We start from the raw sequence: 115,343 nt of genomic DNA, 5'->3' as shown, positions 1-115,343 counted from the left end.
CCGCCTCGATGCCCGTTTACGGCAAGCTCGGTGACCTTTTCGGCCGCAAATATGTGATGATGACCGCGATCGCGATCTTCACCATCGGTTCGGCGGTCTGCGGCCTTGCAATATCGATGAATACGCTGATCGCCGCCCGCGTGCTGCAGGGCCTTGGCGGCGGCGGCATTCTGGTCTCGATCTTCTCCGTCAACGCCGATCTCTTCGAACCGCGGGAACGCGCCCGTTATCAGAGCTATTCCAGCCTGGTGCTGATGGCTTCCGGCGCCATCGGCCCCGTTCTCGGCGGCACGATGAGCGACCTCTTCGGCTGGCGCTCGATCTTCCTCGTCAACGTGCCGATCGGCTTTATCGTTCTGGCCGGCCTCGCCTTCATGCTCCCGTACCGCAAACCCGCCCGCAAGCCGAAGATCGACTATGCCGGCGCGCTCCTCCTTGCGCTGACGACCACCAGCATCGTGCTTGCCGCTGACGGCACGGAGCTCTTCGGCTCATTGCTTTCGCCGCAATGCCTCGGGATCACCGCCTTCGGCGCGCTCTGTGCGCTGGCCTGGGTTTTCGTCGAACGTCGCGCGCCGGAGCCGATCGTGCCGATGACGCTGTTCCGCAACCCGACCTTCGGCCTGCTGCTGATCATCTCGGTCACCAGCGGCGCGGTGGCAATCGGCATGGTCAATTATTTCGCGCTCTTCCTGCAGACGACGACCGGCCTGTCGCCATCCATGGCGGGCCTGCTGTTCATCCTGTTGACCGGCGGCATCGTCTGCGGTTCGCTTTCGGCCGGCCGGCTGATCTCGATGAAGGGCCGCTACAAGCCCTTCGCCATCGCCAGCGCCGCCTGCAGCACCATCGCCTTCGCCACGCTGGCGCATGTTCACGCCGGCACGCCGATCGTCTTCATCGGCGCCCTGATGCTGCTGCATGGCATCGGCATCGGCCTGGCACAACAAGTCCCGGTCATTGGCGTGCAGAATGCCGCAGCCAGCCGCGACGTCGGTGCCGCCACCGGCGCCGTGACGCTCTCGCGCATGGGCGGCGCCTCGATCGCCATTTCCATCTACGGCGCCATCATCGCCGCCAAGCTCGGCAATATCGGCGTTTCCATCCCCGGTGTCGCCAATATCGAGGAGCTGACGCCGAAGATGATGGCGGCCCTGCCGGACGCCACGCGCGAAAGCGTTGCCAATGCCTATGCGAGCGCCTTCAGCCCACTGTTCATGACGGCCGCCGCCATCTGTTTCCTCGGCCTGTTGACGGCGATCTCATTGAAGAACGTGCAATTGCCCGGCGCCGCCAAGAAGCTCGACAGCCAGGCGGCTGCGCACGCGGCCGAGTAAAACGAACGTACTGCAATCGACAGGGGAATCATTCCCCTTGTCATCGCTTCGTCACAGGAATAAACCTGCCAACGCTCTAACGGGGTGCCTTATGTCTTTCGAAGACATCTGGCTGAGAGGCTTTCACCGGCCAACCCGCGGAACCTGATCCGGCTAACACCGGCGGAGGGATTAGACGCGTGACAAAATCATGGCGCCCTTTTCCCGTTCAAAACGAAACCAACGAGGAGGCGCTGTCATGCCCAACCGATCGCTATTGTCACTGTTTACCGGCTTGGCTCTCGCCGCCGGCGCAACGCTTTTCGCCGCAGAGCGCGCCGAAGCTGCGGACAAGACGCTCACCATCTACACCTATGAAAGCTTCACCGCCGACTGGGGTCCGGGCGCCAAGGTCAAGGCCGCCTTCGAGAAAACCTGCGGCTGCACGGTCAATTACGTCAGCGTCACCGACGGCGTGGCGCTGCTTTCGAGGCTGAAGCTGGAAGGCACGGGCACCAAGGCCGACGTCGTTCTCGGCCTCGACACCAACCTCGTCGACGAGGCAAAGGACACCGGCCTGTTCGATGCCAGTGGCATCGACACGTCCAGCCTGAAGGTTCCGGGCGATTTCAAAGACGACGTCTTCGTCCCCTATGACTACGGCCATTTCGCCGTCGTCTACGATACGCAGGCGGTCAAGAATCCGCCAAAGAGCCTGAAGGATCTGGTCGAGGGCGATCCGTCGCAGAAGATCGTCATCGAGGACCCCCGCACCTCGACGCCGGGCCTCGGCCTGCTGCTCTGGGTCAAGTCGGTCTATGGCGACAAGGCGGCCGATGCCTGGACGAAGCTCAAGGGCCGCATCCTGACCGTCACCCCCGGCTGGTCGGAAGCCTATGACCTCTTCACCAAGGGCGAGGCACCGATGGTGCTCTCCTATACGACGTCGCCGGCCTATCATATGGTCGTAGACAAGACCGACCGCTATCAGGCGGCCGCCTTCTCCGAGGGCCACTACATCCAGATCGAAGTTGCCGGCCTGATCAAGTCGTCGGCGAACAAGGAGCTTGCCCGCGACTTCCTGAAGTTCATGGTTTCGCCCGGCTTTCAGGACACCATCCCGACCAATAACTGGATGATGCCGGTCTCGGCGACGTCCGAGCCGCTGCCAGATGCCTTCAGCAAGCTGGTCGTCCCGTCAAAGACCTTCCTGATGAGCCCCGATGTGGTCGAAAAGAACCGCAAGGCCTGGATCGACGAATGGCTGGCCGCCACCAGCACCAATTGATGCCGAGATGCTGCTGACGGCGCCGGAGAAAAGACATGCCATCGCCGGCGGGGCCTTCAGCCTCGCCGGTATCGTGTTTTTCATCGGCCTTGCCATCGTCACCCTGCTTGCCGCCGGCATCGAATCCGCCGACGGCAATCCGCTTGCCGATCCCTATCTTCTGCGCGTGCTGCGCTTCACCCTGCTGCAGGCAACGCTGTCCACCCTACTTTCTGTCGCCCTCGCCATTCCGGTCGCCCGCGCGCTGGCGCGGCAGCCTCGCTTTCCCGGCCGGCTCTGGCTCATCCGCCTGATGGCCGTTCCCATGGGCCTGCCGGTGCTGATCGGCGCGCTGGGCCTGCTCGGCATATGGGGGCGTCAGGGCGTTCTCAACCAGCTATTGACGGGGCTCGGCCTAGCGCAGCCGGTCAGCATCTACGGGCTGACGGGCATCCTGCTGGCGCACGTCTTCTTCAACCTGCCGCTCGCCGCCCGCCTGATGCTCGCCGGGCTGGAACGCGTGCCGGCGGAATATTGGCTAATGGCCGGTGGCCTCGGCATGCGCCCCGCCTCCGTCTTTCGTTTCATCGAATGGCCGGTGCTGCGCGGCCTCATTTCCGGCATCGCCGGCCTGATCTTCATGCTCTGTGCCACCAGCTTCACGCTGGTGCTGATCCTCGGTGGCGGCCCGGCCGCGACCACGCTCGAGGTGGCGATCTATCAAGCATTGCGCTTTGATTTCGATCCCGGCCGCGCCGTAGCCCTGTCCCTGCTGCAGATCGTGGTGACCGCCGCCATTCTCGGCGCCATGGCCTTGCTTCCAGCGCCGGACGATCACGGGCTGACGGCAGGCCGCGCCGTGCGGCGCATCGATGGAACAGTGCCCGCCGCCAAACTGGCCGACAGCACGCTGCTCCTGCTCGCCACCCTATTCATCGGCCTGCCGCTCGCCTCGGTGGTCGTCACCGGCCTCAAGGCAGATCTTCTGAGGCTCGTCAGCCAGGCGATCTTCCTGCAGGCAGCCTCGACCAGCCTCGCAATCGCGCTTGCCGCCGGCATTCTGGCGGTTCTCATCTCCTTCGCCATCATCCGCGCCCGCGCGGCGATAGCGGCCGAACGCCGGAAAGCGCCGGGCCTGCGCGCCCTCGCCTTCGCCTTGAGCGGCACGTCCTCCCTCGTCTTGCTGGTGCCGCCGATCGTGCTGGCGACCGGATGGTTCCTGGCGCTGAGGCTGTTTGGCGATCCCGCCCGATTTGCGGCGCTTCTGATCGTCGCCATCAACGCCCTGATGGCGCTTCCCTTTGTCATCCGCGTCATCGAACCGGCCCATGCTGTCCATCGTCGCCGCACGGAACGTTTGGCCGCAAGCCTCGGTCTTCAGGGCCTCGCGCGGTTGCGGCTAGTGGACTGGCCCGGCCTGCGCAAGCCGCTTTTTACGGCGCTCTCCTTCGCCATGGCGCTGTCGCTCGGCGATCTCGGCGCCGTCGCTCTCTTCGGCTCCGATAGCCTGGTGACACTGCCTTGGCTGGTCTACAGCAAGCTCGGCAGCTATCGCACCAACGATGCGGACGGACTTGCTTTCATTCTGGGGCTGATATGTCTACTCCTGACTGTCGCCGGCACGGCCGGTCAAGGCAGGCATGAGGACGAAGGCAGGCGGAATGACCGATAATCAGCGCACGGGACAACGGGGCATTATGATGGCCGGCGTCGAATTGCGGCTCGGCACCCATGATTTCCGCTTCGATTGCGAATTGCCGCAAGGCCGGATCATCGCCATCACCGGCCCGTCCGGATCGGGCAAATCCACCTTCCTCAATCTGCTCGCCGGCTTCGAGACGCCCGACCGTGGCCGTATCATGCTTGCCGGGCAGGATGTCACTAGGCTGCATCCCTCCGAGCGGCCGGTATCGCTGGTTTTCCAGGATAACAACCTCTTTGCCCATCTCGATCTCTTCACCAATGTCGGGCTTGGCATCAGCCCGTCGCTGAAACTCTCGGTGGACGACCGGCAAAGGATTTCGGGAGCCCTGGCACGCGTTGGGCTTGCCGGCTTCGATAGACGCAAGCCCGGCACCCTTTCCGGCGGCGAGCGCCAACGTGCGGCCTTCGCACGGGCGCTGGTGCGCGACAAGCCGATCCTGCTGCTCGACGAGCCCTTCGCCGCGCTCGATCCCGGCCTGCGCTCCGGCATGGCGGAGCTTTTGTCCGAGCTTCACCGCGAAACTGGCAATACGGTGCTGATCGTCTCGCACGACCCGGCTGAAGTTCGCCGTCTTGCCGATCATGCCGTCTTCATCGATGGCGGAACCGTTCCGCTTTCAGCTCCCATCGAGCGTTTTTTGACGCAAGACGGCATTCCGGCACTGACCACATTTTTGCAACATTGAATGCGACGCAGCATTTTGCTGCCGGTTTTGCCTTAATTTCGTCGCGGCGGACGGCTGAAAGTCCTGGCATATGCTTGCCAAAATACAACGCTGCCACATTTAAACGGAGTCTCGCTATGCAACTGCTGCCGAAATCGGCTACAGCAAAGGGCAGAGACCACCCGGACGAACTCAGGTCCGATCGGAGTGGATGCAACCTTTGACGAAACGCGGCGATGATCTGCCTAGTCATGATCAACCGGGTTCGGCGTCCGGCCGGCATGGCAGTAAGATGAGTGGGACACAGGCACTGAAGCAGAGCGACTACGCAGGACGAAGGATCAGCAGGACTGTCGCGGCCCATGCGCGCCGCTTGGCCCCCATCCTCATTGCCGCGGCGGTGCTCAACGGCTGTCAGTCGGTGCTGGATCAATCCTACCAACCGAATGTTTCGCCATCGTCCAGCCCGCAGATCGTTTCCGAAGTGCAGAAGAACGATCCGCGCGCGCAGATGGGCGCCCGTGAGCATCCGCGCATTCTGGCGAGCTATGGCGGCGAGTATAAGGATGCCAGGACCGAGCGCCTGGTCGCCCGCATCGCCGGCGCACTGACCAGCGTGTCGGAAAATCCGCAGCAATCCTATCGCATCACCATTTTGAATTCGCCGTCGATCAATGCCTTCGCGCTGCCCGGTGGCTATCTCTACGTCACGCGCGGCCTGCTGGCGCTTGCAAACGATGCCTCGGAAGTCGCCGCCGTGCTGTCGCATGAAATGGCGCACGTCACTGCCAATCACGGTATCGAGCGCCAGAAGCGTGAAGAGGCCGAAGTCATCGCCAGCCGCGTCGTCTCCGAAGTTCTGTCGAGCGATCTTGCCGGCAAGCAAGCCCTCGCCCGCGGCAAGCTGCGTCTTGCCGCCTTCTCCCGCCAGCAGGAGCTGCAAGCCGACGAGATCGGCATCCGCACGCTTGGCCAGGCCGGCTACGATCCCTATGCGGCAGCCCGCTTCCTCAATGCGATGGAAGACTACAGCCACTTTATGACGGCCAATTCCGACGCCGACCAGAGCCTCGACTTCTTATCGAGCCATCCGAGCACGCCGCAGCGCATCGATCTTGCCAAGATGCATGCCCGTGAATTCGGCGAGGAAGGTAAGGTCGGCGATGCCGGCCGCGATTATTACCTCAACGGCATCGACGGCCTGCTTTATGGCGACAGCCCGGAAGAAGGCTATGTGCGTGGCCAGACCTTCCTGCACGGCGGTCTCGGCATTCGCTTCGATGTCCCGCCCGATTTCCACATCGACAACAAGGTCGAGGCGGTCATGGCGACCGGCCCCGGCGATATCGCCGTCCGCTTCGACGGCGTGGCGGACAATCAGAATCAGAACCTGACGAATTATATTTCCAGCGGCTGGGTCACCGGTCTCGATCCCTCGACCATCCGTGCCATCACCGTCAACGGCATGGAGGCCGCCACCGCGCGCGCCTCGGCTGATCGCTGGGATTTCGACGTCACCGTCATCCGCGACCGCTCGCAGATCTTCCGCTTCCTGACGGCCGTGCCGAAGGGCAACACGACCGCCCTGCAGCAGACGGCCGACGTGCTTCGCTCAAGCTTCCGGCACATGACGCCGGAAGAAGCCTCATCACTGAAGCCACTGCGCGTGCGCGTCGTGACGGTCAAGACAGGCGATAATATCACAACGCTCGCCGCCCGCATGATGGGCACCGACCGCAAACTCGATCTCTTCAAACTGATCAACGCCCTGCCAACGGGCGCAAACGTCGCGCCCGGCGACAGGGTCAAGATTATTTCCGAATAATTGGATCGCGCATCTTCGCCCCAGCACGAAAAGGCCGCGCACAGCGCGGCTTGAGGGCGTTATCGAGAAAAGCTGCCTTTTTGCTGGCACCTGATCCTTCCCCCATGGGGAGAAGGTTTTTATCAAGCGTAACTCGCCATACGCGGATCGGCGTCGACCAGAGCGCTGCGGAGTTTTTCCATGGCGCGGCTTTCGATCTGACGTACGCGTTCCTTGGAAATGCCGAGATCAGCGCCCAGCTCCTCCAGCGTCGCACCATCCTCCACCAGGCGACGGGCGCGGATGATCTTCATTTCACGCTCGTTGAGGTGCTTCAAGGCGGAAGCCAGCCAGACTCGGCGGCGCTCACCATCGATCATGTTGGAGACCTGTTCGTCGGGCAGAGGCTCGTCGCTGATCAGGAAATCCATGCGCTCGGCGCTTTCGGCGTCACCGGAAATCGACGGCGCCTGCAAGGATGCATCATTGCTGGAGAGGCGCGCATCCATGGTCTGCACATCGGCAAGGCTGACGCCGAGGGCGACGGCGATTTCTTCATGGATCGACTGCACCGTAACGCCGGTATTGCCCCGGGCGAGCTTGGCCCGCAAGCGGCGAAGATTGAAGAACAGCGCCTTCTGCGCCGAGCTCGTGCCTCCGCGCACGATCGACCAGTTGCGCAGGATATAATCCTGGATCGAAGCGCGGATCCACCAGCTTGCGTAGGTCGAGAATCGTACTTCCCGTTCCGGTTCGAACCTTGCCGCCGCCTCTAGGAGACCTACATAGCCTTCCTGTACAAGGTCGCTCATCGGCAAGCCGAAATTGCGGAATTTGCCCGCCATCGAAATAACGAGGCGCATGTGGGCTGTGGCGATCTTGTTGCGAGCGCCGCGGTCGTCGTGATCCTTCCAGCGGATGGCGAGGTCGTGCTCTTCGTCCCGGCCGAGATAGGGAGCGGCCATCGCGATCTTAATCATACGCCGATCTGCAGACATATTCTTCATATGCATATCCCCTAATCCTGCCCCAAAATCGTCTCTGTGCTACGGTCAACGGAAAAGACAGCAAACATCGCTTCCCGACATCGCTGCGCGGGTGAAAATCTATGAATGGAATGCAATTGGAGGCCGATCTCCGGATATCCGACGATCGGTGTTACGGGTCTAATTCGGCTTCTCCGAAATGACCTGGCGAAGGAAATGACTTCCGATCGCCGGGAAATTTCCAATCAAAACGCATGGGGTCCGGTCCTCGTGAACGTTAAGGGAAACGGCTGGGCGAGAAACTCTGATAACGAGAAAGCGCGCACCAGCCGCAAATACGAAACCTAAACGCATCAGACCAAAAAAGGTTCCAAAGAAAAAACCCGGCTCGAAGGCCGGGTTTTTTGACGTGGTATGTGAGCTTCCGGTCTTATGCGGCTTCGTCTTGGGAATCGTCTTCTTCGACGACCTTGCCGCGCTTCGGGCCCTTGTTCAGATTGACTTCGACGAGGCGAACGGCCTCGGTCTCGGACATCTTGTTGACGGCGGCGATTTCGCGCGCCATGCGATCGAGCGCAGCTTCATAGAGCTGACGTTCGGAGTAGGACTGCTCCGGCTGGTTCTCGGCGCGATAGAGATCGCGAACCACTTCGGCAATTGAGATCAGATCGCCGGAATTGATCTTGGCATCATATTCCTGGGCGCGGCGCGACCACATGGTACGCTTGACGCGAGCCTTGCCCTGAACAACCTTAAGCGCCCGATCGACGAAATCAGTCTCGGAAAGCTTACGCATTCCGATGCTCATGGCCTTGGCCACGGGCACCTTCAGACGCATCTTGTCTTTTTCGAAGTCGATTACAAAAAGCTCAAGCTTCATGCCTGCGACTTCTTGCTCTTCAATCGCGGTAATCGTACCAACACCGTGAGCGGGGTATACGATCGATTCGCCGGTCTTGAAGCCATGGCGTGCTGCTGAAGGTTTTTTCTGCTGGATCGTCATTCTTTTCAAAAACTCCCTGTTACGCACCCAGCGTGAGCCGGGGCCGGGTCAGTCAGGCCCGGTTGAGACGGAAGCACCGTCGGGGTGACTTCATCCTGGTCCAGCCAGACGCGTGCAAAAAGAAATCCGTTCATCGCGATCCCAGACCCGACAACTCAAAACGTTGATATGTCAAGGAAACCGCGTACGGATTTGTTACTTGCTTTCGTGATGGTTTGGGGCACGCGAAATGCCGCAGTGGATCAGTGTGAGGAAGCTATCACAAAAATCTGACTAAATCAATAATTTGCTTTACGCACACCAAAACGGCCACGTCGACCGCTCCGGCGGCCAACGGCAATGATTCATCTTTAAGCGTTATCGACTACACCTTTATCGAGGGCCTGTCACGGCCCTCAATCAGTCACCCGAACCAGGGTTGGTCGAGAAATATTTCTCGAACTTGCCCTGTTCGCCGTCCATTTCCTTGGCTTCCGGGAGAGGATCGCGCTTGACCGTAATATTCGGCCAGATCGAGGCATAATCCGCGTTGATTTTCAGCCACTTGTCGAGGCCCGGCTCGGTATCGGGCTTGATCGCCTCGGCGGGACATTCCGGCTCGCAAACGCCGCAATCGATGCATTCGTCGGGATGAATGACGAGAAAATTCTCACCCTCGTAGAAGCAGTCGACGGGGCAGACTTCCACGCAATCGGTGTATTTGCAGCGAACGCAATTGTCGGTCACGACGTATGTCATGAAGCACTCCAGGGATGTCTCTCGTTTTCCGCGGATGCGCAACCTGGAACGTCACGCTTTTCCCTCGGAAGCCGGCGGACAGGCGTATGCGCTATGCGCAGGCATGCCGACCGGCTGGTTACCAGCGGGTTGACCGTGAGGTATCGACTTTGCCGGCCAATTTCAAGGGATAAACAGTCCCAAAATCATGGAGTTCGAGCAGAGTTTTCTAATCATCCTCGGAGGTCAGCCGGTCTATAGCTCGCCGGTCGCGTTTCGTCGGCCGTCCGCTGCCCGGCGCGCGGAGCGCCTGCTCGAAGGGAGTGAGACGTTTTGTCTCATCTGGCGGCGGCGTCAGATCCTCATAAAGCAGCTTCGCTTCTTCAAAGGGACCTCTGCGCTCGCCCGGCTGACGCACGATCAGGACGACGTCGCGCCGCTCGAGCGAGAGCTCGATCCGGTCGCCTGCCTTGACGCCGTAGCTCGGCTGGACGACCCGCTCGCCATTCACCCGCACGCTGCCGTTCTGGACATAGACCTGCGCCAGCGAGCGGGATTTTACCATGCGGGCAAAGAACAGCCACTTGTCGATGCGCTGGCGCGAACCGGAAGATGGCTGCTTTTCGTCCGTCATGGCCTATTTCTTCATCTGCTCCTTGAGGGCAGCGAGCTTGGCGAAAGGAGAATCCGGATCGATCGGCTTTTCCTTGCGCGGCGGCTTGGCCTCGAAGCGCAGCGGCTGCGATGCGCCGCGATTGTTGCGGTCGTTCCGATCATTGCGATCGTTACGCTCTTTCCGGTCACCCCGGTCGCCGCGATCCTGGCGGTCGTTGCGTTCGGAACGATTGCCCTGATGCTGCGGACGGCCGCCGTCGCGATTGCCGCGCGGTCCTCGGTTGTCGCCACGGGCCTCGCGCCCTTCGCGATTATCCCGGCCCTCGCGGTTGCCTTCGCCGTTCGCCTGCTGCTCGCCACCGCCGTTGCGGCGATTACCCTGGTGACCGCGCCCCTCGCCCTGATGGCCGCGACGATCGCCATGGCCGCGTCCACCCTGGCGCTGCTGGTTATCGCTGCGTCCGCCAAGACGCCAAAGCAGAACCGGCTTCGGTTCGACCGGCTCGGTGGCGGCGACATCCGCACCCGGACCCGGCAGCTCGGCTGTAGCCTCAGAGGCTTCCATTGGCTCGGCAGCGGCGGCAGGCTCAGCAGGAGCTTGCGCTGCGGGAACCGCATCCTGTGCGGCGGTTTCGCCTTCGGTAGCCGGCTCATCGCCTGCGCCATCGGCATCGTCGTGATCGGCCTTCTCTGCGACGGTTTCCGCAACCTGCGCCGGAGCAGGTGCCGAGGAGGTATCCTGCTGCGAAAGGAAGGCTGCCGCATCTTCGGCCTTCACCGCGTCGGCCCGATAGCCGAGACCCTTCAGGATCTCTTCCATATCTTCCAGCGTTGCGCCGAGAATGGAGAGCATCGCGGTCGTCGTCGTGAAGCGGCGGCCGTCATAGGCGCCTTCCGGACGCGACGCCTGCCCAGGCTTCCACTGCAAGAGCGGACGAATAATATCCGCTAGCCGCTCGAGAATGTCGATGCGCACCGCCCGCTTGCCGAGGAAGCGGAAGCCGGCGAGCTTATAGAACATGCGCTCGAAAGTCGGATCGGTGACCACGGACGTACGGCCCGCCGCCAGAACCGGGATCAGGTCGCCATAGCCCGGCTTGTCGAGGCCGTCGTTCTTCAATGCCCAAAGCAGGGTGATGAGCTCGGCCGGAGCCGGCTTCAGCAGAGCGGGCACGAAAATGTGGTAGGCGCCGAAGCGGACACCGTAACGGCGCATCGAGGCGCGCGCGTCCTGGTCCAGCGATTTCACCTCTTCCGTGACGTCGCGGCGGAAGAGCACGCCGAGATTTTCGACGAGCTGGAACGCCAGCCCCTTGGCAAGACCCTGCAAATCTTCGGCGCGCGACAGATCGTCGAGCGGCTTCAGCACCGTGCTGATATGATGATTCACGAAGCGCTCGATGCGCGCGGCGACATGATCACGCGCATTGCCCGTCAACTGCTCGTCTGCGAGCAGGATGACGCGCGGACGCATGACGTGATCGCTGCCCGACAGCCGCGCCACGGGATCGCCGAGCCAACGGACGAGGCCATCCGCACTGATCGCCAAATCGCTGTTGCCTGCCGCATGGATACGGGCGGCGCGCGCCTCGAATTCCAGCGCCAGCGCCTTCTGCGAGGCCGTCTGGACAGCCTTGGCGTCCGGCCCCTCGGTTCCCGCGATAGGCGTGAACCGGAATCCGGTCAACTGTCCCACATGATGCCCCTCAACGAAGACATCCCCATTCACACTGATTTCAGCTTCCAGCATCGCATTCTCTCTCAGGCGCTTCATGAGCACAGATGTCCTGCGATCAACAAAGCGTTTCGTCAACCTCTCATGTAACGCGTCAGACAATCGATCTTCGATTTCCCGCGTCTTTTCTTGCCAGTGTGTCGGATCGGCAAGCCAACCGGGCCGGTTCGACACATAGGTCCAAGTCCTTATCTGCGCGATTCGCGCCGAAAGCGTGTCGATCTCACCGTCCGTCCGATCGGCGCGATGCACCTGCTCGGCAAGGAAGTCCTCTTTTACCGTGCCATAGCGCACAAGGTCGGAAAAGAGGGTGGCGATAAGATCGGCATGCTGGGCGGGCGTAATCCGCCGATAATCCGGAAGCGCGCAGGCTTCCCATAATTTTTCGACCCGCGCCGGATTATTGGCGAGATCGGAAATCTCCAGATCGCGCGACAGATATTCCAGCGCCTGCTGATCGACCGCCGGCAGTGCCCGCGTCAAGCCCTGTACGCGCGGTGCGCTCTCGAGGCTCGCGCGCAGCGAAGCGATCGAGGAGAAATCGAATTCCTTGGTGCGCCATTGTAGCACTTTAACCGTATCGAACTCGTGACCCTCAATGCGCCGTACCAATTCGTCGTCGAAGGGATCCACCTGGCCCGTTACGCCAAAAGTGCCGTCCTTCAGATGACGACCGGCGCGGCCGGCGACCTGGCCGAGTTCGCCCGGATTGAGATTGCGGAACTGATAGCCGTCAAACTTGCGATCCTGGGCAAAGGCGACGTGATCGACATCCAGATTGAGCCCCATGCCGATCGCATCGGTCGCCACGAGATATTCGACATCGCCGGCCTGATAGAGCGCGACCTGTGCGTTGCGGGTACGCGGGCTGAGCGCGCCGAGGACAACGGCGGCACCGCCGCGCTGGCGACGGATGAGTTCGGCGATGGCATAGACTTCGTCGGCGGAGAAGGCGACGATCGCTGTGCGCTGCGGCAGGCGGGTGATCTTCTTCTGTCCGGCATAGAAGAGATGCGACAGCCGCGGCCGCTCAACGACGGTGATCCCCGGCAGGAGCTGCTCAAGGATCGGCCGCATCGTGCCGGCGCCGAGCAGCAGGGTCTCGTCCCGCCCGCGCAAATGCAGGATACGGTCGGTGAAGATATGGCCGCGCTCCAGATCGCCGGCGAGCTGCACTTCATCGATCGCGACGAAAGAGGCCCGCGTCTCACGCGGCATCGCTTCGACGGTGCAGACGGAATAGCGCGCATTGGGCGGCGAGATCTTTTCTTCGCCGGTGACCAGCGCGACATACTGAGCCCCGACCTTCTCGACGACACGCGTATAGACCTCGCGCGCCAAGAGCCGCAGCGGCAGGCCGATGACGCCATTGCCGTGCGCCACCATGCGCTCGATGGCATAATGAGTCTTGCCGGTATTGGTGGGTCCGAGCACCGCGGTCACGCCGCGTCCGCTCAGGATCATTGGCTGCGAAGTCTGAGTCATAGGTCCATGCATGGGCGAGAAACCACTGTCTTCCGATCAGCAAGGTCCCCAGGGAAGAGAAGAAGAGATGACGACCATATGTGACAAAGGCAAGACCTGAATGAAAAAACAACGGCTAGAATATGCGATTTTATCTTTGGCCGTCTCAACCGAAAGCTACATTCTCTCTGCATCCAAAACGAGTCCGGGTGAGTCGAGAACAGCTTGAGAACGAATCGGCGACGAATCGCTGACTCCGCCATGTTCCCTTTGTGTTCACCACTATATATGGATTTCGATTTACAAACCGCCACCAGATAGTGAATCGCATTGGGACTCCTTTTTCACGTGAATCAGGAGCCATCACGCGAATCCGGCGAACCAGCCTTCCCGTTTGGAAACATGGTTAACCATCTGTAAATTCCGCAATTTTCCGAGATAAATATCGAGAACGGCTCTGAGTTAAGATTCGGGCCAAAGCCGGAACGAATCGGCGACGAATCGCTGACTTTCCACAATTCCGCATTTGTTCTCCACAACATCTAGTGCCTTCTCCGGCGAAATGCCCAGGACTCTGCAGGGTTGAAGCGCCAAATCACGTCGAATCGTGGATTGCAATTAACTTTTGAGCGAAACGTAATATGAAAAGTCCATAATCTCTCGCATTGATTGCAATCGTTAACTTTCCGACCAAAGCCGGAACGAATCGGCGACGAATCGCTGATTATGTCGTGTACTGTATTTGTTCACGGCTAGATATAGCGTTCGGAGGGGAAGCTCATCCAAAGGGAGGATGATGTGACGATATGGGTAGCGAAAAAATTCGCCGGCATTAACCATTTCGACCGAGGAATTACCACTTTCCGGCGATAAGGCCTAAACCTTCCTCGCCGAAAGGGGTAGGTTCTCCGAGGCCACAATCCCTGCCGCCGTTAACCAAAGCCCAAATACAGAACGAATCGCTGACGAATCACGGACAAGCTCGCTTTCCCGTTTCGTTCACCGCAACATATTGTATTTTAAATTGTTTTTAACCATATCCCGCGGTCGTCGGCGGGTATTTTCTTGCGCAGCTCGCAGCCGGGCATTAACCTTTGCCCGGGGCATGCCGGCTCATCTTCATGTCTTGTTATTTCTGAGCCGGAACAATTTCTCGTGAAATAAGTTTCTATCGACAGCGGCATTGGTGCGCCCTCATTCTCGAGGAGTGGATAAGGACGCATCGGCACTTGTATCTAGGCGCATCTTATCCGCTTGCGTGAGGTCGCTCTGGCGGGATGCTCTAGGCGCTGGACGCGGAGGAATACGCTATGCTTGGTACAATATTGCTCGTGATTTTGATTCTGCTGCTGATCGGAGCGCTCCCGAACTGGGGTTACAGCCGAGGTTGGGGATATGGTCCATCAGGTGGTCTCGGACTAGTTCTCGTCATCGTTCTTATTCTGCTATTGATGGGCCGGATCTGATCCGGCTGAGTTTGTTGAAAATCTCACACTAGGGAGCAATACCATGAAGAAAATCATTGTCGCGATCGCTCTTGTCGGCGCACTCGCCTCATGCACAGCAACCGAGAAGGGCACAGCCATAGGCGCCGGCACCGGCGCGATCATAGGCGGTGTCGCCAGCAATAGCTGGGGTGGCGCCGCAATCGGTGCCGTCGCCGGTGGCGCCGTTGGCTACCTCATCGGCCGGTCCCACGAGCACCAGGGCTATTGCATCTACCGCGACCGCTATGGCCGCCGCTATGAGGCTCGCTGCCGGTAAGCCGGTATAGACAAAGATCGATTTCTTCCGGCCGATCGTCAGCGCTTCGTTGACGATCGGTCATGAAAGCCAAATCTTTCGCGCCGAAAATTTGGGCCGACATTTCTTGAGACGAACACTCACACCCACGCAGGTTTCGGGGGGATCGCGTCAACGTTTTTGGAAAGGAACGGCACCATGGCCGAATTCATTGCAAGTATCGCAGCATTCGCTCTTGTCGGCACCACATTTTATGTACTCGGCCATGCCGTACGGATGCGGGACAAGGAAATGCGCCGTGTGGTCCTTAAGCCTGTCGTTTTGGAATTCAAACCCCGGCCACGGCCGTCCGTGAATTCACGCCAGCGATGACTGCCGGGCAATTTCCCGGCAATCATCCGCCACTTCAGCCCATCAGCTCAAACGAAGAACTGGCCGCCATTGGCGCTGATCGTCGATCCCGTGATGAAGCCGGAATCGTCGCTAGCAAGGAAGACCGCGACGCGGGCGACTTCCTCGGGCTCGCCGAGGCGTCCCACAGGGATCTGCGGAATGATGCGCTCGTTCAGCACCTTTTCCGGCACCGCCAGCACCATCTCGGTGCCGATATAACCGGGGCAGATGGCATTGACGGTGATGTTCTTGGCAGCACCCTCCTGGGCCAGCGCCTTGGTGAAGCCGAGATCGCCGGCCTTGGCGGCGGAATAGTTCGCCTGGCCCATCTGGCCCTTCTGACCATTGATCGAAGAGATGTTGATGACGCGGCCGAAGCTGCGGTCACGCATGCCCTGCCAGACATGATGCGTCATGTTGAACAGGCCGGTAAGGTTGGTATTGACGACCTCGTGCCACTGCTGCGGCGTCATCTTGTGGAACATGGCGTCACGGGTGATCCCGGCATTGTTGACGAGGATCTCGATGGGGCCAAGCTCCTCCTGCACCTTGGCAATGCCGACGCCGCAAGCTTCATAGTCGGACACATCCCATTTATGGACGGAAATGCCCGTCTCCTCGCGGAAAGCCTGTGCCTTCTCGTCGTTGCCGGCATAGGTTGCCGCAACCCGGTAGCCTGCATTGCGCAGCGCTATCGAAATGGCCGCCCCGATGCCGCGTGTCCCGCCTGTCACCAACGCCACTCTGCTCATGTCCACTCCCCTCTGTTACCGCTAGAGCAGGATGAGCGAACCCGAATCGCTCATCCGTCTCTCGCTATTTATTTTAGCATGACCTTGTTTACAACCATTCCCGCATCGTTTGGCGCGACGCGGCTAAAAGCGCCTCGAAGCACATGGCGACACCCATGCCGCCGCCGATGCAGAGCGTTGCGAGACCCTTCTTGGCGCCGCGGCGCTTCATTTCGAACAGCAGCGTGTTGAGGATGCGCGCGCCGGAGGCGCCGATCGGATGGCCGATGGCGATGGCACCGCCATTGACGTTGACGATCGACGTATCCCAGCCGAGATCCTTGTTGACGGCGCAGGCCTGTGCAGCGAAGGCCTCGTTTGCCTCGACGAGGTCGAGATCGCCGACCGACCAGCCCGCCTTTTCCAAGGCCTTGCGCGAGGCAGGGATCGGGCCGCTGCCCATGATCTGCGGATCGACGCCGGCAGTTGCCCAGGAGACGATACGTGCAAGCGGCTGGATGCCGCGGCGCGAGGCTTCCGACTCGGTCATCAGCACGGCAGCAGCCGCGCCGTCATTCAGGCCCGAAGCATTGCCGGCCGTCACCGTGCCTTCCTTGTCGAAGGCCGGGCGCAGCTTGGTCATGCCGTCCAGCGTCGCACCGTGACGGATAAATTCGTCGGCGTCGACGCTGACGTCGCCCTTGCGGCCCTTGACGATGAAGGGCACGATCTCATCCTTGAAACGGCCTGCGAGCTGGGCAGCCTCGGCCTTGTTCTGCGAGGAAACGGCGAACTGATCCTGGTCATCGCGCGAGAGCTGCCACTGGCGGGCGATGTTTTCCGCCGTGATGCCCATGTGATAGCCGTAGAAGGCGTCCGTCAGGCCGTCCTTGATCATCGTGTCGATCATCTTCATGTCGCCCATCTTGGTGCCGCCGCGAAGATGGGCGGCATGGGGGGCCATCGACATGGATTCCTGGCCGCCGGCAACGATGATCTTGGCGTCGCCCGAAGCGATCTGCTGCATGCCGAGCGCAACGGCGCGCAAACCGGAACCGCAGAGCTGGTTGACGCCCCATGCGGTTGCCTCCTGCGGGATGCCGGCCTTCATGGCGGCCTGACGGGCAGGGTTCTGCCCTTCGCCGGCCTGCAGCACCTGGCCGAGAATCACCTCATCGACTTCCCTGCCCTCGACACCGGCGCGTTCCAATGCGCCCTTGATGGCAGCAGCGCCGAGCTCATGAGCCGGAATGGTCGCAAAGGCGCCGTTGAAGGAACCGACAGCAGTGCGAGCTGCACTGGCGACGACGATGGATGGATTGCTCATGGAAGCCTCCTCACAGGTTGAACATATATAAGGCGAAACTGTCAAAGCTTTGCGCCGGAGTCAAACGCCAAGAATTTTGATCTTCCAGATTTCATGAAGCCGTCATCGCCGGCAAAAATCTGATTAATGGAAAGGGCTTGCCGCATCGCACAAACCGATTGTCACCAAGCTTCTTTTGCGTCTACACTTGGGGGTGGAGGAGTTTCCATACAATCAGACGGGTCCAGGAGACTGATAATGGCAAAGAATGAGGGCCAGATCGTAATCAAGAAATACGCCAATCGCCGCCTATACAATACCGGCACCAGCACGTACGTGACGCTGGATGACCTGGCGGAGATGGTGAAGAAGGGAGAGGAATTTATCGTCCAAGATGCAAAAAGCGGCGAAGAAATCACGCATTCGGTGCTGACGCAGATTATTTTCGAACAGGAATCGAAGACCGGAAATACGCTGTTGCCGATTTCATTCCTCCGGCAGTTGATCACCTATTACGGCGATCAGATGCAGATGGTCGTCCCGAGCTTTCTCGAACATTCCATGCGCGCCTTCACCGAACAGCAGACACAGATGCGCGATCAGATCAACCGCGCCTTCGGCGAAACGCCGCTCGGCAAGAACCTGCAATTGCCGATCCAGATGGTCGAAGAACAGGTCCGCCGCAATACCGAAATGTTCCAGCAGGCCATGCAGATGTTCTCCCCCTTCATGAAGCCGCCGGCAAAGGAAAGTCGCAAGGCGGAGGCAAAGGACATCGACGAGTTGAAAGAGCAGCTCCGCGCGATGCAGAACAAGCTGGATAGTTTGTGAGCATCTTGCCGATGCCCGCCCACAGTGCAGCGCCGCTTTAATCCGTGCTCTGTACGAGCTTCTCCCCGTCGGGGAGAAGTCAAAAACCCTCACAATCCGATCGAAACATCCCGTCCCGCCGAGCGGATCGAGATCGTGAATCCGCCGATGACATCGATGAAGGTGATGACCATCAGGATGAAGAAGGTCTGTGTCGCCGCATCCTTGACCAGCAGGAATTCGACGAGATAGGCGATGAACACCAGCATCGACAGTATGTGATTGAGCAGCGAGCCGGAACCGTTGCGCGTCGCCTTCAAGATTTCGAAGAACAGCGTGATCAGCGCGATGACGATGAAGAGATCGCCGAGCTGCAGCGTCCATGTCGCGCCCGAGAGCATGGGAAGAGCAAGGATGACATTGTTGAGCGAAGCGATGCCGCCGGCGCCCATCAGACCCAGCATCGCCAGATTGTAGAGCACGAGCGGAACGATCATCAGCGGGAAGGCAACAATCATAGCCAGGAAAATCCCTTCGGAATTGAAGTCGCCGCGAGTCTTAAAGCAAATCCAGGAAAAGTGCGAAGCGTTTTCCGGCGTGATCCTGCTGAACCGAATGCACAAACAGAAAAAGGCCGGCGAGACGCCAGCCTTTTAATCTCAGCCTTTAAGGCAGCGCTTGAATTATGCGCTTTCCTTCGGCGTCAGAACCTGACGACCGCGATACATGCCGGTCTTCAGGTCGATATGATGCGGGCGACGCAGTTCGCCGGAGTTCTTGTCTTCGACATAGGTCGGAGCCTTCAGCGCATCGGCCGAGCGGCGCATACCGCGCTTGGACGGGCTCGTTTTTCTCTTCGGTACAGCCATTCTCGTTACTCCACTTTGCGGACGAAACATATCAGCGGCCAGCCAGGCGGCCGAAACAGACATGGATCAATTTCGGAAATTGGGCGGGCTTATACATGGCTAAAGGGACTTTGACCAGTCCCTTCCCGCATTTTTTGCCCGCACCATCTGATTCGGCGGGATGGAAGCCGAATCAGCGATCAGGCTTCGTCTTCCGGCACGATCCACGGCTCCTCACGCGCCGCTTTTTCCCATTTCTGCCAGGCGGGCAGGGCTTTCATCGCGGCCATATAGTCCAGCGTGTCGGCGGCACTGACGAGATCATAAACTTCAAAGCGGTTGACGATCGGCGCGAACATGGCATCGGCGCCGGAGAAAGCGCCGAACAGGAACGGGCCGCCGGATAGGGCGCGCATGTCGCGCCAGATCGTCTCGATCCGCGCCACGTCCTCCATGACACCCTCCGGCAGGTCGAGCCGGCTGACGGGGCGACGGATGTTCATCGGGCAGGCGTTGCGCAACGCCCGGAAGCCCGCCAGCATTTCCATGGAAATCGAGCGCGCCGTGGCCCGTGCCTGGCGATCACTAGGCCAGAGGCCTGCATCCGGGAAAAGCTCGGCCACATATTCGATGATGGCGAGCGATTCCCAGACCTTGAAGCCATCATGAACGAGCATCGGCACCCTGCCGGTCGGCGAAACCTCGCGGATGCGCGGGTTGCCGGCCGGAAAGTCGAAGGGGATCAGCACCTCTTCGAATGCGATGCCGCAACCCTCCAAGGCGATCCACGGCCGAAACGACCAGGAGGAATAGTTCTTGTTTCCGATATAGAGGGTCAGCTTGTCCATGATTTGTCCTTCTTATTTTTGGAACTCGAATACCAGAAGTTCCTCGAAATGCTTCATGTCGTCGAATGCGCAGAAAGCCGGTGGTCGCAGCTCGAGAACCGGCACCTCGGCGCGAACATCGGCGGCAACCTTGTCCAGCATCGCCTGCCAGCGTGGCAGCGCCTCGTCATCCAGCCGCTCGATGACATAGGAGAAGGTGATGTGGAACGGATAGACGTCATGATCGGGATGGCGATAGCCGAGTAGATCCGCAAAAGCGTTGCGCCACTCCCGCATCACCTGCTGATCCCTCTCGGTCGCGCCATCCATCAAGAGGCCGCTCGGCCGCGCACGCGTCACCGCCACGTTGAAGGGATCGCGCATGGAAAAAGCCTTCAGGCGCTCGCCCATGATCTCGGTCATCTCATCGATCGGCGTATCGAGCGCGATATCCGCCGGCCAATAGAGCTGCTTGCGGCGATATTCGATAATACCCTGAAACAGCGTCATATGCAGGCTGGAAATCGGCGTAAAGGTGAATTGCGCGGCTTCCGGCATCGCCAGAAATTTCTCGCGCGCCGCAACGAGGGCCTGCTGCGTTTCGGAGCCTTCCACCACATGGCAGACGATCGTATTGCCAGGCTCGTATTGGAAATTGCCCGAGAGATCAAAGCGCGTGCCGAGATGAATGGACGGTTCGGGATGGCGGCTCTTGGAATAGTTCAGCAGTTCGGGCGAGAAGGCATCAATGTTCATTGGGCAAATGTCCGGTTTGGTTGGCAGATACCCGCCCTTACGTCACAAGCAAGAATGTCAGATGACGGTCAGCCAATCGAACGACAAGTTCTGATATCAGTTATAAAGGCATTTGATGTACTCGCCGGAACTCCTCGCGCGGCGCTGGATCAGCGAGGCGAGTTGGCGCAGTCCGCGCCCCGGCTTGCTTGCCACCCGGTCGATCGGATTGGGCAGAGAGACGGCGAGAAGAGCGGCCTGACGGGCGTTCAGCTTCGAGGCGGGCACCTTGAAATGATAGCGTGCCGCCGCCTCTATGCCGTAGATGCCCGGCCCCCATTCGGCGATATTCAGATAGATTTCCATCATCCGCCGCTTCGACCAGACGAACGAGGAGGAGACGGCCAGCGGCAGCTCCAGCGCCTTGCGCACGAAGGAGCGGCTGTTCCAGAGGAAAAGATTCTTTGAGGTCTGCATGGGGATGGTGCTGCCGCCCCGCGTGGACTGGCCCCGCAGCGTATCCTGTACCAGCATGCGCATCTCGCCCCAGTCGACCCCACCATGAAAGCAGAATTGTCCGTCCTCGGAAGCCATGACCGACTGCACCAGCACCGGCGCTATCTCATCGAAGGAAACCCACCGACGATCATATCCCTGAAACGTGAGGGCATCGCGCAGCATCAAAGTCGAAATCGGGTGGGTGAATGGCAGAACGTAAAGCAGGATGAACAGATAGGGCAGCAGCATCAAACCGACGAGGAGGAGAACGATACGCTGCCAGAGCGGACGGGCCTTGAACCGTGCAAGCCGGCCCGAGCGTTGCGGCATCTCGGCTTCCTCATCGCTGTCCGTCGGTATGTCCAATTGCTGAAGGTCCACCCGTTGCTCCACCCCGGAGCACTCCTGCGTCCGAGGAACGCGCAGGAATGCTGCAATTGTCATACCGTCTACACAGAGCGATGACCAGAGTGCGACGAGATTCCCACCCTGGCTGTTGACAATTCTCGTTGCCAGCAACACGCACTCATGCCAAACAGCGGCCATGGACAGCACCAATTCCTCCTTCGAACATCGCCTCAGGGACAATGCCGGCAAGGTCGAGGCTGTCCTGAACGAGCTTCTCGCGGACGCCTGCCTGAACGGTGAGATCATCCGTCCCACCCGCCTGCTCGAAGCGATGCGTCATGGCGTGCTGAACGGCGGCAAGCGACTGCGACCCTTTCTCGTGATGGAGACGGCCGCACTTCTCGGCGGCAACGGCGACGCAGCGCTCCGCATCGGAGCGGCGCTCGAATGCGTGCACTGTTATTCGCTGGTCCACGACGACCTGCCGGCGATGGACGACGACGATCTGCGCCGCGGGCAGCCGACCGTGCATGTCGCCTTCGACTATGCAACGGCGATCCTCGCCGGCGATAGCCTGCTGACCTATGCCTTCGATATCATCGCCGCGCCGGAAACCAGCCTGCCGGCCGACCGGAAGATCGAGCTCGTGCTGGCGCTATCGCGCGCGGCGGGGATCGGCGGGATGGCCGGCGGTCAGGCCCTTGATCTTGCTGCCGAAAAAGAGACGCCGGACGAACGCGGCATCACCACGCTGCAGGCCATGAAGACCGGTGCGCTGATCCGCTTTGCCTGCGAAGCCGGCGCCATCATCGCCGGTGCCCCGGCTGAGGACCGTCAGCGGCTGCGTATCTTCGGCGAAAAGATCGGTCTCGCCTTCCAACTCGCCGACGATCTCCTCGATTTGACCGCCGATGCTGCAACCATGGGCAAGGCCACCGGCAAGGATGCCGCCCGCGGCAAAGGCACGCTGGTCGCGCTGCATGGCCAGGCCTGGGCCGAAACCACGCTTGCGCGCCTGGTGGCGGAAGCCGCGGAGTTGCTCTCTCCCTATGGAGAGAAGGCGGCTTTGCTGATCGAGACGGCGCGCTTCGTGGCAAGCCGCCGGAGCTGAGAAGCTCTCGGCGCAAAATGTCACCGTGACAAAAAATCTCCGGGACAAGAGTGACGTCCTGGCGATTCCGTGGCAATTCTGGCGCCTGCAGTGTCAAGCACGCGGAATTGGCCGCGCTGTCTGACATCCTGCGGAGCTATCCCATGCATGAGGCGCTTGCCTATCTGCCGCAGATCCTGCCGGCCTATATTGCCTATATCATCGCCGTCGTCAGTCCTGGACCGGCGATCATGGCCATCATCGGAACATCAATGACCCACGGCCGCAAGGCGGGCATGACGATTTCGCTCGGCATCTTCGGCGGCTCGCTGACCTGGGCGATCGCTGCCGCCGCCGGGCTTGCCACCCTGTTGCAAACCTACGCGATGGCGCTGGAGATCCTGAAGATTTTTGGCGGGTTCTATCTGCTCTATCTCGCCTACAAGGCATTTCGCGCTGTGCGCGCCAGTGGCGACCTGCCGGCCGCCACGGCGGAGCAGAAGACGCCAAGCTTCAAGTCGCTGATCCTGCGCGGCTACGGCATCCACGTCACCAATCCGAAAGCGATCTTCGCTTGGCTCGCCATCATCGCGCTCGGTATGCCGCCGGGTGCGCCGGCTTCCGTTGCGGTACTCATTATAACCGTGTGCGGAGCGACCGGTTTTGTTGCTTTCATGGGCTATGCGACGCTGTTCTCGACGCCGCATGCTCTGAAGATTTACAGGAACGCGCGCCGATGGATCGAAGGCGCCATGGCCGGCTTCTATTGCTTTGCCGGCATCAAGCTGCTGACCAGCAACGTCTGAGGCCAGTTCCGGCGGCGGATCACTCCGCCGCAGCACTCTTCTGGCCGAAACGCTTCTCGATATAGTCGGTAACCAGCGCCTCGAAGTCCGAAGCGATATTCGGGCCGCGCAGCGTCATCGCCTTCTTGCCGTCGATGAAGACTGGGGCGGCGGGCGTTTCGCCAGTGCCGGGCAGCGAGATGCCGATATCGGCATGCTTGCTCTCGCCGGGACCATTGACGATGCAGCCCATGACGGCGACGTTGAGCGCCTCGACACCCGGATATTTCTCGCGCCAGACCGGCATGTTCTTGCGGATGTCGTTCTGAATGTTCTGCGCCAGTTCCTGGAACACGGTCGAGGTCGTCCGGCCGCAGCCGGGACAGGCCGCGACAACCGGCACGAACTGGCGGAAACCCATCACCTGCAGCAGTTCCTGCGCCACCTGCACTTCGCGGGTGCGGTCGCCATTCGGCTCCGGCGTCAATGAGACACGGATAGTGTCGCCGATGCCGTGCTGCAGCACATAGCCCATGGCGGCGGATGAGGCGACGATGCCCTTCGAGCCCATGCCGGCCTCGGTGAGGCCAAGATGCAGCGCATGATCGGAACGGGCAGCGAGCATGGAATAGACGGCGATCAGGTCCTGCACCTGGCTGACCTTGGCCGAGAGAATGATGCGATTGCGCGGCAGGCCGATTTCCTCGGCAAGGTCGGCCGAAATCAGCGCCGACTGCACGATCGTCTCGCGCGTCACCTCGCGGGCCGAGAGCGGCGAGCCCTCGGCCGCATTCTTGTCCATCAGCGCCGTCAGCAGGTCCTGGTCGAGCGAGCCCCAGTTGACGCCGATGCGCACCGGCTTGTCGTAGCGGATCGCCATCTCGATGATTTCAGCGAATTGCTTATCCTTCTTGTCCTTGAAGCCGACATTGCCGGGATTGATGCGGTATTTCGCCAGCGCCTCGGCGCAGGCCGGATGGTCGGCAAGCAGCTTATGGCCGATATAATGGAAATCGCCGATCAGCGGCACGTCCATGCCAAGGCGCAGCAGCCGCTCGCGGATCTTCGGAACGGCGGCGGCACTTTCGTCGCGATCGACGGTGATGCGCACCAGCTCAGAACCGGACCTATAGAGCGCTGCGACCTGCGCCACCGTCGAATCGATATCGGCGGTATCGGTGTTGGTCATGGACTGCACGACCACGGGCGCGCCGCCGCCGACAATCACGCCGCCGACATCGACGGCAACGGAGGAACGGCGCGGTTTCGGATCGAAATCACTGGCGGACGACATGGAAAGCTCTCGTTAGCCTCGGGAAATGGGTGCCTTTCAGGTGGATCACGGAGCGGTCGTTGTCAACCGCTCCGGGCTTCACTTTTGCTCAGGCGATAGCAGGCGAAAGCGACCAAATTAATGCGAGCCGCTGCCAATGCCGTCGGCGTAATGGGCCAGAGACGACAGCGCCAGCACGATGAGCAGCAGCACCGGCAGCGCCATCAGAACCGGCGAAAAGCCGACATGCTCGGCGGCAAAGCCGATGGCGGAGGGAGCAACCAGCATGCCGGAATAGCCCATGGTCGTGACGACGGAGATGCCGATGCCCGGCTGCAGACCCGGAATATTGCCAGCGGCCGAAAAGGCGATCGGCACCATGTTGGAAATGCCGATGCCGCAAAGCGCGAAGCCGACAATGGCCAGTTCCGCATTCGGCGCCAGCGCCGCAAGCAGCATGCCGACAATCGCAAAGACAGTGCAGACCCGCAGCGTCTTGACGGCGCCCAGCCGGTCGCGAACGAAATCGCCGGCAAAGCGCATCGTTGCCATGGTGAGGGAGAAGGCGGCGAAGCCAAATCCGGACAATGTCACCGAAGCGGCCTTTTCCTGGCCGAGATAGAGGGCGCTCCAATCAAGCACCGCACCTTCCGGAATCATGCAGAACAGCGCCATCATGCCGAGCAGCCAGGGCAAGGGGATCATCGGCAGGCGCGCCTTCGGCTTTGCCTCGTCCGGATGCGGCTGGTCGCCGAGGATCATTGGCCACGCGACGGCGAGGAAGAGAGCGGCAAGGGCCGTGGCCGCCTCGGCATGGCCGAGCACGCCCCAGCGCGAGATCAGAAAACCGCCGATCGCCGAGCCGATGAGGCCGCCAAGACTCCAGAACGCGTGACAGGACGACATGATCGCCCGACGCATGGATTTCTCCACCGACACGGCATTGGCATTCATCGCGACGTCCATGGCGCCGATGAAGCCGCCGAACAGGAAGATGGCGATCGCGGCGGTCCAGACGTTCTGGGTGACGGTCAAGGCGAGCAACATCGGCACCAGCAACACGGCAAAGGCCTTGACGACGATCTTCGAGCCGCGCCCGGCAATCTGCGCGCCAGCCATCGGCATCATCACCAGCGACCCCAGACCGAAGACAAGGATCATCAGGCCGAGTTCGAATTTGGTCAGTTGCAGTCGTTCGGCGAACTCCGGAATCTTTGGCGCCCAGCAGCCGACGGTGAAGCCGTTCATCAAAAACAGCAGGGAAACGGCTGCGCGCGATTTTGTGAAAAATCCGCTTCTACGAGCCTGAAAGCTCCCGGATCGAGTCATATCATCCATAAGAAATCCCCAAATCGGTGGCCGCAGGATATTTAAATCGATTGAAATCTCAACATCCGAAAAGACGCCGATCGGTCACGTTTCGTCTCCGTCTGTTAAAACGGAGGCAAGGAAGTCACAACCGCAAACAATGTTTCGCACGCGGTCTACCCTGCCCATATGGCCTATTGACGGCGAAAAAGTAGCCGCCTATCCGTTGAGCCTTAAAAGAAATTTTCTGCCGGCCTGCCTCAAGCCATTCCCCTGGTGCTTCTGTGAAAAACCCCATCAGCTACGGCATCCTGCTTACGGTGTTTGCCTACATGCTGTTCACTGCCCACGATTCGGTGGTGAAATTGCTCGTCGCCGACATCCCCGTCTGGCAGATCCTCTTCTGGCGCAGTTGCACCATCCTCGCCGGCTGCTTCCTCTTCGAAGGGCCGTCGCTGGCGCGCAAGGTCCGCCGCTCGCCGATCATCAAGCCGATGATCGTGCGCAGCATGTTGCTGGTTATCGCCTGGACCTCCTACTATTCCGCCGCCCGCTACCTGCAGCTTGCCGAAGTGACGACACTTTATTATGCCGCGCCGGTGGTCGGCACGATCCTGGCGACCATCGTCCTGCGCGAGAAGGTCACCCTGGTCCGCTGGACGGCGGTCGGCCTCGGCTTCTGCGGCGTCGTGATCGCCTCCAATCCGGTCGGCCTGTCCATTTCCTGGCCCGTCTATCTGGCGCTGCAGGCCGCCGTGCTCTGGGCGACCGGCATGGTGCTCCTGCGCAAGACCGCGCTGCACGAGAAAAGCCATATTCAGATGGCCGTCTCGAACATCATCTTCATCCTCCTGACTGCCACCATGGCCATCCTGCATTGGCAGACGCCAACCGCCTATCAGATGTTGCTGCTTTTCGGCACAGGCGTCATTGCCGGCGCAGGACAGCTTGCCCTGTTCGAAGGCATGCGGCAGGCGCCGGTCTCCGTTCTGGCGCCGTTCGAATATACGTCCCTCATCTGGGCTTTCCTGCTTGGCTTCCTGATCTGGGGCGACATCCCCAAGGCCAACACCTTCCTCGGCGCAGCCTTCATCCTCAGCGCCGGCTTGATCATCATCGTCAGCGAGCGAATGAAGGGGAAAGTGGCAACGGTTTGACGAGGAGCAGATAGCGGCGGCTGGACTCGTTATGCGCAGTCGGCCATACGCGCGGTTCGACAGCAACCATGGCCTGACTGACCGGCAGCTATCCGCCACCAGTAACCAATCCTAAAAGATGCTTTTTGCGCCATCACTAGTATGGCGCGACGCACGGCCGTCTCGGACCATAGGAGGGCTGGAACGTATCATCGTAAGCCCTGTAGGACCGATAACGCGCATAGCACCAGCGCACATGCGCACTGCCGCCATAGTAGGCTCGTCGGTAATAGCGCGGACCATAATAGCCGCCGTAATACCGCGGACCATAATAGCCGCCGTAGTAGCCAGGCCCATAATAGCCGCCGCCGTAATAGCCCGACCCGTAATAGCCGCCGTAATAATTCGGCTGCGCCAGTAGCCCGCCGATTAACGCGCCTGCAGCAAGGCCGCCGAGCGCCCAACCCCAGTTGTCGCCATGGTGGTGATAGTATCCGCCATGATGGTAGTATCCGCCGTGATAGCCGCCATGCCAGTCTATCGGCTGCGCCTTCGGTGCCTCGACTTTCGGGACAACAATGGTGGGAAACGCCTCAGCCGGCGGGACGCTTGTCAGCGCCGTCGCTAGCGACAAGGCAACGATTGCTAGCCTCTTCATTAGCTTCACCTTTCCGTCTACATTGCAGCCGATTATTATAACGCGGAAAGGACGGCGTGGCACTTAATTTCCGAGCTGGCTATGGCGTCGGCGGGGCTGACTTTTGGCGCCATTTCGCACCGGCTGGTGCTTCATTCCATCCGGCGCGAAACCAATGCTGTTAATCGGGCTTATGATGACTCGCGAAGCTGGACCGCAAGACAAGGATTGGATCGTCAAGCTCCTCACAGAGCGATGGGGCGGCACAAAAGTCGCCGCCCATGGCGAGATTTTTGACCTGCTGGATCTGCCGGCGCTCGTCGTTGATCCCGAGCGGGGATTGGCAACCTATCGGATGCAAGGCAATGAGGCGGAACTGATGTCGCTGGATGCCGTTCGCTCCGGCCAGGGCGTGGGAACGGCTTTGATAGAAGCGCTCGCCGATCAATTGCGCCAGCAAGGCGTGTCGGCACTCTGGGTCACGACCACGAACGACAATCTCGATGCCCTCCGTTTCTACCAACGTCGAGGTTTCGAACTTCGGCGGGTTCGACCTGGGGCGGTCGATGAAGCGCGGCGGCTGAAACCAAGCATTCCAAGGATCGCCGACAACAGAATCCCCATCAGAGACGAACTCGATTTGCGCCTTCAGCTCCTTTGAGAAAAATATTCGCAATTGCCGAATTCTTTTGCAGTTTTCTACGCTTCACTGCCCTAGATTTTCTGCAATGTATTCCTCATCGATTGAACCGCTCAAGAAACGGAAGAAAACAATGAACTGGTTGAAGACCGTCGCCGCTGCCGCCCTCGTGCAGGCCGCATTTCTCCTTCCTGCCCATGCAGGCGATAACCTCAAGGCGATTCAGTCCGCCGGCGTTCTGAAGGTCGGCACGGAGGGCACCTATGCTCCTTTCACCTATCATGACGAAAGCGGCAAGCTCGTCGGCTTCGATGTCGAGATCGCCGAGGCGATCGCCGGCAAGCTCGGCGTGAAAGCGCAGTTTCTGGAAGGCAAGTGGGACGGCCTGATCGCCGGTCTCGATGCCAACCGCTACGACACCGTCATCAACGAAGTCGGCATCACCGATGCCCGCAAGCAGAAATATGATTTCTCCGATCCCTATATCGCCTCCAAGGCGGTGCTAATCGTCAAGGAAAGCAACAGCGACATCAAAGACTTCCCCGATCTCAAGGGAAAGAAGGCCGCGCAGTCGCTGACCAGCAATTTCGGCAAGCTCGCCCAAACGTCCGGCGCCGAACTCGTCGGCACGGATGGCTTCGACCAGTCGATCCAGCTCGTGCTGACCGGCCGCGCCGACGCCACCATCAACGACAGCCTCTCCTTCTTCGATTTCAAGAAGCACAAGCCGGATGCGCCGGTGAAGATCGTCGCCCAGCAGGCCAATGCCGATTATTCCGCCGCCATCATCCGCAAGGGCGAACCGGAGCTGCAGGCTGCCATCAACAAGGCGTTGGCCGATATCAAGGCTGACGGCACCTATGCCAAGATTTCGCAGAAATACTTCGGCCAGGACGTTTCGAAGTAATAGGCATCGACGCCAAATTGTGAAAAAGATGCGTCCGGAACCTTTCCGGACGCATTCTTCTATTGAGAGGCCGCTTCTTCGTGCAGCACTGGTTGCAATTGATGTGGGAATCACTGGGCTCGCTGCTTTGGGCGGGGCTCGTCTTCACCATCCCGCTCACCCTGATTACCTTCGTTCTCGGCCTGCTGCTCGGGCTGCTCACTGCGGTTACGCGGCTTTTCGGCCCACGCCCGCTCGTCGCTGTCGCACGCTTCTACGTCTGGGTGATCCGTGGCACGCCGCTGCTTGTGCAGCTTTTCGTCATCTTTTACGGCCTGCCGAGCCTCGGCATCCTGCTCGATGCCTTCCCCGCCGCCGTCATCGGCTTCACGCTGAGCGTCGGCGCCTATACGTCCGAGATCATCCGCGCCGTCATCTCCTCGGTGCCCAAGGGCCAGTGGGAAGCAGCCTATTCGATCGGCATGAGCTGGCGGCAGGCGATGAACCGCACCATCCTGCCGCAGGCCGCGCGCGTCGCCGTGCCGCCGCTGTCGAACACCTTCATCTCGCTTGTCAAGGATACCTCGCTTGCCGCGGCGATCACCGTGCCGGAGCTGTTCCAGGCTGCGCAGCGCATTGTGGCAACGACCTATGAGCCGCTGATCCTCTATATCGAAGCAGCCCTGATCTATCTTGTGATGAGTTCTTTCCTGTCGACGCTACAGGTCTCTCTCGAACGCCGTTTCGCCCGCTATGGCGGCACGCTGGAGGCACGGACATGATCGAGCTGTCGCACATCGAAAAACGCTTCGGCGAGCATGTCATTTTGAGCGACATCAGCCTGCTCATTCCGGAAGGCACGGTGACAGCGCTGGTCGGCCCTTCCGGCGGCGGCAAAAGTACGCTGCTGCGCTGCATCAACCTTCTGGAAATCCCGACCGCCGGCATGATCCGTATCGGCGAGGAGACGGCCACCTTTCAGCCCGGCAAGAAAACCGGCTGGCAGGATATTCAGAAAATCCGCCGCCAGACCGGCATGGTCTTCCAGAATTTCCAGCTCTTCCCGCATCAGACGGCAATCGAAAACGTCATGGAAGGCTTGGTCACCGTGCTGCGCTGGCCGGCCGAAAGGGCGCGCGCCCGCGCCATCGAGCTTTTGACCAAGGTCGGCATGTCGCACAAGATGGATGCCTGGCCCTCGACGCTATCGGGCGGACAGCAGCAGCGCGTGGCGATCGCCCGCGCGCTTGCCCCCTCGCCCCGCGTTCTGCTCTGCGACGAACCGACCTCGGCGCTCGACCCCGAACTCGCCGCCGAAGTTGTCGACGTTCTCGGCCAGCTCGCCAATGAAGGCACCACCATGGTGATGGCAACGCACGACCTGCGCCTCGCCTCGAAAATCGCCACCAGCGTCGTCTTCCTCGAGGCCGGCAACATCGTCGAAACCGGCCCCTCCCGCGCCATCTTCAGCGCCCCGACGCAGGAGCGCACGAAGCGGTTCATCTCGACGCTGAATGTCGGAAACAGCTACGATATTTGAGCGGCAGGCTGCCAGGCATCCATTGCGCCGCCGGAAAAGCGCATTGACCGCACACAGCTTTCCGTCTAGCTCTGGTGTCATGAACACGGCACTCGTTCTCGCAGTGGTAGGAAGGCGCATGGGCAGGATGGTGTAACCATCCGGCGAAAGCACCCATGCGCGGTAAGCAGGCTCCTGACGGGGCCTTTTTTATTGCCCTCAATCCGGGCAGCGGCCCCGTCAGATCTCCCTCGACTTCCCACTCACGCGACGGACAAGGCCATGACGCGCACCAAAAGCCGCATAGACCATTCAGCCACGCAAGCAATCGAAGACACGACCATCGGGCAAGCCGCCGCACAGCCGCGGCTAACGACCCTCATCCTGCTCTCGGCCCTTGCCGTGCTGCCGGTCAACATGATCCTGCCGTCGCTGCCGAAGATATCAGCAGCATTCCACGCCGATTTCGCCCTCGTGAACCTTTCGGTCGCCGGCTTTTCCATAGTCACCGCGTCCCTTGAGGCCATCGGGGGAGCGATATCGGATCGGTTCGGCCGCCGGCCTGTGGTCCTGACGGCGCTCGCGATCTTCATCATCGCCTCGATCGGCTGCATTCTCGCGCCCGATATCGGCACCTTTCTCGTTTTTCGCTCGATGCAGGCATGCATCGGGCCGTGCTATTCCGTCGCTCTCGTCGTCATCAAGGAAACATCCGACGAGGGCGAGGCCGCCAGCAAATTCGGCTATCTCGCCATGGGATGGGCGCTGGCGCCCATGCTCGGGCCGCTGTTCGGCGGCTCGCTGGACGAGTTTTTCGGCTGGCGCGCAAGCTTCGTCGTCCTCGCGATCCTCGGCATCGCCGCCTTCCTCCTCTCCCTGCGTGAATTGACGGGATCGAGAGCGCCCTTATCGGATGCACGGAGGAACTACCTTGACTCCTATGGAGTGCTTTTGCGTTCGGCGCGATTCTGGGCCTATACGCTCTGCATGGCCTGCTCCATGGGCGTGCTCTATATCTTCCTCGGAGGAGCCCCGCTCACGATAGGCGATTCCCTCGGCGGATCGAGCGCCAAGCTCGGCTTCTACATGGGCCTGGTTCCCGCCGGCTTCATTCTCGGCAGCTATCTCGCTGGCCGCTACGCCGCGAAAATCCCGCTCGGCAGGATCCTTGTCATCGCGCGGCTTCTGACCTGCATCGGCCTGTCGATCGGCTTGGCCCTGTCGCTGTCGGGAATGACGCACATCTGGGCGCTCTTCGGCCCCTGCATGTTCATCGGCATCGGCAACGGTCTCACCATGCCGGCTGCCAACAGTGGTGCAATGTCGGTCCGGGCGGATATGGTCGGCACGGCTGCGGGGCTCGCCGCCGCCATGAGGATCGCGGGCGGAGCCCTCATCGGCTCGATTGGCGGGTTGTTCATCGCGCAATCGGCGACGATCCATACCCTGTTTGCTCTGATGCTGATATCCGCGGTGCTCGCGCTGCTGGCGGCAGTCTGGGCTGCCTTGATCGAGAAGCAGAGATTGTGAGCGAAGAGAGCCTATCCGATGCGCTTGCTCAGTGCACTGGCCGGCGGATGCTTCACACCGGCGAAATCCTGTAGCCGTTGGAGACCAGCTCCACGCGCCCGAAGCCGGTGATGTGGCCGCCGGCGACGATCCAGCCTTCGCGGACGGCATCTTCCAGAGCAGCCCGGCGGGTTCTGACGGCCAGCTCGGGATCGAGATCATAGGTTAGGCCGATCTTCGGATCGCCGGGCTGCAGATCCCCCAAATGCAAGGTATCGCCCCAGATCAGGAGAGAATCGTCGCCACCGCGCAGCAGATAGCCGGTGTGGCCCGGCGTGTGGCCCGGCAGCGGATGCGCCTCTATATCTGGCAGCACTTCGCCAGCCCCGATCCGTTTTATGCGGGAGCCATAGACGCGCTGCAGTTGCTCGGCCACCTTGAAGCCGCCGCGCCGCGCCTCCGGCATAGCCTCGCGCGCGACGGGATCGGTGAAGAAGGCGATATCACTGTCCGATACGAACACGTCTGCATGAGGGAAATACGGCTTGTCTCCATCGAACAAGCCAAGCGCATGGTCGCCATGAATATGGGTGAGTAAAACGCTCTGGATTTCATCCGGCGCGATCCTCGCTTCATGCAACGCCGATCGCGCATGGCCGTATTTCGGCCCCCAGGAAGTGCCCGTCCCGGCATCGACGAGAAGAACACCGGAAGGCCCGCGCAGGAGAAAGCAGTTCACATCCACCTGAAGCGTCGGCTTACCCCAGCTTTCGATCGCATGTTGCCGGGCAGCATCGCCATCCGTGTGGATCAACACATCCACCGGCGCTTCGAATAACCCGTCGTGCAGAAGAGTAACGTCGTATTGCCCGACATGCAGGGAATAATCGGTCATGGATGCGACTCCGCTCGCGGGCTGCAGAAAGGGGCCGGATGACGAGCCGCCCCCTTTCCGTGTTTTATGGACGCTCAAGCGCCATATACGACGAGCAGATCCTTTGCGTCGATCTGATCGCCGGCTTTCACCAGCACCTCGGAAATCGTGCCGTCCTTCTCCGCATGCAGCGCGGTTTCCATCTTCATCGCTTCGATGGAGACGAGCACGTCGCCGGCCTTGATCGCCTGGCCGGGCGAGACGAAGACAGTGGAGATGACACCCGGCATCGGCGCGCCGACATGGGCGGCATTGCCGGTCTCGGCCTTGCGGCGGATGGCGCTGCCCGACGCACCATGGGCACGGTCCGGCACCTTGATGCGCCGCGGCTGGCCGTTGAGCTCGAAGAACACCGTCACCATGCCCTTCTCGTCGGTCGCCGTCATCGCCTGGTTGACGATGACGAGCGTCTTGCCCCGCTCGATTTCGGCAAACAGCTCGTCGCCTTCCTTCAGACCGTAGAAGTAAGCCGGCGTCGGCAGCACCGAGACCGGGCCATAGGTGTCGGCCGCCAGCGCATAGTCGGTGAAGACCTTCGGATACATCAGGTAGGAGGCGAATTCGAAGTCGTCGACCTTGCGTTCCAGCTTGGTTTCGATCGCCCTACGATCGGCATCGAGATCGGCCTCAGTGAGCAGCGAACCTGGACGGACGGTATAGGGCTTGTCGCCCTTCAGTGCCTTCTTCTGTAGTGCTTGCGGCCATCCGGACGGCGGCTGGCCGAGATCGCCCTTCAGCATGGAAACGACCGAATCCGGGAAGGCGATATCCTTGGCCGGGTTTTCGACATCGGCGACCGTCAGGTCCTGGGACACCATCATCAGCGCCATGTCGCCGACCACCTTCGAGGACGGCGTCACCTTGACGATGTCGCCGAACATCTGGTTGGCGTCGGCATAAGCCTGCGCCACCTGATGCCAACGGGTCTCGAGGCCAAGCGAGCGGGCCTGTTCCTTGAGATTGGTGAACTGGCCGCCCGGCATTTCGTGCAGATAGACTTCCGATGCCGGTCCCTTGAGATCGCTTTCAAAGGCGGCGTACTGATGGCGCACCGCTTCCCAATAGAAGGAGATACGACGGATCCATTCTGGATCGAGGCCCGGATCGCGCTCCGTTCCCTTCAAGGCCTCGACGATCGAGCCGAGGCAGGGCTGCGAGGTATTGCCGGAGAGCGCATCCATCGCGGCATCGACGGCATCGACGCCGGCGTCTACGGCCGCCAGCACGGTTGCGGCTGCAATGCCCGAGGTATCATGCGTATGGAAATGGATCGGCAGGCCGGTCGCCTCGCGTAGCGCCTTGAACAGGACCTTGGCCGCACCCGGCTTCAAAAGCCCGGCCATATCCTTCAGCGCGATGATATGCGCGCCGGCCTTTTCCAGCTCGACGGCGAGATCGGTATAATATTTCAGATCGTACTTCGGACGGGCCGAATTGAGAATATCGCCCGTATAGCAGATCGCCGCTTCGCAGAGCTTGTTCTCCTCGGCAATCGCATCCATCGACACCCGCATGTTCTCGACCCAGTTCAGGCAGTCGAAGACGCGGAAGAGATCGATGCCGCCCTTGGCCGCCTGGCGAACAAAGTATTTGACGACATTGTCGGGATAGTTGGTGTAGCCGACGCCGTTGGCACCGCGCAGCAGCATCTGCAAGAGCAGGTTCGGCGCGCCCTCGCGGATCAGCGACAGGCGTTCCCACGGGTCTTCGGTGAGGAAGCGCATGGAAACGTCGAAGGTGGCGCCGCCCCAGCATTCCAGCGACAGCAATTGCGGCAGAGCGCGCGCATAGGTGCCGGCAACCCGGGCGATGTCGAAGGTGCGCATACGAGTGGCGAGCAGCGACTGATGGCCATCGCGCATCGTCGTGTCGGTCATCAACACGCGCTTTTCGTTGCGCATCCATTCGGCGAACTTCTGCGGGCCAAGCTGATCCAGGCGCTGCTTGCTGCCGTCCGGAACCTTGCCGTCGCTATAGGGCAAGACCGGTTCGGCCGCCTTCGGCGACGGCGCCGGTCGGCCGCGGGCTTCCGGATGGCCGTTGACGGTGACGTCGGCGAGATAGGTCAAGAGCTTGGTGGCGCGGTCCTGACGCTTGACCTGCTGGAACAGCTCCGGCGTCGTGTCGATGAAACGCGTCGTATAGCTGTTGTCGCGGAATTTCGGATGGGTGATGATCGCTTCGAGAAAGGTGAGGTTGGTCGCCACACCGCGGATGCGGAATTCGCGCAACGCGCGATCCATGCGGGCGATGGCCTCCAGCGGGTTCGGTGCCCAGGCCGTCACCTTCACCAGCAGCGGATCGTAGTAGCGGGTGATAATGGCGCCGGAATAGGACGTGCCGCCGTCGAGACGGATACCGAAGCCGGAGGCCGAGCGATAGGCGGTAATCCGGCCGTAATCCGGGATGAAATTATGTTCCGGATCCTCGGTCGTCACGCGGCATTGCAGCGCATGACCGTTGAGACGGATGTCCTCCTGTTTCGGAACGCCGGACTCTTCGGTGCCGATCGCATAGCCGTCTAGGATGTGAATCTGCGCCTTGACGATATCGATGCCGGTGACGACTTCGGTCACGGTATGCTCGACCTGGATACGCGGATTGACTTCGATGAAGTAGAATTTGCCGGTGTCGGCGTCCATCAGATATTCGACGGTGCCGGCGCCGATATAATTCGTCGCCTCGGCGATCTTCAGCGAATAGGCGGCCAGTTCCTGGCGCTGCGCATCGGTCAGATAAGGCGCCGGCGCACGCTCGACGACCTTCTGGTTGCGGCGCTGGACTGAACAGTCGCGCTCGAAAAGATGCACGACATTGCCGTGCGTGTCGCCAAGGATCTGGCTTTCGACGTGGCGGGCGCGTTCGACGAGCTTTTCCAGATAGACCTCGTCCTTGCCGAAGGCGGCCATCGCCTCGCGCTTGGCCTCCGTCACTTCCTTGGCGAGATCCGCCTCAGCGCGGATGACGCGCATGCCGCGACCGCCGCCGCCCCAGGAGGCCTTCAGCATGACCGGATAGCCGATCTCCTCGGCCATCTTGGCGACTTCCTTCATATCGTCCGGCAACGGCTCGGTGGCCGGCACGACGGGCACGCCGACCGAAATCGCGAGATTGCGCGCTGCGACCTTATTGCCGAGCTGGCGCATCGTATCGGCTTTCGGGCCGATGAAGATGATGCCGGCGGCATCGCACGCATCAACGAATTCCGGGCTTTCCGACAAAAGGCCATAGCCGGGATGGATGGCGTCGGCGCCGGACAGCTTGGCGACGCGGATGATTTCGTCGATCGACAGATAGCTTTCGATCGGGCCGAGATCGCGCGAAAGATGCGGGCCGCGGCCGACCTGATAACTCTCATCCGCCTTGAAGCGGTGCAGCGCGAGTTTGTCTTCCTCGGCCCAAATGGCCACCGTTTTTATGCCAAGCTCGTTGGCGGCGCGGAATACGCGGATGGCGATTTCGGAACGGTTGGCAACCAGGATCTTGGAAATGGGCAATGCTGTCTCCTCACGGCATCGAAACGGGCAATGCTGCACCCGCGAAGAGAATTCTTAACTTCTTGTCACAAGAAGTTCAATTTCTCCTGCGACATCCGACATCAAAATAGTTGCCACTACGGAATAAGCCCGTTTCTGAAGGCGATGGCAACGATATGCTGGCGGTTCTTGGCGTTCAGCTTGTCCTGGATACTATTCATATACCAATCGACGGTGTGATTTGAGATTTTGAGCGTCCGGCTGATTTCCATGGAGGTCATGCCTTCCGCCAGATGGTTCAACACCTCGGTCTCGCGCCTGGTCAGCTTCACGTCGATAGTAGCCGGCTGCTCCAGCGATTGCGCTTCGCCGCGCAGTTCCAGAAGCCGCCAGAAGGCTTTTTTCGCCACCGCATCGAGTAGCGAGAGTTCGACGGGCGACAGATCGACCACATTGCCGCCGACGGTCATGCTGCCGAGCAGGCCGCTGCGCCCATGAATGGGGAAGATATAGCCATCGATCAGCCCGTGGGCGCGGGCATCGGCCATCATCTGCTCCATGCGCCGGCGCAGCGGATCACCCTTCAGCGCCGCCATGGCATCGCGCCAGCGGAAAGGCCGCTGCGCCCGGCCGAGATAACGGATGGTGGGGTCGATAAGCAGGTATTTCTTGGCGACATAGGTGAGCGGCCATTTGTCGGGCCAGCGTCCGGCCAGCATCAGGGTCGTGGGGTCCACATTCGGCCGCGGCTGCTTCAGCAGACCGTAGAAATCGAACTTGTAGGACCGCAGCACCAGTTCCAGCTCCGCCACGACATTCTTGGCAAGCTTGCATTCTTCAATGACCACAAGCAATTGTATTAAGGAATGAATATTCACAGCTACCCCCTGGCTTGAAAGCCTGGTTGTTCGTCAGCAGATGCCGCCTTCATGTTCCGCCTTGCCTCCCGAGTCGGCGGATGGCGGGCAAACATAATCGGATCGAAAATAAATTGAACGTCATTGGCGAAAAATTTAGTGATCAACCCTGAATAGCAATCGCATCGCTGCGCGACAATGCCATGATATAAAGTATTCTTTAATTATCACATTTCTCTGGCAGCCGATTTCGTGCCCTCGCGGCCCCTGACATAAGGGGTAAAAATTACCCTGAAAAAACAGCGTCGGATTCCGTTAATCGCCGGTTCAGGAACCAATCTGTAGCATCCGATCATTCCGAATTTTCGCAGATGCACAGAGGGTGCCCGACGTGTCGTTGTTCAAAGTCTATGCAAGAGCCCTGAAGTATCTTGGCGCGTATCGATACCGCGTCTGGATGGTTGTCATCGCAAACATTGCACTGGCGATGACCACTATTTACGAGCCGGTTCTGTTCGGCCGTATCTTCGACGCCATTGCCAAGAAAGAGGCCGCGGCGCCGACGATGATGCTGTGGGCCGGTTTCGCCGTCTTCAGCGCAGTCGCCTTCATCGTCGTTTCCCGCGAGGCGGATCGTCTCGCCCATGGACGCCGCGCCTCGCTGCTGACCGAAGCGTTTAGCCGCATCATCTCCATGCCGCTCTCCTGGCACAGCCAGCGCGGCACGGCGAGTGCTCTGAATACGCTGCTCCGCGCCTGCGAAGCCCTCTTCGGCCTCTGGCTCGAATTCATGCGCAACCATCTGACGACGGCGGTCGCACTGGTCGTGATGGTTCCCACGGCCATTGCCATGGACCTGCGCCTGTCGGCCGTTCTCATCCTACTCGGCGTCTTCTACTGGATCATCGGCCGTCTGGTCATGAACCGCACGAAGGATGGCCAGACCTCGGTGGAAAGCCATTACAACACGGTGTTCTCGCATGTCAGCGACAGCATCAGCAACGTTTCCGTGCTGCATAGCTACAACCGCATCGAAGCCGAAACCAGGGCGCTGAAGTCCTTCACCGAACGACTGCTCGCCGCGCAGTATCCGGTTCTCGACTGGTGGGCGCTCGCCGGCGCGCTGAACCGCACGGCCTCGACCGTCGCGATGATGGCGATCCTGATGATCGGTACGGTGCTCGTCCAAGACGGCAGCCTGAGCCTCGGCGCGCTCATCACCTTTATCGCCTTCGCCAACGTGCTGATCGGCCGCCTGGAGCAGCTCCGCAACTTTGCCAACCAGATCTTCGAAGCACGTGCCAAGCTGGAAGACTTCTACACGCTGGAAGATTCCGTGCGCGACCGTGAAGAGCCGGCCGGCCTTGCCGAAATCAAGGACGTCAAGGGCGAAGTCGAGTTCCGCAACGTATCCTTCGGCTTCGGCAATACGTCGCAGGGCCTGCACAACATCAACTTCACGGTGAAGGCCGGCCAGACGGTCGCCATCGTCGGCCCGACCGGCGCCGGCAAGACGACGCTGGTCAACCTGCTGCAGCGCGTCTTCGACCCGCAGGACGGCCAGATCCTCGTCGACGGCAACGACATCACCAAGGTGACACGCAAGTCGCTGCGCCGCTACATCGCCACCGTCTTCCAGGATGCCGGCCTGCTGAACCGCTCGATCAGCGACAACATCCGTCTCGGCCGCGAAGGCGCGACCGAAGAGGAGATGGTCCGCGCCGCCCAAGCGGCTGCCGCCAACGACTTCATCGAAAATCGCGAGAGCGGTTACGAGACCCGGGTTGGCGAGCGCGGCAACAAGCTCTCCGGCGGCGAGCGCCAGCGTATCGCTATCGCCCGCGCCATCCTGAAGGACGCGCCGATCCTCGTGCTCGACGAAGCGACCAGCGCGCTCGACGTGGAGACCGAGAACCGGGTCAAGGCGGCGATCGACAATCTGCGCCAGAACCGCACGACCTTCATCATCGCCCACCGCCTGTCGACGGTGCGCGAGGCCGATATCGTCCTCTTCCTCGACAATGGCCGCGTGATCGAAAACGGCAGCTTCAACGAGCTCAGCCAGAGCAACGGCCGCTTCGCCGCCCTGCTTCGCGCCAGCGGTATCCTAACGGACGACGAAGTCCGGAAGGCACATACCACGGAAAACGAAGCCGCCTGATATTTGCAAAGGGCTTAAAGATCGAGGCCGGGAGAGCGATGCTCTTCCGGCTTTTTTGTTGCCGACAGCGCGGAGTTTATCAGGCAAGCACGATGACGCCGCAGCCCTGTGCCTGGCCCCTCGCAAGAAACATCCCCTTCGAATACGGCAACTAAACCAAAAACAAGAAAGGCCCGGCAGGGAACCCGGGCCTTTCTCCTTCTCTGATCGGAGGTCAAATCGGTTTTGGCGTCAAGCTGGAGTCACGGCCGACGTCAAACCGGTTGCGACTGGCGTCAAACCGGGATCAGATCAGAACTTGCGTTCGAAGCGGAGCACGCCGGCCCACTGATCCTTGTCGGCAGCGTCCCAATCCGTGTAGGAGACTTCCGGCTCGATCAGCAGGTCCTTGACCGGACGCCAGGCAACGTTGGCGGTGGCGGCGAGGATCTTCGAGTCGGTGTAAGCGACTTGAGCATTGGCCTGCAGCTTCGGCGTCAACTGGTAGCTGGCGCCCGTCCAGAAGGCCCAGTCGCCCCAGCCGCAATCCGCGCCATTGGTCGGGCAGGCTGAGCGGTTGCTGTTGAGGTAAGAACCGGCATACTTGTTCAGCTTGTCGCCATCCGTGTTCCAGCCGCCCATCAGGAAGGCCTTGAAGTCGCCGAAATCGGCGTCGATGCGAGCCTTGATGGCGCCTTCTTCGACGATCGAGTCATAGCCGCCGATGACCCGGAGGGTCCATGCACCGGCCTTGTAGCCGGCGCCGGCAACAACGTCAGGAGCATAATGATCGGCCTTGCCGGTGCGCCATGCGCCGCCGTAGGACGAGGTGTCGGCCGACGAGTTGGAATCTTCCAGCGAGATCACTGCCGTGAAGCCGTTGCCGGCATCATATTTGTAGGTGAACTGGTTGAGTTCCTTCGGGCCGTCATAGACGACGTCGTCGTTGATGACGTTGCCGGCATAGCCCATGAAGAGGTTGTACTGCGAGTCGAGCTTACCGACGGTGAAGCCGGCGAGGCTGATATTGGCCCAAAGCAGCTTCGTGCTCGTGGAGTTGCCTTCCTGCCAATCCCAACGGTAGACGGTGTTGGTCTTCAGCGGGCCGTATTCGGTATCGCTCGCCGTGTCGATGCTGAGCTCGGCGCGAGTATGCCAAAGCGTACCGTTCTTGCTGTTGGCGTTGTAGGCATCGTACCATTCGCCTTCGGTGCGGACGCGGCCGCCGATCTTCAGGCAGGTTTCCGTGCCGGGAATGAAGAAGTAACCGGCGCCAAAGGCGTCGCAGATGCGAACATATTCAAGCGGCTCCGGCTCGGCGGCCACGATGGCGTCAGCCGCCTGTGCTCCCGAAACGGCAGCCAGAGCAGCGGCCGAACCGAGAAGAAGACTTCTGATATTCATAGATTACTCCAATCCAGTATCGATTGGGCATGAGCTATCGCGCCGAAAAATCGACGTTCCCTACCCCATTCCCGTTTTGACAATCCCCACGAATGCGCCGCGCCCGTCGTTGGGACGCGTATAGCGCCGGGGTGGCGGCACTCCCCGAGCGCCGTCACGGTCCCGATGTAGGCAATTCAATTTTGCACAACAAGATTTCGAGCAATGGAATCTTTGCTGCAACGCACTGGATTGTCATTGCGTTGCAGAAAAATCACGTCACACTTCGTTCACACAAGTGTCGCAAAACGAATTGGGAATATAATTCAATGGATTACGTGTTGTGGTAGCCGATGGCCGCAGAGCCGACTATCGGCGCTTTTCGGTTCGCACCGGCAGTGGAATCGTCGCTATGGACGTCGCAAGGGACGGGCGGCTGACTGCATCCTGCCGCTTATGCTCGAGATAATAGGCATAGGCGAACTGTGCGGCGATCCCGACGAGCACATAGGCGCCGCCAACGGCCGGATCCTTGTCGGTAACGTAGAGGATGACCTGGCCGGCCATGGCGAGGATCGTGCCCGCAACGAAAATGCTGAGGGAATGCCGTCCAAGGATCGTCAACGGATGATCGGCGGACCGACGCAGCAAGCGCGAAACGGACGGCACAGTGATGATGAGATAGGCGAGCGCCAGCACATGTAGCAAGCGCGGCAGCGACAGAAATGTCTTGTCGAAACCGGTGACGACCGTCGGGAGACCAAACGCAGCAAGATGATCGCCCAGCACCCAGAGCTTGTCGGTGACCCAGATGAAGGACAGCACGACATAGGCGAGCGACAGCGCAAACAGGGCCGGATTATAGGATATCCGGCCGCCGCGCTTCACATGCATGACGGCAACGAAGCCGATGACGAACAGGAACTGCCAGGACAGCGGATTGAGGAACCAGAAACCATCCAGCAACGTCGTGTGCGGCGCCATCTGATAGATGCCAGCGACCAGCCAGACGCTGCCGGAAACCAAAAGCAAAAGCAGCGGGCTTCGCGCCTCTAGCACCAACATCAGCGGCAGCATCAGGAACAAGGCGCCATACATCGGCAGGATGTTGTTGTAGCCGATCTGGTGGCCGAGCAACAGCAGGGCCGGAATGCCGCGAGCCGGATCCATCAGCACGGCAAGGATGTTCACCTCGCAGAGCAGGCCCGCCTGGCGGAATACCCATGCGCCGGAAATGAACAGCACCAGCGTGATGAAAGTGGTGATCATATGCGCGGTATAAAGCGTGAAAGCGCGCTTGACCGCCTTTAAGGCAGTTGAAAGCCGGTTGCCCGGCTTGAACCGCGTGCCATAGGCAAGACCGACGGAGATGCCGGAGATCAGCACGAAGGCTTCCGCCCCGTCGGAGAAACCGAAATTCTTGGTGGTCAGCCGCTCGAGGAACTGACCGGGCACATGATTGATGAAGATCGTGATCAGGGCCAAAGCCCTCAGAACATCCAGTCTCGTATCCCGCTGCGTCGTCGCCTTCGGCAAGGTGATTCGCGTTGCCGAGGCCACGTCGATATTTGCCCTGGAATTCATGGACCTCTCCTGTTCCGACAACCAAATGCGATCGGGGCCAAAGAGTTCCCCCTTTGGCCCCGATCGTTGAAGCGAAACAGTGCAGGAAAGCGCTACTGTCCGATCGGATAGCCCTCTTCGGGATGGGCGATCGCCCTGTCATTCACAGACACCAAGTATCCCTTAGCATCGGGCGCTTTTGAGACGGAAATGCGGTATTTTCCGCTCGGCAGATCGAGGTCCGCCGCAAAGCCATCCCACTTCGACGGCAGCGCCGGCTTGACGTAGAGATGGCCATTTTTGACGCGAATGCCGAGAATTCCCTCAATTGCCACGCGATAAAGCCATCCGGCCGAGCCCGTATACCAGGTCCAGCCGCCGCGGCCGGTCAATTGCCCCTCGCCGTAGACGTCGGCGGCAATGACATAGGGCTCCACGCGGTAGGTATCGGCCTCATCACGATTTCGTGCATGGTTCACGGGATTGAGCAGTTCGAAGCAACGCCAGGCATCGTCGCCGCGATTCATCTCTGCCAGTGCCATGACCACCCAGGTCGCGGCATGGGTATACTGGCCGCCGTTTTCGCGCACGCCCGGCGGATAGGACTTGATGTAGCCCGGATCGCGCGCCGACTTGGAGAAGGGCGGCGTGAACAGCCGGATGATGCGGTTATCATCGTCGACTAGCTTTTCGAGAACGGCATTCATCGCCTTCTCGCCGCGCTCGCGGTCGCCTTCGCCGGACAAGATGTTCCAGGACTGCGCGATCGAATCGATCTGGCATTCGAAATTCTCGTCCGAGCCGAGCGGGCTGCCATCGTCGAAATAGCCGCGGCGATAGTGGCCGCCATCCCAGCCCGCCGTTTCCAGCGCCTTGCGCAGTTCCGGCAGATGCTTGGTCCAGCGTTCGACACGCTCCCGGTCGCCCCGCGCTTCCGCATAGGGCAGGAAAGCGGTGAGCGTGCCGGCCAGGAACCAGCCAAGCCAGACGCTTTCGCCACGGCCCTGAATGCCGACCCGGTTCATGCCGTCGTTCCAGTCGCCGCCGAGGATCAGCGGCAGGCCGTTGCCGCCCTTGCGCTTGATCGCCAGATCGAGCGCCAAGGCCGCATGCTGATAGACGCTGACCTTATCCTGCGACACGGTCGGCTGGTAGAAGGCATCGTGCGTACCAGGCATAAGGGCCGCACCTTCGACGAAGGCGAGTTCTTCATCGAGAAGCGACTTGTCGCCGGTCACCGTGCAATACTGGTTGATGGCATAGGCGAGCCAGACGACATCGTCCGAGATACTCGTGCGCACGCCGGCCCCGCTGCCCGGCAGCCACCAATGCTGCACATCGCCTTCGCGGAACTGGCGTTGCGCCGCATTCAGGATCTGCTTGCGGGCAAGCTCCGGCGCATGCATCAGGAAGGCCAGCGTATCCTGCAACTGGTCGCGGAAACCGAAGGCGCCGGAAGCCTGATAGAAGGCAGTGCGGGCCATGATCCGGCAGCCGAGGCTCTGATAGGGCAGCCAGGCATTGATCAGGTTGTTCATCGCCTTGTCCGGCGTCGAGATCTGCAGACGGCCGGTGAAGTTATCCCAGAAGCCGCGGCTGGCCGAAAGCACAGCCTCGAAATCGGCATTGCGGATGTCGGCCACCAATGCGCGCGCCTCTTCGATCGAAGCGGTATCGCCCATATAGAAGCAGATATCCTTCTGTTCGCCGGCTCCGACCGTCAGATCGAAGGCGAGCGCCGCGCAGGGATCGCCGTCGAGATCGGTGGAATTGGAAAGGGCAGCGCCGGAAACGACGGCTTCCGGCATCTGCACCGTGCCGTAACGGCCGATGAATTCGCGGCGGCTGGCCGAGAAGCTCGAATGCGCCTCGCTCGCCGCCATGAAGGCGATACGCTTGGAATAATCGATGCTGTAGGGATTGTTGGCAAACAGCGCGCCGGTTTCCTCATCCACCGACGACAGGATGAACGGCCGTGTCTTGTGCGGATTGATGCCGAGCACCCATTCCGCATAATTGTAGAGCCGCAGCCGGCGGCTACCCTCGCCCGTATTGCGGATGCGCAGGCGGAAAAGCTTGACCGGGCGTTCGCGATCGATCGTTTGCGTCAGCTCCAGCGCTATGCCGCTCTGTTCGCTCGAGAACACCGAATAGCCGAGACCGTGGCGGGCCTCATACTGGACCTTCGGATTGCGCGACAGGGCCGCATAGGGGGTCATCACCGTATTGCTGTCGAGATCGGTCACATAAAGCGCCTCGCCCGGACGGTTGATGACCATGTCGTTGGTCCATGGGGTCAACTGATAGTCGCGCGAATTGTGGCTCCAGGTGAAACCGCCGCCTTCAGCAGGCACATGGAAGCCGAAACGCTCGTTGGAGATGACGTTGATCCACGGATGCGGCGTCGACTGGCCGCCGGCGAGCCGGACGACATATTCGCGGCCATTGTCGGCAAAGCCGCCATAGCCGTTCCAGAAGTCGAGGTCGTCCTGTGCTTCCAGTTCACCGGCTGCAAAGACGGATTTCTGCGGCACCATCGGTACGGCAAGGCGATTGACCGGCGCCGGCCCATCGGACTGCGCCGAACCGAACAGCGTCGCCGCACGGGCGATTTGATCAACAAGCTTGCCGTTACGTGCATGGAAGATCACGCGCGAGGCAGCAAGAATCTGCTGGTAGGTCTCCTGCTCGATCAGATCCTTGCGAACCGAGAAGATATTCTGGCGCAGGCCCTCGCCCTGATTGTGGCGAATATGCTCGACGAGCTTGTCGAGCTCACGTTGCATGTCCTGGGCTTGGTCTACGGCCCGCTCATTGACGATCACCAGATCGGCATTGATGCCGCGTGAACGCAGATATTCCGCGGCACTCAGCGCTTCCCGCGCGATTTCGAGGTCGATATCGTCGTTGATGCGCAGGGTGAAGATCGGGAAATCACCCGAGATCGTCACCGGCCAAAGTGCGGACTGCGAATGCAGGCCGGCCTGAACGGTGGCGCTGTCGGCACGCAGATGCATGTCCGGATAGACGAGATAGCGGGCAAGCTTCTGGAAGGCTGCGGCCTGCTGCGAGGTGACGCCGACATGGCGCATCTGCATCTGCGTGCGCGTCCAGGCCTGCGTGAGCTCGATGCCGAAGGTATCGGGATTGCGGTAGCGATCGACCGCCTTGTCGACATCCTCGCGGCTCGGTGCGGCGATCGTCCAGAAGATCACGCTGACCTTCTTGCCGGCCGGCACGCGCACGACGCGACGCAGCGACAAGCAGGCGTCCATGGTGAAGCCGTCCGTGCCGGACAGAGTTGCGCCCGGATCGAAAGCGGCGGCTTCCGCGAGCGTCCGGCCACGGCCGAGGAACTTGCGGCGGTCTGTCTCGAATTCCGTCGGGCGCTCGGTGCCGGCATTGTCGACGACCAGATGGGCGATCGACATGTCAGGCTCATTGTAATCGCGCTTGTTGCGCTCGGCGCGGATCACGTCGCCGGTGCTGCCGATCTCGGTGCGCACGAACATGCGCGCAAAGACCGGATGGCCCGAATCGACATCGTCGCTGGCGATTGCCGGCTCGAGATAGGAGGTCACTTCAATGAAGCGATCCTCCGCGCCCATGTTGAGCAGCGTCACACGGCGGCCCTCGGCATCGTGTTCGGTTGCGACGATGCATTCGACATCGCTGGTGAGATCACCAATGGTCTTGCTGTACTCCGCCTTTTCATCGCTGAAGGTGACTTTGACCTTTTCGCCTTCGACGCTACGCGGCTCTGATGTGGCCGACCACCATTGGCCGGATGCGGTATCGCGCAGGAAGATGAAGGTGCCCCAGCGATCTTCCGTCGGATCGGGCCGCCAGCGCGAGACCGACAAGCCATTCCAGCGTGAGTAGCCGGCGCCGGTCGCCGTCAGCATGACGGCGTAATGGCCGTTGGACAGGAAGGCGAGTTCGCGATCGTGCGTCGCCGGATCGGCAATTTTGCGGATTTCCGGACGCAGCATGTCTTCCTGGATATTGGCCGGCTGGTCGCTCTCGTGCTTTGCGGCCATGACAGGGATATCGCGCGGCGCCTTTTCCTGCAGCAGCAACTCGGCCGCTTCGATCACCGGATCGGCATGGAACAGCTCACGCAGGCGTCCGTTGAAGGCGACGTTGGCAATAGCCGCAATCGACATGCCGTGATGGTGGGCATAGTAGTTGTAGACCACCGCGCACTTCTTGCCCTCGGGAACGCGGGTCGGCGTGAAATCGACGGCGTCGTGGAAGCCATAGGTGCCGAGCGCGCCGACCTTGCGCAGCTTCTGCAGGTTTTCGAGCGCCGCTTCCGGACGATACTGGCTGGCCAGAATCGAAGCATAGGGCGCGATGACCGCATTCTGGCCGAGACCGCGCTTCAGGCCGAGCGAAGGCACGCCGAAGTTGGTGTACTGGTAGTGCATGTAGTGGTCGCGGGCGTTGAAGGCCGCTTCCGAAATGCCCCAGGGGATGCCGGCGCCGAGGCGCTTGGCATAATTCATCTGCTCCTGAACAATCAGATTGTTGGTCTGGTTGAGGATACCACCCTGACGCTCCTGCATGACGAGCGGCGGCATCAGATATTCGAACATCGAGCCGGACCAGGAAACCAGAGCACCCCGCGAGCCGATCGGCACGACCTGGCGGCCGAGGCGATACCAATGCTCCGTCGGCAGATCGCCCTTGGCGATGGCGAAGAGGCTGGTAAGACGCGCTTCGGATGCCAGCAAGTCGTAGCAGGCGGCATCGAGTTCGTTGGTTTCAACACGGAAGCCGATAGAAAGCAGGCGCCGTTCCGGACGGTAGAGGAAGGCGAATTCCATACCGAAAGCAGTATCGCGCATGCGGTCGCGCAGCTTTGCCAGACGCTGGCGCAGCGCATCGACATTGGCGAGATCGAAGACGCTGTCGGCAATATGGCCTTCGCAGACCTTCACCAGCGATTCCGACCAGGTGAGCACCTCGCCGCTCTGCTGCGACTTGACCTCATGGTCGAGGTTGGCGGCGAGCTTCTGAATATCATGCGCCAGGACCGACAGGTTGATGATGCGGATCGAGGCGAACTCGTGCTCGCGCTTGACGGCGGCCAGCGCGTTCCGGAAGCCGATGATGCGCTCTTCCAGACGATGACGCAGCGGACGAACGGTCTTGCGGTCATCCGGCAGTTCGGCGAGCATTTCACCGAGAATGCCGGCGACATCGCCGATGCCGTCTAGATTGCCCTGCATATGCGCGGAGGGCGCTTCCGCCCAGATGCGGCAGGCCGACGACACGGCGATCAGGTGACCGGCGAAGTTACCGCTGTCGACCGCCGAGACATAGCGCGCGCCCATCGGCTTCAGCGTGTCCGTATGATACCAGTTGCAGAGATGCCCGCGGAATTTCTCGAGCTTCTCGACGGTCGCCATGGTCTTTTCCATGCGATCAATGGTTTCTTCGAAGGAAATCCAACCGAAATTGCGGGCCGAGATCACGGAGAGCAGGTAGACGCCGATATTGGTCGGCGAAGTCCGCGAAGCGACCACCGCATGCGGCGTCTGCTGCACATTGTCCGGCGGCAGGTGGTTTTGCTGCTCGACCACGAAGGTGTCGAAATAACGCCAGGTGCGCCGCGCGATCTTGCGCAGCTCGGCGGAGACGCCTTCCGGCACTTCGAGCTTGTCTTCGGTTTCCGCCGTCTGGCTGACATACCAGGCGATCGCCGGCGACAGAATCCACAGCAGCGCGAAGGGGATGCCGACGAAGAAGGCATTGTCGCCGGAAAGAGATGCGAAAGCCAATGCCAGCAGCGCCAGCACCGGTGCATGCCACATGACGCGGTAGTGGCCGAGGATCGTCGTCTGCGCCGCGGCCTGGGCGCTGGCCGCCGTGCGCCACTGCAGCATCAGCTTACGGCTGACGAAGGCACGGTAGAGCGAGCGGCCGATGGCGTCGGCCATGATGCAGGCGCCGTCGGCGATGAAGACGATACGCAGCGCGACCTGCGCATTGGCGGCGCGGATATCCGACCAGACCGTATAGAGATGGGCCCGGGCAACGATATCGCTGGTGCGCGGAATGATGCCGTTGATCAGCGACAGTGTCGGCGCCACGAACAGGCAGAAGATCAAGAGGATCTGCCAGATCAGGGCGGCGAACGGCCCCATGAAATACCAGCCGAGAACGGAGGCGAAGAACCAGGCGATCGGCGTCAGCGAGCGGCGCAGATTGTCCATCATCTTCCAGCGGCCGAGGCCGGTGACGCCGCGCTTCGGATTGAAGAGATAGGGAAGCAACTGCCAGTCGCCGCGAGCCCAGCGATGCTGGCGCGAGACTTCAACTTCGTAGCGGATCGGGAAATCCTCGACGAGTTCGCAGTCGGTGACGAGGGCACAGCGCGCCATCGAGCCTTCGAGCAAATCGTGGCTGAGAACCGCGTTTTCCTCGATCTTGCCCTTCAGCGAAGCCTCGAAGGCGTCGACATGATAGAGGCCCTTGCCGGTGAAGGTGCCTTCCTCGACTAAGTCCTGATAGACGTCGGAGACGGCGAAGACATAGGGGTCGAGACCGCGATTGACGGAGAAGACGCGCTGGAACACCGAGGCGTCCTTGCCCGTCGTCAGCGACGGGGTGACGCGCGGCTGCAGCACGCCGTAACCACGCACGACCCGCTTGGTCTCAGGATCGAAGACCGGGCGGTTGGTCGGATGATGCAGCTTTCCGACGAGCTTCGTGACCGTGTCGCGCACCAGGCGCGTGTCGGAATCGAGCGTCATGACGTATTGCACGTTCTTCGGCACGGTATTGGCGCCGGGCAGGAAGGTCGTGTCGCGGTCGCCGCGCAGCAGCAGGTTCAGCTCGTGCAGCTTGCCGCGCTTGCGCTCCCAGCCCATCCAGGCGCCTTCGGCCGGATTGTAAAGACGGCGGCGATGCAGCAGATAGAAGCGCTGCTTGCCGTCCTCGGCATAGCGGGCCGAGAGATTGGCGACTTCGCGGCGGGCGTAATCCAGAATCTCCAGATCGCGTTCGCTCTCTTCTTCCTTGCTGTCCGGCCAGTCGCTCAGAAGCGCGTAATAGACTTCGCCAAGCGGATTGGCGAGATAATGGACCTCGATGTTGCGCACCAGTTCGTCGACGCTGTCGCGATTACCGATCAAAGTCGGCACGACGACCAGTGTACGAGCCTCTTCCGGAATGCCCTCCTTGAACTCATAGCCGACGAGACGCGCCGGCGTGAGGTACATGGTGACCACGAAGTTGAACAGGCCGGTGGCGCCTTCGGATGCCGGCAGCGAGAACATCAACAGCAGGATGATGGTTTCAGCCCAGCCCATGCCAGCCTGGATCATGAAATAACCGACGATCCAGAGAGCGATGACGGTGATCAGGAGAACGGGGGCGGCGATCGCCAGCCAGTTGAACTTGCGCCACTGGCGGACGAAACGCTGCGACAGCTTCGGGCGGAAGCCGATCGCCTTTTCCAGCTTCTCGATCTGCTGGCCGACGATGAAATCGCCGATATTGGGCTCATGCGGCTGCGGCTCGCCCGAGGCCTTGGCCGCTTCGGTCATGGCCATGGCGACCTGGGCTATCTCCATTTCCGTCTTGTCGGAGCGGCGTGCTAGCTTCTCAATGGCGCGGCGATAGCTGTTGCGCGAGCCAGGATCGAGCTTTGCGTAATCGGTCTCGTCCCAGAGCAGCTTGTCGACTGCGCTGACCTCCTCGACCCAGCCCGACCAGTCGGTATCGTCGATCAGCCGCAGGCTTTTGATGATGTTGCCCATCGTCACATTGCCGGACGACAGGCGGTTGTGCTCGGCCATCATGACGGTTTCGGCATCGGTGCCGGCTTCCGTCAGACGCCGTTCCAGCCAGGTGACGGCGAGGCCCGAAGTGTGCGAGCCGTCGCGCAGACGATAGAGGAACTGCGTGGCGAAGGTATTGTCGGACGTATAGGGCTCGAGCGTCCTCAGGAACTCGGTGACCTTGGCGTCGTCATTGAGGCGAATCAGCTCATCGACCGCGGCATTGGCCTTCTTGCGCGTCAGGCGGCTCTGCTCGACGCGGCTGGAGATGCGACGCAGATTGTCAACGAGCACATAGCGCACCAGCGACGGAACCGCCCAGAGCTCACCGATCTTCAGCATGTCGTGCGACTGGAAGCCTTCGACAAGTGCCAAGAGACCCTGGTTGGATACGGTGCTGTGCGTGTGAGCGACATAGAGCCAGGCAAGCGCCAGCGTGCGCGGCATCACCATGCCGTCTATGGTGATCTTCTGCAGTTGATCGTAGTACTTCTTCGGGAAATCGCGGCGGACTTCCTGGATCGCCTCTTCGATGATGTAGTGGTTGTCGAGCAGCCATTCGGCCGCAGGCGTGATCGATTCACCGGCATCGACGTCGGCATTGGCCGAACGATAGACGCGCAGGATCTCTTTTTCGTTCTCCTTGTGCCGGTCGAAGAAATCGAAGGGCGCAAAGCCCGGCAGCTTCGTCGCAGCGCCGTTGCGGGCGAAGATCGAACCGCATTCCCGGATCTGATCGTTGGAGAAATAGGTGGCACGGATCGAATCGTTATGATCGATCTGCTTGGCTTCAGAATCGCGCGGCGGAACAGTGGAGAGGTTTTGAGACGTCATGGATTCGGGTTCTGGGTCCAAACAGAGTGACAGGCATTGTCGCCTTTACCGTTTTTGTCCTGCCCCACACGACTATTCATGCATTTGGACCCTTTGCTTCGCTTCCCGGCGCGCGAAGGGGATGAATTCGAAGTGGCGGCTTAGAACAAACGTATTCAGGCGAAGATTTTCACGGCCTCTTCGTCAGGATCATGGCAATTTTGCGCCATCATTCGAAACAGGCTTCCGTGAAACTTGAGACGCGACCGGATGGTTCCGGCAGCAGTCTGCACGTGTCAAAGACAATCGATCAAGGTCATGAGGTATTCTCCTTAGGCTGATTTCTTGCAATCGGAAATTCAGTAGGGTTTGGTAGGTTGCCCTCCATATCCCGCGGAAGATGAACTTAAACTGAACTCCCTCAAAAGATTCGCAAATTCCTCTCAAGAGCTGTGTTTCTCAGGGTAGGAAATGATCGACAGAAAGCGGATCGGCAGACTAACGAGCACTTCCGGACCATGCGGCGCATCGGCATCGAAAAAGAGGCTGTCACCCGGCCGCATCGCATAAAGCTTGTCGGCATGACGGTATTCGACTTCCCCTTCCAACATATAGATCAATTCCAGCCCTTCATGCTGAAATGCCGGAAAAACATCAGAATCGGCCGTCAGCGTGATGAGATAGGGCTCGACCTGCAGCCCGCTAGACCCGTTGGCTATGTGACCGAGCAGATTGTACTGATGACCGGCGCGCGTACCCCGCCGCTCCATCTCCACACCCTCGCCGGCCTTGACGAAGACGGCGTTGCGCTTTTCTTCGAACCGCCGGAAAAACGAGGTGACGGGCACTCCAAGCGCCCGCGCCAACGCCTGCAATGTGGTGAGAGACGGCGACGTGTTGCCGTTTTCGATCTTTGAGAGCATGCCGAGCGATATGCCGGTGGCCGAAGCAAGGTCGGCGCCGGTGATGCCGAGCTTCTTGCGAAAGGCGCGGACCTCGTGGCCGATCGCCAATTCGAGATTATTCTCTTTTACGTCGCGTATGGCATGCGAATCCTGGTCCAGGACCGCTCGCCCGTCTTGACCACCATTCCGTCTGCCGCTGCGCCCAGCCTCCGCTTTGGTCATGCTCCGCCCCACTCTATTTTGTGTTTTGGCGAAGCTTACTGTTTTCATGAAGCGCATTCTATCGGTCATGGGAAATTTTCTTTGCCCGGCGAAGTTTTGACAAGGCCGGGAAAGAAGAATTGCCGTTAGGGAAGCGTTTCAACTTGGGAAGAAACAGGAATGCGACGGTAACGTCTGGCTGACCTGAAGATTAGCCCGATCGGCCGTGGCCGTTAGAAAACAAAAAAGAGATGACGCCAACCATCGCTCTATAAACGCGGCACCGCAGCGGCGCGCGCCCATGATATGACCGATCAATGCCGGTCATATCATCCTTGCAGCGCGTTCAGATCACGATGCCGAAGACGATGGCGACGACGAAGAGGAATGCGGCAGAAAACAGCGCAACGTGGATTGCAGTCTGGATCTTGCTGCGCGTCGTCGCAACGCGCTTCGAGCCGTCGAACTGATTCACATGCGTATTCGACATACCCAAATTCGCCATGTGTTGCCTCCGTTCGTTTTTGTCGTTGTCATGTGGGCGAGCCCACGTCCGACATTTATACAATCCCTATCAATTAGGTAGAGATGAATTTTTGTCCAGAGGCCAACGCAAGAAAAAATAAACCATTGGACGGCGGTCTGGCTCGAAAGATCAGCAAGGCTGACATCAGCAGAGAATGCGGCGAGCCCAGATCAAAGTGCGCTCTACGGCGCTTGCTTCAGCAGCCGGAGTTTCGGTCGGACCGATCTGACGGCGGCTCTGTTCTTCCGGCAGAGTGACGGTCAACGCGTCCTCTTCTTTTGCTGGTGCTGGCGGATGAAGATACCCCATGGTCATGCCACCCATGAAAAACATGCCTGCCTCCACTCGCGCATGACCCCATGTAGGAGATCACGAAAGTTAACCGCCATTAATGGGATCATGACAGAATTGCGGCACGAGTCAATAGTCTATACGATTAGTCGTCTTTTAAGCGAAGCTTAACTAAAAGGGCGATGAAGGACTAATGATTACAATCAATTAGGCACGGACAAAGCCTTTGCTCGCAATCATCAGGTTGCGCGTGTAGTCCTGCTTGACATCGCCGGCCGCCAATTCTTTTGCGCTCAGCCGCTCGACGACAGCGCCATTCTGCATCACCACGAGGCGTTCGCACATATGGGTGACGACACCGAGATCGTGACTGACCATAACGAACGTCAGATGACGATCCCTGCGCACCTGCTCCAGCAAATTGAGCACTTCCGCCTGCACGGAAGCATCCAGCGCCGAGGTCGGTTCGTCGAGCAACAGGATAGACGGCTCGACGATCAAAGCGCGGGCAATCGCCACGCGCTGGCGCTGGCCGCCCGATAGTTGGTGCGGATAGCGGAAACGGAAGCCTGAACCGAGGCCGACTTCGTCAAGCGCCCGGGTAATGCGCGTCTCGCTGTCGCCGTTGCCGTGGATTGCCAGCGGCTCCAGCAGCAGCCGGTCGATGGTTTGACGCGGATGCAGCGAGCCATAGGGGTCCTGAAACACCATCTGGACCTGGCGGTAAAACGCTTTGGTGCGTTTTGCACCCTTCAGCGCCTCGCCATCGACGCGGATCACGCCGTCGCTGACAGGCGCGAGACCGGCGACGGCGCGCAGTAAGGTCGATTTGCCGGAACCGGATTCGCCGACAAGACCGAAGGATTCGCCCTTGTTCACATCGATGTTGACCGCATCGAGGGCGTAATAACCGTCATAGACGACACTGAGGCCGTCGACCGCAAGCGCCGCCGTCATGCCGCCCACTCCGGCTTGCGATCAAGGACCGGCAGCGGGTGACGGTCCTCGCCGATGACGGGCATGCAGTTCAACAGACCGCGCGTATAGGGATGCTGCGCATTGTTGAGTTCGGAAGCTTTTAATTCCTCGACGATCTTGCCGGCATACATGACGATCACCCGGTCACAGAAGGAGGACACCAGCCTCAGATCGTGGGACACGAAAATCAGCCCCATGCCGCGTTCCGATACCAGCCTGTCCATGATCCTCAGCACATCGAGCTGCACAGTGACGTCCAACGCCGAGGTCGGCTCGTCGGCGATCAGTAGCTCCGGGCCTGCGATCAGCATCATCGCGATCATCGCGCGCTGGCCCATGCCGCCGGAGACTTCATGCGGATGCAGGTCGTAGACGCGCTTGGGATCGCGGATCTGCACCGCTTCCAGCATGGCGAGTGCGCGCTCGCGCGCTTCCGCCCTGCTCACCTTCTCATGCGTGCGCAACGTCTCGGTAATTTGCTTGCCGATGGTCATCACCGGATCGAGCGAATATTTCGGGTCCTGCAGCACCATGGCAATGCGCTTGCCGCGCAGCGACCGGCGCTCCCTGGCCGAGACCGACAGCAGGTCGATGCCGCTGAAGTTCAGCTTGTCGGCCGTGACGATGCCATGCGACGAAGTGAGGCCCATGATCGCGCGGCCGGCTTGCGACTTGCCGGAACCGCTCTCGCCGACAATGCCGAGTCGCTCGCGGCCGAGCGTGAAGGAGACGCCGCGCACGGCTTCGATGATGCCGGTGCGGGTGGGATAGCGAACCCTGAGGTTCTCGACCGTCAACAGTGGCGTCATTGGCCGCTCTCCTTCGGATCGAGCGCATCCCGCAAACCGTCGCCGAGCAGGTTGAAGCCCAGGCTGACGATCAGGATGGCGATACCCGGCATTGCCGCCACCCACCATTGATCGAGATAGTATTTGAACCCGGTGGCAATCATCGCGCCCCATTCCGGCAGAGGGGGCTGTGCGCCCAGGCCGAGGAAACCGAGACCCGCCGCCGTCAGAATAACGCCGGCCATATCGAGCGTGACACGCACGATCACCGAGGAGATGCAGAGCGGCATGATATGGCGGAAGACGATACGGATCGGCGAGGCGCCCATGAGTTGCACGGCAGCGATATAATCGGAGCGCCGCACCGTCATCGTCTCAGCCCGCGCCAGGCGCGCATAGGGCGGCCAGGAGGTGATGGCGATCGCAATGATGGCATTCTCGATGCCGGGGCCGAGCGCGCCGGCAAAAGCGAGCGCCAGCACCAACTTCGGAAAGGCAAGGAAGATATCGGTGATACGCATCAGCACGGTGTCGATCCAGCCACCTGCATAGCCAGCTATCATACCGATAAACAGCCCGAGCGGCGCCGAAATGATCGCGACGAGAACAACGATATAGAGGGTCCATCGCGACCCATAGATCAAACGGGACAGGATATCGCGCCCGAGATTGTCGGTACCGAGAAGATAGCCGCCGGTCCCGGGCGGCTTCAGATAGGCATTGGTGAGATCCCCAATACTCGGCGGATAGGGGGCGATAACATTGGCAAATGCCGCCACAAGAATGAGGACGACAATGATCAGCAATCCGAGAACCGCCAGCCGATTGGCGGAAAATTGCCGCCATGTGACATAGGCACGTCCGAGGCTCGCTTGCCGGCGCGACTGCGGCCGATCCGACAGCAGCCAGTCACGCCAGCCAGGTTGCGTGGTCTCAGCGGTCGCCGTCATTTGCGTCGCGTCCTTGGATCGAGAGTGCGGTAAAGCAGGTCGGAGAGCAGGTTAATCCCGATGAAGGCTGTACCGACGACGACAGTTCCGCCGAGCACGGCGTTCATATCGGCGTTCTGCAGCGAGCTGGTGATGTAGAAACCGATGCCCGGCCAGGAGAACACGATCTCCGTCAGCACCGAACCTTCCAGCAATCCGGCATAGGAGAGCGCGATCACCGTGATCAGCGGCACGGCGGCGCTGCGCAGCGCATGTCCCCAGATCACCCGCGTTTCCGAAAGCCCCTTGGCGCGGGCCGCGACGATATATTCCTGGCCGAGTTCGTTCAGCATGAAACTGCGCGTCATCCGGCTGATATAGGCAAGCGAGAAGTAGCCGAGCAGCGAGGCCGGCAGAATGATGTGGCGGAATGCATCCCAGAACACATCCCATTGCCCCTGCATGGCGCTGTCGATCAGATAAAAGCCGGTGATCGGCGTGAAGGTATATTCGAAGGCGATGTCGATGCGCCCGGGATAGGCCACCCAGCCCAGCTTGGCATAAAAGATGACGAGCGACACCATGGCCAGCCAGAATACCGGCACCGAATAGCCGACGAGGCCGATGACGCGGACGATCTGGTCGATGAAGCTGTTGCGGCGCACGGCGGCAAGCACGCCGAAGGGAATTCCGAAGATCGCGCCGATGATCGTACCAACGGTCGCAAGCTCCATCGTCGCCGGAAAAACGCGCCGGATATCGTCCATCACCGGATTGGTCGTCAGCACGGATGTGCCGAAATCGCCGGTCAGGGCACTCAGTAGATAATAATAGAACTGCAGATAGAGCGGCTGATCGAGATGCATTTCACGGCGCAGGCGCTCCAGCACCTGCGTAGGTGCATGGTCACCGGCAATCGCCAATGCCGGATCGATCGGGATGACGCGCCCGATGAAGAAAGTGACGGCGAGAAGGCCGAGATAGGTCGTGACCGCCACGACCAGGAAGCGCAGAACGCCCATCAGAATGGGCGCGGCACGGCCCTTTTTGGGCCGCACCTCCATTTTCCGTTCGACAGTGCTCAAAGAACCAGTCCTATCGGACCATCACTTCGACACGGGCCAGACAAAATTGGTGTCGAAGCTCGGGCCGAGCTTGAAGTCCTTCACATCCTTGCGATAGCCGGCGACTTCCGTCTGCTGGAAGAGGAAGACGAAGGGGCTGGCATCCAGATACTTCTTCTGGATCTCCTGATACATGGCGCCGCGCTTGGCAGCGTCGACCTCGAACAGGGCAGCCTTTGTCTCCTTGTCGAGTTCAGGTGTCGTCCAGTCGTTGCGCCAGGCGAGCGTCTTGTTGGTGCCGGCGTCGGAGTTGTCGGGATTGTTCGTGAACGTATCGGCATTGGAATGGGGATCCCAATAGTCATTGCCCCAGTTGCCGAAATAGATGTCGTGGTTACGGGCGCGATACTTGGTCAGCTTCTGCTTGCCATCGCCGGGGATGATCTCGACCTTGATCCCGGCCTGGCCGAGCGTCTGCTGGATCGAGGTGGCAACGCCCGTATCCGGCTCGATGCTGCGCACGTCCATCGTCACGGAGAAACCGTTCGGCAGGCCGGCCTTGGCAAGCAGGTCCTTGGCCTTGGCAACATCAAGCTTGAACGGATTTTCATCCAAGGAGCCAAGCATGCCCTTCGGCTCGAAGGTCTGATGGATTTCGCCTATGCCCTTGATAAGCGTCTTGCTGATGGCGTCATAGTCCACCAGGTATTTGAACGCCTGCTGCACTTCCGGCTTGGCGAGGTTCGGGTTCTTCTGGTTGAGGCTGACGTAATAGATCGTGCCCTTCGGCGCATTGGTGGAGGTAAGTTCAGCGTTCTTCTCGATGGCCGCGAGGTCGGTCGGCGACAGGTTGCGGGCAACGTCGATGTCGCCATTCTCCAGCGCCAGGCGCTGCGCCGAGCTTTCCTTCATGAAGCGGTAGATGACGCGCGCAAGCTTCGGCTTTTCACCGTAATAATTGTCGTTGCGCTCCAGAACGACAGCCTGGTTGGCGCGCCATTCGCGCAGCTTGAACGGACCGGAGCCGGCATAGCCGGTCTTTAGCCAGCCATTGCCGAAATCGTTGTCGTATTTGTTGTCGGCCGACGGCGTCACCGGTTTGACGTGCTCCATAACCAGCTTCTTGTCGACCACTTCCGCAACCGTCGCTGTCAGGCAGTTCAGCACGAAGCTCGGCGCATAGGGCTTGTCGACGGTGAAGGTGAAGGTGCTCGGATCCGTAGCCTTAGCCTTTTCCGTGACGTTGTCGCCGGTCAGGCCGAACTGGGTGAGGATGAAAGCGGGGCTCTTGTTGAGCTTGACGACGCGCTCGAAGGACCAGGCGACGTCATCGGCGGTGATCGGATTGCCCGATGCGAATTTGAGGCCGGGCTTCAGCTTGAACGTATAGGTCAGGTGATCGTCGGAGACCGACCAGCTCTCGGCAAGATCGCCCTGGATCTTGGAGGTATCGTTGATATCGAGGCGAACGAGCAGGCTGTAGCTGTTGCCGGTAACCTCGGCGGCGGAGAGTTCGTAGGCTTCGGCCGGGTCCATGCTGAGAATGTCGTCGAAGGCGAAACCTTCAACCAGCGTATCCTTCGGCGTTGTCGCGAAAGCGCTCGGCACAGCCATCGTCAAAAGCGTGAGAGCCGCACCGGCCGAAAGGGCGCGAAAGTTGCGGTTCATCTTGATCATCATCATGTTTTCGTTCCCTTATTTTAGCTTTTATTACTATCAATCACGCACGCGACTTGCTGCTCTCTCCCCAAGCAGAAGCCAGGATACGAAGCCAGTTCTCCCTGCATAGCTTCACAAGATCGGCTTCAGCATAGCCAACGTTCCTGAGCGCAGCAATCAGCTTTTGGTTGCCTGCAGCGTCGCCGATTTCTTCCGGAATCGTCGCTCCGTCGAAGTCCGATCCGAGGCCGACGCAATCGATGCCGACACGGCTGACGAGGTGGTCGACATGGCGAACCAACACCTCGATCCGGGTGTTGGCATCCGAGCGGCCGTCCTCGCGCAGCATGGCCGTCGCATAGTTCAAACCGACGATGCCGCGGCTCTCCCTGATGGCGTCGAGCTGCTTGTCGGTGAGATTGCGGGCGACGGGGGTGAGCGCATGCGCGTTGGAATGGCTGGCGACCAGCGGCTGATCCGATGTCTTCGCCACATCCCAGAAGCCTTTCTCGGTGATATGGGCAAGGTCGATGACGATGCCGAGCCGATTGCACTCGCGCACCAGCGCAAAACCAGCATCGGTGAGGCCCGGCCCGGTATCGGGCGAGCTCGGATAGGCGAAGGGTACGCCATGGGCAAAGACGTTATTGCGGCTCCAGACGGGGCCGAGCGAGCGCAGGCCGGCCGCATAGAAGGTTTCGAGCGCGACGAGATCGGCGTCGATGGCCTCGCAGCCCTCCATGTGCATCACCGCGGCGAAGATGCCCTTTTCCATGCAGTCGCGGATTTCGGCGGTCGAGCGGCAAAGCTTCCAGACGCCGGCGCGATCGAGCTTGAGGGCGATCGCCGCCATTTCAAGCGCGATATCGAGCGACGACGCCCGCTCCAGCGGCGGCGAGAGCGGTGTTGCATAATGGCCGTTGCGATCGGGATCGGCGAAGACGAGATTGCCGGAGGGGATATAGATGGCGCAGAGGCCGCCGCCCAGCCCACCGGCCTTGGCGCGGGGCGCATCGATATGGCCAGTCGATATTCCATCCCTGAACTCGGCGACCGGATCAGTTCCTTCGCGGGCATGATTCCAGAGTCTCAGTAGAACGTCGTTATGGCCATCAAATACGGATTGCATTGTCTATCCTGGATAATGCGCTCGGACGAGCGGCGGGAAGCGGCCAGAATAGAAAAGATGGCAGGATTCGCCATACCTAAATGAAAAAAATCTGCATTAGCATAGAATGTCGCAGCAAACGAAAAAGGCGGGGCCAAAACCCCGCCTCGAGATATCAGACGAAACCTTGGCCGCTTCAGTGTTTGACCCGCTTCTTCTGGCGGTAGACGTCGATTGCGACGGCGGCGACGATGATGATGCCCTTGGCGATTTCCTGATAGTAGGCGTCGACGTTCAGGAAGGTGAATCCCGAGATCATCACGCCGAGGATAACCGTACCAATGATCGTGCCGGTAATGCGTCCGACACCGCCCGTGAGCGAGGTGCCGCCGATGACGGCAGCGGCGATCGCATCCAACTCGTAGGTTACACCCATGCCAGCCTGCGCCGTCTGGACGCGGGCGGCGGTGATGATGCCGGCAAGCCCGGCCAGAAGTCCGGCAATCGCATAGACCTTTACCAGATGTGCCTCGACATTGATGCCGGAGACGCGTGCTGCCTGCACATTGGCGCCGATCGCATAGGTGAACTTGCCGTAGCGCGTGTAGCGCAGCACGATATGGAAGATCAGCGCGACAAGCAGGAAGACGACGACGGGCCAGATGCCGGTGCCGATAAAATTGAACTGATCGGTGAGGCCGGAGACCGGTTGCCCCTTCGTGTACAATTTCGACAGGCCGCGGGCCGATACCATCATGCCAAGCGTCGCGATGAACGGCGGAATCTTGGTTTTCGTGATGAGCTGGCCGTTGACGTAACCGGCGGCAAGGCCGATCAGCAGGCCGATGCCGATCGGAACGAAAAACGGCATATCGGTCAGCGCTGGATAAAGCGCCCGCGCCCAGGTCGAGGACTGTGCGAAGCTCGCCGCCACCATGGCGGTCAACCCGACGACGGAGCCCGATGAAAGATCGATGCCGCCGGTGATGATGACCTGCGTGACCCCGACCGAGATGATGCCGATCACGGAAACCTGCAGGATCATGATCTTCAGGCGCTGCACATTGAGCAGAAAGCTCTGACCGACGAAGATCCAGCCGAGGATTTCGCACAGGAGCGCAATGCCGATCAGCACCAGGAAGATGCCGAGTTCCGGCGGGACGCGGCGGCGCCTGGGACGCGTCACTGACGGTGCGGTCGCCTCTGCAACTTTGCTAACCATGGTTCAGTCCTCCCTTGCGATGATTGGCGGCGTCACTGCGCGGCCAGTTCCATCACCTTCACTTGAGTTGCTTCCGCACGATCGAGAAAACCGGTCACCCGTCCCTCATGCATCACCATGATGCGATCGCTCATGCCGAGAACCTCCGGCATCTCCGACGAAATCATGATGACAGCGACGCCGTTACGCGCCATTTCGGTGACCAGGCGGTGGATTTCCGCCTTCGCGCCGACATCGATGCCGCGGGTCGGCTCGTCCAGGATCAGGATGCGCGGATTGGTGAGCAGCCAACGGCCGATCAGCGCTTTCTGCTGATTGCCGCCGGAAAGATTTTCGATGCGCTCGTCAAGGTTCGGCGTCTTGATGCGCAGCTTGCGCGCCATCTCCTCGCAAGTCGCCTCCATCGCGCCCTCCTGCACGAAGCCGGCCCGCACGAACTTGTCGTGCAGCACGGCGACCTGCATGTTCTCGAGCACACTGAGGATCAGCAGACAGCCGGTATCCTTCCGGTCTTCCGTCAGGAACGCCATGCCGTGCCGGATTGCCGTCGCCGGCGAGGAGATATCGACCTTCTTGCCGAAAAGCTCGATCGTGCCGGACGAAGCCGGCGTCACGCCGAACAGCGCTTCGGCGACATTCGAACGGCCGGAGCCGACGAGACCCGCGACCCCCAAGATTTCGCCGGCCTTAACATCGAAGGAGACATCGGAAAACACGCCGTTCAGGGTGAGCCCCTTGACGGAAAGGACGGTGTCGCCGATCGGCACCTCTTCTTTCGGGAACATCTGGGTGATCTCGCGGCCGACCATCATGCGGATAATGTCGTCGCGGGTGACGTCGGTGGACGTATGCGTGCCGATATATTTTCCGTCACGGAACACCGAGAATTCATCGGCGATCTCGAACAGCTCGTTCATTTTGTGGGTGATGTAGACGATGCCGATGCCCTGCGCGCGCAGATCGCGTATGATCTCGAAGAGATGCGCCACTTCGCGTTCGGTCAGCGCCGACGTCGGCTCATCCATGATCAGCACGTCGGAATTATAGGATACCGCCTTGGCGATCTCGACCATCTGGCGGTTGGCGACCGAAAGCTCGCGCACCTGAATTTCCGGATCGATGGTGATGTTCAGGCGGCGAAAGAGCTCGTCGGTCTTCCTGTTCATCTCGGCATGGTCGACGAAGCCCAAGCGGTTCTTCGGCTCGCGACGGATCCAGATATTCTCGGCAACGGTCATGAACGGCATCAGGTTGAGCTCCTGATGGATCATCGCAATGCCGTTTTCCAGCGCATCCAGCGGAGACTTCAGACGAATCTCGACGCCCTTCAGGCGCACTTCGCCCTGATCCGGAATATAGATGCCGGCTAGAATTTTCATCAGCGTCGACTTGCCGGCGCCGTTTTCGCCCATCAGCGCATGCACGGTGCCGCGCTTTAGACGGAAGGAAACATCATCGAGGGCCAGCACGCCCGGAAATTCCTTGCGAATGCCTTCGGCACTCAGCAGATAGGCGGCATTGGGGACCGCGCCGCTGGCGCGCACCGCAGCCATGGTGGATGGGCTCACAACCATCTTTTCCCTCCCGGGAGCTGTCGGAATTTGGGGATGCGGGCTGTTGCGCCCGCATCCGTCGCTAACAGCGCTCTGTTAGTTCTTCTTGACGAAGTCCTTGACGTTCTGGGGCGTCACGAGCTGGAAGGGAATATAGACCTTCTTGTCGACCTTATCACCCTTGGCAAGCTTCAGCGCGGCATCGACCGCACCCTTGCCCTGACCGGCTGCGTCCTGGAAAACGGTGACGTCGAGGTCGCCGGCCTGCATGGCCGCCAAGGCGTCCTGCGTGGCGTCGACACCGCCGATGACAACCTTATCCATCGACTTTCCGGCTGCCTTCAGCGCCTGAATGGCACCGATCGCCATTTCGTCATTGTTGGAAATGACGGCATCGAATTCCAAACCGCTGGAGAGCCAGTTGGTCATCAGGTCGGAGCCCTGGGTACGCTGCCAGTTGGCAGTCTGTTCCTGAACGATCTGGATGCCCTTGCATTCGTCGGTGGCGAGAACGTCATGCACGTCCTTGGTACGCATGCGGGCTGCCTGGTTCGACAGTTCGCCCATCATGACGACGGCCTTGCCCTTGCCCTTCAGCAGGCGGCAAACTTCCTTGGCTTCCAGCGTGCCGGATTCCTGCTCGTTGGAAGCGACGAAAGCCTGTTTATCCGGCAGGCTGTCGACGTTTGCCGGTTCGCGGTTGACGTAGATCAGCGGAATTTTCGCATCAGCAGCGAGCTTCGACATGGCAGCCGTGGCATCCGTGTCGACCGGGTTTACGATGATGGCATCGACCTTACTGGCGATGAAATTCTGGATTTGGCTCTGCTGCTTGGCGACGTCGTTCTGGGCGTCTTCGACCTGCAGCGTCACACCCTTCATCGTCTTGGCATAGTCCTGCATGCCGTTGCGCAGAACGGTCAGGAAGTTGTCGTCGAACAGCGCCATCGACACGCCGATGTTTTCGGCATGGGCCGCAGTCGACAGCAGAAGCGCCATCGCGGAGCCCAGAATGAGTTTTCTCATGATTTTTCCTCCCAATTGCGGTGTCCGGCCACACCCCTCCTGAACGCCGGAGCCCTCGGTTTCGACCGCAGGGCCAACAATCCCGAGCTGCCATCTCCCATAACGGCACCTCAAAAAACGGAACAAACAAACCGTAAAATCCCATCTTCGGAATATTTATTCCATTTTTCCGTAAAAACGTCAACACTATTTTGTAGCCGCGCCGACGGAACCGGCGATCGACGCGCGATAGGGAATTTTTGGCCCAAAAAGGCTGTAAAAGCTGACGATCGAGCATACATGTGGGCCGCTCACCCTGATGGAACGGACATTCCATCGACACTCGAATGACGTAAAATACCGTCGACCTCAGGCCGAAGCCACCGACTGACAATGGAGAACCAGCATGCCCTCGATGTACCGCTTCTCAGTCCCCGTCTTTCAACGCGGCCTCGCGAATCTTGCGACCTATCTCGACGCGATCGAGGCCTATGCGGCGGAAAACGGCACCGATCCGAACGAACTTGTCGGCGCACGCCTCATTGACGACATGCTGCCGCTCTCCGGCCAATTTCAACGCGCCACCGACAGCGCCAAACTCGCTATCGCCCGGCTGACGGGCATTGACGCGCCGCGCTTCGAAGACAACGAAACCACCGTTGCAGAGCTGCGCGAACGCGTGAAGAAGACGGAGGATTTCCTGGCGACGATCACGCCGGAGACGATGCAAGGCACCGAGAGCCGCGAAGTGACGATCGCGCCCGGCGGAAACAAGATCGTGTTCAGCGGCGAGGATTATCTCGCAAGCTTCGCTCTGCCGAACTTCTTCTTCCACGTCACCACAGTGCACGACATTCTGCGCAGCCGCGGGCTGCCGGTCGGCAAGATGACCTATCTCGGCCCGTTTGCCCGATAGCCTGCTATTTAAGCTGGATCAGGGCCGGCGCGATACCGGCCCTTTTTCCGTCAGTTCGGTATAGGCGAGTGTCTGATCGAGATGCTCGGCCCTCAGCGACAGCAGCTTTTCGGCACAGGCAAGCCGAGTTGCCGCATAATCCGGGTCATCGGCGAGATTGGAGAGCTCCATCGGATCATTCGCTAGGTCGAACAGCAAGGGCGGCAGGCCGGTGAAGTGGACGTATTTGAAACGTTCGTCCCTGATGACGGCGAGATTGCAGGCATTCGACCTGAGGCCGAGATGCCGTTCCGCCTCGCCGTTAGCGATATCGCGGAAATCGAACTCCCAGAAGGCCGCATCGCGCCACCGCTCCGGCTCCGCGCCCTCCATAAAGGGCAGAAGCGTCTCACCGTCGAGATGATTGTCGGGCACGAGACCCAGGCGATCGCAAAGCGTCGGGAAAATATCGGCGGCGCTGGTGAAACGCTCCACCTGCCGGCCGGTACCGCCAGGCTGCCCGGGATCGCGGATGACCAGCGGGATATGATAGCTGCCATCGAAAAAGCCGCCCTTACCCAGCATCCAGTGATCACCCATCATTTCCGCGTGGTCTGACGTGAAGACGATCAGCGTATCGTCCCAGGCATCCGCATCCCTCAGCGCCTGCCAGATCCGCCCGAGCTGCGCATCCACTTCGGCGATCATGCCGTAGTAGGTGGCGCGGATCGCTGAGAGATCCTCAGCCGTCCAGTCGCTCGCAGGCCCCTCGCCGCCATGGATGAAGCCGCCCTTGCCGATCAGCGGGATGGCGAAGGCGAGAAAGGGATGTGCCGCCAACTCTGCCTGGCGGTCGGCAGCGCGCGCAAAAGCCGGTCCGTCGCTTGCGGCAAACATGCGGTTATAGGGTTCAGGCACCGAAAACGGCGGATGCGGCCTGAGGAACGAGACATGCGCGAACCAGGGCTCGTCCTGTTCGCCGAGCCAGCGAATGAATTCGCCGGCGAGAAAAGCCGTCTGCGTCTCATCCTTGGAGTAAGCCGGCGCGGCATTGGAGATGTCACCTGGCTTCACGCCGACGGGGATGTGGATATCACGGCTCGTCGCCCCCTCATGCCCCTTCGAGCGCAGCCATGAAAGCCATTGCTTTTCATGCTCCGGCAGAAGCTGGCGCACGCTGAAACCGGGAAGTACGCCCTCATAGGTCGTCAGATGCGGATCGTTGGGGTCCATGCCACGCGGATCCGGCGCCGTATCGGTATAGCCGAACAAGGTCGGATCATAGCCGGCGCGGCGGGCGGCAAGCGCCAGGTTGTCGAAACGCACATCCAGCGGCGAACCATTGCGGCAGACGCGATGGTTCATCTGATAAAGGCCGGTATAAAGCGTCGCCCGCGCCGGCGAGCAGGGTGCTGCTCCGGCGAAATGCCGGCGGAACAACACACCGTCGCGCGCCAGAGCGTCGATATTGGGCGTCTTCACGCAGGGGTGACCGACGGCGGAGAGACAATCGCCCCGCCATTGATCAGCCGATATCAGCAATACATTCGGGCGCTCGCTCGAAGCCCGACGCTTAATGCTGATTGGATTTGGCATGCCAATTCCAGGCGGATTCGATGATCCGCGACAGATCATATTTCGGCGACCAGCCGAGAATATCGCGGGCCTTGTCGTTATTGGCCACCAGCGTGGTCGAATCGCCTTCGCGGCGGCCGACATATTCGACGGGGAAAGGCCGGTTCGACACCGTCTCGATCGTCGACAGCAATTCCTTGACCGTCGTGCCCGTACCCGTGCCGAGATTGAGCGCGACCGATTCGCCGCCGCGCAGCAGATATTCCACCGCCCGGACATGCGCATCCGCCAGGTCGAGGACGTGGATATAGTCGCGCACGCAGGTGCCGTCGCGTGTATCATAGTCGCTACCGAACACCTTGAAGCCCTGACGGCGGCCAAGCGCCGCATCGATCGCCAACGGGATGGCATGGGTTTCCGGCGTATGCCACTCGCCGATGCGCCCTTCGAAATCGGCACCGGCCGCATTGAAATAGCGCAGCACCACGGAGCGCAGGCCCTTGTATTGATCATAATCGGCAAGCGCCTGCTCGACGATATATTTGGTGCGGCCATAGGGATTGATCGGCACCTGCCGGTGGCTTTCATCCAACGGAACGCTCTGCGGCAGGCCATAGGTCGCGCAGGTGGATGAAAATACGAAAGCCCCGATGCCGGCCGCCTGCGCCGCCGACAGCAGCGTCAGCGTGCCAATGACATTGTTCTCATAGAAGGAGACAGGATCCTTGACCGACTCGCCGACCTCGATCAGCGCCGCGAAATGCAGGATGGCGGCTGGCTTGTATTTCGCCAAGACCTCGTCGAGCCGAGCCCGATCCCGGATATCGCCCTCTTCCGCCGGACCCCATTTGACGAATTCGCGATGACCGTTGGAAAAATTGTCGTAGACGACGGGCTGAAACCCCTTATTCGCCAGATCCAGACACGTATGCGAGCCGATATAGCCGGCTCCCCCGACCACCAGAACCGTTTCTCCTGCCATGACCATCCCTTCTCAAAGACTGACTGCTCAAGCACGCAGCGTCGCGCTCGAATCCCCGCGTAGAGTTAGAGACCTGTAGATCAGTTGCAAGACCAGAAAAAGACGGGAGCTCTGCCAGCTCTAACGAAGAGCATCAGAATGGCCTATGCCGGCTTTGCCTGCGGCTTGCTTGCATGAAATAGGATTCCGACCAGCGCCATAACCGGCGGCACGAGGAAGCATTCCACGCCGGCGAACATGAAAAGCAGGGCCGCCGCGGCGCAGCCGCAGGCAAAACCGCCGACCGCAGCACCCATCCGGCCGAGTCTTGCCTTGATGGTGGCTTTCGCCTCTGGGGTGGTTCCTAGCAGGAGGTCGGCGATATCGATCATGATCTGCGTCGTCGTGCCCGTCATCAAAGTCGTCGGCGGCGCGGAGGCAAGATGGATGCGATGCAAGGCATTCTGGATAGCCATGGCTGAAACCAGCGTCATTCCGGTGAGGATCGCCTGCCAACCGTCGCCGCTGGGGAAGGGGCCGAAGCTGATGGCAAAGATGGCCGCAAGCACGAGCAGCAGGAATTTCAACGTCAGGATTATCCGCAACACCGGCAATTTGCGTCGAGATAGATCACCGCCCAACAGATGGGCGAGAATGACGACGATGCAGAAGACCGGCAGCGCCAGCAGCTTGGCAATCGCACCCGAGGTTCCCAGTACCATGGAAGCGCCGAAGGTAACGAAATTGCCGGTGACATGTGCGGTGAACAGACCGTGCAGGGCAAGGAATCCGGCAGTGTCGACATAGCCGCCGTTGATGCTGAGAAGGGTCGGCAGGCTCGGCTTCATCGGCTCCTCGCTCATTTCGATCGGCTCCGACCTTATCGCGCCATATAGCCGCCGATGTCGAGACGTTTGCGCGTCTGCCGATCAAAGCACCGTATTTCTTGCCAATCGGCAGGCCCGTAACATGTTGCAGACCGAGGTTGTATACCCTTGCCTGATTGGGTTGTGCTTTGCTAGCTTTCGGTTCAGAGGGTGGGGCATCGGTTCATGATTTTTGCAGTTTTATGGCATCTTGTACGTGGCGCCGCTAACGCTTGTCGGCTTGGAGCCATAGCGGGATCGGCACTCTTGGGGCTGGCGACTGTTGCTGCGGCCCAGGTGCCCGGCGCACCCATGCAATTCATGCTCGTTCATGCCGATCCCAGCTCCGGCAACTGTCGGCCCGAGGGCTGCGTGGACTGGATCGCGGCGGAAGGCATGATCGATGCGAGATCTCCTGGCGATCTGCGCAAGCTCCTCACTAGCATCGGTGACCGGAAACTGCCCATAATCGTCAATTCGCCCGGCGGAAATGTAGCGGCTGCGATGGAAATGGGTGAGATCATCCGGAAGCGCGGCCTGTCCGTCGCTGTGGGCGGCACGAGGCTCCAGTCCTGTCCAAGCGGCCAGCCGCTCTGTGGCGATGGCTGGCGGGCCGGCGCGAAGGGCATGGTTTATTCCGCCGGCGCCGAATGTCTTTCGGCCTGCCCTTTCGTACTGGCAGCCGGGGTTAGACGCGTCACCAGTCCCTTCAGCATCGTGGGTGTCCATCAGGTCAGGACAACCTTTGATCAGGAGCGGATAATCTATCGGGAGAAATATCAGGTCGTTAACGGCAAGAAGCACATCATCAGTCGCCAGGAGGTCAGTCGCAAATTTGTCGGACTGTACGATAGCACGAAGCTGTCGAAATCGCTGCGATCGAAGATTCTCACCTATTTCAAGGAAATGGGCGTCGATCGGTCGATCCTCGATATGGCGATGAGTGCCGCGCCAAGTTCGATACGGCTCATTACGCCGGATGAAGCAATGAAAATCGGCCTACTGACCGATAAGGTTTCCGCCGACGACTTAGTCAAGGCCGGCGCTTGCGCAGTCGGTCAGCCATTTTCGGCCTGCGTCGCGCCCATATCCACGGATTCAACGGCTCTTCTTGCCAATCCACCCTTTGCGGATTGGCAACTTAGCCCCGTGCAGGATTACCTTCCATCCTTTGCGACACCGAACAGCCAGACACAACAAAGTAGCGGCTGCGTCCGCGAGCCAAAGGACTATACGCCACGTTCAGCCTCAAGATCGGCGATTTCGTCGGAGATTTCCGTGATGCGTTGCCGGAGCTCCGCCTCGGTGCCGTCATCAACCTCTCCCTCGCCGAAACAATAGCGTGCTATATGCAGCTCGAGCTTGGACTCCAGCTCCGAGCGCCTGGCGTATAAATGGGCAAGATATGTGTTACGCATTGCGAACCACGCATTCCGAGAAATATGTCTCTGAATACTAAAATAGGTACGCTGCGAAGGGTTTCGATAGGGAGCGCCGCGACCTTTTGGCCTGCCGCGGCGATTTGAGAATGAACCGCCGGCGCTTATTTGCGCACGGGGATCATCCGGACAAGCACGCGATCCCGAAACACGTAATGGTGCCCAAGGGCGGCGGCGGCGTGAATTCCCGCAACGGCGATGATTGCCCAGGCGGTGTAGTCATGCAGTTCACCCATCACATGCCGTGTCGGCTGATCGAGGACGATCAAGGGCGGCACCGAGAACAGGCCGAAGAAGCTCGGTTCGTTGCCCGAGGCCCAGATCATCAGGAAGCCATAGGACACCTGCGAAATCATCAGTGCATAGAGAGCAAGGTGGGCAAGCGTCGCCACCGCATGCTGAAGCCCGGAGACCGCCGGGGCCGTGCGCCGGTGGGTCGCAATGCGCCAGACGATGCGCAGGATTAGGACGGCCGCAAGCAGAATGCCGAGCGAGATATGCACGAAGATCAGATCCCCGCGAAGCGGCGTCCCACGGGCTACGAAGCTTCGCGCCTCGGCCAATGTGAACATGGTCAGCACCAGAAGAGCCGTCAGCCAGTGGAACGTGATGGTGACATGGTCGTAGCGGGCTGCCCGCGCATCCGCGGCAGCCATATTGAAATTACTCATGATTTGCGGTCTCCTTGGGAGGAACAAGCAGCAAACACGTGAGGTTTCCTTTTTATTCGGCTGCCTTAAGAAGACAGGCGGCTTGCAACGGCGCCCCGCCGATGCCTCTCTTGCAAAGCCTCCGCCCGATCGTCACATTGATCTGACTTGCGCCTGAATTGACGTCTCCTAACAAAGATTTGCGCTGACACGCCGCTTGGGTTTGGGCTAATTCAGGTCGATTGTTCGAGGTGGATTGTGTTGAGCGAAAAAATTGCCGTCATTGGCCTGGGTTACGTCGGATTGCCTGTTGCGATCGCGCTCGCCGGAAAATTTTCCGATGTGGTCGGCTTCGATATCAAGCCATCCCGCATTGCCGCCCTGAAAGCCGGGGAAGACGACACGCGCGAGGTGTCGCCGGCCCGCCTGAAGGAAAGTGGCCTCCGCATCAGCAGCGACATTCATGACCTGCAGGACCGTGACATCTTCATCGTCGCCGTTCCGACGCCGATCGACCGCAATCGGCAGCCGGATCTGCGGCCGATGATTGCCGCCTCGCGTACCGTCGGCCTGGCTTTGAAGAAGGGCGGCATCGTCGTCTATGAATCGACGGTCTATCCCGGCGTGACGGAAGAGGTCTGCGGCCCCGTGCTTGCCGAGGTCTCGGGCCTGCGCCAGGGCGAGGATTTTCACGTCGGCTATTCACCGGAGCGGATCAACCCCGGCGACAAGGAGCACACGTTCGAACGCATCGTGAAGGTGGTCGCCGGCGACAATGAGGAAACGCTGGAAAGGATCGCCGCCGTCTATGGCGCCGTGGTCGAGGCCGGCATTCACCGCGCGCCTAGCATCAAGGTGGCGGAGGCCGCCAAGGTGATCGAAAACACCCAGCGCGACCTCAACATCGCCTTGATGAACGAGCTGTCGATCATCTTCGAGAAGATGGATATCCGCACCGCCGACGTGCTGAAGGCGGCCAGGACCAAATGGAATTTCCTGCCCTTCACGCCCGGCCTGGTCGGCGGCCACTGCATCGGTGTCGATCCCTATTACCTCACCGCCAAGGCCGAGGAACTCGGCTATCATCCTGAAGTCATCCTCTCCGGCCGCCGTATCAATGACGGCATGGGCGCCTTCATCGCCCAGAAACTCATCAAGATGCTGGTAGCGGCGCAAAAGCCGATCAATGGTGCCCGGATCGGCATCTTCGGGCTGACCTTCAAGGAAAACGTGCCTGATCTGCGCAACAGCCGCGTGCCCGACATCATCCGCGAACTACACCAATTCGGCCTTGAGCCGCTGGTGCACGACCCCATGGCCAGCCATCACGAGGCGGAAGAGGAATATGGTGTGCGGCTGGCGGCGCTCGATGATTTCGGCAAGCTCGACGCCCTCGTGCTTGCCGTGCCGCACAAATCCTACCTGAGCGACGGTGCGGCGCAGATCCTGAATCTGTTGGGCGAGAACGGCGTGGTCGTCGACGTGAAGGCTGCCCTTGAGCAGAACAACCCTCTACTCAACGGCCACGCCGTCTGGAGCCTGTGAACGACAGTCAGTGATCCCTCTCGGCTGCGGCGACTGTCTGCCGCAGGCCGTCATCGACCGAATAGGGCGGCGACCATCCGGTAATTGCGATCGTTTCGCCGATATCGACCTGCAACGAACCGAGAAGGCGTTGCGCCGCCGCACGGCGCCCGAGCAGCGCCGCAAGCCCTTCCAACAGGCGCGGCGGTACGGGCAGCAGGAAAGCTCTGCGCCCCATTGCCGAGGAGAGTTTGCCTATCAGCTCGCCGATGGAAAGATCCGCGCCATCGCTAATCAGGAACACTCGATTTCCCACATCGGCATGGCTGATGCAAAGCAGGATGAAATCGACGAGATTGCCGACGAACACTAGGGATCTCCGGTTTGCGACCAGGCCGAAAGGCCAAGGCAACGGCCGCTTAGCCCATTTCATCAAGCTCGCGAAATTCGCCTTCACCCCAGGGCCATAGACGAGTGGCGGGCGGATGATGACGACATCCATGTTCGTCTCCTTGCCGATAGCAAGGAGCGCCTCCTCCGCCTCCCGCTTCGACTGCCCGTAGGGGTCTTCCGGATGCGGCGTATCGGACGCGGTAAACGGCTTGCCGGGCGCGGTCGCCTCACCATTGACCTTGATCGAACTCAAGAAGATGAAGCGCTTTACGCCGGCCTGCGCCGCCTGCCGCGCCAAGTTGACCGTGGCGTCGACATTGACAGCGCGAAAGGCCGCAAGCGGGTCGGCCGCGGTGTCGTTCATGACATGGACCCGCGCCGCCAGATGCACGACCGTTTCGACGTCGACGAGCGCATTGGTCCAATCCGTCCCGCCATCGATCGTTCCCAGCGCCAGAAATCCCGGCCTCGGGGTACGGCTGACCGGTCGATAGGCCATCTGTCGCCGCGAAAGCTCGGCGCAAAGCGCCTGCCCGACAAAACCCGTCGCGCCCGTCACCAGGATCATGCCTCTGCTACCCCTCGTTCTGCCCGGTTTTTACTCCCGCCATGCTTTGCACATTCCCTTTGCAGGGAACAAGCCCGGCAAAATTCGTGATGAGGGCGATTGTGAACAAGTCCGTGATATGAGATGCACTCCGCAGAAAGCCCTTATCGGCGCAATTGAGACACGAGCACCGGCAGAACCAACGGAAACGATGCCCTATACCATTGCCAAGCGCCTTTTCGATTTCCTGGCCGCCCTCGGCGCAGCCGTGGTCTTTTCCATCCCGATCCTGATCGTCGCCATCGCCGTCCGGCTGACCTCCCGCGGCCCCGTACTCTACTGGTCGGACCGTGTCGGCCGTGAAAACAGGATTTTTCGCATGCCGAAATTTCGCAGCATGCGGACCGACACCCCGGCGGTTGCCACCCATCTGCTGAAGGACGCCAACGCCTATCTGACGCCGATCGGTTCCTTCCTGCGCAAATCCAGCCTGGATGAACTGCCGCAGCTCTGGTGCATCCTGAAGGGCGAGATGAGCATCGTCGGCCCTCGCCCGGCCCTCTTCAACCAGCATGACCTGATTGCGCTGCGTACCGAGCGCGGCGTCGACGCCCTACCGCCGGGCCTAACCGGCTGGGCGCAGGTCAACGGCCGCGACGAACTGCCGATCCCGCAGAAAGTGGCTTTGGACGAAGACTATCTGCGCCGGCGCTCGTTTCTTTTCGATCTGAAGATCATCGTCCTGACGGTGCTGAAAGTTCTGCGCAGTGATGGAGTGACGCATTAACGGGACGGCGATATCAAAGGTTTTGATATCATAAACAGAGCACGCAAAATGCCGGTCACCAAAATGCCGTATTCCTGCCCGCTTGCGACCTTACTGGCAACGGACACCGGCTGCTGGCTGAAATAGGAACAAAGGCGGACGCACTATTGGCACAGTTGCAGACGAATAAACCACCCGTCGATCTCGCGTCCGGAAACAATGCCGGCGAACTGGTGCCCGTCGTCCTGCCGCAGCGCCTGATCATCCTGGGCAGCTTGCTGTGGCTGGTGATCATTTCGCCGCTATTCATCGAAAGCGCCGCCTATCGGTATGTCGCTCCGTTCCTCGCGCTCATCGCCCTCCACTACTACCGGAAGGCGCTGGTGCGCCCAAGCACCAACTGGCTTGGTTGGCTGTGCATGGGTTGGGGCGCCTACGTGCTCATCCGCTTTGTCGCCATCTTCCTCATGACCCCTGAGCATTCGATCGGCGCGTCCGACTGGCTCTATGCCTATCCGTTCTTTTTTCCGATCCTTGGCGTCGCCTTCTTGCTCTACGAACCGGTGCTGGAAAAAATCATCGCCGCAGTTTTTGCCGTCGTGCTGATCATGTTGATCGCGACGCAGCACTTCCGCGACGTCTTTGCCGGCGAAACGGTGCGCCCGCTGATCATGAACAATCAGATTCACGGCGCGGTCGCCTGCGGCCTGATCCTGATCCTCACCGCTTTCTGGCTGCTGCATTATCTGACGGACAAATCCAGCAGTCGTTTGATCGCCCGCTTCGCCTACATCGTCTCGCCGTTGATTGCCATTCTCTGTCTGATCGCCATCTACGGCGCCAAGTCGAAGGGCGTCTGGCTGGCGCTTGCCGCCACACTGCCGGTGCTGGGATTGGTGACCTTGACCTATCTACGCTTGAAAACCGGCCTTATCGTCGTCGCCTGCACCGCGGTGCTTCTGCTGGCCGGCGCCTATGCGGTGCGGCACAATATCGAAAAGACCGCCGGCCCGACGGTGTCTTCCACCATCGAGATGATCGACAACATCACCAAGAGCCAAAATCTCGGTGACGCCGTGTCGAGCACGATCACCTCCGATACCACGCCCTTTGCCATGGACGCACGGCTGCAGCTCTGGTCGAACGGCTGGGAACTGTTCTCCTCCGCGCCAATCTTCGGCTGGGGCGGCCAATGGGTGGAACGCTGGAAGCACACGCGCTATGCCAACGTCCAATACACGCTGCTGCACAACGGCTATCTCGAGATGCTGGTGCGGCACGGCTTGTTCGGCGGCCTTGTCATGACGGTCATTCTCACTGGGCTCATCGTCAATGTCTGGCGTGCCCGTAAGGCGGGCCTCATACCGCGCACCGCCTGGCATGCCTATGCCGTCAGCCTATTCTTCTTTTCATTGACGCTGCTCAGCAACTCCAACAACCGCCTCGCGATCGGCGAAAGCTTTGCGTTGACCAGCTCCGCCTTCGCCTGTTGGTGCAGCATCCGCTTGAGCGGGGGACGCCTGCTGATACCGGCGAAAAAACAACAGGCAGAGGCCGTCAGCGCCTGATCATGAGCGGGTCGGCGCGGCAACCCTGCGGTCGACGAGCCCCTTCAGCGCTTTCTTTCCATTGAGCCGGAAGACGTTTGACCGAGCAGTCTTTTGTAGAGCGCTGCATAGGCATTCCCCATCCGCTCTGCGGTAAAGCATTCTTCGTATCGCAGGCGGGCCCCTGCGCCCAAGGACGCTGCCGCTTCAGCATCGTCCACAAGCCGTCTCATCGCCTCCGCGAGCGCCGGCGGATCGTCGGGGCGCACGACATAGCCCGTTTTGCCATTTTGGTTGACGAAACTCGTCCCCGTGCCGATTTCGCAGGAAATCATCGGCTTGCCGAACATTGCGGCTTCGACGAGTGAAAGGCCGAATGCTTCCGAGCGGAGGTTGGAAGGGAATGCGACCCCGGTGCATAGTTCGAGAAGAGCGGTCTTATCGGCATCCGGCAGCGCACCCAAAAAGAAGACGTTTTTGAGATTGTTCTGCTGCGCATAGGCCTTCAAGGACGCCTCCATCGGACCTTCGCCGACGATGACGATATCGCTGGCTGTCTGTCGCGCCGCCTCAAGAAGGATGTGAACGCCCTTGTAGTAGCGCAGCACGCCGACGAAGAGGAAAAACGGCTTGGGAAACCGCGTGCGCCAACGCGCTTTATCCTCTTCACTCGCCCTGGGATAATCCGCCTCATCCAGACCGAGCGGGATGACGGCGGTCTTATCCTTGTAGCGCTGCAGGACCTCGCTCGTCGCCAGATAGTTCGGTGATGTCGCAACGATACTGTCAACGCTCGCGAGAAAGCGATGCATGACAGGCCCATAGAGTTTCAGCAGGAACTTCTGCTTCACGATGTCGGAATGGTAGGTTACGACCGTCGGCTTGCCGGGCGGGATGGCAAGATGGACGATGTCCATCATCGGCCACGGAAAATGATAGTGGACAATGTCGGCCTTCCGGCTCAGCTCTCGAAAACGCCCAAATGCCTCGCGCGAAAAGCCGGTGGAGGCGAATTCAAGATCAAGCTTCGCCTTGTGAGCCATATGGCCATCGAATTCGACGGCGTTTTTCTCCGGCGTTTTGCTGAGCGAGAGGACTTCGGACTGTATATCGTGTCCTGCGACGCCCTTGACGATCGCATGGATTGTCCGCTCGACCCCGCCGAACGTATCCGGCCAATATGTTTTGAAAAAATGTAGAACGCGCATGTCCCTCCTGTAGCGAGAGAAGCTGCGCAGGTCCATAACCGGTATCGCGCGAAGATCCGGATGTCAGATCATTCCTTCATACCGCAGCCAATCTATCATCTTCGGCAGCCTCGCGAGCCGCGCGGCGAATGCGGGATCAATCGAATATCTCGGCATCCGCCAGCAGCGGCTGCCGCTGATCCTTCCCGGAAAGCGTCAGATCGTCGATGGCGGATTTCCAATCGATCGCGAGCTCCGGATCGTCCCAGCGAATGCCGCGATCGCTCTCCGGAGCATAATAATCAGTGGTCTTGTAAAGGAATTCGACGCGGTCGCTCAAGGTCAGGAACCCGTGCGCAAACCCTTCCGGAATCCAAAGCTGGCGCTTGTTCTCCTCCGACAGAAGCACACCGACCCACTGGCCGAAGGTCGGGGAAGACCGTCTGATGTCGACGGCAACATCGTACACCTCTCCGATGACGACCCGGACGAGCTTGGCCTGAGCGCGTGGCGGCAACTGATAATGCAGGCCGCGCAGGACACCTTTCCCGGACCGGCTGTGATTGTCCTGCACGAATGTCGGGCTTAGTCCGGTCGCTGCTTCGAATTTTACCTGGCTGAAGCTCTCAAAGAAAAAACCGCGATCGTCGGCAAACACCGTGGGTTCGATGATCTTGACGTCCGGTATGGCGGTATCGATGGCTTTCATCTGTCTTTCCTGCTTCACTCAGCCCGCATTGGCGCGGCCGGCAGCGCGCGGCATCACCAAGCGCGTTGTTAAAATACCCGTTCCCGCAGCATCCCGAGAAGATACTGCCCATAAGCATTTTTCTTCAGCGGATCGGCCAGGGCCTCGACCTGGGAAGCGTCGATCCAGCGGCTCCGATAGGCGATTTCCTCGGGGCAGGCTACCTTCAGGCCCTGCCGGCTTTCGATGGTGGCGATGTAATGGCTCGCCTCCAGCATCGATTCATGCGTGCCGGTGTCGAGCCAGGCATAGCCACGGCCCATCGTCTGGACGTCGAGCTGCCCTGCCCTGAGGTAATGCGCGTTGACATCGGTTATTTCCAGTTCGCCGCGCGGCGAGGGACGTATGGACTTCGCCACATTGACGACATCGGCGTCGTAGAAATAGAGCCCGGTGACGGCATAGTGGCTCTTGGGGACTTTCGGCTTTTCTTCGAGGCTGATCGCACGCCCCTGCGAATCGAACTCGACCACGCCGTAACGCTGCGGATCCTGCACGTGGTAGGCAAAAACGGTGGCGCCGCCCTGCTTGTCGTTTGCTTGATGAAGAAGCTTGGTGAAATCGTGCCCGTAGAAGATGTTGTCTCCCAGCACTAGGGCGGACGGAGCACCATCGAGAAACGCCTCCCCGATGAGAAACGCCTGGGCAAGACCATCCGGGCTCGGCTGAACCGCATAGTCGAGCTTGATGCCCCACTGGCTTCCGTCTCTCAGCAACTGTTCGAAACGAGGCGTATCCTGCGGCGTCGAAATGATCAGGATTTCGCGAATGCCGGCCAACATCAAAGTCGTCAGCGGATAGTAGATCATCGGCTTGTCGTAGATCGGCAGGAGCTGCTTGCTGACGGCAAGGGTGGCGGGGTACAGGCGAGTCCCGGATCCGCCGGCGAGTATGATGCCTTTACGTGCTTTGTTCATTGTAGAAACGTCTCGTATCGAATTCGTCTTACAGCCAATCAACTCATTGATTACAAATCATAATTATGGAAATAAGCGCCTTCAATTGATGGCCCGTGCAAGCCTTTCAATCACCTCATTCACACCTTCCTGCCACGCGGGAAGACGCAAGTCGAAACAATCCGTCAATTTCGCGCAGTCCAGTCTGGAATTTTGTGGCCGCTTCGCCGGCGTCGGATATTCGGCGGTCGAAATCGGCTTGAGAGCATCGGGCGTCAGAGCAAGCTTGACGTTTTTCGCCGAAGCTTCGCGGACGATATGCGTGGCATAGCCATGCCATGACGTATTGCCCCCGGCGCTCAGGTGATAGGTGCCCGACACATCAGACGCATTCGGGCCACTGACGACCTCGATGATCCTGCGCGTGACATCCGCAATCAGCGCCGCCGAAGTCGGTGCGCCGACCTGGTCGGCAACGACGTTCAACGCGCTGCGCTCCTGCGCCAGCCGCAGGATGGTCTTGAGGAAGTTGTTGCCGTGATGCCCGTAAACCCAGCTTGTCCGCAAGATGACATGATTTGCGCCGGCAGCGCGCACGGCCTCTTCGCCCAGCCACTTGCTTTCACCATAGACCGACTGCGGATTGACCGGGTCGCTCTCCGCATAGGGATCGGCTTTCATCCCGTCGAAGAGGTAGTCCGTCGAATAGTGCAGGAGATAGGCGCCGTTATCGGCAGCCCAGCGCGCCAGCACGCCGGGCGCTGCGGCATTGACCGCCATCGCCTGCTCCCTTTCGCTCTCGGCGCGATCGACGGCCGTATAGGCGGCGGGATTTACGATGATCGCCGGCTTGTGCTCCCTGAGCACGGAGAGGATGCTCGCTTCATCGGCCAAATCCATCTCGGCACGCGTCGCGGCAATTATTTGGCCCAACGACGCCAGAGAACGCTGCAATTCGAAGCCGACCTGCCCATTGGCGCCGGTGATCAGAAGCGCGCTCACGCCTGAACCTCATACTGCTTGCCGACCCATTCGCGGTAAGCGCCGCTGGTGACGTTCCCCACCCAATCCTGATTAGCGAGATACCATTCGATCGTCTTGCGAATGCCGGTCTCGAAGGTCTCTTCGGGCTTCCAGCCCAATTCGCGTTCGAGCTTGCGGGCATCGATCGCATAGCGGCGATCGTGACCGGGCCGGTCCTTCACGAAAGCAATCTGGTCCTTATAGCGACCGCCGCCAGACTTGGGCCGCAACTCGTCGAGAATACTGCAGATCGTATGCACGACGTCGAGATTGGGCTTTTCGTTCCAGCCGCCGACATTATAGGTCTCGCCGACCTTGCCGGATTGAAGCACGCGGCGGATGGCGCTGCAGTGATCCCTGACATAGAGCCAATCGCGAATCTGCTGGCCATCGCCATAGATCGGAAGGCTCTTTCCCGCCAAGGCATTCAAGATCACCAGGGGGATCAGCTTCTCAGGAAAATGATAGGGGCCGTAATTATTGCTGCAATTCGTCGTCAATACCGGCAGGCCATAAGTATGATGCCAGGCCCGCACCAGATGGTCGGACGCCGCCTTACTCGCGGAATAGGGGCTGTTCGGTTCGTATCGATTGAGCTCGTTGAACGGCGCATCGTCCTTTGAAAGCGTGCCATAGACCTCGTCGGTCGAGACATGAAGAAAGCGAAACGCCTGCTTCTCGTCACCCGGCAGGCCGTCCCAATAACCACGAACCGATTCGAGCAAATTGAACGTGCCGACGACATTCGTCTGGATGAACTCGCCAGGTCCATGAATGGAGCGGTCGACATGGCTTTCGGCGGCAAAATTGACGACGGCGCGCGGCCTATGGGTAGCGAGCAGATCACCGACCAAATCGCGGTCGCCAATATCGCCATAAACGAACACGTGGCGATTATTGCCGTTCAATTCTTTCAGCGTGTCCAAATTGCCGGCATAGGTCAGCTTGTCGAGATTGATCACCGTTTCATCGAACTGATCGAGCCAATCGAGAACGAAATTCCCGCCGATAAACCCGGCGCCACCAGAAACCAGTATCGTCATTTCGCTTTTAGTCTCACCTAAAACTTTTAAATACAACTTCTAATGTACGTCGCGGTCGCCAGACCTATATTGCCAAGAAATATTGGCGATGGATGCCCGACTTGTACAACGTCCACAAACGTTTTTGGAAGCTCCCACTGCCAATTCGCTCACAGATTGTCTCGGTGTGTTGCGATTTCGCTCGCGGAAAGAGGCGATCGAGGCCGGCGATCAAAAAGTCGTATCGACGCCTTGCGGGCAGCCCGCTTGCAACATGCGTATGAACGCGGACAGTTTATGTCTGCGAACGAGGGCCTGTTGATTGGAAGCTTAGATTGGCTGGGAAACCTGGAGCCGGACTGTCGTTCCTAAAACCAGTTTACTTTCAATCCATTACTCAATGTCGCGTCAACAATGTGGGGGTAGTTTGTGGGGTTGTCAACAATGTTGACGAAGCGGTGTGCATGCGTTGCGTTCTGGGGTCTGCGCTCGGCCTAGTGATATTGTTTTTCGGAATGGAGGCGACTGAGCATATGGCATCGGCTATCCTTCGACTGCCATAGCGGCGGCGGGTTGAGCGCTGATGCGATATCCCTTGGTAACAATCTGATTTTCGACGGCATCGCCAAAGGAGCGCATGAGGGCGATGGTCCTGTCTGCGATGTCGTCGAGGTCTTCCAGCGCCACAAACGTGTTTTCGCCGTGTGCGATCTCGTTTCTGCGCTTCAAAAGCAAAATATCCAAGAAGGTTTCCGAACCCGAAAACGTATCGGCGGGAATGCCGCAAACGATACAGATGTCCGAAAGGACATCGGAGTTTAAATTTGCCTTTGTATTTATCAAATCTACGTTCGTCTTCGAAAAGCGTTTGTCCGCGGAGAAAAGGATCTCGTCGACCAGAGCGCATCGGTCCTTGATGCTTGTCTTTGTGACCGACAGCGCTGCAAGACGAGGGAGGAAATAATTCCGGAGAAACTGTGAGTTGAGTTCCGAGTATTGATACTTTCTCCTAGCGATGAATTCCATGTACCTCATGGCCGAAAATTTCGCGTAACCTTCCCAGTGCGCGTAACAAATCGTGACCAGAGCCCTGAGAAGGACCGTCTGAAGTGTTCGATCTGCCTGCTTGACTGCGTACTTTAGGTCTGAGATTTCCTTCAAGCGCCAGGTTCGGTCCTGTGTGATCTGATCACTGAATTCGTCTTCGGTGAAAGCCTTGCTCATGCGGCAAACCATTTCTCCCCAAAAGGTACCGTTCTCTGGATCCTCGTGGTGCCACGCATGCCTGGGGCCGTAATGCCTTTGACATCGTCTTGGTGCCAAAATAGCTTCAGTTGGTCCCTGACGAAGTCGACCGGACTCGCCTTGGCTTTTATGTGATCCAAGTTTTTCGCGATGCCAGCCGCGATCCCTTCAAGACCAACTAAACCGATTTTTCCTGTGAAATGGTCGGTATCCCAACGACGTAGGGCATCGGCGCCAGCAGCTTTGTCGAGTAGATTGAAAGCTTCGGTGATTTGCTTAACGGCTGACGTGCGATCTCCAGCCATAGCCAATTTGACGATACCCTCATCGATATATTCCTCGACGTCCAGCGTACCGTCGTACGGGACGTTGGTATGAACAAGGAAGCGTACAGCCAGTTCCATGTGGCGCTGCTTCGCGGCCTGTTCAGGGTTGACGTTCGTTACCCTCTGGAACACTTCTGTTTCTGCAGCCTCTTTTACGCCTGCAAAGAAATCCTTGTTCACCATGAGCATGATGCAGTTACGGAGTTCTTGTGCGTTCGCTTGCGTGCCTCCGGCGTTCAGTCGCTGAAAAAGGTCGAACTTCGTCTGATCGTCGCTCGGCCGCTTCAGGATCTCGACACCCAAGCGAGCTCGTCGGATCGCTATCTGATGGCTCTTGTCGATTGGATTTTGATCCTCCAGAACGACGTGCTCTATCCGATCAGACTTCTCCCAAACGCCGTTGTGAAGAGATGGAAGATATTTCGTGGCTTCAAGGATGGACGGGGGACGAAGGCTGCCGTCTTCTTCTCGAAGTTTTCCCATAAACTCAAGGATTGTCGATATCCGTTGGAGACCATCAATCAGCTCCCACGTTCCATCGTTTTTCTCGAAGACGAAGATTGAAGGCAACGGAATGCCTAGTAGAAGCGATTCGATCAGTTTCGACTTCTGCCCGATTTCCCACCTGAACATCCGCTGGAAATCGGGGTCGATGACGACTTCGTTATCTTCGTACATCGTAACGATTTCGCCGATAGACATCTGGTAAGCGTCAGTCTTGACGCTTCGCTGAGCCGCTTCGATTTCTTCAGTGAGCATTGGTTTCTCCATGTTGGTCAGGACGATAGCGGATTCAGGAGGCAGCCGGTAGTGGCTTAGTATCAGCGTTTTGCCGCATCGCCGACGCGCTGCAGCGTGCGGGCGAGGATATCATCCGGCCCGGCGGACTCACGCTGATACCTCGGTCACCCATAAACTCGTGGCGGCGCCTCGCGCATGCCCAGCAGCATAGTCGTCGAAGTGTTCGATCGTATCTCGGATCGCCTTTCCCCCAGGTCGATCTTCATTCACGGTGGCCCGATTTCCGCTTTGATGTAGTCAGCTAACGACTTGCCGGATGCAAGCACATCGCGGAGGAAGATCACCTTTCCTCCGCGTTCTTTTGCCGTTTTCAACGGACCGTTTTTTGATGGGTCTTCGTTTGTCAGTACCACCCAATGCATGGAGCGCGCGCCGAGCGCCACGTCGCCTTCGTTTTTGCCGAGTCGCTGGCGCGGCCTATTCGTTGTTTTGATCCGAGATTTCTGATCGTTGCTAAAGCCGAGTTCTTCGCGAGAAGCAAATCGCCCCTCATTGAAGCCGCCGACACGCGGGTCACGATCGCCAGAATTCGCTTCGGCAAAGCCGAAATAAGTATCCACGGTAACGCCGCGCTCAGCGATCGCGCGACTTGCAAAGTCCCGCTTATCGTTGGGCATCGGCAACATCTCTATCTCGCCTTCGCGGGTGATGCAGATGGAAAATTCGTCGGCTGGCAGCTCTTTTGCAAGGCCGAGGTCATGCGCAAGAAGGAAATCCCAAACGTTGTTATCCAGATAGACCGTGAGCGGCATAATATTTCCTCAAAGATGCAACCCGGCAGACGATATGCTTGCCGGGTCGCTCGTTGTTACTGGATACGCCGAACTTTGATGGGCTCTGGAAAGCCCTCGACCGTCATCAGATGGTGGGACCCATTCCTGACGATATGAACGCGCGGGCCGTAGCGGTAGGTATAACGGTATCTATACCCAATTTGCTGCCAGATTTGCCCGTTCATAAGTTTGTAGAGGACTTCATCTTCAGTTCCGTTGAAGTCACCGTCGATGCGGGTGTTGATGATCATGGCAAGCACCCGATTATTGAACGTCACGCTTGCTGCGGGCGACCTGCTCGCTGCCAGCGTGACGCTTTCCCTTCAGGACCTCGTTAACACGCCCCTGATTCACGCCGTAAGACGCGGCAATGGCGTGCTGATATTCACCGCCCCAATGTCGAAGCCATACCTGGACGGCATCATCAGAGGTGAGTTGGTAGGAAGAATTTTTCATTTTCCATGCCCTTAAAATTGGCCGGAAAACTTGACAGGGCGATATCGGCGCGTCAGTTTGCGCCTTGTAGCAATACCGATCCGCAAGCCTTCCGAGCCGTTGCGTTTCGTCAGAGAGCCGAGGCCTCGAACGCCTCGGCTTTCCTCTGCCGGTTCACGTACAGTGAACGATCGAAATTAAGTGTAAACAGGGCCGAATCGTCAAGGGTGGTTTTTTGTTACCCTTATGTTCTGTCATCTTGACAGTCGTAAAACAGCTTGTCGCTTTTATACTCTTCGCAGAAAAAATACCGTTGAATCAATATTTTATGAGAGAACGACTTTAACCAGTTGTTAATACTTTTATTTTCGGAAGATCCTGTGAATGTGTGGGATAACTGCTTTACTTGCGATCTTCTTAGGATAATTCCCCACGCATTTGATTTCTTTGTGCAGAGTTCGCCTGCGAATCGATCCGGCTCACGACAGCTTTCAGCGTCGCCCAGATTAGACCTGCTCATTCCATCCCACTTCATACAGGCGTAGCGCGTCACCCTTGAGCTTATTCGTGAGCTCTGTGATCAGCGTGCCCGCTCTAGCGTCATCATAAGCCGAAACCTCCTTCGCCTGATCCATGACACTTTCGAAGACGCCGGGAGAAAGACGAGCCGACAACCGAACGCCCAACACGCTCGGGAATATTTTCTCAAAGCTATCGCGGACTTCCTTCAACTCTGGCGCGAAGCTAATGTTGCTGAGCAGAAACTCTGGCCTCATCATAAAATGCGCGCCCCCGCGAGCCGCCGAAGCCAGCGCTCCGGCTCGTCGAACCTTGCCATCCTGCGTCAGCCACCATGTCTGGAAACCCCACTGGTTTCCCGGGCTGTTCTCTTTAGCCTCAACGCGTCTTCGGAATACACGGAGGATATGCAGAGCGTCATTGTACGCCAGCAACCTTCCTTCAACTTTCACGTTGCCGCTGGCCTTCTTCGTTTCGTAGATCCTTTCAGTAAGAATTTCGAGTTCAGATTGATCAATGCCTGCAACCATCTCCTCAGTTGTCTCATAGGTCATTTTGAAGCGCCGCGTGAAGTATCCAGCCAATTGTGATCTGGCTCTTAAGCTTCTGACATCTCCAAAATTCGCGAATTGTCCGATATAGGACCGCCATGACTCTGGTGGTGCAATTCCTTCTGCGGGGCTCAGCTTTGAGTATAGGTACGCTCGAATCAGTATTCGATCGATATACCCAACCAACTCAAACGGAATTTTATGCTCAACAGCTGCATAGTGATTTTCAAACTCAAGTATCTGTGCTCGAAGATGGGTCTCAACCTCCTCAACAACCTTCTCAGTCAGGATAAGTTCAGATCCGGCAGCTCTTAATATATCCAAAAGATTCGATGTTGTACGATCTGCTTGTGGAAGGTACTGCTCTGAGATCGACCTTATTATGAAGTCTGTACCTATGTACAGTCGAAACGATTTGGCGAGCGTTCTAAAATACTCGACAATCTTTGGTTCGTTCTTCAGTGTGAGCAATAAGATATAAGTTTTGCTAAGCTTTGATAGGTATTCTCGCTCTGCTTCACTGGCCTTGTAGAACGTCCCTCGCAAGATCATTAAGCAATAGCGTCTGATTTTACCTTTATCGGCCGCAGTGTAGTTGAGGCGATCAACCTCTTTCGAGACTATCTGCGCTACGTCCGTGTAGAGCTCATCGTCGCCGTCACCGTCAGTTACGAAGCGTGCCATTTGCAAACCTTGGCGCTCGAACACCCGCTCCAAGCTGGAATGACAGGTTGCGACGACCGCATCAGTTATAGCGTCGACGCCCTCCTCAGCTATGGACTTCAATCGCTCGGTCAGAACCGCAGAGACCTCAGATTTCAACAGATCATCGTCAGCATTTTCTACCGCGACGATCACACGTGTTTCATAAGGGAGACAGAATTTGTCATCACGGCGATACCACCGAATCTGGCGTCCGCCTGGAGCATCTTTGGACACCATTCGATTCAATCGGTCGTCCAGTACACCTCGTATAAACTGCCGTGCGGCGGGCAATGTTTCTTCGATCCGAGCCAATATTTGCGCGCGGCTCATCAGGATTCGTTTATCTGGGTCGGTGTCGCCAAGCGCCCATAAAATCAGGCTGTCTGCTATCGACTCCAGTAGGCCGCTCTTGTCCCGTCTATTATCAACCTCCTGACGGAGGAATACCGCAAGAGTGCGATCCACGTACTCTTCTGTTCTTTCGCCAACATCAGCCGTCCCCGGTTTGTAGAGGTACGCAATTGCTGGCTCTAAGTATGCTTGGAACGCTGCTTGAATGGATTGCGATGCGTTGATATTTACCTCGATGAACGCTGCGTCTCGAATCCGGATTTTGCAACCGAGCTCGTCAGAGAGGAGCTTTTCTTCTTTATCAATATCGGGAATGACCTGAGAAGATAGGTAGGTAAGTACCTTTGGAGCCCGTCCATATTCTCGTAGCCTCTTCACTGTTCTCCGGATTTTCGATCTCGTGGTGGCCTCCTTCGAAATTTGAAGGAAGCTTGATGTCTCCTCCTCGAAGAAAACCTCCGGCTCAAGCTCCGCACTCGTAGAGTCGAATCCTTCTGCTCCCCCATCGTGCATCCCACCTAGCGGGACGAACTCTCTGTCTTGCAGGGCACCGTAGAACGTCTGGCCGAATTTTTCAAAAGCCCAGGTATCAACTTCTGGAAGCGCTCGAAGTACCAATCGCGGATCGATCAAGGTCATCAGATTCTCTTAAAACAGCAGCGCCACGGGTCGGACGGCGGATGACATCGACATTATTTTTGGTTTCCGATTATATCAATGACGAACTTTAAGATGGGAACGCTCAGGTTGCATTCAGCGTGACAAGTAAGTGGGCTGTCGACGAGCTTGGCTGCCCGCACTTGACCGCTGCTCGCCGCTAGATGAGGATAAAAAAACGCCGCGTCATTGGGCTGGAACCCTCGGCGGCGTTTTAGGAATGCATTCTCATGATTGCCTGTGGCGACATTGATGTAAAGATCCCCTTGATGGCTCGGTGAGCCGGGGGCTGGGACATAGCCCAGCCCGGACAACAGAATCTCACACCCTACAGCGTCAACAAATTTGGCTCGATGGATTCGAGGATCGCTATGAGGAAGCGCAGCGGCTTGCCAGCCGGGAGCGCATCCGGAAAGCCGAGGAGCGTGATCGTCGAGACAGCAGGATATCGGACTGGGATCAGGCGATCTTCGCACGGCAGGCTGCCGAGCAGCGCGAAGTGGTGCGGCAACGACTGAGGCGTGGCTACATTCAGTCCGGCGAACGCCAGATCGGCGGCCGCTGGCGTAGCGGCGTTACGGAAATGGGACTCCGGTCTGAAGACAATGCGGTCCTCAAATATTTCGTGACGCTCGTGCCGAAACGCAGCAGTGCGCGGGCCTCGTGGGACAAGGCCCATCTGGAAAATCAGTGTCCGCAAAAAATACTCACCCTCGACTACCCTTACATCGAGTTGAACCGCGCGTTCATGGCGGCGCTGCGCGTGGACTGCGACGGCATATTCTCGACTCCTGCGGCATGTCTCGCGGCACTGACGGAGAAAGTCAGCGATGCCCGGATTCCATGTCTGCCGCACATAGTCGTTGCCGACCTGCTGACCGACGGGCGCTATTCCCGGCCGCATTTTATCTGGCTGCTGCCGCAAGGCTCGGCGGTCTGGCGGAGCGAGGATGAGCGCTGCCACCGAGGGCCGATCCGGCTGTTCGACGCCGTGGCGCGCGGTCTGGCTGCCGCGCTGCTGGATCTCGGCGCCGACCCCGCTGCTCCGACGATGACCGGACGCATGAAGAACCCGCTCAGTCCGTTCTGGCACACGCTCACGCCGAACGCCGATTGCTGGCCGACGCTGGCGGAATATGCGGACTATGTAGACACCAGCACCACCCGCGCGGTTCTGGTGCGTCAGGCTGCGGCGGTACAATCCGGGCTTGGACTGACAGCATCGAACGCGATCTTCGACGCGCTGCGCGAAGAAGGCCAGCGGCTCCTGGCCGAATGGCATTTCGGAGCCGATGCGCGGATGCGCGGCAGCCGTGCAGCGCTGGCCGATCACCTGCATGAGGCGCTGGCGGAATACGCCGAGAAGAGCGGTCTTGAGGACAAGACCGTCAGCTATGTCACGGCAAAGGTCGCGGACTATCTCGTCGCGCACTTCGATCCGGTGAAGCTCGAAGGAAAGGTCGTGAACCGTGGCAAGCTGCTCGATATCGTGGATGGCCTGAAGACGGTCAAGGAGCGTCAGCAGGCGGGTGGGCGGTATTCGGGCAAGGCGAAAGGCGCGAATACGCTCCAGCGGCTTCGGGAAGCGCACCAACGGCTTGTCGCATCCGGCAAGGCCGTAACGCGGGCGGCGCTGGCTGCAGAAGCGGGCGTGTCCGTCCGCACGGTGACGACGCGCTGGAGCGAAGCTGTATCCGTTGAGGATGCGCAACCGGACGATGGTGAAAATAGGTGTATAGATAAAAAGGTAGCCGCGCGCCCCGGCCATACCGAACCTACACCACTCGCCGCACGACTGAGCGTCCATGGCATGTCACGATGGACGAAGCCGCACAGCAGCGTGATGTCGGGTATCTCGGCATCACCAAGGGCAACGCCCCAAGCCGCGTCCAGCGGTGAAGTCATCGAGCGGCAGTCATCAACTGCCTCGTCGTCCATCCAGACGGCGACAAGGCCCCCGCCAAGGTCTCCATGAAATGGCCCCTCGGAAGAGTCCGGCGGAAGCCCCCTCGGAGAGCCGACGACTTGACCGCAGGGAAAGCCATTAGTCGGTCACTAATGGCTATTGTTTCAGGCTCCGCCGGTGATCACGATACTTCCACCAGCATTGCATCATCGGGAGGATCATCATGCAGGAATACGAACGTTCCATCTTCATCATGAACCATGGGCCAATCTCACTGGCGCGGCTCAAGGTCATACGGCTGCCGATGTCCTGGTACGCGGTCATCTGGGAAAACGCGGATCGGTACGCCGCATTCTCTCAGGACCGCACGGAACTGAACGGCGGATTCGCTCACCTCAACGAGGACGATTTCCTTGATCGTGTTCGGCTCGTTGCAGGCGTCACGCAGGGCATCGATTTCGACTTCGAGGAGGCGATTGTCTGATGGCGGGTCGGGAGGACCATATGCAGGAGAACGAAATTCACGACGCAATCCGTCGAATGGTCTATGTCAACGGGCTGGCCGCTTCTGTGACGGGACGGCTGTACTCGTTGATGCTCGATGAAAACCCAGCGCTTGCCGAAAAATGGCGCGTTCTCAATCGGGAAGACCTGACCGCTCGACTTGCTGCGGCCGGGCGACCGCCCCGCTGGATTCCCTGGCCGACGATGGTCATCGATCGGTCGCGGGATCTGCTTCGCGAACACCCGCGCTATGGTTACGTTGCCAAGTGGCTGATCGGCTGGCGTGAGATTTCAGAGGGTATTCGGGCCGAACTGATGCAAGGCGGTCTGACCTCTGGCGACATTGATGATCTCTGCAATGCAGAGAACGCCCGACGCAATGGCGGGTCGGGCATCCTGATGCACTGATGTCCTCCCAGTTCGTCCACCTGCAAGCATTTTCGCGTAAGGGCGACAGCAAGGGCCGCTCCACATCCTTCGTGATCAACGAGGCGCGGCGTGATCCGGGCGCGTCCGTCCATGTTGCGAACCCATCGCCGCCCGTCCTCGTTTTCGGCGTCGGCATGGATGAGGTCGAACGGCTGCACGATGCCGCCGCCGATGCCGCGACGACCACACCGAAGGGTGGAAAGCCTCGGCGTATCCAGAGGACGCAACACACGCTCATGACAGTCGTCGCCTCGCACCCGCACACGATGGATGAGGTCCGCGGTGATCCAGACAAGCGCCGCGAGGCTGAGGAATGGGAAAAACGAACAGTCGCGTGGTTGCGTTCACAATACGGCGACAAGCTGGTGTCCGTGATCCGTCACGAGGACGAATCTCACTATCATCTGCATGCCTACGTCCTGCCGGACGATGCGGCGATGCGTGCGGCAGCACTGCATCCGGGGCAGACGGCCAAGGCCGCCTTCATGGCGGCCTGGCCTGCCGACGGCGAGGATTCAAAGACGCTGAACAAGCGCGGAGACGCGGCATACAAGGCCGCGATGCGAGAATGGCAAAACGCGTACCACGAGGCCGTCGCCATCCCCTGCGGCCTGACGCGGCTCGGCCCGCAGCGGCGGCGTCTGTCGCGCGCGGAATGGCAAGCCGAGCAGACGCAGGCCAAGGCGCTGAAGACGACGATTGAGCGCGCGCAGACGGTGAAGGCCAAGATCGACACGCATATCGGCGCGAAAAGAGCCGAGGTCGAAACCTTGGTCTCTTCGGCAGAGACGGCTGCTGCCGCGCTGCGGGCCGAAGCCGATGCCGCGAAGGCTGAGGCGGCCCGTCAGATTGCTGCGGCAAAGGTCGCCCGTGAAGCCGCGCTGAAGGCTCAGGACAAGGCCGTCAAGGAGCAGGCCAAGGCGCGCGGGATGATGTCACGTGTCCGGCAAGAGGCCGCGCGCGTCCAGGCGGCCGCCGCACGTCTCCAGCGCCTGCCCGGCGTGCTGCGCAGTGCTTGGGACGGCTTCCGGAAATCGGCCATCGAGGCGAGGATTCGCCGATCGTTGGATTCCGAAATGGACAGCCTTCGGCAACAAGCTGCCGCTGCCGATGACCGGGCGTCGGCTGCAAACGACGGCAGGCGGCAGGCGGAAGAGCGAGCCCGGGACCTACGGGAAAACTTGACGGAAGCCGGGCAGCGGCTCGCCGCTGCCCGCCGGGAACTGGCTTTCCTTCGTCCTCCGGAGCTGCAACGAGAGCAGACGCCGGGCATGTCGCCCGGTCTCCGACGGCCGGGCACTCGAACGTCTAAAAACCCCTGAAATCGCGGAAACCCAAAAAATCCAAGAATGGGGACGCCTACGGAGGTCATACAGCGCGTCCGGCGCTGCATGACGTATTCAGACACGTCCAGATTCGACTCCGAATCCGAATCCCGGGAGTCGCGATACCCACCCGGCGTTTGCGCCGGTCCCGGCCTGCCCGCATCCTGAAGGGGCGCAAAAGTCGACAGGAGGGCGGCATGAAGAAATTCGAAGTCGAAGAACGCATTGAGTATATCTATCAAAGCGCGGTCCGGCTCGCGGAGGGTGTCCTCGAGGATGCGTGCGCACGCGACTGGCCGGACCACGCCGTCGCCAAAGCGGCTATGGAGTGGCATGTCATTCGACTCATGCTCGAAGACTCGAAGCGCTGGCGCGACAAGGTTCGCAAGGCCGATTTCGATGCTGTCGAATCCACGTGAAGAACCCAAGCGCAAGCGCCGCCGGACATGTGCCGACGAGGCCCGCCGCGCTCTATTGGAGCGCCAGCGACAACGGCGGGGCGGCGATCCGGCAGGCAAGGTCGCGCTCCAACTGCTCGCGCTGCTGTCCGTCGTGCTCGCGCTGCGGCCTCCGGTCCCGTTGCCCGGATTTTCGTTTCTCGGAAGGTCACGAAAAATGAAGCCGACATATTCTGGCGACGACCTCGGTCCCACGGCCTACGCCATGGAGCGCGGGATCGATCCCGCGTTCTATGAGACCGACAGCCCACGGCGGAAGCCGCGCGCGTCGTGGACGCGGCTCATCAGAGATTTGAAGCGTCCCCGTGCTGCCGCCAAGGCGCGCGCCGAAATCGAGGCCAGGGTGCCGCCAGGCGCGCACGAATGGCTGCGCGAAGCCATCGACGCGGGCGAGCACTGGCAGCTCCATAAAATCGGTCCTCCGGGCGCGTCGGATGCCGACATCGCCGTCGCCGCGCTCGGTGCTTCGGATGCGTGGAAGGCCGCCATCGCGGCGGAAGCTGCCGCCGCAGTAGCCTCCCGGAAGACTCCGGGAGGCGGAGATTCGGGAGTCCCGGGAGGACCGAAACCATGACAACCAGCGTGATGAACGACGTGACTTTAAAAATCGGCTCCGGCACGCTGGTCGAATTTCTCGACCGGATCGGACTCTCTCAGACTGCTCGCGACCGCGTCGTCGAGATCGATCAGACGCTTGCCGTGGAGCTTGAGAAATCGACGATCGATCATGACCGTTGCGCTGATCTCGTGCTCGAAGCGGCGGACCTTGTATCCGGTCGGCTGCGGCCTCTGGTGCAGTCGTCCGGCGGCTTCGACTTCGACGAGATGGACTGCGGTTCTGATGATGCCGAGGAGATCGACGCTGTATAGTCTGGTGCATCGGCACGATCGCGGGTGCGCCGGTGACGACTGAAGTTTCGATCATCGTTGCCTGAAACGCGAAATCGGGGCCTCTCGACCCCGATGTCCACATTTCGTCGCGTTTAAACGGCCCGTACAGCGGCTCTGGCCATTCAAGTGGTATCTCAACCCATCCGAATGCAGGCTTTTGCCGAGCGCCCCTTATCGCCGCATGATGGCAAGCCCTACGGCGACGGCATGGTCGCCATAGGTGCGATCCAGTCTCGACCAAGTCTCCGTGCCGGAAAGCTGGTCGGCGATCCGGGAGAAGTCGGCGGCATGCAGCATTGCGGCAAGAACCGGACGCTCGCCTGTCGAGAGGTAATCGAACAGTTGCCGCGCAGTCTTGACCATTCGGCCATCGTCGTTCGTCGCGATGAACCGCGCCGTGTAGTCGTCCCAGTTTTGGCACTCGGCAAGGGCGCCGTTGAAACCGAGCCGGTCGGCCATCTGCTGAACGGGTGACAGTTGCTTCCAGACTTTGAAGTCCATAATTTCTTCCTTTCATTCAACCAAGCATGGCTTGAGGAGCCCATCGCCGGGCTCCTCAAAGGGCTAGTTTGGGAGCCAGCCGAACAGGCTCGTCGCCAATTTGATGCTCGCGTTCTTGGCGCTCCAGTTCGTCTCAAAGACATCACGGAAGACTGAGCCGCCACATTCGACCGTCGCCTCGAAGGCATCGCTCTCCACTTCGACGACGGTGGCGACAATCTCCTTGCCGCCGCTCTTCAACTCGGCCCGCTCGACGTATTTTACCGGGACGCGCGTCCAGATCGAACCATCCGCCTCGGCAGCGGAGGTGCCACATACGGCAGGATGGGGGAGGCTATTCCCTGCCGACTTACGACTTGATGGAGTTTTCAGCCCATCACACTCCAACCCGAGCTTCTGCATCGCGATGGCAGCGCCGGTGACCGCCCGCTTCTGACCGCGGTAGCTGGCTTCCCAGCGGGTTGTTTCGTAGTCGATGAGCGACAGGTGAACGCCTTCGGCGGTCTTGGTGATGTACAACTCGACATCACGTGACACCATTAAAGCGGTGCTTTCCCCTTCCGCCTTCTTGAATGCGATGGCGATGGCGTCGCGGAGAGCTGTGGTGGTGATCGCGGTGGTATCCACGATGGGTCCTTTCTGGTCGTATCGAGACGACCTCTATGTGTTGGAACAGGTCTTTCGGGGTTACTTAGTCTCTCGCCGCGATGGAAAGCTGGTATCCATCGGTCGTGGCTTCGGCGTAGACGCTATCGAGGCAGTCGCGACAACGTCCCTCGACGAACGCTTCGAGTCCGTCGCAAGTGGCAGGGCCGTGCTCTCCCTCGTCCCAGTGCTCGATGGCACGCACGACGAAACGAGGGATGAGGCAGGATTGGCATCGGTGGCTCACAGTCACAAGGACTGCAAATTGCTCCTGGGCTTCCATAGCGTGTCAGCTCTTGGTGAACGGCCAGACCGACCATTTCACAACGTCCTTCGCGCGCTGCATGAAGATTGCGACATCGTCCAACCCCCGGATCAGGAACTTGGACTTCCCATGGAGTTGTCCGTCATATTCCGTTGAGCAGATGAGATGGTCCATCTCATCAACGTATTTGTCATACGCCTCGCTAAACGTCTCAAACGTGGTGATGATCTTGCGAGCGATAACGGCATCGCTAGTGGTTTGGTGTGGACTTGCGCTCATCATTTTCTCCCTTGGGTTGATGGCGACCGCACTCTGTTCACATCCTGAGAAAAACGTCAACCAGGCCAATCTTGAGGCATGCATTTGATTTTATGAACAAATTTTGTCGAATCCTTAGACGAAAACAAGCTCTCAAGGATTCGAAAAGCCATCCGCAAGGATTCGAGATCGCGAATCCTTTACACCAAAAAATTGAATCCTTGCTCAAATATAAATGCCTGTAACAATTCGTGATGATGTTTACTTAGAACGGCATTATGCGCGCTCGCGCGCAGTCCAAAGTTCGCCATCAAATCCACAGCATCCTTGCTGGCCGCCGGGATTATTAGTTGAGCGTAGATGAACGCACCGCGTAACCATTATGTCGTCGAAAATGAATCCAATACGCGCACACCGTGCCGCTGCACGGCTTTCGCCAGTTCCCTTCCGCTGCCCGGGATACGCGTTCGACGGACAAGTAGTCGTGCACCTGTCCAGCGTTCTCGCAGTAAGATTTCTGCGCGATAGAACAGCGTGCCGACCGCGTCGGTATGCGTCGTCTCGACTACGACGAGATCAAATGCAGGGCCGCGAACTGTGGTCGTCACCGTTTTCATCGAAATCAATCTAAGTATCTGACATCAATGATTTTATATCAAATTTCTGGGGTTGAGCCCAGGAAGCCGAAAATCATTTCGGCAATACCCGGATTGATGACGATCGAAGTGTTAACGGCGGCTAGGCTGGGGTTGACGGGGGGAGGGGCGGCATAGGCTGTTGCCTCGCCTTGGCCAGAATGGGCATGGCGATGCCCGCAGGGCATAAAGAGCCGCCCCTTCCACCGTCACCGAGCGACAAGGTTCCATGTCTATGCGGGAGTGCTGGTCCGCGGAGCGGATCGGCCAGAGACACGCGGCTCTGGTCGAAGGCATGGAGCATCGACATGGAAGAGAGCGAGGCTACCCCTGCCGGATTACAAGGAAGAGCGCATCGGAGCCGTCAGCAACGCGCCGCTGACAGCGGGACGGCGGGAATTCGCATATGCTTTGGCGGTTCCCGAGACAGCCGTAGGAGCGTCAGCATAGCGCTGCCGTTGGCGGGACGCGGGACCGACTGTCTCCGGCGAAGCATTCCGTTCGGTGACGTAGAAGCTACACCTTTCGTCGCCGCACAATCCGGCCTCTCTCATCGAGAACGGGAGGTGTCAACTTCCTCTTCTTCACGCCGACTTTCGGGGATGGCGGCGGGGCAACGGCTACCGCCGCTCTGAGGAATCCCAGGTCAAGAGGCGGCTCAAAGGCTTCGACGACTTCTTTAAGCTTTGCCGTCGTAACGCCCTTCACATAAGTGCGCCCCTCGCCACCTCCGCCCTCGTGGCCCATCACCGCATCAATATGCGATTCCTTGAAATCGGTGGATTCCAAGACGGTTCTAAAGGTGTGCCGAAAGGAATGAAACACGGTCTTTTTTCCGACGCCCAGGCCAATCTTGAGCTTTGAGAAATCACGGCTGAAGTCGGCGCTGAGCTTGCGTCCCCGGAGCCTCAGCTCCGGCGAAAACAGGTGCTGTGCACCACGCTCTCGCTGCGCGATTACGAAGTCCATGAATCCATGCTTTAGCAGCCATGAATGTACTGGAACGAGGCGTTCCCCTGCCTCGCTCTTGGGGTCCCAGTCTTCCCGCACCGCGATGTCGAAGCACTGCATTCCGTCCTTGACGACAATATCGATGCCGGGCCTCAGACGACATATCTCTTCCAACCTCATGCCGGAATGAAGAGATATGAGTGGCAGCCAGTGCAACGCACTGGAATCCAGAGCATCCCGGTATTCGCGAGACGTAAAGAACCGCTGCATGTCTTCGCGCGACCAATCATCGCGGGCGGATTTCTTGGATTTCGTTCCCGGAAACGCATGTCCAGAGAACGGCTGAAGGCTGGCGGGGACGTATTTTTTAAAGACGAGCCATTTCCAGAGCGAGTTCAGGCCGGAAAAGTGTCGCTTGACCGTCTTCATTGTGACGGTCGGTAAGGACTTATCCGCGCGGGCGCGGGCGAGTTCCTTTTTCGGCGAACCAACTGAGCCTTTGCCGTGTGTCGCGGGCAACTGAAGAGCAAGCTCTCGGAACTCGGCAGCGGTCTCGAAGGATATCTTACCGACGGGAACGTCTCCGAGCAGACCTATGAACAGCTCCACGGATTTCAGGTAGTGGTCTGGGTCCTTCAACGGCTTGTTGTGATTGTATCCGGCCGCGATGTCCTTCTGCCAAGCTTTGAGGTGGCTGGATAGCTTGGACATGCTCAATGGAGCAGCCGGAGCGCTCGGCTGTGCTGTCTGCGCAGCGGGAGCCCCTGCCACCGACTCTGGAGCGAATACTGCCTGCATTCGACGGTCGATGTACTCGCGAATTTGTCGCTGAAGCGTTGCTTCCGCTCGACGCAGGGTTTCGCCTCCCGGTCTTCCAAAGTCCGCGTTCTCAAGCGCGGCCTCGGCTTCTATCGCAAGGGCTTGGCGCGCGGTGAAGCCGTCCATAGCGCTCATTCGGATGAGTGTGTCTGGCATAGTGTCATGATACATTCGGAGCCAGCCCGGCGTCGCTGTGTCCACGATCTGGTCGAGACGACGTTTCCAGGGATCTGTGTCCAGCCAGAGGCGGACAGCAGCCCGGATGTCCTCGTCATTGACAATATAGTCGTCGTCCTCTTCGAGCATGCGGAAAAGCCTCTCCGTGCCGATAAACAGATGCGCGGCGCGCGTTCGCGCCACTTTTCGCACGGTGGTCTTTAATGACCGGTATATTTCGGCCTGTCCGAGTCGAGCTTGGAAAATGGCGGGAACGCGCCGCCGGAAAATGAATGAATCGGCTTCACGCCGCAGAAAATTTGACATCACCAAAAGCGCCCGTGTGGGGGTGCAGCGCGGGGGTATTCCCGACACTGGCGACGTGGAGCTAAGTTATTGAATTAAAACAAGGAATATGGCTGGGAAACCTGGATTCGAACCAAGATTAACGGAGTCAGAGTCCGCTGTTCTACCATTGAACTATTTCCCAACAGCCGCCGGACGATGGACGCCCCCGCGGGGAAAGCAGCGCCTCTATAATGGAATTCGCCGCGGATGCAAACACTTTAACGCCAGCGAATGCGATTTTTTGGGCAAGAGACAAGATAGTCCCTGAATAGCGGCGTTTCCAGCCTATATCTAAAATCGGCTGGCCACCGACAACAGCAGCTACATCACCAGCGCAGCATGCGCTTACCAGCGAAATATCCAACCGCCGTCACCGCAGCGACGGCGATCGGATACCAGAGCAAAACAAAGAGCGGGCTGTCGTCCGTGCAATTGGAAGCATAGAAGGTGGCGGCGATGCCGCTTGCTGCGAGCCCGGCGACCGCGCCGGCGATGCCCGGATTTTCCGGCGCTCCTTGGCGCAGTGCGAAAAGGAAGCAGGCAAGCGGGCCGATCGACAGTAGCGGAATGAAGGTCAGGCAAAAGCGGGCATTGTGCCCGATCATCCGCGCGCCCCAGCTATCGACCGGCATGACCATCATTTCGGCCAGCGCGGCAGCAGCCAACAACAGCGGGGCGGCAAAAAGCATCCAGCCCCAGGGGCGCAACGATACGCCGGGCCGGCCGATGCGGAAGACGACGGCACCGGCGGTGACGGCCAGCGCAATGGTGACGACGAATTTGAACAGGAAGCGGATCGTTTCCATGGCATTGCCGATATCGGGACGAAACCCGATTGCAGCGAAAAAGATCGCGCCGCTGATGAGGATGCCACCGACGACCGCCAGCGTCAGCGCCTGCCCGATCCGCGCGCGGACCGGCGCATCCTGCGCCAGAAGATTGATGAGGTCATCGGTTTTCACTGGTCTCGCTCCGATATAAGGCGGCAAGCGCCTTCAATGCGCGATGCAGGGCGACGCGCACCGCACCCTCCGTCATCTTCAGCCGATCGGCCGTCTCGCGCACGCTTGTTCCCTCGACGGAAATCGAGCGTACGATGGTTCGCTGCGGATCCTTCAATTGCTCCAGCATGTGATCGACATCAAGGCGATCCAAGGCATCCGTCTGCTCTTCCGCCTCCAAAATATCGATGACATCGTCGATCGGCACGCTCATATGCCGCCCGCGTCGCCTCAGGCTGTCTATCAGCTTGTTGCGCACGATGGTCGATAGCCACGGCCCGATGGGACGGGAGATGTCCCACGTTCCGCGTTTGAGATGGATCGTCAGTAGCACTTCCTGGACCACGTCCTCGGCCTCGCTTGCCGGCGCGCCGAACTGATCGCAACGTCGGCGCGCCATGGCGCGCAAATGCGGAGTGACAGTGGACAGGAAGCGATGATAGGCCTGCGCATCGCCGTCTATGGCTGCCCGCATCCAGACTGCCCATTCCTCTTCGCGCGCCGAATAATTCATTCGACATCTCCTACGCGCGACTCCACGATTTTGTTACTGGCAATGGTCATTCTTTTGCAAAACCTTGCCTGAAGCGGATTTCAGCCAGTGATTCGACCGTTATGAGACATGAAAGAGCGCAGCTTGGAAAGGCCGCTATCTGACGATCAGTCTAATAATGCCCCTCGGCCATGGTATCTTCCCTGCTTACAGAACCAAAGCTCATCCCTGCTCCCGGTATACATGCAAGGAATCGAGTAATAGACTGCTCTCGCAGGAATTTGGACAGCAATCAAACATCACCGCTAATGCTGTAATATACGCCGAGCGTTTCTATCGACGTCAGTGCAATGCAACGACGCTTTGTACGCTTGAGGGAGCCAGGATGATGAAAGACAGCGTCGTCACGGTGGCCATTGCCGGCATGCTGGCCTCCGCGGTCGCATCCCTTGTCGCCGCTCCCGCTACAGCAGCCGACAGCAAGGCCAAGGAAAAGTGCTACGGCGTTGCGCTCAAGGGTCAGAACGATTGCGCCACCGGCGCGGGCACCACCTGTGCCGGCACCTCGACAATCGACTACCAGCAGAATGCCTGGAAACTGGTTCCTGCCGGAACCTGCGAAACGATCCAGACGCCGAACGGCCATGGCACCTTGGCAGAGGGACCGGCGCCTATCTGAAAAAACCGCCCGAATGAACAGCGTCCGGGCAGAGCCCATGGACCATCATCTACCGCAAGACCGGCTCCCCATGGAATCGGCGGCGAGACGGTTTCGAAACGCCGAAGCCGACTTCCATCATCAGCCGCGGCTTTTGCGTCGGCATGGTGCCCATGTGGAAACCGAAGGGATCTTCGACGAAGCCGAAACCGGCCTTGCCGGTCAGCGTGACGGCGCTTTCCTCTCCGTAAAATCGAAGCACCTCCTCCGCCGGATGGCCGACGAGGAGCGTCAATTGATGCTTCATCCGCCGCCGTCTGTGGCTGCCCTTGACGAAGACATGCGGCCCGGTGCCTTCATCCACATCGACCAGATTGAAAAAGAACTTCAGCATTCGCCAGTCATCAAGGTCGAAATGATATTTGAACGAGGCACGGCTTAACTCGGCCTCGGAGGCCGATTTTGTCGGAAAACTCCACCAGATGCGGGTGGTTATCACCTGGGCCTGCCCGCCGAGATAATGTCGGGCGACGTCCCCGAGCAGCGGATCGCGCTGAACCGCCAGCACCGCGTCGCAATCGAGCGAACGCTCGAAAAAATGCCCGCTGAGGAGCGAGCGCCCGAATCGCGCCTCCGCATCCGTATGTTCGGGCGCCACGAATTCCAGCTTCCTGTCGAAATTGCCGAAGCAGCCGGTGCTCCCGGCAAACTCGGCAATTTCCCGATGAATATTGTCGGGCAGTATCAGGCCGGGAAAAAGCCCGTCGGTTCGCAGCGCATTGACGACAGCATCGCACTCGACCCCCGTGAACATCGATGTGCCGGCCCCTGGACGCGCCACCGGCCGCCTGGTCGCGAACCAATGCATGCGCCGAAACGGCATCGTTCGCGCCAGCAGAAACATCGGCAACCAAGCCGGATTTTCCCGCACATCCGTCAAATAGGTGGGTATGCGAACAGCCATTCGCTTGAGACGACCGCCCTGCCGGGCGATGGACTCCAAGTCATCTGCCGGGGGATTGTGCATAAGTATCCTTTCCGCACGCGCATAAATCCATGCAACAGGCCGAGGCCTATTGAGAAATTCGTTGGAAGTTGGCCACTGTAAGGCGTTGCGAGACGCCTGCTGCACTGCGGCAAATAGAAACCCACTCACCATGGTCAAGGGGCTCAAAACGCACATTTCTGCTTGTTTGACGAAAATTTGCGAGGCAATCGCCTTGCGATTTTACAAGCGATTTCAATGACTCACGGATCAGTTGTTAAATGTTGCTAATATATTTCTGGCGATGGGCGAATGGAGCATCATTCGCTGGGCCAACGCACTTGCAGCATAAATTTATTTGCCATTGCTTAGGATAAGATCGCTAGGAGCATTTACAGAGAAGGAGTGGCCGGCCGAGACTGAGGCAGAACCGGACAGTTTTGTCAAAGCCAATCGCGCCGCCAATCTACAGTCACAATCCTGTTCCGATCATCGGCTAGACGACCAGCAACTGCGAAAGAGGGCGATATGACAGAGACAGATCCGGCGGAAGGTATAGTCGATTTTGACGCGGGCGAAGGCGAAGCAGCGACCGTGGAGATGGACGACTATACGAAAAGCCTCGCGCAGGCGAAGGCCAAGTCGGTCAAGCTCGTCGACGCCATTACCGGCGCAACCCTCAAGAAGAAGGATGCGGTCCATTTCGATGACCTGCGCCCATCGCTTGCGGAATTCGTGCGCCAGAAACATCCGGGCATCCGCTCCGACGACTATATCAGCCGCAAGGCGATGGACGACTATCGCGCCCAATATATCGCCGAGCTGCTGACGGACGAGCGCGGCGAGCTTTCGAACTTGGAGGACGAAGTCGTCGAAAGCTTGAAGACGCACGACACCCTGGCCGAGAACATCGAAGAGGATTACGAGGACCATCGCTCCATCGGCGACCGAATGGCCGATATGGTCGCAGCCTTCGGCGGCAGTTGGACCTTCATCATCTCATTCTGCTTGTTCCTGACGGTGTGGATGGGCATCAACCTCGCCATGGGCGAAAGCAAAGCCTTCGACGCCTATCCCTTCATCCTGCTGAACCTGATCCTTTCGACCATCGCCGCCCTGCAGGCGCCGATCATCATGATGAGCCAGCGCCGGCAGGAAGCAAAGGACCGGTTGCGTGCCCTCAACGACTATAAGGTCAACCTGAAAGCCGAACTGGAAATCCGCCACCTGCACGAAAAAGTCGACCATCTGCTCAATCGCCAATGGGAGCGGCTGACCGAAATCCAGCAGATCCAGATCGAGATGATGCTGGAACAAGCCAAGGCGGCCACGCGCGCCCTGAAAGTCAGCAAGGCATCGAAAGTGAAGACCAATGCCTTGAAGAGCCTCTTCGGCGCCAAGCCCAAGCCCGAAGAGTCTGATGATTCACAGGAGTAGGGTCCGGCCGTCCGCTAGCGCATCGGCTCTACACAGGCATACACGTTGAGAGGCCGCCGTCGTCGCCCCGGCCTCCTCATTCAAACAGCAAATGCACCCGGTTTTCGAAATCCGGGCAATGCGAGCAAGGCTACGGGTGAACGACCACCCGCGCTTTTGCCGGCGCAGATTCGCTCGACGGTAAGCCGGCAGCCCGCCGGCAGCATAGTCGAACCCCGTCAGGACCGTATTTTTTAGTATAGACGCAACCGGTCGTGTCCGTGCGGCCCGGCAGCAACAAGGCACTTTCTGCGATCTCGGCTGCGGGTATTATCGACGACACACGTATAATGTTTTGCGCTGCGCCTGCGGCCGTGGCACCCCAAAATACGACGAGAAAACACACGAACGTTCTCATGCCCCTCTCCATTACGTTAGAGAGACAACAATAAACCTGAAGTTGTTATTGGTCAATTTAGCACTCTTAAAGTAGCTAAAACGGATGAGGCCGCGCACTTGGAGAGTTCATCGAACGGCGATTTTCGTGATGCCGCCCAAGGCGATAGATCGAATGAAGGGCGCGGGGCGCGATAATACTTACGTGTTAGCCACGATGTTAAGGTTGACTCGCTGTTAGCGCGACCTAAGCTTCAGTTTGGAACTACTACTGAGGTGTCGCCATGACCTACTTCGAGGAGACCAAAAGAATAGCATGCGAAAATGACGCCGGACGCCGCATCGTCATTATCGAACAATTGAAATGGCCCAAATTCGCCTTCTCGGACCGACCGGGAGGCCCCGTTTTCGACTACATGACGGAAGACGGCCAGATCGCCAACAAACTGGACGACGAGAATTTCCTTTTGCTGCTAACGGACGAAGTCTTCCATCGCACGTAGAGCATCCCGCTTTCAGGCGAAATCGACCGAAAGCGAAAAGTACACCCATTCGAAAGACCGGAGCGACCTTCGTGCGTTCAAATGAACGCACGCCGCTCTGGCGGTCGAAGAAAGACTCCCCAGCAGCGCGGCAAGCCTCGCACATCCCTCATACAAGATACTCCTAATGCGCCGTCGAACTCGGTGCAAATAAGGAAGGGGGATATAGCCATGGACTACGACTGGGATGGCGTGAAGACACGCCGCATGAAGATACTGAAGCTCGGCATATCACTATTCATCTTCGCCATGACTTTGGTCGGGCCGACGATGTTTCTTTTGCATTTTCGATGAGGCTGGGCGTATTCAATCGGCGGGCTGGGCTCGGCTTTTGGCGGAAGGCTTCCAGCTTGGGAAACCGGAAAATCAGCATTCTGCACAAGACAATGGCGGAGAGGGTGGGATTTGAACCCACGATGCCCTTGCAGGCATGCCGCATTTCGAGTGCGGTGCATTCGACCACTCTGCCACCTCTCCGGTTATGCTGGTCGGCGCGTTTCTCGGCGCGGGCGTTCTCATAGCGAGAGAAGGATGGGATGGCAATTCACAAGCGGTCCGCACTGGAGTGTGGCCTCACTGTGCCGTTTCCTCCATTGGAGTGGAAGACGCAACAATTCCAAGGACGGCTCCAAGCGGCACGCCGTCGTTTTCCCGGACCCAGTCCAAGTAACCAGTCGAGCTTCGTCCCTTGACCAGAGCCGAGGCTGGCGAAGGTTTTGAAAATGGGATGTCTCGCGTCAGCTCAAGGTAGTCGGCGTGCTGAGCCAGACCACCGTCTGCCATCAACTGATCACGCAACTTCTTCACGTTCGCTGGCAAGCTGTCCGTGATTTTCACGTTTATCTTTGAGCCCGCGGTCAGGATATATGCACCGTCAGAATACCGCAGGAAAGCACGGTCATCTGGCCTCTTCGGCAACGTCGCATATAGGTTAAGCGATAGGCTGGGAGCTTCAGCCGCTGGCGCATCGCTTTGTTTAGCTGGAGACACGGATGTGCGCTCCTGCACCGAAAAGAGATCGTATCCCAGCGCCTCGAGCACGTAGATCATGTTGCCGAGGTAAGTTTGCATTGTGGCGATGTCGGCGCGCGGAAGGTTAGAGCCCGTCGGCGTGTTCGAATTCGCCACGACTACTTTGCCACTGTTCCCTCTAAGGATCGCCCAGAGCTTCAGCTCCAGCCATTTCACATGCGCACGGGTAAGGTTGTCGTCTTTGCTCGTGAATATCAAGAAAGTATCGAATTCGATGGGAAACTTGCCGCTCGTGTAGCGCTGTGAAAAATCATCACTCTCGCCAACGTAGATTTCCGGCAGATCATCATCGGCACCGCTGCGAATGAGCAGGTAGACGCATGAACGGCTTAAAACCTCAGCCTCGAGTGCCTTCTTGAAGAATTCGGGCTGTCCCGTAATGGCAACGCCGGTCCAGTTGTCAAGCTCGACGGTGCGCAAGCTTCGTGGATCCTGGCCCGTGATAAAAATTTTCACGACCCGACCAACCATTTCACCATAACTCATGAGTCGATCCATTCGATAGACGCCCAAAGTGTCCATAGCACGCATCCATGCACGTATGTCAGAAGTATTGCTTTTTATTTTCAGCCTCAGCGTGCGAAAGCGGCTTCCCTAATTTCACTGACGTTCGTAATCTCCGCCCATGAGCAATGACGCCTTCCATCCTGAGGATCGTGCCCGGTTACTGATCGACCGGCAGCTGATCGGCTGTGGGTGGGTGGTCCAGTCACGCTCGGATATGAATCTAGGTGCCGGCCCGGGCGTTGCGGTGCGCGAGTTCCAGACCGCGTCTGGTCCAGTCGACTACGCCCTCTTCGTCGGCCGAAGGCTCTGCGGTGTCGTCGAAGCCAAGGCGGAAGGCACCACTCTCTCCGGCTTCTCCGATCAGGCGGCTCGCTACATCCACGATATGCCCGGCCATCTGGTCCGTGAGGATGGCCAAGTGCGTTTCGAATATGTCGCCTCTGGTAGCGAGACGTTGTTCCGTGATCATGCCGATCCGCAACCAGTCTCCCGTCACGTCTTCGCATTCCACCGCCCAGAGACGCTGGAGCTCCGGCTGCGTGAGCTGGCGACGCTGCGCGCCCGGCTTCAACACATGCCGCCCCTAGTTGAAGACGATCTGCGCAACTGCCAGATCGACGCAGTGACGAACCTCGAGCAGTCATTGGCCCAAAACCGTCCTCGCGCCTTGGTGCAGATGGCGACCGGTGCCGGCAAGACGTTCACGGCAGCGACCCTAAGCTATCGCCTGCTCGCTCATGCTGGCTTCAAACGCATCCTCTTCCTCGCCGACCGGGCAAACCTCGTCCGCCAGACGCGCGATGAATACCTCGCCTATCGCCCTCCCGGCACCGGTCGTTCGTTTTCGGAGATCTATAACGTCCAGAAGCTCGGCAGCGCTGGCATCGACAAGGATGCGCAGATCGTCGTGGCAACGATCCAGCGGGTCTATTCGGTGCTGACTGGTAAGGCGCTGGATGACGATGACGAAGAGGTGTCCGCCTTTGAGACTATTGCGGGCGGGCAGGAGCGTTTCGTCAACTACAATCCGTCGATTCCGATCGAGAGCTTTGATCTCGTCATCACCGACGAATGCCATAGATCGATCTACGGGACTTGGCGCCAGGTGCTGGACTACTTCGACGCCTTCATCGTCGGCTTGACGGCGACGCCCTCGCTGCACACACTCGGCTTCTTCGGTCGCAATCTCGTTGCGCAATATCCCTACGAGCGATCCGTGGTGGATGGCGTCAACGTCGGTTTTGAGATCTTCCGCATCCGCACCGAGATCGGCGAACGCGGCTCCACTGTTAAGGCAGGCTATGATCTGCCGGTCCGCGATAAGCGCACTCGCGCTGAGCGTTATGAAACGTTGACTGAAGACTTCGCCTATGCCGCCGATCAACTCGACCGCACGGTGGTGGTGCCGAACCAGATCCGCACCGTGCTGGAAACCTATCGCGATTCTCTCTTTACGGAACTGTTCCCCGGCCGTCATGAAGTGCCAAAGACGTTGATCTTCGCGAAGGACGATCATCACGCCGAGGAGATCGTGACAATCGTCCGCGATGTCTTTGGCAAGGGCAACGATTTCGCCAAGAAGATCACCTACAAGATCGACGGTGCCGATCCGGAGCAGTTGATCCGCACATTCCGCAATGATTATAACCCGCGCATTGCCGTCACCGTCGACATGATCGCAACCGGCACCGATGTGAAACCACTTGAGGCACTGATCTTCCTACGCGACGTCAAGTCCGAGCTTTATTTCGAGCAAATGAAGGGTCGCGGCGCCCGCACCATTAGCCCGGAGAAGCTACGCGAGGTGACGCCGGACGCCCAGGCGAAGACACGTTTCGTCCTGGTCGATGCCGTCGGCGTCTCTGAAAGCCTGAAGAGCATCTCCCAGCCGCTGGAACGCAACCGGGTTATCTCCTTTGACAAGCTGATCGACGAAATTGCAGCCGGTCGCCGCGATGACGACGCTTTTGCAACACTTGCCGCGCGGCTGGCCGCCCTGGACCGTCGGATCGGCGAAAAGGACCGGGCAGCCGTTGTCAAAGCAACGGGCGGCCTCGACCTCAAGGATCTCGCGTCTCGTTTGCTTGACGCAATCGATCCTGATGTCCTGGCTACCCATGTGCCGAAGGAAGCCCCCGAGCCAGAACAGAAGCATGCAAAGGATGCAGTGAAGGAAAAGGCGGCTGCGCTGTTCGACGAACCGAAGCTTCGCGGACTGTTAAAGGATATAAAGGCTGCGGCCGACATCCGCATTGACCAGGTCTCCATTGATGCCGTCGTCTCCTCTGGCTGGGACGAGCGCAAAGCGAGCGACACGGTGGATCGCTTTCAGAAATTTCTCGAGGAAAAACAGGACGAGCTGGTTGCCCTGCAGATCCTCTATCATCGCCCCTATGCCCAGAAGCATTTGACCTATGAGGGGGTGGATGAGTTGCGGGATGCGCTGAAGCGCCCGCCGTGGCTTCTGGAACCGGTGGATATCTGGCGTGCCTATAAACGTCTCGCCTCGGAAAAGGTGCGTGGTAACCCCGCTGGCACGCTCGCCGATATCGTCATGCTGGTGCGCTATGCTATGGGAGAAGCCGAATCGCTGGAGCCGCTATCATCGCTAGTGGCCGGGCGGTTCAATCTCTGGCTTGGCCGCGAAGAAAAGGCCGGCCGAACTTATAGCGATGAACAGCGCGCCTGGCTCCTGGCGATCCGTGATCATCTAGCGGTCAATATCGAGATCCGCCCGGAAGACATCATGGACGCCCCGGAATTTGCCGGGCGCGGCGGCATGATCAAGGCACGCGGCCTGTTCGGCGCGCGCTTGCCGGCTCTGCTCGATGAACTGACGGAAGTCTTGGTGGCGTAATGGACATGACGGTGGCTCCAACGGAGCGGGAGGGCGGCTCGGACGATGAGCTCTGGGATCTGCCGACGAACTGGTGCTGGACTGAGATAGGGTCAGTCGCGCGCCTCCGCGGTGAGAAAGTCGATCCCTTGGACGCTCCGGACCTACCGTTCGTTGGGATGGATGACATCGCGAATGATGGACTTCGTATCTTACATACTAAGTCATTCGCTACGATGAAGAGCACCGGAAATAAGTTTGAGGCCGGCGACATCCTTTACGGACGCTTAAGGCCCTACCTCAACAAGACGGCGATAGCCGATTCAGAAGGAGCTGCCTCGGGCGAACTGCTGGCGATCGTCAGCAGTATCGAACCGAGATTTCTGCAATTCTATCTCCATGGTCGCCGCTTTGTGAATCAAGCGATGAGCGCGGTCAGTGGAGATCGACCTAGAATCGATTTCCCAAAAATCGGTGGCTTCTCATTCCCCCTCGCGCCCCTCGCCGAACAACGCCGCATCGTCGAACGCATCGATGCCCTGTTTGCCGAGATCGCCGATGGCGAAGCAGCGCTGGAAGAGGCGCGCAAGGGGCTGGAGACCTTCCGTCGATCCCTGTTGAAGGCCGCCGTTACTGGCGAACTCACCCGCGACTGGCGCGAAACCAACAAGCCCACCGAGACCGGCCATGACCTGCTCGCCCGCATCAGGGCTGAGCGCGCGGTAAAGGCGCCCAATGGGCGAGACAAGCGAGCGCGGGCGGGCGAGCCGCTGGACACTTCGGAGTTGCCGGATCTGCCTGAGGGATGGGCTTGGGCACGTCTCGATGAAATCATCGTGTCCGGGCCAACAAATGGCTATTCGCCGAAGACGAGTTCAGATGGGTCTGGAACTCTTTCGCTCAAGCTGACAGCCACAACTCGAGGCGAGATTGATCTGTCTGACCGAGCCACGAAGACTTTATCCGAAACGATTGAACAGGGATCTGATCTCTATCTAGTGCCGGGTGATCTACTTTTTCAGCGCGGCAACACGATCGAATATGTGGGCATAGCGGCAATTTATGATGGGCCGGAGTCTACCTACGTCTACCCCGACCTGATGATCCGTGTCCGAACCAGCGATCGCTGGTTAGCGGAGTGGATATGGCGAGTGGCCAACTCCCCAATGGGTCGGAAGTTCATGATGGACAACGCGACTGGAACTGCCGGGACCATGCCAAAAATAAGCGGCGCGATATTGCGCAGATTACCGATTCCGATCCCACCGACCTCGGAGATAGGCGAAATCCTCCGTCGAGTATCTGAAGGCCTGGCAGTATGTTCAGACGCCGTCACACTGTTTGAAGTCCAAACCGCTGACGCCGCCCGTCTCCGCCAGGCCATCCTCAAATCTGCTTTCGAAGGCACGCTCGTCCCTCAGGATCCGCACGACGAGCCTGCCTCAGCGCTACTCACGAATATATCCGCTCGCACCGTCAATCCATCCAAGCGCCATCGTGCATCGGCGAAAAAGACCAGGGGGAGAAGCAGCACATGATACGCCACACGATTGAGGCCGGTGAGAAACCGATCCTTGATATATTCTGCGACAAATATCTGTTTCGGATCCCATCGTATCAACGGCCTTACGCCTGGACTACTGAAGAAGCCAGCGAATTGCTGGACGACATCCAGACAGCTTGCGGCACCACTGGCAATGTTGCCGATGCAAGCCCCTATTTCCTGGGGAGCGTGGTGCTGATCAAGGATCCGCAAAAGCCGGAAGCAGACGTGGTCGATGGCCAGCAGAGGCTGACAACCCTCACGATCCTACTCAGTGTCCTGCGGGATCTGGCTGAACCAAAGATCGCCGGCGCAATTCATGGTTACATTTGTCAAACCGGCGACCCCATCAAGGGGACGGAGGACGTCTTTAGGCTGACGACTCGCGAGCGTGATGCAAGCTTTTTCAGAACCGCGATCCAGGCTGAGGGAGCGACTGCCACCTTGCCCGATGTGCGCCAGTTGAAGGACGCCCGCGCGCGTATGCTGGAAAACGCCGCCTTCTTGCGCGAACGCCTGAACGAATTGTCCGAGGAGCAATGCCGACGGCTGACGATGTTCATCGCGCAGCGCTGCTATCTTGTCCTCGTCGCTGCCTCGGATCAGGATTCGGCTTTCCGTATCTTCTCCGTCATGAACTCCAGGGGCCTAGACCTCTCACCGGCGGACGTCTTGAAGGCAGAGATCATCGGCGCGCTTTCTGCTGATAAGCAGGAGGAATACACTGAGAAATGGGAGGACATGGAAGACGAACTCGGTCGCGCTCGTTTCGCTGAGTTGTTCGGCCATATCCGCATGATTCATCGCAAGCAGAAGATGCAAGGAACACTCATCGCAGAGTTCAGAGAGTTTGTGCCAACGCGAAAGGCCCCGGCAAACTTCATCGACAGTGAGCTGTCCCCCTATGCTAACGCCTACGAGGAAATCACAGATCGGAGCTTCTCCAGCTTCAAAAACGCGGACGCGATTAATCGGCAGCTCACCCACCTTTCGCGCCTTGATAATTTTGACTGGCAGCCACCGGCAATTGAAGTCATTGCCCGCTATCGCGACGACCCTGATTTCATCCTCCAGTTCCTGTCGGACCTTGAACGGCTCGCCTACGGGATGTTCTTGATGCGCCGGGATCCCTCCGAACGCATACGGCGATACGGCAAGCTGCTGGCATCAATACAGGCAAAGGACGATCTTTTCGCAGAGGGTTCTGCTCTTCAGCTCGACGACAATGAAAAGCTCGAAGTGCGTAAATCCCTCGGAGGGGATATATACACTGTGACGCGCATAAGACTTCCGCTTCTGCTGCGGCTTGACGAGCTGCTGTCTGGCGGTAGTGCAGTCTACAATACGCCGGTTGTCAGTGTAGAGCATGTGCTGCCACAGAACCCACCGGCAGCTAGCCAATGGTCGATTGACTTTCCAACTGAAGCTGACAGACAGAAGTGGGTCCACAAACTCGCCAATCTGGTATTGTTGACCAGACGAAAGAACTCTCAGGCCAGCAATTATGAATTCGCCGACAAGAAGTCGAAATACTTCTCGACAAAAGCAGGTGTGGCAAACTTCGCGCTGACTAGCAAAGTCCTTGCAGAGACAACTTGGAACATCGACACCATGCAAAAGCGTCAGGCCGAGTTGATTGGAGCTATCGAGAAGCTCTGGCGGTTAGCTTAAGGACGCATGATGAATTCCCAAACCCTCGTCGCCAAGGTCTGGAATTTCGCGCATGTGCTGCGCGACCAAGGCGTTTCCTACCAGGCCTATATCAGCCAGATCTCTTACCTGCTCTTCCTCAAGATGGATGACGAGCGGGTGACGCAGATCGGCGAGGCTTCCATGCTGCCGAAAGGCGCCTGTTGGTCGGATATCCGAGATCTCTCCGGCGAGGCGCTGAGCACCGCCTACGGCAAACTCTTGGAGGCCCTGGCGAAGCAGGGCGGCATCATCGGCGCGATCTTCCTCAAGGCTCAGAACGAGATCCAGGATCCGGCCAAGCTGAAGCGCCTCGTCGGCCTAATCGATAGCGAGACCTGGCTCGGCCTGCCGGTCGATGTGAAGGGCGACATCTACGAAGGGCTGCTGGCGCGCAACGCCGAGGACGTCAAATCCGGGGCCGGGCAATACTTCACGCCACGTCCGGTGATCGACGCAATGGTCGAGGTAGTCGATCCCAAGCCACACCAGACGGTGCACGACCCGGCCTGCGGCACGGCGGGATTCCTGCTCGCTGCCTGGGAGCATATGAAGAAACATCCGAGGGCCCGCGATCGCGCGGTCTATTCGGCACTCAAAAACAAGTTCTCCGGAGTGGACATTGTGCCCGAGGTCGTGCGGCTCGCCGCAATGAACCTTTATCTCCACGGTATCACCGGTGTCGATTCGATCGTGGAACAGAAAGACGCCTTGCTCGGCGCCAGCGGCAAGACCTATGACGTCGTGCTAGCCAATCCGCCCTTCGGAAAAAAGCAGAGCTATCGCGTCATCCGCGATGACGGCGAAATCGATACCGAGCGCGAGGACTATGACCGCCAGGACTTCTTCGTTACCACGTCGAACAAGCAATTGAACTTCCTGCAGCACATCATGACCGTGCTCGCACCGAACGGGGAGGCGGGCGTCGTCCTACCCGATAACGTGCTTTTCGAAGGCGGGGCCGGAGAGACGATCCGCCGGCGCCTGCTGCAGAGTTTCGACTTCCACACCCTGCTCCGCCTGCCGACCGGCATCTTCTACAAGCAGGGCGTCAAAGCGAATGTGCTCTTCTTCGACAAGAAACCGCCGTCCGAAGTCGCCGCGACCAAGGATCTCTGGATCTACGATCTGAGGACCAACAAACGCTTCACCCTGAAGGAGCGCCCAATGACCCGTGCCGATCTCGACGACTTCGTCGCCTGCTATAGGTCCGGCCGTCGCCACGAGCGAGAGGAGGGCGAACGCTTCAAACGCTACCCACTCGAAGCTCTCCTCGCCCGCGACAAAGTCAACCTCGATCTCTTCTGGTTGAAGGACGACAGCCTCGACGACCCCGACCTGTTGCCGCCTCCGGATGAGGTCGCCGCCGAAGTCATCGAGAGCCTGGAACTCGCGCTCGACAAGTTCCGCGGCGTCGCAAACGCTCTGAGTGCCTCGGGTGACTGATTGAGCGCGCCGATACCCGAACGCTCTCCTTGGGATCGATGTAGGCTTTTCGAAATCGAGGCCGACGACGGGCATCGCTTGGAGCAAGAACGGCGAGTTTGGATCCGCCAGGACTTACTCGGACTGAGAGCGTCGTAGCCGACACATCCCGGCAACGACCGCCTTTTCAGTCATAGCCATTAACGGGCCGCTCGTCCCTATCGGTGCAGATGACAGTTTGGACCGCTTGTGCGAGCGCCTGTTCATTCGCGGAGCATTTCAGACCCGGTGCAAACCAGGCTTAAGCAATCACGGATACAGAAGGGATCTGCGCCGAGCCGCGTCACAAACTGCCGAGCACGTTCTACATCTGGCGGGTCCAAATAAGGTGATCAAGAAGGCTATTCGGCCCGGCATCGCTATCATCGAAGCTTTCCCAAACGCGTTCCTTGGGGTTCTTCTGCCGGAAGACCGCTTCGCTCTACCAGCAGCTCAAAAACGGAAGAAGTTCCACTGGCTCTATGATCATGCTGTCGACAGCGGCGTTCTCGACTCCCTTTTGCAGACTCTCGGTTGGCGAAATCAGGCGCTGCTCGACGCAGTGTTAGCCGAGAAGGATCACGAGAAACGAGCAGCGTGGATTTGCCTATTAACTGCTGCCTTCGCGGTGGCCAGTAAATCCGAGGTTGTTGGTGACGATGTGGGAGGCTGGTTCTGGCTACCCCCGTCAGACTTATGGGCAGCTTGGGCTCGGGAAGCGCTGAAGAGGAACAACTTGGCCGTTGTTTAGCTTCCTTTGACTCGAGGAAGCTCACTGGCTGGCACGACGCTCCTGGACGTTGCTTTGCAGCTCTCGACCTTCCAAACGCGCCAGCGAGTCTCACCCGGCCGATTCGTGAGAAGGTATGTCATGCAGCTTTTTGCTGTTCGATGACGGCGCGAAGTCGTCCATACCATTGGTCCAAATCCTGGATCAGAAATTTTGCAGTATCAGAATCGATTCCAGGTGCCGGCGTGTCGAGGAAGAAGATTTCGCAAATCGGCTCGATGATGCTTGAAGCGTAGATTTTCAACGAGAGCCGCCGCACTTTCTTCTCTTCTCGCTTTGAGCCGGAAAGACCGCCAAGTAGCATACCGGCGGGTCCGAGCAGCACTCCTCCTACTGCCGCACCTTTTAGCTGGCTCCCACGGTTAAACTTGATCATTGACGTATCGTCACGCGCGACTTCGACAGCCAGAAGCTCTTTGAAGTCGTAGACTATCGGATCTGCAGTCAACCTCCGCAGCTTCAACATATCAGGCACGATCGCTATCTTCTGGCGCTGAGCGTCAATCGCGATCGCATTTTTGCACACCGGAGAGATGTAGGTCGCCGAGGCGGTGAAATCTGGAATAGCATTGAGCTGAGCAACTAAACCTTGTTGATTTGAGCTGCTTTTGGCGACCACAAACCACAAGACCAGCAGGGTCCCGACGAGAGTGAAGATAGTTATGAATGCAAAGGCGCTCATTTTTCTCTCGTCGTGGTCAGACAAAAGGGAACCTTTATCCCATAGCTTAGCCGAGAAATGCCTTATCGCCTTAAACCGTTGTTTCCCTTCATGTGGCTGCCGCGGTTCGCAAATAACTCCACGCCGGACAAAAAGGTTCCTTTAAGTCAATGGGTTACCGGGTATGATAGCCGGAAACCTAAGTAGGATTTCGGCTCAAAAATGCGCAAAATTGGCTATGCCCGAGTGTCGACAAATGACCAGCATCTCGATCTCCAACTCGCGGCGCTAAAGGCGATCGCCTGTGACCATATTTTCACAGACCAGGGGATTTCCGGCTCGACATTTGATCGGCGTGGCCTGGTCGACGCCTTATCCAGTGTTGGCGAAGGAGACATGCTTGTGGTGTGGCGGCTCGATCGGTTGGGTCGATCGCTGATCGACCTCATCCGCGTCATCAACGACCTCGGAAATCGAGGCGTTGAGTTCCGGTCACTCAACGAGGCGATAGATACATCTACCTCCGGCGGACGCCTGACATTCCACATCATGGCCGCGATGGCGGAGTTCGAGCGCTCGATCATTAGCGAACGCACGAAAGCAGGCATGGCCGCCGCCAGATCAAGAGGGAGCTTGATCGGCCGGCGACCAGCGCTCACACCGGAGCAGATACTCGAAGCACGAGAAGCCTTCATGATCGACAAGGCTTCAATCGACGATCTCGCGGAGCACTACAAGGTTCATCCCCGCACTCTCGCGCGGGGGATGAAGCAAGGTATTTTACTCGCCAACGATCCCGGTCTGTGACGACGTAGCCGGCAGCGACCATCGCTGTGAAATCGCCTTGACGCGGACCTTGGGCTTCTTCGGTTCCGGAACATGATTGGGAATCTTTCCCAGCATTTCCAGGAAGTCCAACTCCTTCTGACGATACTTCTCGGCCATCGCCCTGACCCTTTCCCTCAATTCTGCGCTGATCACCATATTCCTCCTCAGAACATTCCCCATTCGACATCATCGACGCCGACGGTTTCGCTTGAGGTGTCGACATTGGCACCATTCGCCCTCAGCAAAAGCCGCTCACGAGCCTTCCGTTCTGCAGCCAACCTCCGCCGGTGGACAGCCTTCTCCTCGTCCGACATCGAAGAAAGATCAGTCCAGGCGCGGACAGTGGTTTCATCTACTCCGCGCTTCTTGCGTGCCCTGTCGCGATGGAGGCGACGTTCACGGCTCTCATGAGTTTCGCCGCGAATCCACGGCACATGGTCGTGAAAGGTGTAGGGCCGCACAGTCTCGCCTTCGGCTTCCTTCTTCAAGCGATAGATCCTGCGGGATTCCTCGCGCCAGGCGCGCACGATCGGGTGAGGATTGTCACGCTGAAACTTGGCCAAGCGATTCCGCCAATCATCAATGGCGCGCCGCCGTGCCGAACCTTCCTGGAGGTCGCACACCGTCTTCTGAGAAGCTGAAGCAGTCTCTCCTGAACCGGAGGTATCATCATTTTCGATTGAGAGCATTTCCGTTCTCCTATTGCTTACTGCTTATTTATAGCGAAGCCCGGAGCCGGAGCGCACATTTCCATCCTGTCACGCTTTGTGCGGTTTCTCTCTATTATAGTAATATTCTTATGTCTTGATATAATAGAGAGAAACCGCACAAAGCGTGACCTCTCCGGCTAAGGAAAGACCGGGGTCTCCTCCGGATAGAACGAGCGATCGTGAATGCGAAACAAGTAAATTGAGAAAACCGTAGCGGGCGACCGCGGGAACTAATCCACAGGCAGGCTTCCCGGCTCGAGGGTCGTAATTGACGTCGCCCGTGAGAACGGGAGTGAATTACACGTCATCCTCAAAAAGCGACTGGGTGAACGGTTACGCTAACTCCACGGCATGGGAGGATCCGTCCTCGGACATTGGTGGACGCAAAACCCATCCCCATCGAGCTCGTTGACGGCGTCTAGGACTTCGTGCTCCGGCAAAGAAGAGATCGTTGACGAGTAATCGCACACAAGCGGCACAGGAGGTTTCTGGCGACCAGGAGCAAATGAACAATACGGATGCGTCGAAATCCACAACGTCCGTCAGGCGCAAACTAGTCGAGAAACATGGCGACGACCCCGTCTCTGTTGTCGGATCCCACTCCCGGCTGTTCGGCTTACCTCGAACCGAGACTACGACAAGCACACGAAAGCGCCATCATGCCGGAAATGTTTTCGACGCTACCACGCAAGGCATCCGTCGCCGGGTAAGCGCTGCTGCCATGCTCCGATCCCTCATTCATGCAGCGAAGCTTAGCAGCGACGATACGCGACACCGAAGAACCCTCTCGCCCTACAAATATTAGAGCCGCCTGAAGTTGACAGTTAGGCAAAAACGATCGAAATCAGCAAAAAGTGCCAACCAAACGTCAAGCTCCGTCAACTTAGCGTGCAAAAATCGATGATTTCTAGCTCGAATTTGAGTCGGAGGTTGACGTTTTCGCGGGATCCAGACCTGGAAATTGACACTTATCAACACCCGATGATTGAAGTGTCAACTTTTCGCAACGTCCTTAAACGTGTGCTTCGGATGGTATCACCTTCCCCAGGCGACTGACGAGGTCGTCCGCTGAGAGGTGCGTATAGCGCTTCAGCATACGCAACTCCTTGTGCCCAGATATGCTGCTGACCTCGATGACGTTCAAGCCGCGCTCGAATAGGCGGCTGACAGCCTCATGCCGCAGATCATGAAAGCGGAGCCCTTCGATCCCGGCACGCACCAGCAGACGATACCACGCTTGCTCAAGGGAACCGGGAGCCATGGGAAAGACACGCGACTGATCGACGTCCGCTTGGGTCTTCCATTCCGTCAGCGCATCAAACGCCCGCTGAGACAATGGCACCTCGCGTCCGGATCCGTTCTTCGTCATTGTCAGCGTGATCACGCGACGGTTATGCGAGATATCGCTCCATTGCAGCCCCAAGATCTCGCCGCGGCGCATCCCGGTCTCGATCGCAAGTATGATCAACGTTTTAAAGAATGGGATCTTGCCACCGGCGCAGCCGTCAAGCAGGCGCTGCTCCTCATCACCTTCCAGGCGACGTTTGCGTTCGTTCCGGATCACCGGGCGCCGAACCAGCTTCACCACGTTGCGAGCGAGTGGGAGTCCCCAGTCGCGGATGGCAACTTCGATGACGTGGCTGAGGATCGCAAGCTCGCGAACCGTCGTAGATGCAGCTACAGATCGAAGGCGTTCGTCACGAAATGATGAGATATCCTGCGGCGACAGACCCACCATTGTCCGGTAGGCAAGCTCATGGCGTCGGAGCACGTCGATCCGTTGAATCTCCTGGACCGAGCCGCGCTTCAGGGGCGA

The 115,343-nt window shown here is 59.2% G+C and carries 101 protein-coding genes, 2 tRNA genes and 1 riboswitch (2 of these 104 cut by a window edge); of the genes, 38 read left to right on the top strand and 65 right to left on the bottom strand.

Annotated elements, in window-relative coordinates; translation table 11 throughout:
• The 5 genes from PH547_RS11455 to PH547_RS11435 all read left to right on the top strand — a co-directional run.
• Positions 1–1,337: the 3' portion of an MDR family MFS transporter gene (locus tag PH547_RS11455; protein ID WP_285168284.1), read on the top strand. Its footprint begins 199 nt before the window's first position; the window shows 1,337 of its 1,536 coding nt (coding positions 200–1,536); the start codon falls outside the window, past its left edge; the stop codon is at positions 1,335–1,337.
• A gap of 70 nt (positions 1,338–1,407) precedes the next feature.
• Positions 1,408–1,525: riboswitch (TPP riboswitch) on the top strand.
• 50 nt (positions 1,526–1,575) lie between these two features.
• The gene (gene thiB / locus PH547_RS11450; protein WP_285168283.1) at positions 1,576–2,604 is read left to right on the top strand and encodes a thiamine ABC transporter substrate binding subunit; all 1,029 of its coding nucleotides are present in this window, start codon (positions 1,576–1,578) and stop codon (positions 2,602–2,604) included.
• Positions 2,605–2,611: 7 nt separating this feature from the next.
• Positions 2,612–4,255 carry a thiamine/thiamine pyrophosphate ABC transporter permease ThiP gene (gene thiP / locus PH547_RS11445; RefSeq protein WP_285168282.1) on the top strand — a complete coding sequence of 548 codons (1,644 nt, stop codon included), beginning with the start codon at positions 2,612–2,614 and terminating at the stop codon, positions 4,253–4,255.
• Positions 4,245–4,973, top strand: coding sequence for a thiamine ABC transporter ATP-binding protein (locus PH547_RS11440; protein ID WP_285168281.1), 729 nt, complete (start codon positions 4,245–4,247; stop codon positions 4,971–4,973). Before thiP ends, PH547_RS11440 begins: the two co-directional genes overlap by 11 nt.
• A 271-nt stretch (positions 4,974–5,244) precedes the next feature.
• Positions 5,245–6,777, top strand: a complete 1,533-nt coding sequence (locus tag PH547_RS11435; RefSeq protein WP_285168280.1) for a M48 family metalloprotease — start codon at positions 5,245–5,247, stop codon at positions 6,775–6,777.
• A gap of 122 nt (positions 6,778–6,899) precedes the next feature.
• On the opposite strand, the gene PH547_RS11430 is transcribed toward PH547_RS11435, so the two are convergent.
• From PH547_RS11430 to PH547_RS11410, 5 genes are all read right to left on the bottom strand, one after another.
• On the bottom strand, positions 6,900–7,763 hold the full coding sequence (locus tag PH547_RS11430; protein WP_028751537.1) for an RNA polymerase factor sigma-32: 864 nt from the start codon (positions 7,761–7,763) through the stop codon (positions 6,900–6,902).
• A gap of 409 nt (positions 7,764–8,172) precedes the next feature.
• Entirely contained in the window at positions 8,173–8,745 is a 573-nt protein-coding gene (locus tag PH547_RS11425; RefSeq protein WP_028751538.1) for a CarD family transcriptional regulator, read from the bottom strand.
• Between the two features lie 399 nt (positions 8,746–9,144).
• Positions 9,145–9,483, bottom strand: a complete 339-nt coding sequence (gene fdxA / locus PH547_RS11420; RefSeq protein ID WP_028751539.1) for a ferredoxin FdxA — start codon at positions 9,481–9,483, stop codon at positions 9,145–9,147.
• 208 nt (positions 9,484–9,691) lie between these two features.
• Positions 9,692–10,096 (bottom strand): RNA-binding S4 domain-containing protein, encoded by a 405-nt coding sequence (locus tag PH547_RS11415; protein ID WP_104824820.1) that lies wholly within the window; start codon positions 10,094–10,096, stop codon positions 9,692–9,694.
• A 3-nt stretch (positions 10,097–10,099) separates the two neighbouring features.
• Complete coding sequence (locus tag PH547_RS11410) at positions 10,100–13,297, bottom strand: helicase-related protein (RefSeq protein WP_104824821.1); 3,198 nt, start codon at positions 13,295–13,297, stop codon at positions 10,100–10,102.
• Between the two features lie 1,289 nt (positions 13,298–14,586).
• On the opposite strand from PH547_RS11410, the gene PH547_RS11405 reads away from it, so the two are divergent.
• Together PH547_RS11405 and PH547_RS11400 are read left to right on the top strand one after the other, a co-directional pair.
• On the top strand, positions 14,587–14,742 hold the full coding sequence (locus PH547_RS11405) for a DUF3309 family protein (protein WP_104824822.1): 156 nt from the start codon (positions 14,587–14,589) through the stop codon (positions 14,740–14,742).
• Positions 14,743–14,785: 43 nt separating this feature from the next.
• Positions 14,786–15,040, top strand: a complete 255-nt coding sequence (locus tag PH547_RS11400) for a YMGG-like glycine zipper-containing protein (protein WP_104824823.1) — start codon at positions 14,786–14,788, stop codon at positions 15,038–15,040.
• Positions 15,041–15,438: 398 nt separating this feature from the next.
• On the opposite strand, the gene phbB is transcribed toward PH547_RS11400, so the two are convergent.
• Together phbB and PH547_RS11390 are read right to left on the bottom strand one after the other, a co-directional pair.
• Positions 15,439–16,164: a beta-ketoacyl-ACP reductase gene (phbB, locus tag PH547_RS11395; protein WP_104824824.1), complete on the bottom strand. Its 726-nt coding sequence runs from the start codon at positions 16,162–16,164 to the stop codon at positions 15,439–15,441.
• A gap of 88 nt (positions 16,165–16,252) precedes the next feature.
• Complete coding sequence (locus tag PH547_RS11390) at positions 16,253–17,470, bottom strand: acetyl-CoA C-acetyltransferase (protein ID WP_285168279.1); 1,218 nt, start codon at positions 17,468–17,470, stop codon at positions 16,253–16,255.
• A 237-nt stretch (positions 17,471–17,707) separates the two neighbouring features.
• Between PH547_RS11390 and phaR the strand changes: the two genes are divergently transcribed.
• A complete protein-coding gene (gene phaR, locus PH547_RS11385; RefSeq protein ID WP_104824826.1) occupies positions 17,708–18,280 on the top strand; it encodes a polyhydroxyalkanoate synthesis repressor PhaR in 573 nt (190 codons plus the stop codon).
• 89 nt (positions 18,281–18,369) lie between these two features.
• Here phaR and PH547_RS11380 read toward each other — a convergent pair whose 3' ends face one another.
• From PH547_RS11380 to mtgA, 5 genes are all read right to left on the bottom strand, one after another.
• Positions 18,370–18,777 (bottom strand): hypothetical protein, encoded by a 408-nt coding sequence (locus tag PH547_RS11380; RefSeq protein WP_104824827.1) that lies wholly within the window; start codon positions 18,775–18,777, stop codon positions 18,370–18,372.
• Between the two features lie 165 nt (positions 18,778–18,942).
• Positions 18,943–19,128: a 50S ribosomal protein L32 gene (gene rpmF / locus PH547_RS11375; RefSeq protein WP_003543812.1), complete on the bottom strand. Its 186-nt coding sequence runs from the start codon at positions 19,126–19,128 to the stop codon at positions 18,943–18,945.
• A 179-nt stretch (positions 19,129–19,307) separates the two neighbouring features.
• Positions 19,308–19,955, bottom strand: a complete 648-nt coding sequence (locus tag PH547_RS11370) for a glutathione S-transferase family protein (RefSeq protein WP_104824828.1) — start codon at positions 19,953–19,955, stop codon at positions 19,308–19,310.
• 12 nt (positions 19,956–19,967) lie between these two features.
• Positions 19,968–20,690: a DUF1868 domain-containing protein gene (locus tag PH547_RS11365; RefSeq protein WP_104824829.1), complete on the bottom strand. Its 723-nt coding sequence runs from the start codon at positions 20,688–20,690 to the stop codon at positions 19,968–19,970.
• A 96-nt stretch (positions 20,691–20,786) separates the two neighbouring features.
• Positions 20,787–21,497 carry a monofunctional biosynthetic peptidoglycan transglycosylase gene (gene mtgA, locus PH547_RS11360; protein WP_104825270.1) on the bottom strand — a complete coding sequence of 237 codons (711 nt, stop codon included), beginning with the start codon at positions 21,495–21,497 and terminating at the stop codon, positions 20,787–20,789.
• A gap of 214 nt (positions 21,498–21,711) precedes the next feature.
• Here mtgA and PH547_RS11355 point away from each other — a divergent pair, with 214 nt between their 5' ends.
• Positions 21,712–22,626: a polyprenyl synthetase family protein gene (locus PH547_RS11355; RefSeq protein WP_104824830.1), complete on the top strand. Its 915-nt coding sequence runs from the start codon at positions 21,712–21,714 to the stop codon at positions 22,624–22,626.
• 143 nt (positions 22,627–22,769) lie between these two features.
• Positions 22,770–23,411: a LysE family translocator gene (locus PH547_RS11350; RefSeq protein ID WP_260303205.1), complete on the top strand. Its 642-nt coding sequence runs from the start codon at positions 22,770–22,772 to the stop codon at positions 23,409–23,411.
• A 19-nt stretch (positions 23,412–23,430) separates the two neighbouring features.
• Here the strand turns inward: PH547_RS11350 and ispG are convergent, their stop codons facing one another.
• A complete protein-coding gene (gene ispG / locus PH547_RS11345; protein WP_104824831.1) occupies positions 23,431–24,684 on the bottom strand; it encodes a flavodoxin-dependent (E)-4-hydroxy-3-methylbut-2-enyl-diphosphate synthase in 1,254 nt (417 codons plus the stop codon).
• 117 nt (positions 24,685–24,801) lie between these two features.
• Complete coding sequence (locus tag PH547_RS11340; RefSeq protein ID WP_285168277.1) at positions 24,802–26,001, bottom strand: MFS transporter; 1,200 nt, start codon at positions 25,999–26,001, stop codon at positions 24,802–24,804.
• A gap of 254 nt (positions 26,002–26,255) precedes the next feature.
• Between PH547_RS11340 and PH547_RS11335 the strand changes: the two genes are divergently transcribed.
• Positions 26,256–27,128, top strand: a complete 873-nt coding sequence (locus PH547_RS11335; protein ID WP_104824833.1) for a DMT family transporter — start codon at positions 26,256–26,258, stop codon at positions 27,126–27,128.
• Between the two features lie 136 nt (positions 27,129–27,264).
• Here the strand turns inward: PH547_RS11335 and PH547_RS11330 are convergent, their stop codons facing one another.
• Positions 27,265–27,765, bottom strand: coding sequence for a BA14K family protein (locus PH547_RS11330; protein WP_283048088.1), 501 nt, complete (start codon positions 27,763–27,765; stop codon positions 27,265–27,267).
• A gap of 175 nt (positions 27,766–27,940) precedes the next feature.
• Between PH547_RS11330 and PH547_RS11325 the strand changes: the two genes are divergently transcribed.
• The 5 genes from PH547_RS11325 to PH547_RS11305 all read left to right on the top strand — a co-directional run bounded on the left by PH547_RS11325 (position 27,941) and on the right by PH547_RS11305 (position 32,319).
• The gene (locus tag PH547_RS11325) at positions 27,941–28,405 is read left to right on the top strand and encodes a GNAT family N-acetyltransferase (protein WP_285168276.1); all 465 of its coding nucleotides are present in this window, start codon (positions 27,941–27,943) and stop codon (positions 28,403–28,405) included.
• Between the two features lie 112 nt (positions 28,406–28,517).
• Positions 28,518–29,291, top strand: coding sequence for an amino acid ABC transporter substrate-binding protein (locus PH547_RS11320; protein ID WP_283048091.1), 774 nt, complete (start codon positions 28,518–28,520; stop codon positions 29,289–29,291).
• 80 nt (positions 29,292–29,371) lie between these two features.
• Positions 29,372–30,052 carry an amino acid ABC transporter permease gene (locus tag PH547_RS11315; protein ID WP_104825273.1) on the top strand — a complete coding sequence of 227 codons (681 nt, stop codon included), beginning with the start codon at positions 29,372–29,374 and terminating at the stop codon, positions 30,050–30,052.
• On the top strand, positions 30,049–30,810 hold the full coding sequence (locus PH547_RS11310) for an amino acid ABC transporter ATP-binding protein (protein ID WP_285168275.1): 762 nt from the start codon (positions 30,049–30,051) through the stop codon (positions 30,808–30,810). The genes PH547_RS11315 and PH547_RS11310 overlap by 4 nt, the downstream gene beginning before the upstream one ends.
• 261 nt (positions 30,811–31,071) lie before the next feature.
• A complete protein-coding gene (locus PH547_RS11305; protein WP_283048094.1) occupies positions 31,072–32,319 on the top strand; it encodes an MFS transporter in 1,248 nt (415 codons plus the stop codon).
• A 52-nt stretch (positions 32,320–32,371) separates the two neighbouring features.
• Here PH547_RS11305 and aidB read toward each other — a convergent pair whose 3' ends face one another.
• The 3 genes from aidB to PH547_RS11290 all read right to left on the bottom strand — a co-directional run bounded on the left by aidB (position 32,372) and on the right by PH547_RS11290 (position 37,586).
• Positions 32,372–33,193 carry an AidB family quorum-quenching N-acyl homoserine lactonase gene (gene aidB, locus PH547_RS11300; RefSeq protein ID WP_285168274.1) on the bottom strand — a complete coding sequence of 274 codons (822 nt, stop codon included), beginning with the start codon at positions 33,191–33,193 and terminating at the stop codon, positions 32,372–32,374.
• 74 nt (positions 33,194–33,267) lie between these two features.
• Positions 33,268–36,729 carry a pyruvate carboxylase gene (gene pyc / locus PH547_RS11295; RefSeq protein ID WP_104824839.1) on the bottom strand — a complete coding sequence of 1,154 codons (3,462 nt, stop codon included), beginning with the start codon at positions 36,727–36,729 and terminating at the stop codon, positions 33,268–33,270.
• Positions 36,730–36,845: 116 nt separating this feature from the next.
• Positions 36,846–37,586, bottom strand: coding sequence for a helix-turn-helix transcriptional regulator (locus tag PH547_RS11290; protein ID WP_104824840.1), 741 nt, complete (start codon positions 37,584–37,586; stop codon positions 36,846–36,848).
• Positions 37,587–37,956: 370 nt separating this feature from the next.
• Between PH547_RS11290 and PH547_RS11285 the strand changes: the two genes are divergently transcribed.
• Entirely contained in the window at positions 37,957–39,726 is a 1,770-nt protein-coding gene (locus PH547_RS11285) for a glucan ABC transporter ATP-binding protein/ permease (protein ID WP_104825274.1), read from the top strand.
• Positions 39,727–40,017: 291 nt separating this feature from the next.
• Here PH547_RS11285 and PH547_RS11280 read toward each other — a convergent pair whose 3' ends face one another.
• The 15 genes from PH547_RS11280 to PH547_RS11210 form a co-directional block, all read right to left on the bottom strand.
• On the bottom strand, positions 40,018–41,109 hold the full coding sequence (locus tag PH547_RS11280) for a porin (protein WP_104824841.1): 1,092 nt from the start codon (positions 41,107–41,109) through the stop codon (positions 40,018–40,020).
• Positions 41,110–41,457: 348 nt separating this feature from the next.
• Positions 41,458–42,672, bottom strand: coding sequence for an OpgC family protein (locus tag PH547_RS11275; protein WP_104824842.1), 1,215 nt, complete (start codon positions 42,670–42,672; stop codon positions 41,458–41,460).
• 92 nt (positions 42,673–42,764) lie between these two features.
• Positions 42,765–51,275 (bottom strand): glycoside hydrolase family 94 protein, encoded by an 8,511-nt coding sequence (locus PH547_RS11270; protein WP_104824843.1) that lies wholly within the window; start codon positions 51,273–51,275, stop codon positions 42,765–42,767.
• Positions 51,276–51,697: 422 nt separating this feature from the next.
• Complete coding sequence (locus PH547_RS11265) at positions 51,698–52,381, bottom strand: helix-turn-helix domain-containing protein (protein WP_104824844.1); 684 nt, start codon at positions 52,379–52,381, stop codon at positions 51,698–51,700.
• Between the two features lie 325 nt (positions 52,382–52,706).
• Positions 52,707–52,865 (bottom strand): hypothetical protein, encoded by a 159-nt coding sequence (locus PH547_RS11260; RefSeq protein WP_199773502.1) that lies wholly within the window; start codon positions 52,863–52,865, stop codon positions 52,707–52,709.
• 165 nt (positions 52,866–53,030) lie between these two features.
• Positions 53,031–53,219: a hypothetical protein gene (locus tag PH547_RS11255; protein WP_104824845.1), complete on the bottom strand. Its 189-nt coding sequence runs from the start codon at positions 53,217–53,219 to the stop codon at positions 53,031–53,033.
• Positions 53,220–53,384: 165 nt separating this feature from the next.
• Positions 53,385–54,134: an ABC transporter ATP-binding protein gene (locus PH547_RS11250; protein WP_285168272.1), complete on the bottom strand. Its 750-nt coding sequence runs from the start codon at positions 54,132–54,134 to the stop codon at positions 53,385–53,387.
• A complete protein-coding gene (locus PH547_RS11245) occupies positions 54,131–54,964 on the bottom strand; it encodes an ABC transporter ATP-binding protein (protein ID WP_285168271.1) in 834 nt (277 codons plus the stop codon). The genes PH547_RS11250 and PH547_RS11245 overlap by 4 nt, the downstream gene beginning before the upstream one ends.
• On the bottom strand, positions 54,961–55,893 hold the full coding sequence (locus tag PH547_RS11240) for an ABC transporter permease (RefSeq protein ID WP_104824848.1): 933 nt from the start codon (positions 55,891–55,893) through the stop codon (positions 54,961–54,963). Before PH547_RS11240 ends, PH547_RS11245 begins: the two co-directional genes overlap by 4 nt.
• Positions 55,890–56,957 carry an ABC transporter permease gene (locus tag PH547_RS11235; RefSeq protein ID WP_104824849.1) on the bottom strand — a complete coding sequence of 356 codons (1,068 nt, stop codon included), beginning with the start codon at positions 56,955–56,957 and terminating at the stop codon, positions 55,890–55,892. Before PH547_RS11235 ends, PH547_RS11240 begins: the two co-directional genes overlap by 4 nt.
• Positions 56,958–56,978: 21 nt before the next feature.
• A complete protein-coding gene (locus tag PH547_RS11230) occupies positions 56,979–58,619 on the bottom strand; it encodes an ABC transporter substrate-binding protein (RefSeq protein ID WP_104824850.1) in 1,641 nt (546 codons plus the stop codon).
• A 37-nt stretch (positions 58,620–58,656) separates the two neighbouring features.
• Entirely contained in the window at positions 58,657–59,724 is a 1,068-nt protein-coding gene (locus PH547_RS11225) for a dipeptidase (protein WP_104824851.1), read from the bottom strand.
• Between the two features lie 175 nt (positions 59,725–59,899).
• Positions 59,900–60,925, bottom strand: a complete 1,026-nt coding sequence (locus tag PH547_RS11220) for an ABC transporter permease (protein WP_104824852.1) — start codon at positions 60,923–60,925, stop codon at positions 59,900–59,902.
• A gap of 32 nt (positions 60,926–60,957) precedes the next feature.
• Positions 60,958–62,499 (bottom strand): sugar ABC transporter ATP-binding protein, encoded by a 1,542-nt coding sequence (locus PH547_RS11215; protein ID WP_104824853.1) that lies wholly within the window; start codon positions 62,497–62,499, stop codon positions 60,958–60,960.
• A gap of 75 nt (positions 62,500–62,574) precedes the next feature.
• A complete protein-coding gene (locus PH547_RS11210) occupies positions 62,575–63,504 on the bottom strand; it encodes a sugar ABC transporter substrate-binding protein (RefSeq protein ID WP_104824854.1) in 930 nt (309 codons plus the stop codon).
• Between the two features lie 385 nt (positions 63,505–63,889).
• Between PH547_RS11210 and PH547_RS11205 the strand changes: the two genes are divergently transcribed.
• Positions 63,890–64,399, top strand: coding sequence for a DUF1993 domain-containing protein (locus tag PH547_RS11205; RefSeq protein WP_104824855.1), 510 nt, complete (start codon positions 63,890–63,892; stop codon positions 64,397–64,399).
• A gap of 18 nt (positions 64,400–64,417) precedes the next feature.
• Here the strand turns inward: PH547_RS11205 and PH547_RS11200 are convergent, their stop codons facing one another.
• The 6 genes from PH547_RS11200 to PH547_RS11175 form a co-directional block, all read right to left on the bottom strand.
• Positions 64,418–65,974 carry an alkaline phosphatase family protein gene (locus PH547_RS11200; RefSeq protein ID WP_104824856.1) on the bottom strand — a complete coding sequence of 519 codons (1,557 nt, stop codon included), beginning with the start codon at positions 65,972–65,974 and terminating at the stop codon, positions 64,418–64,420.
• On the bottom strand, positions 65,952–66,935 hold the full coding sequence (gene galE / locus PH547_RS11195) for a UDP-glucose 4-epimerase GalE (protein WP_104825275.1): 984 nt from the start codon (positions 66,933–66,935) through the stop codon (positions 65,952–65,954). Before galE ends, PH547_RS11200 begins: the two co-directional genes overlap by 23 nt.
• Positions 66,936–67,078: 143 nt before the next feature.
• Positions 67,079–67,762, bottom strand: a complete 684-nt coding sequence (locus PH547_RS11190) for a YoaK family protein (RefSeq protein WP_104825276.1) — start codon at positions 67,760–67,762, stop codon at positions 67,079–67,081.
• A gap of 219 nt (positions 67,763–67,981) precedes the next feature.
• Complete coding sequence (locus PH547_RS11185) at positions 67,982–68,584, bottom strand: hypothetical protein (RefSeq protein WP_104824857.1); 603 nt, start codon at positions 68,582–68,584, stop codon at positions 67,982–67,984.
• Positions 68,585–69,009: 425 nt separating this feature from the next.
• Entirely contained in the window at positions 69,010–69,198 is a 189-nt protein-coding gene (locus PH547_RS11180; RefSeq protein WP_104824858.1) for a hypothetical protein, read from the bottom strand.
• 125 nt (positions 69,199–69,323) lie between these two features.
• Positions 69,324–69,890 (bottom strand): cytochrome b, encoded by a 567-nt coding sequence (locus PH547_RS11175; RefSeq protein WP_104824859.1) that lies wholly within the window; start codon positions 69,888–69,890, stop codon positions 69,324–69,326.
• A 237-nt stretch (positions 69,891–70,127) separates the two neighbouring features.
• Between PH547_RS11175 and PH547_RS11170 the strand changes: the two genes are divergently transcribed.
• Positions 70,128–71,414 (top strand): nucleotide sugar dehydrogenase, encoded by a 1,287-nt coding sequence (locus tag PH547_RS11170; protein WP_104824860.1) that lies wholly within the window; start codon positions 70,128–70,130, stop codon positions 71,412–71,414.
• Between the two features lie 7 nt (positions 71,415–71,421).
• Here PH547_RS11170 and PH547_RS11165 read toward each other — a convergent pair whose 3' ends face one another.
• Positions 71,422–72,354, bottom strand: a complete 933-nt coding sequence (locus PH547_RS11165) for a UDP-glucose 4-epimerase family protein (protein ID WP_104824861.1) — start codon at positions 72,352–72,354, stop codon at positions 71,422–71,424.
• A 190-nt stretch (positions 72,355–72,544) separates the two neighbouring features.
• Between PH547_RS11165 and PH547_RS11160 the strand changes: the two genes are divergently transcribed.
• A complete protein-coding gene (locus PH547_RS11160; protein ID WP_104824862.1) occupies positions 72,545–73,120 on the top strand; it encodes a sugar transferase in 576 nt (191 codons plus the stop codon).
• Positions 73,121–73,266: 146 nt separating this feature from the next.
• Positions 73,267–74,667, top strand: a complete 1,401-nt coding sequence (locus PH547_RS11155; protein WP_104824863.1) for an O-antigen ligase family protein — start codon at positions 73,267–73,269, stop codon at positions 74,665–74,667.
• 44 nt (positions 74,668–74,711) lie between these two features.
• Here PH547_RS11155 and PH547_RS11150 read toward each other — a convergent pair whose 3' ends face one another.
• The 11 genes from PH547_RS11150 to PH547_RS11100 form a co-directional block, all read right to left on the bottom strand.
• Positions 74,712–75,854: a glycosyltransferase family 4 protein gene (locus PH547_RS11150; RefSeq protein ID WP_104824864.1), complete on the bottom strand. Its 1,143-nt coding sequence runs from the start codon at positions 75,852–75,854 to the stop codon at positions 74,712–74,714.
• 136 nt (positions 75,855–75,990) lie between these two features.
• The gene (gene rfbC, locus PH547_RS11145; RefSeq protein ID WP_104824865.1) at positions 75,991–76,542 is read right to left on the bottom strand and encodes a dTDP-4-dehydrorhamnose 3,5-epimerase; all 552 of its coding nucleotides are present in this window, start codon (positions 76,540–76,542) and stop codon (positions 75,991–75,993) included.
• Positions 76,543–76,610: 68 nt separating this feature from the next.
• Positions 76,611–77,498: a glucose-1-phosphate thymidylyltransferase RfbA gene (gene rfbA / locus PH547_RS11140; protein ID WP_104824866.1), complete on the bottom strand. Its 888-nt coding sequence runs from the start codon at positions 77,496–77,498 to the stop codon at positions 76,611–76,613.
• Positions 77,499–77,579: 81 nt separating this feature from the next.
• Positions 77,580–78,479 (bottom strand): dTDP-4-dehydrorhamnose reductase, encoded by a 900-nt coding sequence (gene rfbD, locus PH547_RS11135; RefSeq protein ID WP_104824867.1) that lies wholly within the window; start codon positions 78,477–78,479, stop codon positions 77,580–77,582.
• Positions 78,476–79,543 (bottom strand): dTDP-glucose 4,6-dehydratase, encoded by a 1,068-nt coding sequence (gene rfbB, locus PH547_RS11130; RefSeq protein ID WP_104824868.1) that lies wholly within the window; start codon positions 79,541–79,543, stop codon positions 78,476–78,478. The genes rfbD and rfbB overlap by 4 nt, the downstream gene beginning before the upstream one ends.
• Positions 79,544–80,065: 522 nt before the next feature.
• Entirely contained in the window at positions 80,066–80,746 is a 681-nt protein-coding gene (locus PH547_RS11125; protein WP_285168270.1) for an MAE_28990/MAE_18760 family HEPN-like nuclease, read from the bottom strand.
• The gene (locus tag PH547_RS11120; protein ID WP_285168269.1) at positions 80,743–81,852 is read right to left on the bottom strand and encodes a DUF262 domain-containing protein; all 1,110 of its coding nucleotides are present in this window, start codon (positions 81,850–81,852) and stop codon (positions 80,743–80,745) included. Before PH547_RS11120 ends, PH547_RS11125 begins: the two co-directional genes overlap by 4 nt.
• A gap of 248 nt (positions 81,853–82,100) precedes the next feature.
• Positions 82,101–82,646, bottom strand: coding sequence for a hypothetical protein (locus tag PH547_RS11115; RefSeq protein WP_285168268.1), 546 nt, complete (start codon positions 82,644–82,646; stop codon positions 82,101–82,103).
• A gap of 56 nt (positions 82,647–82,702) precedes the next feature.
• Positions 82,703–82,918 carry a hypothetical protein gene (locus tag PH547_RS11110; RefSeq protein ID WP_285168267.1) on the bottom strand — a complete coding sequence of 72 codons (216 nt, stop codon included), beginning with the start codon at positions 82,916–82,918 and terminating at the stop codon, positions 82,703–82,705.
• 13 nt (positions 82,919–82,931) lie between these two features.
• A complete protein-coding gene (locus PH547_RS11105; protein ID WP_285168266.1) occupies positions 82,932–83,123 on the bottom strand; it encodes a hypothetical protein in 192 nt (63 codons plus the stop codon).
• Between the two features lie 485 nt (positions 83,124–83,608).
• Positions 83,609–85,867 (bottom strand): hypothetical protein, encoded by a 2,259-nt coding sequence (locus PH547_RS11100; protein WP_285168265.1) that lies wholly within the window; start codon positions 85,865–85,867, stop codon positions 83,609–83,611.
• 295 nt (positions 85,868–86,162) lie between these two features.
• On the opposite strand from PH547_RS11100, the gene PH547_RS11095 reads away from it, so the two are divergent.
• The 7 genes from PH547_RS11095 to PH547_RS11065 all read left to right on the top strand — a co-directional run bounded on the left by PH547_RS11095 (position 86,163) and on the right by PH547_RS11065 (position 91,377).
• Positions 86,163–87,860 carry a hypothetical protein gene (locus tag PH547_RS11095; RefSeq protein WP_285168264.1) on the top strand — a complete coding sequence of 566 codons (1,698 nt, stop codon included), beginning with the start codon at positions 86,163–86,165 and terminating at the stop codon, positions 87,858–87,860.
• 154 nt (positions 87,861–88,014) lie between these two features.
• Positions 88,015–88,275 (top strand): hypothetical protein, encoded by a 261-nt coding sequence (locus tag PH547_RS11090; RefSeq protein ID WP_285168263.1) that lies wholly within the window; start codon positions 88,015–88,017, stop codon positions 88,273–88,275.
• Between the two features lie 20 nt (positions 88,276–88,295).
• Positions 88,296–88,703 (top strand): hypothetical protein, encoded by a 408-nt coding sequence (locus PH547_RS11085; protein WP_285168262.1) that lies wholly within the window; start codon positions 88,296–88,298, stop codon positions 88,701–88,703.
• Entirely contained in the window at positions 88,703–90,046 is a 1,344-nt protein-coding gene (locus PH547_RS11080; RefSeq protein ID WP_285168261.1) for a plasmid recombination protein, read from the top strand. Before PH547_RS11085 ends, PH547_RS11080 begins: the two co-directional genes overlap by 1 nt.
• 200 nt (positions 90,047–90,246) lie before the next feature.
• Positions 90,247–90,468: a hypothetical protein gene (locus PH547_RS11075; RefSeq protein ID WP_285168260.1), complete on the top strand. Its 222-nt coding sequence runs from the start codon at positions 90,247–90,249 to the stop codon at positions 90,466–90,468.
• On the top strand, positions 90,449–91,081 hold the full coding sequence (locus tag PH547_RS11070; protein ID WP_285168259.1) for a hypothetical protein: 633 nt from the start codon (positions 90,449–90,451) through the stop codon (positions 91,079–91,081). The genes PH547_RS11075 and PH547_RS11070 overlap by 20 nt, the downstream gene beginning before the upstream one ends.
• Positions 91,078–91,377 (top strand): hypothetical protein, encoded by a 300-nt coding sequence (locus PH547_RS11065; protein WP_285168258.1) that lies wholly within the window; start codon positions 91,078–91,080, stop codon positions 91,375–91,377. The genes PH547_RS11070 and PH547_RS11065 overlap by 4 nt, the downstream gene beginning before the upstream one ends.
• A 192-nt stretch (positions 91,378–91,569) precedes the next feature.
• On the opposite strand, the gene PH547_RS11060 is transcribed toward PH547_RS11065, so the two are convergent.
• The 7 genes from PH547_RS11060 to PH547_RS11030 all read right to left on the bottom strand — a co-directional run bounded on the left by PH547_RS11060 (position 91,570) and on the right by PH547_RS11030 (position 97,491).
• Positions 91,570–91,899, bottom strand: a complete 330-nt coding sequence (locus PH547_RS11060) for a hypothetical protein (RefSeq protein WP_285168257.1) — start codon at positions 91,897–91,899, stop codon at positions 91,570–91,572.
• 63 nt (positions 91,900–91,962) lie between these two features.
• Positions 91,963–92,526 carry a hypothetical protein gene (locus PH547_RS11055; protein ID WP_285168256.1) on the bottom strand — a complete coding sequence of 188 codons (564 nt, stop codon included), beginning with the start codon at positions 92,524–92,526 and terminating at the stop codon, positions 91,963–91,965.
• A gap of 307 nt (positions 92,527–92,833) precedes the next feature.
• A complete protein-coding gene (locus tag PH547_RS11050) occupies positions 92,834–93,088 on the bottom strand; it encodes a hypothetical protein (RefSeq protein ID WP_285168255.1) in 255 nt (84 codons plus the stop codon).
• 1,130 nt (positions 93,089–94,218) lie between these two features.
• On the bottom strand, positions 94,219–95,955 hold the full coding sequence (locus tag PH547_RS11045) for a DUF6538 domain-containing protein (RefSeq protein ID WP_285168254.1): 1,737 nt from the start codon (positions 95,953–95,955) through the stop codon (positions 94,219–94,221).
• Positions 95,956–96,044: 89 nt separating this feature from the next.
• Positions 96,045–96,118: transfer RNA gene (locus PH547_RS11040), tRNA-Gln, on the bottom strand.
• Positions 96,119–96,302: 184 nt separating this feature from the next.
• Positions 96,303–96,938, bottom strand: a complete 636-nt coding sequence (locus tag PH547_RS11035) for an NrsF family protein (protein WP_104824869.1) — start codon at positions 96,936–96,938, stop codon at positions 96,303–96,305.
• On the bottom strand, positions 96,925–97,491 hold the full coding sequence (locus PH547_RS11030; protein ID WP_104824870.1) for a sigma-70 family RNA polymerase sigma factor: 567 nt from the start codon (positions 97,489–97,491) through the stop codon (positions 96,925–96,927). Before PH547_RS11030 ends, PH547_RS11035 begins: the two co-directional genes overlap by 14 nt.
• Positions 97,492–97,858: 367 nt before the next feature.
• On the opposite strand from PH547_RS11030, the gene PH547_RS11025 reads away from it, so the two are divergent.
• Entirely contained in the window at positions 97,859–98,149 is a 291-nt protein-coding gene (locus tag PH547_RS11025) for a BufA1 family periplasmic bufferin-type metallophore (RefSeq protein WP_104825277.1), read from the top strand.
• A 49-nt stretch (positions 98,150–98,198) separates the two neighbouring features.
• Here the strand turns inward: PH547_RS11025 and PH547_RS11020 are convergent, their stop codons facing one another.
• Complete coding sequence (locus PH547_RS11020) at positions 98,199–99,155, bottom strand: phytanoyl-CoA dioxygenase family protein (protein WP_104824871.1); 957 nt, start codon at positions 99,153–99,155, stop codon at positions 98,199–98,201.
• 486 nt (positions 99,156–99,641) lie between these two features.
• Between PH547_RS11020 and PH547_RS11015 the strand changes: the two genes are divergently transcribed.
• From PH547_RS11015 to PH547_RS11005, 3 genes are all read left to right on the top strand, one after another.
• Positions 99,642–100,550, top strand: a complete 909-nt coding sequence (locus PH547_RS11015) for a DUF1003 domain-containing protein (protein WP_104824872.1) — start codon at positions 99,642–99,644, stop codon at positions 100,548–100,550.
• Between the two features lie 659 nt (positions 100,551–101,209).
• Entirely contained in the window at positions 101,210–101,428 is a 219-nt protein-coding gene (locus tag PH547_RS11010; RefSeq protein WP_104824873.1) for a hypothetical protein, read from the top strand.
• A 210-nt stretch (positions 101,429–101,638) separates the two neighbouring features.
• Entirely contained in the window at positions 101,639–101,761 is a 123-nt protein-coding gene (locus PH547_RS11005) for a hypothetical protein (RefSeq protein WP_260303210.1), read from the top strand.
• A gap of 93 nt (positions 101,762–101,854) precedes the next feature.
• Here the strand turns inward: PH547_RS11005 and PH547_RS11000 are convergent.
• Together PH547_RS11000 and PH547_RS10995 are read right to left on the bottom strand one after the other, a co-directional pair.
• Positions 101,855–101,944: transfer RNA gene (locus PH547_RS11000), tRNA-Ser, on the bottom strand.
• 96 nt (positions 101,945–102,040) lie between these two features.
• Entirely contained in the window at positions 102,041–103,021 is a 981-nt protein-coding gene (locus tag PH547_RS10995; RefSeq protein ID WP_285168253.1) for a DUF4357 domain-containing protein, read from the bottom strand.
• A 103-nt stretch (positions 103,022–103,124) separates the two neighbouring features.
• Here PH547_RS10995 and PH547_RS10990 point away from each other — a divergent pair, with 103 nt between their 5' ends.
• From PH547_RS10990 to PH547_RS10970, 5 genes are all read left to right on the top strand, one after another.
• Positions 103,125–105,863, top strand: coding sequence for a type I restriction endonuclease subunit R (locus PH547_RS10990; protein ID WP_285168252.1), 2,739 nt, complete (start codon positions 103,125–103,127; stop codon positions 105,861–105,863).
• Positions 105,863–107,380, top strand: a complete 1,518-nt coding sequence (locus tag PH547_RS10985; RefSeq protein ID WP_285168251.1) for a restriction endonuclease subunit S — start codon at positions 105,863–105,865, stop codon at positions 107,378–107,380. Before PH547_RS10990 ends, PH547_RS10985 begins: the two co-directional genes overlap by 1 nt.
• Positions 107,377–109,056 carry a DUF262 domain-containing protein gene (locus PH547_RS10980; RefSeq protein ID WP_285168250.1) on the top strand — a complete coding sequence of 560 codons (1,680 nt, stop codon included), beginning with the start codon at positions 107,377–107,379 and terminating at the stop codon, positions 109,054–109,056. The genes PH547_RS10985 and PH547_RS10980 overlap by 4 nt, the downstream gene beginning before the upstream one ends.
• A 9-nt stretch (positions 109,057–109,065) precedes the next feature.
• A complete protein-coding gene (locus tag PH547_RS10975) occupies positions 109,066–110,520 on the top strand; it encodes a type I restriction-modification system subunit M (protein WP_285168249.1) in 1,455 nt (484 codons plus the stop codon).
• A gap of 367 nt (positions 110,521–110,887) precedes the next feature.
• On the top strand, positions 110,888–111,289 hold the full coding sequence (locus PH547_RS10970) for a hypothetical protein (RefSeq protein WP_285168248.1): 402 nt from the start codon (positions 110,888–110,890) through the stop codon (positions 111,287–111,289).
• Positions 111,290–111,407: 118 nt separating this feature from the next.
• Here the strand turns inward: PH547_RS10970 and PH547_RS10965 are convergent, their stop codons facing one another.
• Positions 111,408–112,010 (bottom strand): P-loop NTPase family protein, encoded by a 603-nt coding sequence (locus tag PH547_RS10965; RefSeq protein ID WP_285168247.1) that lies wholly within the window; start codon positions 112,008–112,010, stop codon positions 111,408–111,410.
• A gap of 201 nt (positions 112,011–112,211) precedes the next feature.
• Here PH547_RS10965 and PH547_RS10960 point away from each other — a divergent pair, with 201 nt between their 5' ends.
• Positions 112,212–112,796, top strand: a complete 585-nt coding sequence (locus PH547_RS10960) for a recombinase family protein (RefSeq protein WP_285168246.1) — start codon at positions 112,212–112,214, stop codon at positions 112,794–112,796.
• On the opposite strand, the gene PH547_RS10955 is transcribed toward PH547_RS10960, so the two are convergent.
• The 3 genes from PH547_RS10955 to PH547_RS10945 all read right to left on the bottom strand — a co-directional run.
• Positions 112,770–112,970, bottom strand: a complete 201-nt coding sequence (locus PH547_RS10955) for a hypothetical protein (RefSeq protein WP_285168245.1) — start codon at positions 112,968–112,970, stop codon at positions 112,770–112,772. The genes PH547_RS10960 and PH547_RS10955 overlap by 27 nt on opposite strands.
• A gap of 11 nt (positions 112,971–112,981) precedes the next feature.
• Positions 112,982–113,380 carry a hypothetical protein gene (locus tag PH547_RS10950; RefSeq protein WP_285168244.1) on the bottom strand — a complete coding sequence of 133 codons (399 nt, stop codon included), beginning with the start codon at positions 113,378–113,380 and terminating at the stop codon, positions 112,982–112,984.
• 1,159 nt (positions 113,381–114,539) lie between these two features.
• On the bottom strand, positions 114,540–115,343 hold the 3' portion of the coding sequence (locus PH547_RS10945; protein WP_285168243.1) for a site-specific integrase. The gene runs 216 nt beyond the window's last position; only the last 804 of its 1,020 coding nucleotides appear in the window; the start codon falls outside the window, past its right edge; it ends in the stop codon at positions 114,540–114,542.

The sequence above is a fragment of the Rhizobium cerradonense genome (assembly GCF_030182455.1).
Lineage (GTDB): Bacteria > Pseudomonadota > Alphaproteobacteria > Rhizobiales > Rhizobiaceae > Rhizobium.
This window is presented reverse-complemented; position numbering and strand designations above follow the sequence as displayed.

Coding starts and splice junctions, on each gene's coding strand:
- PH547_RS10975 (WP_285168249.1), top strand. CDS start 109,066: ATGAATTCCCAAACCCTCGTCGCCAAGGTCTGGAATTTCGCGCATGTG.
- PH547_RS11245 (WP_285168271.1), bottom strand. CDS start 54,964: ATGACGCCACTGTTGACGGTCGAGAACCTCAGGGTTCGCTATCCCACC.
- PH547_RS11065 (WP_285168258.1), top strand. CDS start 91,078: ATGACAACCAGCGTGATGAACGACGTGACTTTAAAAATCGGCTCCGGC.
- PH547_RS11045 (WP_285168254.1), bottom strand. CDS start 95,955: ATGTCAAATTTTCTGCGGCGTGAAGCCGATTCATTCATTTTCCGGCGG.
- PH547_RS11425 (WP_028751538.1), bottom strand. CDS start 8,745: ATGACGATCCAGCAGAAAAAACCTTCAGCAGCACGCCATGGCTTCAAG.
- PH547_RS11255 (WP_104824845.1), bottom strand. CDS start 53,219: ATGTTTTTCATGGGTGGCATGACCATGGGGTATCTTCATCCGCCAGCA.
- PH547_RS11260 (WP_199773502.1), bottom strand. CDS start 52,865: ATGGCGAATTTGGGTATGTCGAATACGCATGTGAATCAGTTCGACGGC.
- PH547_RS11225 (WP_104824851.1), bottom strand. CDS start 59,724: ATGCAATCCGTATTTGATGGCCATAACGACGTTCTACTGAGACTCTGG.
- PH547_RS11025 (WP_104825277.1), top strand. CDS start 97,859: ATGAAAGACAGCGTCGTCACGGTGGCCATTGCCGGCATGCTGGCCTCC.
- PH547_RS11340 (WP_285168277.1), bottom strand. CDS start 26,001: ATGGATGATATGACTCGATCCGGGAGCTTTCAGGCTCGTAGAAGCGGA.
- PH547_RS11320 (WP_283048091.1), top strand. CDS start 28,518: ATGAACTGGTTGAAGACCGTCGCCGCTGCCGCCCTCGTGCAGGCCGCA.
- PH547_RS11275 (WP_104824842.1), bottom strand. CDS start 42,672: ATGAATTCCAGGGCAAATATCGACGTGGCCTCGGCAACGCGAATCACC.
- PH547_RS11325 (WP_285168276.1), top strand. CDS start 27,941: ATGACTCGCGAAGCTGGACCGCAAGACAAGGATTGGATCGTCAAGCTC.
- PH547_RS11090 (WP_285168263.1), top strand. CDS start 88,015: ATGCAGGAATACGAACGTTCCATCTTCATCATGAACCATGGGCCAATC.
- PH547_RS11120 (WP_285168269.1), bottom strand. CDS start 81,852: ATGCTCACTGAAGAAATCGAAGCGGCTCAGCGAAGCGTCAAGACTGAC.
- PH547_RS11100 (WP_285168265.1), bottom strand. CDS start 85,867: ATGACCTTGATCGATCCGCGATTGGTACTTCGAGCGCTTCCAGAAGTT.
- PH547_RS11190 (WP_104825276.1), bottom strand. CDS start 67,762: ATGAAGCCGAGCCTGCCGACCCTTCTCAGCATCAACGGCGGCTATGTC.
- PH547_RS11180 (WP_104824858.1), bottom strand. CDS start 69,198: ATGCGTAACACATATCTTGCCCATTTATACGCCAGGCGCTCGGAGCTG.
- PH547_RS11020 (WP_104824871.1), bottom strand. CDS start 99,155: ATGCACAATCCCCCGGCAGATGACTTGGAGTCCATCGCCCGGCAGGGC.
- PH547_RS11015 (WP_104824872.1), top strand. CDS start 99,642: ATGACAGAGACAGATCCGGCGGAAGGTATAGTCGATTTTGACGCGGGC.
- phaR (WP_104824826.1), top strand. CDS start 17,708: ATGGCAAAGAATGAGGGCCAGATCGTAATCAAGAAATACGCCAATCGC.
- PH547_RS11030 (WP_104824870.1), bottom strand. CDS start 97,491: ATGAATTATTCGGCGCGCGAAGAGGAATGGGCAGTCTGGATGCGGGCA.
- PH547_RS11205 (WP_104824855.1), top strand. CDS start 63,890: ATGCCCTCGATGTACCGCTTCTCAGTCCCCGTCTTTCAACGCGGCCTC.
- phbB (WP_104824824.1), bottom strand. CDS start 16,164: ATGAGCAGAGTGGCGTTGGTGACAGGCGGGACACGCGGCATCGGGGCG.
- PH547_RS10980 (WP_285168250.1), top strand. CDS start 107,377: ATGATACGCCACACGATTGAGGCCGGTGAGAAACCGATCCTTGATATA.
- PH547_RS11110 (WP_285168267.1), bottom strand. CDS start 82,918: ATGATCATCAACACCCGCATCGACGGTGACTTCAACGGAACTGAAGAT.
- PH547_RS10965 (WP_285168247.1), bottom strand. CDS start 112,010: ATGAGCGCCTTTGCATTCATAACTATCTTCACTCTCGTCGGGACCCTG.
- PH547_RS11350 (WP_260303205.1), top strand. CDS start 22,770: ATGCATGAGGCGCTTGCCTATCTGCCGCAGATCCTGCCGGCCTATATT.
- PH547_RS11210 (WP_104824854.1), bottom strand. CDS start 63,504: ATGAGAAAACTCATTCTGGGCTCCGCGATGGCGCTTCTGCTGTCGACT.
- PH547_RS11050 (WP_285168255.1), bottom strand. CDS start 93,088: ATGAGCGCAAGTCCACACCAAACCACTAGCGATGCCGTTATCGCTCGC.
- PH547_RS10995 (WP_285168253.1), bottom strand. CDS start 103,021: ATGGACACTTTGGGCGTCTATCGAATGGATCGACTCATGAGTTATGGT.
- galE (WP_104825275.1), bottom strand. CDS start 66,935: ATGGCAGGAGAAACGGTTCTGGTGGTCGGGGGAGCCGGCTATATCGGC.
- PH547_RS11330 (WP_283048088.1), bottom strand. CDS start 27,765: ATGAAGAGGCTAGCAATCGTTGCCTTGTCGCTAGCGACGGCGCTGACA.
- PH547_RS11200 (WP_104824856.1), bottom strand. CDS start 65,974: ATGCCAAATCCAATCAGCATTAAGCGTCGGGCTTCGAGCGAGCGCCCG.
- PH547_RS11220 (WP_104824852.1), bottom strand. CDS start 60,925: ATGGTTAGCAAAGTTGCAGAGGCGACCGCACCGTCAGTGACGCGTCCC.
- PH547_RS11280 (WP_104824841.1), bottom strand. CDS start 41,109: ATGAATATCAGAAGTCTTCTTCTCGGTTCGGCCGCTGCTCTGGCTGCC.
- rfbA (WP_104824866.1), bottom strand. CDS start 77,498: ATGAACAAAGCACGTAAAGGCATCATACTCGCCGGCGGATCCGGGACT.
- PH547_RS11085 (WP_285168262.1), top strand. CDS start 88,296: ATGCAGGAGAACGAAATTCACGACGCAATCCGTCGAATGGTCTATGTC.
- thiB (WP_285168283.1), top strand. CDS start 1,576: ATGCCCAACCGATCGCTATTGTCACTGTTTACCGGCTTGGCTCTCGCC.
- PH547_RS11355 (WP_104824830.1), top strand. CDS start 21,712: ATGGACAGCACCAATTCCTCCTTCGAACATCGCCTCAGGGACAATGCC.
- PH547_RS11070 (WP_285168259.1), top strand. CDS start 90,449: ATGCTGTCGAATCCACGTGAAGAACCCAAGCGCAAGCGCCGCCGGACA.
- PH547_RS11150 (WP_104824864.1), bottom strand. CDS start 75,854: ATGCGCGTTCTACATTTTTTCAAAACATATTGGCCGGATACGTTCGGC.
- mtgA (WP_104825270.1), bottom strand. CDS start 21,497: ATGCCGCAACGCTCGGGCCGGCTTGCACGGTTCAAGGCCCGTCCGCTC.
- PH547_RS11390 (WP_285168279.1), bottom strand. CDS start 17,470: ATGAGCAATCCATCCATCGTCGTCGCCAGTGCAGCTCGCACTGCTGTC.
- PH547_RS11405 (WP_104824822.1), top strand. CDS start 14,587: ATGCTTGGTACAATATTGCTCGTGATTTTGATTCTGCTGCTGATCGGA.
- PH547_RS10990 (WP_285168252.1), top strand. CDS start 103,125: ATGAGCAATGACGCCTTCCATCCTGAGGATCGTGCCCGGTTACTGATC.
- PH547_RS11415 (WP_104824820.1), bottom strand. CDS start 10,096: ATGACGGACGAAAAGCAGCCATCTTCCGGTTCGCGCCAGCGCATCGAC.
- PH547_RS11365 (WP_104824829.1), bottom strand. CDS start 20,690: ATGAACATTGATGCCTTCTCGCCCGAACTGCTGAACTATTCCAAGAGC.
- thiP (WP_285168282.1), top strand. CDS start 2,612: ATGCTGCTGACGGCGCCGGAGAAAAGACATGCCATCGCCGGCGGGGCC.
- PH547_RS11265 (WP_104824844.1), bottom strand. CDS start 52,381: ATGACCAAAGCGGAGGCTGGGCGCAGCGGCAGACGGAATGGTGGTCAA.
- PH547_RS11270 (WP_104824843.1), bottom strand. CDS start 51,275: ATGACGTCTCAAAACCTCTCCACTGTTCCGCCGCGCGATTCTGAAGCC.
- PH547_RS11370 (WP_104824828.1), bottom strand. CDS start 19,955: ATGGACAAGCTGACCCTCTATATCGGAAACAAGAACTATTCCTCCTGG.
- PH547_RS11380 (WP_104824827.1), bottom strand. CDS start 18,777: ATGATTGTTGCCTTCCCGCTGATGATCGTTCCGCTCGTGCTCTACAAT.
- PH547_RS11075 (WP_285168260.1), top strand. CDS start 90,247: ATGAAGAAATTCGAAGTCGAAGAACGCATTGAGTATATCTATCAAAGC.
- PH547_RS11105 (WP_285168266.1), bottom strand. CDS start 83,123: ATGAAAAATTCTTCCTACCAACTCACCTCTGATGATGCCGTCCAGGTA.
- PH547_RS11240 (WP_104824848.1), bottom strand. CDS start 55,893: ATGACGGCGACCGCTGAGACCACGCAACCTGGCTGGCGTGACTGGCTG.
- PH547_RS11310 (WP_285168275.1), top strand. CDS start 30,049: ATGATCGAGCTGTCGCACATCGAAAAACGCTTCGGCGAGCATGTCATT.
- PH547_RS10960 (WP_285168246.1), top strand. CDS start 112,212: ATGCGCAAAATTGGCTATGCCCGAGTGTCGACAAATGACCAGCATCTC.
- PH547_RS11230 (WP_104824850.1), bottom strand. CDS start 58,619: ATGATGATGATCAAGATGAACCGCAACTTTCGCGCCCTTTCGGCCGGT.
- PH547_RS10985 (WP_285168251.1), top strand. CDS start 105,863: ATGGACATGACGGTGGCTCCAACGGAGCGGGAGGGCGGCTCGGACGAT.
- rfbC (WP_104824865.1), bottom strand. CDS start 76,542: ATGAAAGCCATCGATACCGCCATACCGGACGTCAAGATCATCGAACCC.
- PH547_RS11435 (WP_285168280.1), top strand. CDS start 5,245: ATGAGTGGGACACAGGCACTGAAGCAGAGCGACTACGCAGGACGAAGG.
- rpmF (WP_003543812.1), bottom strand. CDS start 19,128: ATGGCTGTACCGAAGAGAAAAACGAGCCCGTCCAAGCGCGGTATGCGC.
- PH547_RS11215 (WP_104824853.1), bottom strand. CDS start 62,499: ATGGTTGTGAGCCCATCCACCATGGCTGCGGTGCGCGCCAGCGGCGCG.
- ispG (WP_104824831.1), bottom strand. CDS start 24,684: ATGTCGTCCGCCAGTGATTTCGATCCGAAACCGCGCCGTTCCTCCGTT.
- PH547_RS11250 (WP_285168272.1), bottom strand. CDS start 54,134: ATGACGGCGGCGCTTGCGGTCGACGGCCTCAGTGTCGTCTATGACGGT.
- PH547_RS11430 (WP_028751537.1), bottom strand. CDS start 7,763: ATGAAGAATATGTCTGCAGATCGGCGTATGATTAAGATCGCGATGGCC.
- PH547_RS11080 (WP_285168261.1), top strand. CDS start 88,703: ATGTCCTCCCAGTTCGTCCACCTGCAAGCATTTTCGCGTAAGGGCGAC.
- aidB (WP_285168274.1), bottom strand. CDS start 33,193: ATGACCGATTATTCCCTGCATGTCGGGCAATACGACGTTACTCTTCTG.
- rfbB (WP_104824868.1), bottom strand. CDS start 79,543: ATGACGATACTGGTTTCTGGTGGCGCCGGGTTTATCGGCGGGAATTTC.
- PH547_RS11175 (WP_104824859.1), bottom strand. CDS start 69,890: ATGAGTAATTTCAATATGGCTGCCGCGGATGCGCGGGCAGCCCGCTAC.
- PH547_RS11010 (WP_104824873.1), top strand. CDS start 101,210: ATGACCTACTTCGAGGAGACCAAAAGAATAGCATGCGAAAATGACGCC.
- PH547_RS11115 (WP_285168268.1), bottom strand. CDS start 82,646: ATGCCGCTCACGGTCTATCTGGATAACAACGTTTGGGATTTCCTTCTT.
- PH547_RS11410 (WP_104824821.1), bottom strand. CDS start 13,297: ATGACTCAGACTTCGCAGCCAATGATCCTGAGCGGACGCGGCGTGACC.
- PH547_RS11125 (WP_285168270.1), bottom strand. CDS start 80,746: ATGAGCAAGGCTTTCACCGAAGACGAATTCAGTGATCAGATCACACAG.
- PH547_RS11440 (WP_285168281.1), top strand. CDS start 4,245: ATGACCGATAATCAGCGCACGGGACAACGGGGCATTATGATGGCCGGC.
- PH547_RS11165 (WP_104824861.1), bottom strand. CDS start 72,354: ATGATCCTGGTGACGGGCGCGACGGGTTTTGTCGGGCAGGCGCTTTGC.
- fdxA (WP_028751539.1), bottom strand. CDS start 9,483: ATGACATACGTCGTGACCGACAATTGCGTTCGCTGCAAATACACCGAT.
- PH547_RS11305 (WP_283048094.1), top strand. CDS start 31,072: ATGACGCGCACCAAAAGCCGCATAGACCATTCAGCCACGCAAGCAATC.
- PH547_RS11400 (WP_104824823.1), top strand. CDS start 14,786: ATGAAGAAAATCATTGTCGCGATCGCTCTTGTCGGCGCACTCGCCTCA.
- PH547_RS11060 (WP_285168257.1), bottom strand. CDS start 91,899: ATGGACTTCAAAGTCTGGAAGCAACTGTCACCCGTTCAGCAGATGGCC.
- PH547_RS11005 (WP_260303210.1), top strand. CDS start 101,639: ATGGACTACGACTGGGATGGCGTGAAGACACGCCGCATGAAGATACTG.
- PH547_RS11160 (WP_104824862.1), top strand. CDS start 72,545: ATGCCCTATACCATTGCCAAGCGCCTTTTCGATTTCCTGGCCGCCCTC.